The organism is Streptococcus sp. HMSC066F10 (assembly GCF_001813805.1).
Lineage (GTDB): Bacteria > Bacillota > Bacilli > Lactobacillales > Streptococcaceae > Streptococcus > Streptococcus vaginalis.
In genome coordinates this window covers 1-115,343 of record NZ_KV813968.1, presented here as the reverse complement: position 1 = coordinate 115,343, position 115,343 = coordinate 1, and the positions used below count along the sequence as shown (strand labels likewise).

Sequence of the window (115,343 nt, the reverse complement as noted above, 5' to 3'; positions counted from 1 at the left end):
ATATTGAAACGCCTAAAACAAAAAGCGGAATAAGGCAAGTACCATTAAGCAAAGAAACGATACAGGCATTTCAACAGGTTATGAAAAAACGTCCAAAGGCAGAACCATTTGTGATAGACGGACGGGGCAACTTCCTATTTGTCAATCATAAGGGCAAGCCAAAAGTTGCGATTGATTACAGCACTTTATTTGTCCGTATGGTAAAGAAATACAACAAGCACCACATGGATAACCCCTTGCCACATATCACACCGCATACGCTACGTCATACGTTCTGCACAAGACTGGCAAGCAAGAACATGAACCCGAAAGATTTACAGTATATCATGGGGCATTCAAATATCAGTATCACAATGAACTGGTACGCTCATGCGTCCATAGATACCGCAAAATCAGAGGTTCAGCGTCTAATTGCATAGAAGTATTTACCACGATTTTAACCACGTTTGATAGAGAAAATATAAGAAGATAAGCCTAGATATGTGAGGTTTACCACAAAAGCAAAATACCCGTAGAGCCGATAAAATAAGGCTTTGCGGACATTTAAGAAGATATAAAAAGATAGTCAAAAAGACATATATAATTTATACTAAATCATTGATATCGGTGTAGTCACGATTAAGCCATTCTGCGACGGGTCGGCTAGTGAGATAACCTTTATAAGTAGTCACTCCTTGTTGTAGCCCCAAATCATCTGCTATAGCTTGTTCAAAACCTTTGTCAGCCAAAGCTTCAATGTAAGGAAGTGTTACATTTGTAAGGGCAAGAGTTGATGTACGGGCAACAGCACCTGGGATGTTGCAACGGCATAGTGAAGTACACCATGTTTTTCATAGACAGGTTCATCGTGAGTGGTTACACGATCAGCAGTTGCAACAACTCCACCTTGGTCAACAGCTACATCTACAATAACAGATCCAGATCGCATTTTACTGACCATTTCATCAGTAACGAGCTTGGGAGCTTTGGCACCAGGGATTAATACTGCTCCAATCACTACATCGGCCTCTTTGACACTTTCAGCAATATTGAAAGAATTAGACATAAGGGTCTGGATTTGATGACCAAAAAGGTCTTCTAGTTCTGACAGTCGTTTAGCGCTGATATCAAGAATAGTGACATGCGCTCCCAGTCCTAAAGCGATGCGAGCTGCGTGTGTTCCAACAACGCCCCCTCCAATGATAGTGACTTTTCCTTTAGGAACACCTGGAACACCGCCCAGTAGTACACCAGAACCACCTCCTTGTTTGGTTAAAAAGTGAGCTCCAATCTGCACAGCCATTCTCCCTGCGACCTCACTCATAGGAACGAGCAGAGGGAGTTTTTTTCTTGGTCACGAACGGTTTCGTAAGCAATCCCTGTTGTTTTGCCCACAATCATCGCATCGGATAATTCAGGTGCAGCAGCCATGTGCAGATAAGTGAAAAGCAAGAGGTCATCACGTAAGAAGCCGTATTCAGTAGCTAAGGGCTCTTTGACTTTGACAACTAGATTAGCCGCCCAAGCTTCGGCTGCAGTTGCAACAACTGTCGCTCCCTGTGCTTTATAGTCGGCATCTGTAAATCCAGAACCAAGGCCGGCTTTGGTTTCAACTAAAACCTGATGACCTTTTTGGACAAGACTATGAACGCCAGCTGGTGTTAAAGCAACACGATTCTCATTGTTTTTAATTTCTTTTGGAATACCGATTAACATAGATTTACTCCTTTTTTGAGATGTTTTTATTGTATATGAAAACGCTTTAAAAATCAAAGCGAAATCAAAAAACATTGATTTCGGTGAATATTTATGTTATGGTATGAGACAAAAAAGGAGGTTCATTCAAGATGGAAAGTATTTATCTAAAGCTAGCTGAAAACCGAACTTTGGAAACAGAGCGCCTGCTCTTGCGGCCTGTGACCTTAGATGATGCTGAGGATATGTTTGAATATTCCTCTGATGAAGAAAATACTCGCTACACTTTTTTACCTAATAAAGATTTGGAAGAAACTAAAAATATTATTGCTCGTTTATTTATGGGGAGACCACTTGGAAATTGGGGAATTGAGTTAAAAGAAAATGAAAAACTGATTGGCAGCATTGACCTACACAAGCTAGATCCGGTCCTCAAAAAGGCGGCTATCGGCTATGTGATTCATAAGAATTACTGGAATCAGGGTTTGGCAACGGAAGCTTTGAAAGAAATAATCCAGTTGGTTTTTGAAAGTTTGAATATGAATATGTTGGTGGCTCTCCATGATGTGGAAAATCCAGCTTCAGGACGAGTTATGGAAAAGGCTGGTATGAAGTTTTCCCATATTGACCCATACGCAGCACTCGATGAGCACGAGGAAGGCCGAATTTCTCAGAGAGCTTATTATCGTTTGACAAAGAAAGATTATTTTGAAAAATACTGATGTGAATGTTAGATTTATAGGAAATTTCAATGGTGACTAGGTTCTTTTTGGAACGTTCTAGCAAAATTTTTTTCTTTTAATGAAAACATTTTTCAAATCTATTGACAAGTACCTCTCTGCATGATATAGTAGATAGGGACTGCTGATTTAGCTCAGTTGGCAGAGCGCATCCATGGTAAGGATGAGGTCGCCGGTTCAATCCCGGCAATTAGCATGAGGAACAGGAAAAAGCCCAATTTTAATGGGCTTTTTTGCATTGGTGACGATATTAAGACATCAAATTCACCAGCTATTATATGTGATGGTATTCTCTTAGGTCAAAGCGTTGGTACAGACCTAGTCGGTTTGGACTTCTATCAAATAATGCTGGTATCTGCCCCGATTACAGGCGCCTCCGGCTAACTTCATCATGGTCAATACTTAAGGAAAACGTTTTGTAGATGAGTACGGTAGTCGGTATAAATGAGTTCAGGCAGCAATTGACAATGGTGGTTTTTTTCTATCTGATTGCAGATGCAGATGAAAATATCAAAGAAACAGCTTATAATACCAGTCAAGAAAAAGATTGATGCGCAGGTAGCGAATGGAACACTCTACCGAGCAGATGGTTTGGAAGAATTGGCAGAGCAAGTTGGTGTGGATCCAGCAGTCTTTGTTCAAACTATTAAGGATTACAATTCTTATGTTGATGCGGGCTATGATCCTGAATTTGAAAAGGGAGCTTTCGACCTCAAGGTTGAAAAAGCACCGTTTTATGCCACTCCTCGAAAACCAGCCGTGCACCATACTATGGGTGGGCTTAAGATTGATACGGAAATACATGTTATCAATAAACAAGGACAAGTTATCCAAGGTCTCTATGCAGCTGGAGAAGTAGCTGGCGGATTGCATGTTGGAAACCGTTTGGGTGGTAATTTCCTTACTGATATTTTTACTTTTGGACGTATTGCAGCCGAAATTGCTATTACAAAGAATTGTTAATCTTGATTTTAAGGCAGAAAATTCATTCAGTTTTGGGAGGGTTCTTTTGCAAATATTCTTGACAAGCATTTCTTTTAATGTTAAAGTATTAACTAATAAGAACAGAAAGGAGAACGGTATTATGAACAATGTAAAACAAAATAACACTCAGGTATATCGTATGACAGAACTCCTTTCTAGCAAACCATTGTAGTTTATTTTTGATGAAAAAATAAATAAAAACAAGTAAGCTCAGGACAGGTTTATTCTGTCTTGGGCTTTTTTGTGCGTTTCGGGAAGGATTAGGATGATTAAAAGTTTATTTGGATATATAAAAGAGCATAAATGGTTATATTTATCCATTGCTCTGGTTTTACTATTGTATGATTTTACCATGTTGATTCCAACACAGGTGATTCAGCGTTTGATAGATCATCTGTCGCATCATACTTTGACACAGCAGAATTTAATTAGAGATGTTGGTTTGTTAGCTTTGGTGACAATTTGCAACTATCTGTCGGCTTACTATTGGCATTTAAAAATATTTCAGTCGTCGATTGACTATAAGTTTCTCATGCAAAGAAGAGCTTTTGAGAAATTGGTAGCTATGAGAACGCCTTTCTACGAAAAGTTTCGTTCTGGCGATATTTTAACGCACTTTTCCACAGATGTTGAGGGGATGATGGAGATGGCTGGTTATGGGATTGTCATTCTCTTATATGCTGGAGGTATGATTGCCTTTGTCATTCCGACCATGTTTTTTATCTCATAGGAAATTAGCTTGTTGGCTATGCTTCCGCTTATGATATTGATGATCTGGATTTATTTTCTTGGAAAAAACAAGATAAACTAGTCGAAAATAATCGTGAAGCAGTCGCATCTTTGAATGATGAGGTACTGGAAACGATAGAGGGAGTTCGGGTTGCGCGTGCTTATAGCAAGAAAACAACTCAGAAAGAACAGTTCCAATTGCGCACGAAAGCTTTATCTAAGGTTGGTGATCAAATTGCCGGTATTCAATATCTTTACGCACCGCTCTCCTCGGTCTTTATCGCTTTATCAACGATTATTGTGCTTCTTATTGGGGCTATTTTTATAAAAACGGGACAGTTGACAATTGGGCAAGTGATTGCTCTTCAATTGTATATGATTAGCCTAATTGAACCTTTTTGGATGTTGTCGGATTTTATCTTGGTCTATCAAACGGGGAAGACGTCTTTTAAAAAGGTCACAGAATTGATTGAAACGACAGATGATATGAAAATGAGTGGCAAAGAGGAGTTAAAACATCTTATCTCTATTCGTTTTCAGAATTATCATTTCACTTATCCACAAACAAAAAGACCTAGCTTGCGTAACATAGCTTGGCAAATTGAAGCAGGAAAGACGTATGGTATTGTTGGAAAAACAGGATCTGGTAAAACAACCTTAGTTCGTCAGCTTCTTCAGCAATATCCTGTTGGACGAGGTACATTTCAGATAAATGGAAAATCCGTCAGTCACTATTCACGTCCATCGATTGAAGCAATGATTGGCTATGTCCCTCAGGAGCATATTTTGTTTTCAAAATCCGTCAAAGACAATATTGCCTTTGGTAAGAGAAATGCGACATTAAGTGATATTGAGCAGGTTATTGAAACAGCGGCATTTTCAGAAGATTTAAAACGAATGCCAGACGGACTGGAAACGCTTATTGGTGAGAGGGGAGTGTCAATATCTGGCGGTCAAAAACAAAGAATTTCTTTGGCACGCGCTTTTATTAGACATCCAGAAGTCCTTGTTTTGGATGATTCTTTGTCAGCAGTTGACGCTCAAACAGAGCGTCGAATTATCAAAAATCTTCAGGATATGCGAGCTAATCAGACAACGATCATTGTGACACACCGTTTGTCAGCTATCCAGCAGGCAGACTGGGTTCTTGTCTTAGAAGATGGAAAAATTGTTGAAGAAGGGACACCGAACCAGTTGCTAAATAAAGGAGGCTGGTATGCCGAACAATATCAGCGGCAGCAACATCAGAAAGGAGGGAGCAAATGAGTATCATTAGTCGTTTATTAAAAGAACTAAGAATTGTTCGAACTGCATTCTTTTTTGCGGTTGGAATTGCTGTTTTAGCAACGGTGACTATCCAACTGTCCCCTCTCTTTTTGAGAAATATGATAGACGGACCGCTTACACAGATTGGAAGCGGAAAAGATCGTCAGGTTCAGCTTTTGCAATTAGCTGGATTATACATAATTGTTGTAGTTTTGGGGAGCATACTGACTTACTTAGGTGATCGCCTTTTAGCGCATTGTGGAAACAAAGTAGCAGAACATCTGAGGAATGAAGCTTATTGGGTTATGCAAAATTTGCCGATTTCTTACTTTGATGATAAACCAGCAGGTAAGATTGCAACCAGAATTGTAAATGATACGGAAACCTTACGAAGACAATTTTATGCTAGTTTGGTTAGTGTTTTGATTCAAGTTCTTCGGATTGTTTTTACCTACGCTCTATTGTTTTACCTTAGTCCGCTTGCTGCCTCGATACTTTTGATGTTGCTTCCTGCTTTTTATGGAATTCAGGTATTTTATAAAAAACTAACGGACAAGCCGATGAAAGACTTTTATGATTCACGGAGTGATATCAATAATCAGGTGAATGAATTGATGTATGGAGCTAGTCTGATACAGTTATATCATCAGGAAAAAATAGTTCTTTCAGAATTTGATGCTACTGCCCGAAAAATGAGCCAAGCTGATAAACAAATTGTATGGGTAAGTGCTCTTTCGTCTTGGCCACTAACGGAATTTTTAAAAAATACAGTGCTTGCTGTTATTTTGACAATAGTTGGTCAGCAATTTTTAGGCGGTCATAGCGTTATTACCGCAGGTGTACTGTTTGTCTATCTCAATTATATTATTGATTTATTTGATATGATGGGTTTTCTGGTTCGACTCTTCCCGTATGTACAACGATCATTGGAAACAGGAAAACGAGTTTTAGAATTGCTAGATCAACCTCAAGAAGCGGATGAGAAAGCCCAGCTAGTAGTCAATAAAGGTGAGGTTGTGTTTGAACATGTGAGCTTTGCGTATGAGAAAGAAAAAACTGTCCTGCACGATATTAGCTTTAAGGCAAATCAAGGAGAGACAATTGCTTTGGTGGGACATACCGGCTCTGGAAAATCTTCTATCATGAACCTACTTTATCGTTTCTATGATCCCCAAAAAGGGAAAATATATATTGATCAACAAGACATCCAACAATATTCTCGGGAAAGTCTTCGTAGTCACATGGGAATTGTTTTGCAAGATCCTTATCTATTCACGGGAACGCTAGCAAGCAATGTAGCTATGACTCATTCAGGCATAAATCGTGAAAAAGTCCTGGAAGCTTTAGAAAAGATCGGTGCAGGGGACTTGCTGGCTCGTTGTAAAAAAGGAATTGATGAACCTGTAAGGGATAAAGGGGCAGCATTTTCGAGCGGTGAACGGCAATTGATTTCATTTGCACGAACTCTCTACGCTAATCCCAAAATTTTAATATTGGATGAGGCAACTTCCCATATTGATACAGAAACCGAAGAAATGATTCAAAACGCAATGGCTGTTGTAAAAGAGGGGAGAACAACTTTTATCATCGCTCACCGTTTATCCACCATTCAAGAGGCAGACCAAATTTTGGTTATTTCTGAAGGAAAGATTGTGGAGCGAGGGCAACATGATACATTGGTAAAACAAAATGGCATCTATGCGCAAATGAGCCGCCTCCAGCAACAAGTATAAGTTTTGAAAGAAAAAATATGAAATAAAGAGCAGAACGAAATAGTAAATGATTTATAAATCAAGCATCCCTATCTGAAATATGGTATAATGAAGTGATACTAATAAAGTGGGTGTAATATGTATATAGAAATGGTCGACGAGACAGGGCAAGTTTCAGAAGAAATCATCAAGCAAACACATGATATACTGGAATTTGCTGCTAAAAAGATTGGCAAAGAAGAAAAAGAAATGGCAGTGACATTTGTTACCAACGAGCGCAGCCATGAGCTGAATTTGGAATATCGAAATACAGATCGTCCGACAGATGTTATCAGCTTGGAGTACAAGCCCGAGCTGGACATTGCTATTGACGAGGAGGATTTACTAGAAAATCCTGAGCTGGCGGAAATGTTAGAGGATTTTGATGCCTATATCGGAGAGCTCTTTATTTCCATAGATAAGGCGCGTGAACAAGCAGAAGAATATGGTCACAGCTTTGAGCGGGAAATGGGTTTTCTTGCAGTACATGGTTTTCTGCATATCAATGGATACGATCACTATACGCCGGAAGAAGAGGCGGAAATGTTTGGTTTACAGGAAGAAATTTTGACTGCTTATGGACTTACAAGACAATAATACAAATAAACGCAAATGGAAAAATCGAGATGTGATTTCGAGTTTAGAATTTGCTCTGACAGGGATTTTTACAGCAATCAAAGAAGAGCGCAATATGCGCAATCATGCTGTTTCAGCAGTTGCGGTCGTGCTTGCAGGATTGTTTTTTCGGGTATCTGCGATAGAGTGGCTCTTTCTCTTTTTGAGTATTTTTCTAGTCATTTCTTTTGAGATTATGAACTCTGCTATTGAAAATGTGGTAGATTTAGCTAGTGATTATCACTTTTCCATGCGAGCTAAAAATGCCAAGGATATGGCAGCAGGAGCTGTTTTGGTTGTTTCGGGTTTTGCGGTTATAACAGGATTGATTATTTTCGTTCCGAAAATTTGGAATTTACTTTTTTAACATGAAAATCGGAGAATCCTTTCCGATTTTCTTATATTAGACTAATAAGGAATAAACGAGGTGAAAAATGACCTTTAAATCAGGATTTGTTGCTATTTTAGGACGTCCAAATGTTGGAAAGTCTACTTTTTTAAATCATGTTATGGGGCAAAAGATTGCTATCATGAGTGATAAGGCTCAGACGACTCGTAACAAGATTATGGGAATTTACACGACAGATCAGGAGCAGATTGTCTTTATTGATACGCCAGGGATTCATAAGCCAAAGACTGCCTTGGGCGACTTTATGGTGGAATCCGCTTACAGCACGTTGCGTGAAGTGGATACAGTTCTTTTTATGGTTTCTGCCGATGAAAAACGCGGTAAGGGTGATGATATGATTATGGAGCGTTTAAAAGTGGCTAAAGTTCCTGTTATTCTGGTTATCAATAAAATTGATAAAGTACACCCGGATCAGCTGCTGAGTCAGATTGATGATTACCGCAAGCAGATGGACTTTAAGGAAGTTGTGCCAATTTCTGCTCTTCAAGGCAATAATGTTTCGCATCTAGTTGATATTTTAAGTGAAAAATTAGAGGAAGGTTTCCAATATTTCCCAGCTGACCAGATTACCGACCACCCTGAGCGTTTTTTGGTTTCTGAGATGATTCGGGAAAAGGTTTTATTGCTGACACGTGAAGAAATTCCGCATTCGGTGGCGGTGGTCATTGACAGTATGAAGCGGGATGAGGAGACTGACAAAGTGCATATCCGCGCTACCATTATGGTGGAAAGAGACAGTCAAAAGGGCATTATCATCGGTAAAGGCGGCTCTATGCTTAAGAAAATCGGCTCTTTAGCACGCCGCGACATTGAACTCATGCTAGGTGATAAAGTCTTTCTTGAAACTTGGGTTAAAGTCAAGAAAAACTGGCGGGACAAAAAGCTAGACTTGGCAGATTTTGGATATAACAAAAAGGAGTATTAGAGGCTGAGGAAGATGAGGTCGTTATTTGTCGCAGAAAAAGGTCACCAAAATGATAAAAGTATTGTCCTTTTGCATGCGTCTGGTTCTAGCAGTCAGATGTGGGCACATCATATCGCTGAGTTAAAAAATGATTTTCACTGTATAGCTGTTGATTTGCCTGGACCTGCTTCTAGCCGCGACATTGAGTGGACAAATTTTAATGATGTTACAGAAATGATTGCTGATATTATCAAAAACAGGGTTCACGGCAAGCCGCACCTTGTTGGACTATCGTTGGGAGGCGGTCTCGTTCTTAAATTGTTGGAAAAACATGCTGATTTATTTGATAGAGCGATTGTTGACGTTGCCTGTCACCACCCTATAAAAGGCTACCGCAAAGTCATTGCCGGTGTTTACATCATGTCGTTATTAAAAAACACTAAGCTAATGGGCAACCTTATGGCAAAAATGATGCAGAAAGATGGTGTACCTGAAGAGAGCTATCGTTAGTTCATAATGGATTTGCAAAGGGCTTCTGCTAAGTCTTTTCGCCGAGCAATGTTACAGGCAAATCTGCTGAGGATTACTGCAAATTTCGACAATCCTGTTTTCTTTGTTTCGGGCGGTAAAGAATCGAAGTCAATTCATGAATCTCATAAAGAATTGGTAAGAAAAAACAGATTGAGTGATCGTGCCTATTATCCAAATAAAGGGCATGCGTGGCTGTTTAGTGATATTGACACGCATATACAATTACTCCGCTACTTTTTTCAAGACGGAGCATTTCCAGATAAATTAAAAGGTTTCTAAATATGGACTACATTTCCTACATTCGCTCAAAGGTTGGGCATGACAAGGTTATTCTGACCTTTGCTGGCGGTATTTTAGCAGATGACGAGGGACGCGTGCTGTTGCAACTACGCGGGGATAAGAAAACATGGTCTATTCCAGGCGGTGCAATGGAGCTTGGCGAATCCACTCTTGATACTGCTAAGCGTGAATTTTTTGAAGAAACTGGCATTGAAGTAGAAGCTACTCGTTTTCTCAATGTTTACAGTAATTTCGAGGAAGTTTATCCGAATGGTGATGCGGTGCAGACGGTTGTCTTCATCTATGAGCTGGCGGCGATTTCATCAGTGAATATTGCAGATTTTCACAATGAAGAAACTCTACGCCTGCGTTTCTTTTCTAAGGAAGAAATTGAGAATTTAGAATCTGTGAGTAGTAAGCATCGCCTGATGTTAGCTGAGTATTTTGATGACAACTTTGCGATGGGACATTGAGTTGAGATTGACATATAATCCGTGATTAATTTATTTTTTAAGGAGGTAGGGCAATGGAATTTGTAAATCTTTTAGTGGAAAATGTGGAACGAGCCGAGGAGCGTTTTTTATCGGTTCTGGCTAATTTATCTGTGGAAGAAGCGAATGCTTTTCCGGTTGCGGATACAGTTCCGTCCATTAAGTCTGTGACTTAGTTGACTTGGCATACGGCGCGGGAGCTGGATTTTCAGATTGCTGGTTTAGCTAAGACCGAGCCAGTCTGGTTCTCTAAAGGTTGGAAGAAAAAGTTTGCCTTGGATTTGCCAGATGATACGGAAGATTGGCACCATACTCCTCAAGAAGCGCATAAAGTTGTGGTGACAGATATTGAGTTGCTCAAAGACTATCTGTCTGATGCGGTTGCGGCAACAATTGCTTATTTATCAGAGGTGAATGAAGACAGTTTGGACGATGTTGTTGATGAGAATTGGACTCCAGCTATTAAACGTGGGAATCGTTTAGTATCGATCATTGACGATGCTGCTATGCATTCAGGTCAGGCAATCTATGCTCACCGCCTGCTAGGAAGAGAAGAGTGAAAAAGATAATGGTAGGGGAAATTCGAGCGGTCGAAAAATCTCAACTAGCTGACTGGGCTTACTTTGCTCATTTAGCTTGGAAGATAGAGAAAAAGAAATTACTAGCAGCATTTTCTGAAGGCAAATTTCCTAATGAATTTTTATACTACTTAGAGGGAGAAGCCGTTGCTTGGATCAGCTTATCTATGCGTTCGGAGTATGTGGAAGGAGCAGAGCAACTTCCTATCGCATATATTGAAGGCATAGCGGTAGCACCTGCTTTTCAAAGAAATGGCATCGCTCATCAACTTCTAGAGTTTGCACAGTCGTGGGCGAAAGAAAAAGGAGTGTACCAGCTAGCTTCAGATTGTGATATGGACAATGCAGTCAGTCAAGCTTTTCACAAGAGTGCGGAATTTGAAGAAATAAGTCGAACTGTTCATTATATGTTACATTTGGATAAGAAAGGATAAAGATTTTATGCCCGAATTACCAGAAGTAGAAACGGTACGCCGTGGTTTAGAGCGGCTGGTTAAAGGAAAAGAGATTGAAAAGGTAGATGTCCGTTATGCCAAGATGATTGGAACGGGGGCAGATCCTTTTGTCTTAGAATTACCGGGGCAAAGCATTGATGCTGTTGGGCGTCGGGGCAAGTATCTGATTTTTTATTTGACGAATTGGGTGCTGATTTCGCATTTGCGCATGGAAGGAAAGTATCTTTTCTATCCTGAAGAGGTCCAGTTGACGAAGCATTCTCATGTAATTTTTCATTTTACAGATGGCAGCAGCCTCGTTTATCAGGATGTTCGGAAATTTGGCACGATGGAGTTGTTGAGAAAAGAACAAATAACATCCTATTTTACTGAGCGAAAGCTAGGACCAGAACCGACTGAATCAGATTTTCATTTACTGCCATTTGAAACCGCTCTGAAAAAATCTAAGAAATTGATTAAACCTTACCTGTTGGATCAAACTTTAGTAGCTGGTCTTGGCAATATCTATGTAGATGAAGTATTATGGCGGGCGCAGATTCATCCGGCAAGAGCAGCTAAAAGTTTGACTGCTGGAGAAGCAGAGGAATTACGCAAGCAGATTATTGCAGTCTTGCAGCTAGGTATTGAAAAAGGCGGTTCAACCATTCGCACCTACCGCAATGCTTTGGGAGAAGACGGAACCATGCAGGATTTCCTGCAAGTCTATGGAAAAACAGGCCAACCTTGTACTAGATGCGGTCACGAAATTGAAAAAATCAAACTAGCTGGTCGTGGAACTCACCTTTGTCCATATTGTCAAAAAATGAGGTAGGACATGGCAAAAATAATCGGAATTACAGGCGGTATTGCTTCTGGCAAATCGACAGTCACAAATTATCTCAGGCAAAAGGGCTATCAGGTCATTGATGCGGATCAGGTGGTTCATGAATTGCAGGCGAAAGGCGGTAAACTCTATCAAGCATTGGTCAGCTGGCTAGGGTCTGCTATCTTGAACGAAGCAGGTGAGCTTGAGCGTCCTAAACTATCTCAGCTCATTTTTTCTAGCCAAGAAAATTTAGCGAAATCTTCCCAGCTACAAAATGATATCATTCGGCAAGAGTTAGCCAATCGACGCAACCAACTGGCTAAGACTGAGGAGACTTTCTTTATGGATATTCCGCTCTTATTTGAGCAGGATTATGCAGACTGGTTTGATGAGGTTTGGCTGGTTTACGTGAATCCAGAGACACAAATCAAGCGGCTGAAGGCACGAAATGGCTATTCACAAGAAGAAGCGCAGCAACGCCTTGCCAGTCAGATGAAGCTGGAGGATAAAGTTCCTTATGCAGATTTTGTAATCAAGAATGATGGCAATTTAGAAGAGCTGATAGAACAGATTGATAAGAAGCTTAGGAGATTAAGAAATGATGAAAGCAATGGTTTATAGAGGAGGCGATTTGGGGAATGCTTTTGAAGTAAAAGAGATAAAACGCCCCATTCCTAAGGAACACCAGATTCTAGTGAAAGTAAACTATTCTTCTCTAAATAATGTTGACTATGAGCGCTTTAAAGGGAAAAAACTGTCTTTGTTTGCTCGAACAACCCTTCTTTTTGGAGGTAAAGGAAAAAATTTGGGAGGTGAAGTTTCAGGGCAGGTCGAAGCAGTTGGAGAACAAGTTCAAAACTTTAAAAAAGGAGATGAGGTCTTTGGTCAAACATTAGGTTTCATGGCTTTCGGAGCTTGGGCTGAATATGCTTTACTGGAAGAAAAGCAGACTGTACTTAAACCAAGCTACCTCTCATATGAAGAAGCAGCTGTTTTAGCTAGTGCCTCTAAGACAGCCATAGGCGCTTTATGTACAGGGCAATTGCAGTCTGGTCAGAGTGTTAATTTATGGTGCTTCGGGCGGTGTAGGGCACCTTTTAGTGTGTTACGCCAAAGCTTTAGGAGCATCTATAACCGGTGTATGCGGCCAGCGCAATTTGAAGATGGCAACTGATTTGGGACGTGATAGAGTCATTGATTATCAACATGATGACTTTGAGAAAGCAGCAGGAAAGGATGATCTCATTTTAGCCGTTAATGGACATGTTGATTGGAAGATACTAAAGGCACATTTGAAAAAAGATGGTATTCTAGTAGGTGTAGGAGCGAGCTATCTGCCTGCTTCATTCTTGCAATCTTTCTTTTCAAAAAGGGTTCGCTATTTTAGTTACTTTCTAAAACCAAGAGCAGCTTATTATAATGAAATGCAGATGTTAGTGATGAAGAAAGAAATCAAACCTTTCATTGATAAGGTCTATCCCATTACTCAGGTTTCTCAATCCATCCAATATGTGATGAACGAACCCCCCCAAGGAAAGATTGCTTTAAGAATGCATTTTTAGTATAGACAACCCTATATTAGATAGGCTATCATTCAGATGATGCTCAAAGTAGTTTAATAGATTGATTATTGGTTAATGACAAAGGATAAGAATTGTGTCAATTGAACATTGATTATAAAAAATTTTTAAAGACTGGCTGGGAAAATCATTATTAAAAATGCACAACTAGGATCTTCAGAAGAATTAAAAAGGCAGAGTGATGTTTTTATTATTCTGTGTTATAAACAAGTTGGAAAGAAGATGATTTTATTAAGAATCAAGTGAATTGGAAACGGAATTTATGGATTGCTTGGCTGGGGAACTTTTTTATAGGTGCTAGCCTGTCACTAGTTGTTCCCTTTATGTCTTTGTACGTGGAAGAATTAGGCGCCAGAGGCTCTATGGTTGAATTTTATTCAGGCTTGGCGGTTTCGAGTACAGCTTTGACAGCCGCACTTTTGTCGCCTGTCTGGGGAAGTTTAGCTGATAGGTACGGTCGCAAACCAATGATGATTCGGGCAGCTTTTGCAATGACCTTTACGATGGGAGGCTTGGCTTTTGTACCGAATGTATTTTGGCTCATTGTATTGAGACTGTTAAATGGAGTGTTTTCTGGTTATGTACCGAATAGCACGGCTTTGATTGCCAGCCAATCACCCAAAAAACATTCTGGATATGCCTTGGGAACATTGTCAACAGGTGTCGTAGCGGGGACTCTGATGGGACCACTCTTAGGAGGAATGGTAGCTCAAAGTTTGGGAATGAGAAATGTTTTCCTTTTGGTTGGATTTTTCTTGTTTGTTGTTACTTTGTGGACCATTTTTGGGATAAAAGAAGATTTTCATCCTGTCTCTAAAGGAAAAGAAGTTTCGACCAAGCAACTATTTCAGCGAATTCCTCAAAAATCAATCCTTTTTGGTTTGTTCATTACTAGCATGGTGATTCAGATGATTGGACAGTCCATTTCCCCTATTTTGACACTTTATATCCGCTCTTTAGGACAAAAAGAAAATTTGTTATTGGTATCTGGTGCAATCGTTTCAGCAATGGGCATTTCAAGCATATTTTCATCTAGTTGGCTGGGAAAATTAGGAGATAAAATGGGAAATCACCGTTTGCTTCTGCTGGCTCTTTTGTATAGTTTTGTAATTTATATTTTCTGTGCGAGGGCTGGTACGCCACTTGAATTGGGAATTTATCGTTTTCTGTTTGGTCTGGGGACGGGTGCGCTTTTGCCTGGAGTTAGCTCTCTGCTCAATAAAATTACTCCCCAAGAAGGTATTTCACGGATTTTCAGTTACAATCAAACCTTCTTTTATATTGGTGGCGTTATTGGACCGTTAATGGGGTCAGCTATTTCTGTTCATTTTGGCTATCATTGGGTTTTCTATAGCACAGCAGGTTTAGCTTTATTGAACTTCTTCTTTTTATTGTTTAGTTTTAGAAAATATTTAGGAGCAAAGGAAATCAGTGCGAGTAAAAATTAATTTAAAGTGTTCTTCTTGCGGCAGTCAGAATTATTTAACGAGTAAAAATATGAAAACACATCCAGAAAAGGTTGAGGTATTAAAATACTGTCCCAAAGAAAGAAAAGTGACCTTACATCTTGAATCAAAATAAATTTTATGGTAGAATAGATGAGATTTTAAGGAGTTTGATATGTATAATTTATTATTAACCATTTTATTGATTTTATCAGTATTTATTTTAATTGCAATTTTTATGCAACCAACCAAAAATCAATCAAGTAATGTATTTGACGCAAGTGCGGGTGATTTGTTTGAACGACCAAAAGCCAGAGGATTTGAAGCAGTTATGCAGCGTTTGACGGGAGTGATGGTTTTCTTTTGGTTGTTGATTGCATTAATGCTGACAATCTTATCTAGTAAATAAAATGGGCTCTGACTTTGTCTTTGCCTATTTTTTCTGTAGTAGATGAGTAAAGGCGACTTAAAGTTTAGAAAACATAAGAAAAAAGGAAAGAATGAAAGAAGAAATTTTAAGCTATTTAAGAGAAAAAAAAGAAGCTAGTATGGATGAACTGGCGCAGGGATTAGGGAAAGAAAAGGCGAAAGACTTTAGAAACCTAGTCAAAACGATTTCTGAAATGGAGCGAAAACGTCAGCTGGCCTTTAGCGATGCAGGGAAAATCCAGCTTCGCAAAGAAAAGCAAATGCTTACCTTGAAAGGAATCTTTCACGCCCATAAAAATGGCTTTGGTTTTGTTACCTTAAATGAAGAAGAGGATGATCTTTTTATTGGTCGCAATGATGTCAACTATGCGATTGATGGTGATACGGTAGAAGTTGCAATCACTAAGGTTGCAGATCGCAGCAAGGGAACATCTGCTGAAGCCAAGGTTATTGATGTTTTGGAACACAGCTTGAAAACAGCAGTGGGTCAGCTTATCTTAGACGAAGAGAAGCCTAAGTATGCTGGCTATATTCGGTCAAAAAATCAGAAAATCAGTCAACCTATTTATATTAAGAAGCCTGCTTTGATTTTGGATGGAACAGAGATTTTAAAAGTAGAGATTGATAAATATCCAACTAAAAAGCATGACTTTTTTGTAGCTAATGTTTTAGATGTGGTCGGTCATAAGGATGATCCAGGAATTGATGTTCTGGAAGTTTTGGAGTCCATGGATATTGTGTCTGAGTTTCCAGAAAGAGTTTTGAAGGAAGCATCAGCGATTCCAGAGGCGCTGTCTGAAAAAGATTTTGAAGGACGTTTAGATCTGCGTAATGAAATTACCTTTACCATTGACGGGGCGGATGCGAAAGATTTGGATGATGCAGTTCATATCAAGAAGCTGGAAAACGGGCATTTTGAACTAGGAGTTCACATTGCAGATGTTTCTTACTATGTCAAAGAAGGATCTGAGTTGGACAAGGAAGCCCTCAACCGAGCGACATCGGTTTATGTGACTGACCGTGTAATACCGATGCTACCTGAGCGCCTGTCCAATGGCATCTGCTCGCTTAATCCTAATGTAGATCGGCTGACGCAATCGGCTATCATGGAGATTGACCAAAAAGGTCAAGTTATCAAGCATACTATTACTCAAACAATCATTAAAACTACTTTTCGTATGACCTATAGCGATGTGAATGACATGATTGCAGGAGATGAGGAAAAACGAGCAGCTTTTAAAGCGATTTTACCGAGTGTTGAAGTAATGGTGGAACTTCATACAATTCTTGATCGGATGCGATACAAACGTGGAGCTCTTAATTTTGATACGAAAGAAGCTAAAATTTTGGTCAATAAGACCGGGCGTCCAGTAGATATTGTTTTGCGCCAGCGTGGACTTGCGGAGCGTATGATTGAGTCCTTTATGCTAGTCGCCAATGAAACAGTGGCGGAGCATTTTGCTACGTTAAACCTGCCCTTTATTTATCGAATCCACGAAGAACCTAAGGCTGAAAAAGTACAGAAGTTTATTGACTATGCTTCTACTTTTGGCGTTCGGGTTTACGGAACTGCTAATTCTATGAGCCAATCTGCCCTTCAGGATATTATGAAAGCAGTCCACAGTCAGCCTTATGAGGAAGTGCTGTCTATGATGCTTTTGCGCTCCATGCAGCAGGCTCGTTACTCAGAGCACAACCGCGGTCATTATGGTTTGGCAGCCGAGTTTTATACTCACTTTACTAGTCCGATTCGCCGTTATCCAGACCTTTTGGTTCACCGTATGGTGCGCGATTATGGGCATTCTAAAGAAATAGCAGAGCATTTTGAACAAGTCATTCCAGATATTGCCAGTCAGTCTTCCAGCAGGGAACGGCGAGCTATTGAAGCAGAGCGAGAAGTAGAAGCTATGAAAAAGGCTGAGTTTATGGAAGAATTTGTGGGAGAAGAATTTGATGGTATTGTGTCAAGCGTTGTTAAATTCGGTCTTTTTGTTGAACTTACAAACACAGTTGAAGGTTTGATTCATGTAACCAACCTGCCAGAATTTTTCCACTACAATGAACGCAATCTAACTTTACAGGGTGAAAAGTCAGGTGTTGTTTTCCGTGTCGGTCAACAGATTCACATTAAGCTAGTTCGGGCTGATAAGGCTACGGGAGAGATTGACTTTGAATACCTACCTAGTGAATATGATGTAATTGAAAAGAAAAAACACTCCAAGTTCAAGCAAGACGGACGTCAACAGTCTTATCGCGGTGACGGAGAGCGAAAGAGCAAATCTTCAAAAGGAATCATTTCTAAGGATAAGAAATCAAAGAAAAATAAGAGTAAGAAACCGTTTTATAAAGAAATGGCTAAGAAAGGAAGCAAGAATGGCAAAGGGAGAAGGAAAGGTCGTCGCTCAAAATAAGAAAGCGCGTCACGACTATACGATTGTTGATACGATTGAAGCGGGCATGGTTTTAACTGGAACTGAAATTAAAAGCGTACGCACTGCACGAATTAACCTAAAAGACGGCTTTGCTCAAATCAAAAATGGAGAAGTCTGGCTCAGTAATGTCCATATAGCTCCTTATGAAGAAGGAAATATTTGGAATCAAGATCCCGAACGTAGGAGAAAATTGCTATTGCATAAAAAGCAAATCCAGAAATTAGAGCAGGAAACCAAAGGAACTGGAATGACTTTGGTTCCCCTCAAAGTTTATCTTAAGGACGGTTATGCCAAGTTACTTTTAGGATTGGCTAAAGGGAAACACGACTATGACAAGCGTGAATCCATTAAACTTCGTGAGCAAAATAGAGACATTGCTCGGACAATGAAGGCTTATAATGTGAGATAATATACAAGATGTCAAAATCGGAAGTTGTTTCCGATTTTTTAGTAGTTCGAGGTAGTTGATTGGTCAATCTTTATCAAAAACCCTTTTCTAACATGGCAAAAGCTGAGAAATTTTTTTCAGCTTTTTTATTTGTTTTACGAATAAATAGATAAAGCAAATTTTCATTCAACTTAGGAGGAAAGATGTTAGAGACAATCATTGAAAAGATGAAAGAGTATAAAATTTTGATTGGTTTAAGTTTGATTGGTTTGATAATAGCAGGATTTTTTATGATAAATGTTCAATCTAGTAGACAATCAAATGTAGCAGAGCTCGCACAGGAAACAGTTACGAGTTCGGGGGCAGAATCAGAAGAAATTTCAACTGGAACGAAGAAAAACTCACAGAAAGAAAAAGCAGAGCCTCAAACGAGTTCAAGTGAAGAATCAGAATTTTTAACCGTAGATGTCAAGGGTGCAGTCAAAAATCCAGGTATTTATCAACTGAAAAAGACTAGCCGTATCAATGATGCGATTCAAAAAGCAGGTGGTTTAACGACAGACGCTGACAGCAAGTCTATCAATTTGGCGCAGAAACTAACGGATGAAGCTGTTGTTTATGTGGCAACTATGGGTGAGAATGCGGCGAGTGTTTCAAGTAATACAGGACAATCTTCAACGTCAGGAACTAGTGAAGTCGCATCGCAAAAAGGAAATAAGGTCAATCTAAATACAGCTGATTTATCTGAGCTGCAGACCATTTCTGGTATTGGTCAAAAACGTGCGCAAGATATTTTAGATTATCGTGAGGCAAACGGGAAATTTAATTCCGTTGATGACTTGAAAAATGTATCAGGAGTAGGCGCTAAAACACTAGAAAAATTGAAAGAATATGTCACAGTGGATTAAAAAATTTCCGATTAAGCCGATTTACATTGCTTTCTTACTTGTCTGGTTATATTTTGCAATCTATCCAAGTAGCTGGTTAGGCTGGTTGGGTTTTATCTTTCTGGTAATTCGTCTTTTTCGCTTTTATTCACCGAAAGAATGTTTCATGACCTTCATGATCCTCTCTTGTTTTGCTAGTTTTTTCTTTATTCGTAGGGAAATAGCAGAGCAGCAAACAAAAGCAGAACCTTCTCCCATAAAACAAGTGGCAGTTCTACCTGACACGATTAAGGTAAATGGAGATTCGCTTTCTTTTCGTGGTAAAGCTAATAGGCAGACTTATCAAGTTTACCACAAATTGAAATCAAAGGAAGAGCAGTTGGCTTTTCAAAATCTCTCTAGTTTGGTTGCGTTGACCGTTGAAGGAGATTTTGAAATTCCTGAGAAGAAGCGTAATTTTGCTGGTTTTGATTACCAATCTTATTTAAAAACGCAAGGGATTTATCGAATTTTAAAAGTAGATACCATTTTATCGAGCCAAGATAGAATCAGCTTGCACCCTTTGGAGTGGCTCTCTAGCTGGCGAAGAAAGGCACTGGTATTTATCAAGAACCATTTTCCAAATCCGATGAGTAATTATATGACGGGGCTCTTATTTGGCGCCTTGGATACAGACTTTGACGAAATGAGCAATCTTTATTCTAGCTTGGGAATTATTCATTTATTTGCGCTGTCTGGCATGCAAGTTGGCTTTTTTATGGAGGGATTTCGCAAGTTACTGTTAAGGCTGGGGTTCACACAAGAAATGGTTCGTAAATGCCAATATCCATTTTCTTTCTTTTATGCGGGAATGACTGGATTTTCAGTATCCGTTGTACGGAGCTTAGTTCAGAAATTATTATCGCAACATGGTATCACTAAGTTAGATAATTTTGCTTTAACGATGATGATATTGTCCTTGATTATGCCGTCCTTTCTTTTGTCGGCAGGAGGAGTTCTCTCCTGTGTCTATGCTTTTGTCATTAGTGTGATAGATTTTGAAGGTCTGGCTTCTTGGCGAAAAGTTGTTGTAGAGAGTAGCGTTATTTCACTTGGTATTTTACCGATTCTAATCTTTTACTTTGGCGAATTTCAACCTTGGTCTATTTTGTTGACATTTGTTTTTTCACTGATTTTTGATGCAATGATGTTGCCAGGCTTGACGTTAATTTTTCTTTTTTCGCCTTTGATAAAGTTGACTCAAGTCAATTTTCTATTTGAAGGTTTAGAAAATAGTATTCGTTGGATAGCAAGTGTCTTTGGTAAACCAATCGTTTTTGGGCAGCCCAGTCCGCTTTTGCTGATTGTTATGCTGCTTGTACTGGCTATTTTGTATGATGTTAGAAAAAATAAAAAATGGGTAATATTTCTTAGTCTGTTTCTTTCATTACTCTTTTTCATAAATAAATTTCCTTTGCAAAACGAGATCACAATGGTGGATGTCGGGCAAGGAGATAGTATTTTTCTGAGAGACTGGAAAGGAAAAAATGTATTGATTGATGTTGGCGGACGTGAGGAAATTAGAACAAAAGAAGCTTGGCAAAAACGAGCAATTAGCTCAAATGCAGAAAAAACTTTGATTCCTTATCTAAAAAGTCGTGGTGTAGATACGATTGATACTTTAGTCTTAACAAATCCTAATCCAGATTATGCAGGAGATGTATTAGGAGTTGCTAAAAAGTTTGCAATAAAAAAAATTTATATTTCCAGAAGTAGTCTAAGCAATGCAGATTTTCTAGAGAAATTAAGGAAACTAAACACATTCATTCATGTTGTAAAACAAGGCGACAAACTTCCTATTTTTGATCATCATTTGCAAGTTCTTTCGGGTGTTAGCAAGAACGACCATTCGATCGTTTTATATGGTCAGTTTTTCCGTACAAGATTTTTATTTGCAAGCGACTTGAAAGAAGAGGGCGAAGCAAAGTTAATGCAGCATTATCCAAAGTTGAAAACAGATGTTTTGAAAGTCGGACAGCATGAAGCCAAGGACTCATCAAGTTCAAAATTTTTGCAACAAATAGAACCAACGGTTGCGCTCATTTCTGTTGAGAAAAATAATCAATCTAAGCAACCTAGTCAAGATACAATAGAGCGATTTGCACAATTGCCTGCTAAAGTCTATCGGACAGATGAATAAGGGGCAGTTAAATTTTCAGGGTGGACAAACTGGCGATTAGAGATGGTCAAGTAATTGTTCTCTAAAAATTAATTTCCGTTGATTTATTAGGAAAAGTATGATATTTCTATTAGAAATTAAAATGTTAGGAGATTTATGATGTTTACAGCTTATAAAAAGTTTTGGACTCACTATGCTGATTTTGAAGGAAAATCAACTAGATCTGACTATTGGTGGTCTGTTTTGTACAATGTTTTGATTACACTTCCATTTGGTATTATGGCTTTTGGGTCAATTTTGGTTGCAATCTTCAATGTTGTACAACAAGCGACTTATTATGATTATGAAGGAGGATTTGATTTAAGTATTTTTATAAGTAGTTTAGGTTTCGTATTTTTTATCATCATTTTATTGAGTATTTTTGGGATAGCAACTTTAGTCCCAAATTTGGCGATTATTGTGCATCATTTGCGTGATGCTGGCTATCATTGGGCATTCATCTTTTTATATGTAGCTCCTGCGTTTTTGATGTGGGTTCCATTTTTAAATATCTTGGGTGCTTTAGCTATGTTACCATGTTCTATCGCTCTAATTGTCCTACTTTGTAAGCCAACTAAAGTACAACCTATGGTTTACCAAGGACAACTTACGACACAACAAGCACAATCTCAGCAACAACCTGTTCAAACACAACAATTTACTCAACCACAAGAATAAGCAGTTGAACCTGCAACAACACCAACTCAACCTCAACAAGAATCTGTGATTACCACTGAAACTCCAGAACAAGTTGTTCAATCAGATGAGAAAGAGTTGGACTCAGCTATCTCTGAAGATAACTAAACTAGAAATGCTCCAATAATGCATTGGGGTGTTTTTAGAAATGACGATTTTTTTAATATCATTTTTAGGAATTTATTCCTGAATAAGCCAATCTTATATCTCATTTACCCCATTAGAAAAATGACCTATTTAAGCCAATTTTTAGTCTTTATTTGGATCGTTGTGATAATCAATAATAAGGCAAAGGATAGCAATCGCAAAAATAAATAATCCAAATCCGATAATAGTCTTTATTATGATATTTGAAAAGTAAAATAAAGCAATAACCAAAAGTAAAAATACAATAAACCAAGACCACATAAAATTGCTCCCTTCTCAATTTATTATAACATAAAGGAATATTCTGAATAATTGTAATCCTTGATTTTATTCGATTGTTTAGATAGAAAAGCATAGTTTGATTTCATAGGATTTTGTCAAAAGGGATGTCTCTACATAAAAAGTCGGCTAAATGAAGGAAAATTTGGTATGATAAAAGTAATCATGTAGCTAGGAGAAGGACTATGGAAAATAAGATACGCTATAATTGGGCAACTTTAGGTACGGGTGTGATTGCTAATGAATTGGCACAGGCCTTGCAGCAGTTAGGCGGGAAGCTCTATTCTGTTGCTAATCGAACACATCAAAAAGGCTTGGAGTTTGCACAAAAATATGGTATTGAAAAAGTTTATGATCAGATTGATGACGTATTTAAGGACGAAAATGTGGATATTATCTATATTTCCACACCACATAATACGCATATTGATTTTTTGCGAAAAGCATTAAAGAACGGGAAACACGTTTTATGTGAGAAGTCCATTACGTTAAATTCAGAAGAATTGGAAGAAGCAGTTTTATTAGCCGAGCAAGAACATGTCGTTTTGGCAGAAGCGATGACGATTTACCATATGCCAATCTATCGACAATTGAACAACATCATTTCCAGTGGTCAATTGGGTGATTTAAAAATGATTCAAATGAACTTTGGCAGTTACAAAGAATATGATATGACCAATCGTTTCTTTAATCGTCATCTTGCAGGCGGTGCACTGTTAGATATTGGTGTGTATGCCTTGTCATTTGTTCGGTGGTTTATGACATCTAGCCCTCATCAAGTCCTTTCGCAAGTGAAATTTGCACCAACGGGTGTCGATGAGCAAGCAGGGATTCTTCTGACGAATGCCGAAGGAGAAATGGCGACTTTGACCTTGAGCCTCCATGCTAAACAGCCCAAGCGTGGAACAATTGCTTATGATAAGGGCTACATTGAAATGTATGAATATCCTAGAGGGCAAAAGGCGGTCATTACTTATACTGAAGATGGGCATCAAGAAGTCATTGAAGCTGGAAAGACGAGCGAAGCTTTAATGTATGAGGTTCTTGATATGGAAGCGGCAGTAGCTGGCGACAAAAATGAGATTCATTTGGATTACAGCCGTGATGTCATGAAAATGATGACGGATTTGCGAAAAGAATGGGGAATGACCTATCCTGAGGAAGAAAAGTAATCGAGTATGAAAGAGGAGAAACAATGGAACACTCAGCTTGGCATAGTTTTATTAAGCAACAATTGCCTGACGGCTATTTTAGTAAAATCAATTATTTTTTAAATCAAGTTTATTCATCAGGCACAATCTATCCACCGCGTGAAAAAGTTTTTAATGCGATTCAAACAACAGATTTGGCAGATGTAAAAGTGGTGATTCTGGGACAGGATCCTTATCATGGTCCGCAGCAAGCGCAGGGGCTGAGCTTTTCAGTACCAGATGATATTCCAGCACCGCCTTCTCTTCAAAATATTTTGAAAGAATTGGCAGATGACGTTGGAATGAAAGAATCTCACGATTTGACATCTTGGGCACTTCAAGGAGTGCTACTGCTGAACGCCAGTTTGACCGTTCCTGCTGGGCAAGCAAATGGACATGCCGGTCAAATCTGGGAACCGTTTACGGATGCTGTGATTAAGGTTGTCAATGAAAAAGATACACCTGTTGTTTTTATTCTCTGGGGCTCTTATGCACGCAAGAAAAAAGCCTTGATCACCAATCCTAAACATCTCATTTTAGAATCTCCTCATCCGAGTCCTCTTTCAGCTCATCGAGGTTTTTTTGGAAGCAAACCATTTTCTAAAACAAATACCTTTCTGACATCTCAAGGAATGGAACCGATAAATTGGTTGTTATAAGTGGTTTGATATATTTTAGCTGTTGAAAGGAGAAAAATGGTTAAATTAGCAACAATTTGCTATGTGGACAATGGAAAAGAATTTCTGTTGTTGCATCGAAATAAAAAGCCTAATGATGTTCATGCTGGCAAATGGATTGGTGTTGGCGGAAAATTAGAGAAAGGTGAAACACCGCAGGAATGTGCGGTGCGAGAAATCTTGGAAGAAACGGGTTTGCGAGTCAATAAGCCCGTATTAAAAGGTATTATCACGTTTCCAGATTTTACACCTGATAATGACTGGTACACGTACGTATTTAAAGTGACAGAATTTGAGGGAGACTTGATTGACTGCGATGAAGGTACTTTGGAATGGGTTTCCTATGAAGAAATTTTGTCCAAACCGACTTGGGAGGGAGATCATACGTTTCTATCTTGGATTTTAGAAGATAAACCATTCTTCTCGGCTAAATTTTCTTACAAAGGAGAGAAGTTGGTGGAGAGTCATGTTGATTATTATGGAGAATAAGGAGAAAAGTACATGTTGTTAATTAAAAATGGTCGTGTCATGAACCCTAAGTCTGGTTTAGATCAGATTTGCGATGTTTTGGTTAAGGATAAAAAAATTCTTAAAATTGGTCAGGATTTGAAAGCAGAAAACGCTCAGGTGATTGATGCGACTGGATTGGTGGTGGCGCCAGGGCTGATTGATATTCATGTTCATTTTCGTGAACCTGGTCAGACGCATAAAGAAGATATTCATACAGGTGCTTTAGCAGCGGTAGCGGGTGGATTTACAACGGTTGTGATGATGGCAAATACCACTCCAACGATTTCAACAGTAGAGACACTAAAGGAAGTATTAGCATCTGCCAATCGTGAAAATATTCATATTAAGTCTGTTGCAACTATTACAAAGAATTTTGATGGACAGCATTTGACAGATTTCAAAGCGCTTTTAGCAGCGGGAGCTATTGGTTTTTCAGATGACGGGATTCCATTAAAAAGTACAAAAATAGTACGCGAAGCTTTGGAAGAAGCTGACAAAAATGGTACATTTATCTGCCTTCACGAAGAGGACCCAGAACTCAATGGTATCCTTGGGTTTAATGAGCAGATTGCCAAAGAACATTTTGGATTTTGTGGTGCGACTGGGGTCGCTGAATATAGTATGATTGCGCGTGACGTGATGATTGCTCATGCAACCAATACTCATATTCATATCCAGCATTTATCAAAAGCAGAAAGTGTGAAAGTCGTGGAATTCGCTCAGCGATTGGGCACTCACGTAACAGCAGAAGCAGCGCCCCAGCATTTTTCTAAGACAGAAGAGCTATTGTTGTTAAAAGGTAGCAATGCTAAAATGAACCCGCCACTTCGTTTGGAATCAGATCGTTTAGCTGTCATTGAAGGGCTTAAGTCTGGAGTTATTTCAGTCATTGCGACAGACCATGCACCTCATCACTCTGATGAAAAGAATGCAAAAGACATCACCAAAGCACCGTCTGGTATGACAGGTCTAGAAACGTCACTTTCGCTTGGTTTGACTTATTTGGTGGAAGCAGGTCATTTGACACTCATGCAGTTGCTGGAAAAAATGACAATTAACCCAGCGCAACTCTATAATTTTGAAGCGGGCTACCTTGCTGAGAATGGACCAGCAGATCTCACGATTTTCGATACAAATGCTGAACGCATGATAACAGAAGATTTTGCCTCAAAAGCAGCTAATTCACCATTTATCGGTGAAAAATTAAAAGGTGTTGTTCACTATACGATTTGTGATGGACAAATTGTTTATGGAGGCAAATCATCATAACAAGCATAAGGTTGGAAGTGTTTTTCAACTTTATTGTATTTTAAATTTCTTATAATTTTTAGAATATTTTCTGTTTATTAGGATAAAAAATGATACAATAGAGAAGTTAAATAGTCCCGATAAGGTAGTCAAAGGTTAAATATTAACCATAGAGACTAGTGCTTTGTAACTTTTTAACGTAAGTCTGTTTACAGATTTTCAAGTAACTTCCTAGCAATAATAGAATTTTTAGGAGGGAATATTTCATTAAAAGGGGGACATGAATATGTCAGAACGTAAACTTTTCACGTCTGAATCTGTATCTGAAGGACATCCAGATAAGATTGCAGATCAAATTTCAGATGCTATTTTAGATGCTATCTTGGAGCAGGATCCAGAAGCTCATGTGGCTGCTGAGACAGCTGTCTATACAGGCTCTGTCCATGTTTTTGGGGAAATATCCACAAATGCTTATGTGGATATTAACCGCATAGTTCGCGATACAATTGCAGAGATTGGTTATACAAAAGCTGAATATGGTTTTTCAGCAGAAACGGTGGGGGTGCATCCGTCGCTTGTTGAGCAATCACCAGATATCGCTCAAGGGGTGAATGAAGCCCTTGAAATTCGTGGAAATGCTGAACAAGATCCGCTTGATTTGATTGGTGCCGGTGATCAGGGGCTGATGTTTGGTTTTGCTGTAGATGAAACACCTGAACTAATGCCGTTGCCTATTTCTCTCAGTCACAAATTAGTCCGTCGTTTAGCAGAGCTTCGCAAGTCTGGAGAAATTTCCTATCTTCGTCCGGATGCAAAATCTCAAGTAACGGTTGAATACGATGAAAATGACCAACCAGTGCGCGTGGATGCTGTCGTTATTTCTACACAACATGACCCAGAAGTAAGCAATGAGCAGATTCATCAAGATGTGATTGAAAAGGTCATTAAAGAAGTAGTTCCAGCAGAGTATTTGGATGAAAAAAGTAAGTTTTTCATCAATCCAACCGGCCGCTTTGTTATTGGCGGACCTCAAGGAGATTCTGGTTTAACTGGACGTAAGATTATCGTTGATACATACGGCGGTTATGCACGCCATGGAGGTGGGGCTTTCTCAGGAAAAGATGCCACAAAAGTCGATCGCTCTGCTTCTTATGCAGCGCGTTATATTGCTAAAAATATTGTTGCAGCAGGATTAGCTAAGAAAGTAGAAGTTCAGCTAGCCTATGCTATCGGAGTTGCACATCCAGTATCAGTCCGCATTGATACTTTTGGTACAGGTGCAGTTTCAGAAAGCAAGCTTCAAGAAGCAGTTCGACAAATTTTTGATCTTCGTCCAGCGGGTATTATTCAAATGCTTGATTTGAAACGACCAATTTACCGTCAGACTGCTGCCTATGGGCACATGGGACGTACGGATATTGACCTGCCGTGGGAAAAACTTGATAAAGTAGATGCTTTAAAAGCAGTTGTTGCAAAATAAAGAAGAAGTTAGGATACAAGTCTCTTGTTTATAAATTTTTTATGTGGCATTTTACAATCAGCCGCAGTTGCAATCTGACTTAAAACGTATTTATTTGTGCCGATTATATTAGTGTTATCTGCAAACTCCAGCAGTTCCCTAGATTGTCGGATCTAGTTATCATTTTGAGGAGCGGGACAAAATTGATTTTTGTCCCGCTCCCTTTTTAGAATGACACAAAAGTAAAATAGTTCTGTAATCGTTATATAACAAGAATGACAAGTTAAAAGAGATTTCTTTAAAAGGATAGGATTTTCAAAGAAACTGTGTTATAATAAAGTGCAGTATATTTGATTATAAATTCCTTGAAAGAGCTAAAAATGAAAAAAATTGTAATTAATGGTGGTCGCCCCTTAAAGGGAGAGGTGACTATTAGTGGTGCCAAAAATAGTGTAGTCGCTTTAATTCCGGCGACAATTTTATCTGATGAAATCGTGACATTGGATTGTGTGCCAGATATTTCCGATGTTGTCAGTTTGATTGACATCATGGAAGCTATGGGAGCAACCGTTGAGCGTCAAGACGATACGCTGAAAATTGATCCTCGCGGGATAAAAAATATGCCCATGCCTTATGGTAAAATCAATAGTTTGCGTGCTTCTTATTACTTTTATGGTAGCTTGCTGGGTCGCTATGGCGAAGCAACAGTTGGTTTGCCTGGTGGCTGTGATTTAGGTCCGCGCCCTATTGATTTGCATTTGAAAGCATTTGAAGCCATGGGAGCTACCATGGCTTACGAGGGGAATTCCATGAACCTTTCGACAAGAGGCAAGCGGCTTCACGGAGCTAGTATTTATATGGATACAGTTAGTGTTGGGGCGACCATTAACACCATGCTTGCGGCAGTAAAAGCAAAAGGGCGCACCGTTATTGAAAATGCAGCTCGTGAGCCTGAAATCATTGATGTAGCGACACTTTTGAATAATATGGGAGCACACATTCGAGGAGCTGGTACGGATATTATTGTCATTGAAGGTGTTAACAAACTTCATGGTACTCGTCATCAAGTCATTCCAGATCGAATTGAAGCAGGAACTTATATCTCAATGGCTGCTGCAATTGGTGAAGGTGTGCAAATCAACAATGTCCTTTATGAACACTTAGAAGGCTTTATTGCGAAATTAGAAGAAATGGGAGTTCGCATGACCGTTTCTGAAGATAGTGTGTATGTCGAAAAGCAACATGATTTGAAAGCAATTAATATTAAGACGGCTCCTTATCCAGGCTTTGCTACAGACTTGCAACAGCCTATTACGCCACTTTTGTTAACTGCTAAAGGACGTGGCTTAATTATTGATACGATTTATGAAAAGCGAGTAAATCATGTCCCTGAGTTAGTAAAAATGGCAGGAAAGATTTCAACGAGTGCCAATCATATTGCTTATGAAGGCCCTAATCAATTGCAAGGTGCAGCGGTCAAAGCAACTGATTTGCGGGCAGGAGCAGCACTTGTAATTGCAGGCTTGCTAGCTCATGGAAAAACCGAAATTACAAATGTAGAATTTATTTTACGAGGTTATTCAAATATTATTGAAAAGTTGACGAGTTTAGGAGCAGACATTCAACTTGTCGAAGAATAGATTCGAAACAGCGTTGACATGATGAGGTGAAATAGCCCAGTTGGCGTACCAACTGGGTCTTATCTTTAGAGGTAAGATATGAATTTGTGGACAAAATTGGCGGAATTCGCCTTTATAGAAACAGAACATTTAGTATTACGTCCATTTTCCTTTATGGATAGTGAAGATTTTTATAAAATTGCCTCCAATCCTGAAAATCTACGCTTCATTTTTCCTGTGCAGGCTAATTTACAAGAAAGCCAACATGTATTGGCTAATTATTTTATGAAACATCCTCTTGGAATTTGGGCGATTTGTGATAAAGCTTCTGAGAAAATGATCGGATCTATCAAATTTGAAAAGATAGACGAAATCAAGGGCGAAGCAGAGCTTGGTTATTTTCTTCGGCATGATTATTGGGGACATGGTCTGATGACTGAGTGCGTCAAAAATATTGTTTATTTGGCATTTACACAGTTTGATTTGAAGCGACTTTATATTATAACTCATCTGGAAAACAAAGCCAGCCAAATAGTTGCCGAGAAGACAGGATTTTCTTGTAGGCGGCAGTTCAAGGGGAGCGACCGTTATACACGTAAAATGCGGGATTATTTAGAGTTTTGCTATGAAAAAGGAGACTTTCATGAGTAAACATCAAGAAATTATCGCTTATTTGGAAGAATTACCAGTAGGAAAGCGTGTTAGTGTACGCAGTATTTCCAATTATTTAGGAGTAAGCGAGGGGACTGCTTATCGTGCGATTAAAGAAGCTGAAAATCGTGGATTGGTAGAAACACGTCCTCGTAGCGGCACGATTCGCGTAAAATCTCCCAAAGTAGAGCTGGAGCACTTAACATTTAAAGAAATTGCTGAAATTACGAGATCAGAAGTCTTAGCTGGTCAAGACGGACTTGAAAAGGAATTCAGTAAATTCTCAATCGGGGCAATGACCGAGAAGAATCTTTTGCGTTACTTAACGGAAGGAGGTCTCTTGATTATTGGAGACCGCACCCGTATTCAGTTATTGGCTTTGAAGCATGAAAATGCTGTTTTAGTGACAGGTGGCTTAGAAGTGAGTCCTGATGTTTTAAAATTAGCGAATCGCTTAAGCATTCCTGTTCTAAGATCACAACATGATACCTTTACAGTTGCGACAATCATCAATCGTGCATTGTCTAATATGCAGATTAAAACAGATATTTTAACAGTGGAGCAAGTGTATCGGGGGAGTCATGAATATGGATTCTTGAAAGATACTGATACCGTTCGTGATTTTATGGATTTGGTCCGGAAAAATCGCAACAGTCGTTTTCCTGTCGTTAATCAGCACCATATGGTAGTTGGCGTGGTGACCATGCGTGATACTGGTGACAAGTCTCCTCACACGATTTTAGATAAAGTCATGACAAAAAATATCTATGCCGTCACTTTAAACACCAGTATTGCCAATGTTAGCCAGCGTATGATTACAGAAGACTTTGAAATGGTACCAGTCATTCGGAGCAATCAAACTCTTCTTGGAGTCATTACGCGTCGTGATGTCATGGAAAAAATGAGTCGCGACCAAGTCTCCAGCCTGCCCACTTTCAGCGATCAAGTCTCTCAAAAACTGCGTCACATTAATGATGAATTTACTTTTGTTGTAGAACCCTTTATGTTAGAAAATAACGGTGTCTTATCTAATGGTATTTTGACAGAAATTTTAACGACAGCAACGCATCAGTATGTGACCTCTGGCAAGAAGAATATTGTCATTGAGCAAATGACAATATTCTTCTTGCAAGCTGTTCAGATTGATGAAAGTTTGACACTTCGACCAAGAATTGTCCGACAAACAAGGCACTCTGCTATTTTGGATTCCGATATTTACCTCAAACTTCAACTGGTTGCAAAAGTAACAATTACAGTAAAAATAAATTAATACCTCAGATATTAAGGAGAAAGAATGATAACTTTAAAATCACAACGTGAAATTGATTTAATGGAAAAAAGCGGTGCATTTCTCGCCAGTATTCATATTGGTTTAAGGGATTTGATTAAGCCAGGTATTGACATGTGGGAAATTGAAGAATACGTCCGCAGACGTTGTAAGGAAGATAATGCTCTTCCGCTTCAAATTGGTGTAGAAGGGAGCATCATGGACTACCCTTATGCCACTTGCTGCTCATTGAATGACGAAGTGGCACATGCTTTTCCACGCCACCAAAAATTGGTTGAGGGCGACTTAATTAAAGTCGATATGGTTGTTGGCTTGGTTGATAAAGCTGAGTTAGATGTTTCTAAACTCGATTTCAATAATGTGGAACAAATGAAATACTATACGGAAAATTTCCGTGGAGGTGTGGCGGATTCTTGCTGGGCTTATGCAGTTGGTCAAGTGAGTGAAGAAGTACAACAATTGATGGAGGTTACAAAAGAATGCCTTTATCGTGGAATTGAAGCTGCTCAAGTTGGCAATAGGATTGGTGACATTGGTGCAGCGATTCAAGAATATGCGGAAAGTCATGGTTATGGTGTTGTTCGTGACTTAGTAGGACATGGTGTTGGACCAACTATGCACGAAGAGCCAATGGTGCCTCATTACGGACGTGCTGGACGCGGATTACGTCTTCGTGAAGGCATGGTCTTGACAATTGAGCCGATGATTTCAACAGGTACTTGGGAGATTGACACAGATTTTGAGACGGGGTGGGCTCATAAAACGCTGGACGGTGGACTTTCTTGTCAATACGAACATCAATTTGTGATTACCAAAAATGGACCTGTTATCTTAACTAGCCAAGGAGAAGAAGGAACTTATTAAAAATAAGAATAGAAAGGGGCTTTTTGCTCAGTATTCTAGTAGGAGACGAGATGAAAAAGTTTGTTTCTAAGATTGGACAGAATCCGTTTTTACAATCCTTTTTTAAATTTTATCAAGCATCAGAGATTGATTTAACAAGCATTGCGGTGGCATATTATTTGCTGATTTCGATTTTTCCGTTGTTATTGATTGTTGTGAATATATTGCCTTATTTTCAAATTCCGATAGCAGAATTTTTGGAAGCAATGGAAGATGTTCTGCCTGAATCGCTGTATGAAGTCGTTGCAAAGGTTACCCGAAATTTGATAACTCAGCCTTCTTCTGGCTTATTGAGTTTTTCTATCCTTTCGGCTCTATGGGCATTTTCACAATCAATGTCATTTTTGCAAAAAGCATTTAATAAAGCTTATGGTGTTGCAAAAGATAGAGGTCTGATATCACATAGATTATTTAGTTTAGTCATTAGCTTGGGGTTGCAATTTCTCTTTGCCTTGTCTCTTTTACTGACAATGTTTGGGAGAATGTCGCTTCGCTTGCTTCATAGCTTTTGGGAGTTTGATGATCAACTATATGCCAGTTTGCAAAGAATGACCCAGCCGACTATTTACACCTTGCTGTTTCTTTCTTTACTGATGCTTTATTACTTTTTACCCAATGTAAAAATCAGGAAAATCCGCTATGTTCTGCCAGGAACGATTTTTGTAGTTTTTACGATTGGGGTATTGTTAAATTTATTTTCCGTTTATTTGGACACTTATGTAAATCACTTAATGGATGTCCGATTTTTTAGTTCCATTTTTGTTGTCTTCGTCATGATTTGGTTTACCCTCATTGCCCAAATTATGATTATTGGGGCAATCTTAAATGCAAGTTATCAAGGTTGTCACGAAAAAGAATTTGAAACGAGGCACAAACAACTGACAACGAGACTTATAAAAAATAAAGAGAAGTTTAAATGAAACTTCTTTTTTGCAGTTATTTTATTGCATTTGCAATAAAATGTGGTATAATATTGCTCAAGGAGGCAATATGACGATTTTGCGAGAGATTGGTATCATCGCCCGAGCGTTGGATTCAATGGCGAATATTGAATTTCGCCATGTTGATTTGGCCAAAGGGCAGTATCTTTATTTGGTTCGTATCGTAGAAAATCCCGGTATTATTCAAGAAGAGCTTTCAGATTTGCTGAAAGTTGATCGTTCAACTGTTGCTCGCTCCGTCAAAAAATTAGAGAGTAAAGGTTTGATTGAAAGAAGAAGTGTAGCTGGAAATTTAAAAAATAAAGAGCTTTTTGCGACAGATACAGGAAAAAAACTTTATCCGTTTATCTTATCAGAGCACACTTATTCTGAGCAGCAGGCTTTGACAGGATTTCCCAAAGAAGACGCTCAATTGTTAGAAGACATGTTAGTAAAGGTACGACAGAATATTACTGATGATTGGGAATTGGTTAAAAAAGGTCAAAAAAGAAATTATTGAGAGGTGTAAAATGAAAGTCACAGTTGAAAACGAATTTTGGGAATTATTCCCTCAAGCACAAATTAGCATTATGGTTGTTAAAGGCTTGGATAATAGCGTTGACGAAAGCAAAGACCCTTATTTTAAATCTTTGTTGGACAAGGGAAGCAAGCGAGCAGAAGATTTTATCGTAGATGAAACCTTTACGCAAAATGACGTGATTCAAGAATGGCGCGGTGCTTTCAGTAAGTTTAAAACTAAAAAAGGTGCGCGTTCTTCTATTGAAGCTCTTTTAAAAAGGGTAAGTCAAGGTCGTGAGTTCAATCCAATCAATCCATTGGTGGATATTTATAATAGTGTATCACTTTCCTATGCTGTTCCTTGTGGTGGTGAAGATATTGCTAAGATTCAAGGAGGCTTGCATCTTGGAAAAGCGCAAGGAGGCGAACCTTTCTTTCCACTTGGTGCAGAGACAGACGCACCAGCTCTTCCAGAGGAAATTATTTATTATGATGATGAAGGAGCTGTTTGTCGTTGTTTTAACTGGAGGGAAGCGCAACGGACAATGCTGACTGAAGGCACAAAGGATGCAGTATTAGTCATCGAAGCAATCAATGAAGACCAAGCTAAACGCGCGCAAGCAGCTATGCAGGAATTGCAAAGTTTAGTTGAAGATTATTTTGGAGTCAAAGGAGAAATCACTCATCTAACAATTGACAATCCAAGTGTAGATATTTAAGAAAAAAGAGCCTCAAAGCTCTTTTAGATTGCAGAGAAACCACCATTTGAGGTAGGTTTGTCTTTTTAATTAGTTGATTTATTTTTAAATACAAAGACTTTACTAAAAACATAATTGAGCACAATAATAACGATTTGAGCAAATAAAGTTTCAATGGTATTAACCGCTTTGATATCATTGTGGACAAATTGACCAATAATGCTAGGAAATGTTGTAACAAAAATGAATGTGAGCCCCATGTCCAGCAGAAAAGTGGAAAGTCGCGCAAGAGCAAATTTGACAAAACGAGCGCCCCAGCCCCTTCTTTGTTGCTTAAAAACAATTGTGTCATTTGTCGCAAAAGAAAAAAGAATTCCAGCAATATTACCTATCGCTGTAGAAAGCAATTCATTACTCGTGAAAGCATAACAAAGCATACGTGTAAGAACTGCAACAACAGTTGTAGCAACACCAAAAAATAAATAAGATAAAATTTCGTTGTCAAAAAAGTGTTTAACATATTTTTTCATAGATTTAGTCTATCATATTTGCAAAAAATGTGCTATACTTGAAAGGCTGTATTCGTTTTGTCAATACAGCCCTTGGCGCTTAGTTCCCTTTCGTCAAGCATATTACACGCGGTTTAGCCGCTAAAGGAGAAAACATGGAAAAAATTACTGTTCGTGATATGGCTCAGATTGCTCTTGTTGCTGCGATTTATGTCGCACTAACAATGACACCGCCCTTGAATGCTATTAGCTATGGTGCCTACCAATTTCGGATTTCTGAAATGATGAACTTTATGGCTTTTTATAAACCAAAGTACATCATCGGAGTCACGTTGGGGTGTATGATTGCAAATTTATTTAGTTTTGGAATCATCGATGTCTTTGTCGGTGGTGGCTCAACTTTGGTCTTTTTGATCTTAGGTGTGTATTTCTTTAGAAAATACATGCATGAATACTTGTTTAATGGACTGATCAATAAAGCTTTCTTTTATTTTGCGATTTTCTTTTCACTTTCTATGGTTACCATTGCAGCTGAATTGTATCTTGTCGCTAAAGCACCGTTCTTTTTGACTTGGTTTACGACAGCAGTAGGTGAGTTTGCTTCACTCATCATTGGTGGAATTTTAATGGACAAGCTAAATAAGCGGATTGATTTAGGAAAATAATTTTTGTTAATATTAGATTCAATAAAAAATATGCCCAAAAATTCTTCGGCATATTTTTGTTTATCTAGAAATTAAAAAATATAAGACCATATCGTTTTATGATTTTTGTAAAAACAATGAATTTTCTAGCTAAGTTTATTTTGCACCTAATAATTGTTCTTTACAATGGACGAGTTCGGTTATAAGGGCACAGTATGGCGTGTCTACACCATATTGTTGTCCCTTTCGTGCAATAGCTCCGTTGATATAATCAATTTCTGTCAAACGATTGTACTCGTTCAAATCTTGATACATTGACGGATAATGTAAGCCAATTGTATCGCGATTATAACAATTCTTTTCAATGTAGTCCACGGTTTCTGTGACATTCAAGTCTACATTTTCGTGTTTTGCAACTTCTGCAAACTCGCTAACAATTTTCACAACAATATTATGTGCAGGAGTAGTGTCTCCAAAGTCTGCCATATTAGCAAGCAAAAGGGTACACAGACTATTCATCGTTCCGTTGACACAAGCTTTTTTATAAATGGCATATAAGATATTTTCTGTGTATTGCGCATTTAATCCGGCAGAATTCAAGGTTTCAATGACTTTATAAGCTGCTTGTTCGGCTTTTGGATCTGCGACTAAATTCTTCAAAGCGATTGAGCCGTTTCCGAATAATTTTGCACGTTCAGGTTCTTCCATACCAGCAGTCCACATGGTATTTCCAATCATAATTTGATTTCTTGGGACATATTTTTCAATGACTTCTTCGTGACCAATCCCATTTAATAGACAGAGAACAGCAGTATTATCATGTATCAAAGGTTGAATATCTGCTAACATCGCTTCTAGCTGCATGGCTTTTGTAAACAGAATAATTAAGTCATTAGATAAGGTTGGATCTACTTCACTTTGCAAATAGATGGGCAACTTGGCAACAACTTCTTCGCCGTTTAAGTTAGCTTGTAAGCCATCTTTTTGGATAGCTGTGACATGTTCTTTCCAACCATCTACTAAAGTCACTTTATGCCCTGCTCGATGCAACATCAGAGCAAAGCGGCTACCCATGGCACCGACACCTGCAATTGTAATATTCATACTAACAATTCTCCTAGCTTTTTATTTATAGTATATTTTACTTCTTTTATGTATTTTAATCAATTAAATTTTGGAAATTTATCATATTTGATGTGACGATGATTATTTTTCTGCTATTTTACATTTTTGTCTAATTTTTTGTAAAGAATATAGGTAAGAATGCTGTAGAAACACATGAATTATGATAAAATAGAAATATGAAAGACAGAATGTTAGAACTGGTGAAGTTGCTCAATCAGTATGCTCATGAATATTATACGACTGATAATCCAAGCGTATCGGACAGTGAATATGATAAGCTGTATCATGAATTATTAGATTTAGAAAAGCAGTATCCAGAGTTCGTTCAGCCTGATAGCCCAACTCATCGTGTGGGAGGTAAGGTTTTAGAAGGTTTTGAAAAATACCAACACCAGTATCCGCTCTATAGTTTGCAGGATGCTTTTTCACGTGAAGAGTTAGATGTATTTGATGCACGGATTCGGAAAGATTTTCCAGATGTTAGCTATCTATGTGAACTAAAAATTGACGGCCTCTCTGTTTCTCTCATGTATGAAAAGGGGATTTTAGTTGCAGGAGCGACTCGCGGAGACGGTTCTGTTGGTGAAAATATCACAGAAAATCTGAAAAGAGTGAAAGATATTCCTTTAAAGTTGCCAAGCGAAGTTGATATGACTGTCCGTGGTGAATGTTATATGCCACGTAGCTCTTTTGATGCGGTGAATCAGCTACGTCAGGAAAACGGAGAACCAGAATTTGCTAATCCGAGAAATGCAGCGGCAGGAACATTGCGTCAGTTGGATACGGCGATTGTTGCCAAGCGAAATCTTGCAACCTTTCTCTATCAAGAGGCCAGTCCGACAAGTGCGACGAGCCAAGAAGCTGTTTTAAATCAGTTATCTAAAAATGGATTCAGTGTGAATGAGTGGCATATTTTGGCACATTCGATGGATGAAGTGTGGCGGTTTATTGGACAAATCGCTCAAGAACGCGACCAGTTACCGTATGATATTGACGGTGTTGTAATCAAGGTAAATGATTTGGCGGTACAAGAAGAGCTTGGTTTTACCGTAAAAGCACCTAAATGGGCGATTGCTTACAAATTTCCAGCCGAGGAAAAAGAAGCGCAGCTTTTATCAGTTGACTGGACGGTTGGGCGGACTGGAGTTGTTACGCCGACCGCTAACTTGACGCCTGTGCAATTAGCAGGGACAACGGTCAGCCGAGCCACTTTGCACAATGTAGATTACATTGCTGAAAAAGATATTCGCAAAGACGATACAGTTATCGTTTATAAGGCGGGCGACATTATTCCGGCTGTTTTGCGAGTGGTTGAAAGCAAGCGCCAATCAAAAGAGAAATTGGAGATTCCAAAGAATTGTCCAAGTTGCAACAGCGAGTTGATTCACTTTGAAGATGAGGTTGCTTTGCGCTGTATCAATCCACGTTGTCCTGCACAAATCAAAGAAGGCTTGATTCATTTTGCTAGTCGCGATGCCATGAATATCACTGGTCTTGGTCCTGCTGTTGTAGAAAAGTTATTTGATCAGCAGTTGGTAAATGATGTGGCTGGCATTTATCGCTTGACTGTCGAAGATTTGCTGCAATTGGAAAATTTTAAGGAAAAATCAGCTAATAAGTTGTATACTGCTATTCAGGCTTCCAAGGAAAATTCTGCTGAGAAATTATTATTTGGCTTGGGCATTCGCCATGTTGGAAGTAAAGCCAGTCAGATTTTGTTGGAGCATTTTCATGATTTGGAGCAATTAGCAAAAGCAAAAAGAGAAGAAATTGCTGCGCTGGATAGTCTAGGAATGGTGATTTCTGAGAGTCTTTCCAGCTATTTCGCACAAGAAGGAACTCATATTTTATTGTCGGAATTAAAAGAAGCGGGATTAAATTTCACCTACCTTGGCGAAAAAGTGGCAGCAGATGCAGCGCTTTCTGGATTGACCGTTGTTTTAACAGGAAAATTGGAACGTCTCAATCGTTCAGAAGCAAAAGCGAAATTAGAAAGTTTAGGTGCAAAGGTGACGAGCTCGGTATCTAAGAAAACAAGTCTAGTCGTTGCCGGAGCAGATGCAGGAAGTAAATTAACAAAAGCTCAAGAGTTGGGCATAACCATTCGTGATGAAGCTTGGCTTGAGAGTTTATAGAGGTTTGTATGGAAACAGCTAGAAAAAGAGCACGATTGATTTATAATCCGACCTCTGGTCAGGAAATTATTAAAAAAAATATCGCAGAAGTTTTAGACGTTTTAGAAGATGTAGGCTATGAAACAAGTGCTTATCAGACGACGCCAGCTCCTTTATCAGCTCAAAATGAAGCAGAGAGAGCAGCCAAAGCGGGATTTGATTTAATTGTTGCAGCTGGTGGCGATGGGACAATCAATGAAGTGGTCAATGGGGTAGCACCGTTGAAAAATCGTCCAAAGTTGGCGTTTATTCCAACTGGTACGACCAATGATTATGCACGCGCCCTCAAGATTCCAATGGGGGATCCGGTGGCAGCAGCTCGTATCATTGAAAAAAATCAAACTATAAAAATGGATATTGGTCAGGCTTATGGGAAAAAATATTTTATTAACATTGCTGCAGCGGGAACTTTGACAGAATTGACCTATAGTGTTCCAAGTGAAGTCAAGTCACGTCTAGGCTACCTTGCCTATGTCGCAAAAGGAGCAGAAATGCTGCCAAAATCTAAATTACGCAAGGTACACATTGAGCACGACCACGGTGTGTTTGAAGGTAAGGTCTCTTTGATTTTTGTTGCCTTGACAAATTCAATCGGTGGTTTTGAAAAATTAGCGCCAGATACAGTGCTAGATGATGGTAATTTTACCTTGATTTTGGTGAAAACTGCTCGGTTGTTTGATATGTTGGCGTTGATGATTCAAGCAATCAATGGTGGTCAACATGTGACAGATGTGAATGTAGAATATTTAAAAACAAGTAAGTTAAAGTTAGAAGTTTTAGACAAAAAAGCCCCATTCATGTTAAATCTGGATGGCGAATATGGTGGAGATACTCCTGTTGAATTGGAAGTTCTTCATAACCATTTAGAATTTTTTGCAAATATTGATGAGATTAGCGATAGTGCTTTGTCATTGGAGAATAAAGAATAATCAGGAGAATGTGATGTTAGACTATCGTGTCTTAATCCATTACCATAATCAATTAGGAAATTATGCAGCCTATAATATGTGGAAATGGCAAATGAATAAATGGGGAGAAGAGAGTACTTTTTCCCAGTATGATGATTTCGGGATTCAAGGAACCTTGTCCTATAAAAGCGAACAAGCTTTGAGTAATGTCCATGTCATTGTAAAAACAACCGATTGGTCTCATCAGTCGGTTGACTATTCCATTCAGTTGTTACCATCTCATTTAGTGACTGAGGTTTGGATTATAGAAGGAGACAGTCAAGTTTATTATTCTAGGCAGGCTGCTATGACTAGTCCGTATCATGCAAAGCAAGATCCTCATGCTTTTGATATGGCATTAGACAGCAAACATTTTGATCAGCATTGGGGGTATCAAGGTTGGTTAGGGTGTCGGTATAATGGTGAACAAGCAGAATTCAAACTCTGGGCACCGACTGCAAAAAAAGTTCAGCTAGTAGTCTACAAGAATAGCACTAACAAAGCGAAAATCTGGAAGGTCTACGACTTACAAAGAGGAGAAGATTTTTCCAAAGATCATGCTAAAAATACAATCGGAATTTGGTCTCGAGTGATTTCAGATGACTTGGCAAATAAAGCCTATCAGTACCAGCTAGAGTTTGAACATCACAAAACAGTAACACGCGATCCGTATGCGGAAGCCGTAACGGAAGATGGAAAGCGTTCTGTCATTTTATCGCCTGCGGAGCGAAATCCAAAACATTTCCAAGTGAAACAAGGGCAACAGGCAATTTGGCGTCTAAAGAATCCTTGTCAAGCTGTTATTTATGAGATGCATGTACGAGATTTGACGAAGTCTAGCAGTTCTGGCGTGTCTAAAAAACACCGAGGAACCTTTTTAGGGGCTTGTCAAAAAGGAACCAAAAATCGATCTGGCCAGGCGACGGGATTTGATTATATCCAATCTTTAGGTATCAATGTTGTACAATTGCAGCCCATCTCTGATCGACATAAAGAGTATGATTGGCATGGAAATGTGACCTACAATTGGGGGTATGATCCACAAAATTACAATGCTCCAGAAACAAGTTTTTCAACTGATCCAGCAAACCCATCTCAAGGAATGCGGGATTTAAAAACGATGATTCAAGCCTATCATGATGCGGGCATTTCCGTAGTGATAGATGTCGTGTATAACCATATTTATTCGACTCATGATTCACCGTTTCAACAAGCAGTGCCTGATTATTACTATCGAATGAATCCAGACGGATCTTTCCAAAATGGAACAGGTGTGGGGAGCGAGACAGCCAGCGAGCATGAAATGTTTCGTAAATATATGATTGATTCTATCCTTTATTGGGTAAAAGAGTATAATATTGATGGTTTTCGTTTTGATTTAATGGGCATTCATGATATTGAAACGATGCGTCAAATTCGGGAAGCGTTAGATAAAATTGACCCGAGAATTCTCACATACGGTGAAGGTTGGGATATGGGGACAGGATTGCTTCCGCTTGACAAAGCCAAAAAAGATAATGCCTTTGAATTACCTAATATCGGATTTTTCAACGATACTGAACGTGATGCTATCAAAGGCGCAGAGGTTTATGGTGGTTTGAAAGCTGGCTTTGTAAGTAGTCAAGCGACAGAATCAATTGTTGCCAAGGCAATTCTAGGAAGTAGTGAACTAGGAACCTATCTGGAGCCAAAACAAGTTGTTAATTATGTAGAAGCGCATGATAATTACAATTTGCACGATTTGTTAGCTGAACTGCACCCAGATGATGATGAATTGACTCGTACTAAGCGGATTGAATTAGCAACTGCGATGAATCTCCTCTTGCAAGGCATGAGTTTTATGGAGTTGGGACAGGAATTTTCACGTAGCAAGCTAGTAGCAACTGGAGAAAATGGTCAAACTATTCAGGAAGATTATGAACGTGCTATGAATAGTTATAATGCTCCTGATACTGTTAATCAGGTAAATTGGGATTTGATAGCTGATCACCAAGAAAGTATCAACTATATCAAACAGATGATCCATTTAAAAACGACAACAAAAGAATTTTCTTACCAGCATTATGATGACATTTACCATCATGCCTTTGTACATTCGGCGCATTCCGGAAGTGGAATTGTCATTTTTGAAGTGAAAGATGATAATTATTACCTCGTAATTTTTAATGCAAGTGGTGATAGATACAATATTGAAGATATTGAAAATTTGAAACTTGTAGCTGGAAATAGTCGTCAAGTTAGCGATTCTTTTGTTGAAGATCTGACAGCTACAGTCTTTGAAGTCGTAGAATGGTAATATCAAAAGATGTCAAGATTTTTTCTTGACACCTTTTCTTTCTTGTGATAAGATAGAGTGTGTTGGGAATAGTTCTGCTATTCCTAAAAATAAAAAAGAGAAAAGAGAAATTTTTAAAATGGCAGTTAAAATTCGTTTAACTCGTATGGGTTCTAAGAAAAAACCTTTCTACCGTATCAATGTAGCAGACTCACGTTCACCACGTGACGGACGTTTTATCGAAACAGTTGGAACTTACAATCCACTTGTTGCTGAAAACCAAGTAACTTTAAAAGAAGATCGTATTCTTGACTGGTTGTCAAAAGGTGCTCAACCTTCTGATACTGTTCGTAACATTCTTTCAAAAGCTGGCGTTATGAAGAAATTCCACGATTCTAAATACTCTAAATAATAGAAGTGCAGGTTGACTATGGACACGATTGAAAATCTTATTATTGCGATAGTGAAACCTTTGATTTCACAACCAGATGCTTTAACTATCAAGATTGAAGATACACCAGAATTTTTGGAATATCATTTAGATCTTGACCCTAGTGATGTTGGACGTGTAATCGGTCGTAAAGGTCGCACGATCTCTGCGATAAGAACGATTGTTTATTCTGTCCCAACCGAAGATAAAAAAGTCAGAATTGTTATTGATGAGAAATAAAAATGGAGCCATTCTGTACTGACCCCCAAAAGTTGGACAAATAATTATTGAAAGGATTTAGTTCTGTATTGCACAGGGCTAAGTCCTTTTAGTTTGACCTTAATTCGTTTGTTGTTGTAATAATCAATGTAGTTCACAATAGCTTGTTCAAGGTCTTGTCTTCTAAAGACCTAAAGTGATTCTCATAGCCATAAAACATTTCGGATTTCAAAATGCCAAAGAAAGATTCCATCATACCATTGTCTGGGCTATTACCCTTGCGCGACATAGATGCTTGAATTCCCTTACTCTCTAGGAAATGATGATAAGAATCGTGTTGGTATTGCCAGCCCTGGTTGCTATGGAGAATCGTATTCTCATAGTGTTTCTCTGTGAAGGCCTGTTTTAACATGCTCTTCACTTGTTCCAAGTTCGGTGAAGTAGAAAGATTATAAGCGATGATTTCACTGTTGAAACCATCTAAAACAGGTGATAAATAGAGTTTCTGCGTGCCATTCGGAATAGAAAACTCTGTCACATCCGTATAGCACTTTTCCATTGGCCTCGATGCTTCAAACTGGCGTTGAATGAGATACTCTGCTTTCTTGCCAATCTCTCCTTGGTAGGAAGAATACTTCCGTTTGCGACGAATTCGAGCCTATGATTAATCACAAATCCGCGATTCCTTAATTCTAAATGGATTCGACGATAGCCATAGTTGCCTGTATGTTCATTATAAATGGCTTGTATTTCATCCTTTAGATCTTTATCCTTATCTGGTTGATCCAGCTGTTTCAATTGATAATAGTAAGTTGAGCGAGCTAAACATGCTGTTTCAAGAAGTAAATATAATCGAAATCCTCCTGAAACCATTTCTCTAACTGTCTCTGCCTTTCTCGCTCTAAGGCTTCGTCCCTTTCCTCTAACTTTTTAGGTAGGCCACCTCAGTACGTAACCGTTCATTCTCCTCCTGAAGTCGCTCTAGTTCTGTCATTTCTTCCCAAGTTTTCTTCCGTTTACGTCCCATTTTAGCTGGTCTCCCTTTTGTTTTCTCAACAAGAGTATACCCGTTTTTCTTGTATTGCGCCAGCCAATTTGGAAACATTCCTTGGTTTGGGAGGGCATAATCAAGACTAACACTTCTTTGCGAACGACCTTCAAGAAGAACTTTATCAATCATTTCTTGTTTTAATTCTGGAGAATAATAACGATTCTTTCCTTTCTTGACTATTTCTATCCCGTAACGAGCAATCAAACTAAACATGTATGTCAGTGTAGAAATACGTACTCCAAATTTATTTGAGAGTTGCTTTAAGCTGATTCCTTGTTTTTTTAGTTCATAGATTTGCACTTTATCTTCATAACTCAATTTCGTAATAAAATACCCCAAAAGTTAGATTTTTTCTGTCTAATTTTTGGGGTGCAGATCATTCAGGCTCTATTTTTTTGAAATCTATGTAGAAATCATGTTTGAATTTTATAATAAAAATCCCAATTTTTCTAGTGCTTTTTCGACATAGTCTAAATCTTGTTGCGAATCAGCTTCTACTAGATGATAATGGACACCGTCTGTCAATTCAGATAAACCGCGGAAATTGGTCTCGTGAATTTGTTGAATGAAATGCTGAACATCTCTGCGGCAAGTTAATTTCAGATAGGTTTGAATTTCCCCATAAACGGGATGCTCTACCATAATATTTTGAACTCGTCCACCATTATCTACAATTTCCAGTAATTCCGCTTCAATATCTTCAATCGTATGCTTAACTTTAAAAAGCTGGTGATAATATTTAGCAGTATCATTCGTTTTGTAAATATAGCCTCGATTTGTGCTAATAATAGGAGCGCCATCTGCTCGTAAAACGGCAATGTCTTGTACAATGATTTGTCGAGTAACATGGAATTTCTCTGCTAAAATTTGTCCATTTAAGGGAGTTTCCGCAGTTTTTAAAAGCTGTAATAAATCTGTTCTTCTTTGTTTTATCATAAATTCATTGTAGAATAAATCTGTTAAATATTCAAGATTTAGCGGATTTTTTGTAGAGCTTTATAGATAAATTGTGCAATGATAAAATCAACGATACTATGAATGATAGTTCCAACTCCTACAAGGATGAAAAGCAGATAAAACATATTTGCTGGAAAAGAAGTTGAGGCGTAAAAGATGAGGCAAGCAAGGACTTCAGCAATTGCATGAATAAAAGCAAGGACAATATTAAGAATCCAAGTCTGGATTGGTTTATCTAAAGTTTTAGGATATTTTTTTAGATAAAGAGCGCCTACCAAGCCGAAGCATAGGTGCGACAGGGCACGAAGAACGATAACAATGGGATAACCAGCTACTAAAAAACCAAAAGTAGATCCTAGAATAACGATCAAAGCCATTAACGGCGAGATAAACATGGCTAAAAAGATGGGAACATGGCTTGCCAAAGTGTAGGATGCAGGCGGAATAATAATCTTTGCAGGCATAACCATGGGAATAACAATAGCTAGTGCGGTCAGAAGAGCTGTAAGAGTTATAAATTGATTTTTTGTTTTAGGTTTCATAATTTTCTCCTTTTTACTGTATATACACAAGTATAGTATACTGTTTTTTCAGGTAATGTCAAGAGAAAATTTTGATAGAATAGGACAGAATTCCTAAACAATCTGTGTCATTTCTGTTAGAATGTCAGTAAGAGGAGAATATTATGATAGATGTAAAGAAACAACCAGAGTATATTTCCATTGATTCTTCCTTACGTTTGCGAAAGTATGATGGACAAGCTCACCTCGCTTTTTCTTGGTATCAAGACCTTGAGGTAATCCGTTTGACTGATGGTAGTAGAGCGCCTTACACACTTCAACGAATCAAGAAAATGTATGATTATCTTACTCAGCAGGGAGAAGTGTATTTTATTGAAGTTTTGACAAATGCAGGGTGGCAGCCGATTTGTGATGTGAGTTTTTGGCAAGAGGACATGCCGATTGTTATTGGCAATTCAGCTTATCGTGGTCAGGGAATCGGGAGGACAGTTGTTCAGGTATTGATTGAACGCGGACGTAAGTTGGGTTATAAGCGCTTGTATGTTCAAGAAATCTATGATTATAATGAAGCTTCTAAGAAGATGTTTGAGTCAGTAGGGTTTTATCCTTTGGAAAAGACTGGAAATGGGCATCGCTATGCTTTGGATTTGATGCTTCCTTTGTCAGCTATTCAACCAAGTCAATTTTATCTTTCTGAGAAGAAATTAGAGCAGGTACAGATATGGTTCGATACAAAGGACATAAACGCCTTAAATCCTTTACCAATTAAGCGATTGAAAGGTAAAATCTTTTTAACTGATGGCCACAGCAGAGCATTTATAGCCTATCAAGCTGGTTTTGAAGAGATTCCAGTTTATGCAGAAGAGGACAATTTGAATTGGGATTTCTATTACTATTGCCTTCAAACTTGTGAAGAAAAAGGAATTTTTACGATAAAAGATTTAGAAAATCGTATCTTGTCTGAGTCGGATCATAGGAAAAAATGGTTGGATTGGTGCCAGCGAGTCGCGAAAGATTTTGAAGAATAAATAGTAATTATGTTATAATAAACAAGAAAATGCTTTCACATAGAAGAGGTCGAAAATGATTTATGAATTTTGTGCAGAAAATGTGACTAATTTGGAAAAAGCCATGCAGGCTGGTGCTCGACGAATTGAACTTTGTGATAATCTAGCAGTTGGCGGAACAACGCCTAGTTACGGTGTCATAAAAGCGGCTGTTGAGCTAGCAAAACCTTACAATGTGACCGTTATGACGATGATTCGTCCACGCGGGGGAGACTTTGTATACAATAACTTGGAATTGGAAATCATGCTAGAAGACATTCAAATGGCGCGCAGCGCTGGGACACACGGACTTGTTTTTGGTGTTTTGACAACTGCTAATAAAATTGATTATCCAAAAATGGCAAAATTATTAAAAGCCTCGCAAGGGCTGGAAGTCGTCTTTCACATGGCTTTTGACGCTACTCCAAGAGAACATCAATTTAGTGAAATGGACTGGCTAATGGAACATAGCGTGAAACGGATTCTAACTCACGGTGGACTGGCAGAAGAGCCGATTCAAGAGCATTTTTCTTGGTTATATGAATTGATAAATCATGCAGCTGGTAGGATTGATATTTTACCAGGAGGCGGTATTACGGTTGATAATCGTGATGAAATTGTTGCAAAGCTCGGCGTCAATCAACTTCATGGTACCAAAATTGTATTTTAGAAAGTGAAGATCATGTTAGACTTATTTGAGAAATATCAAGCAAATCCAGAAAAATTACAGGTATTTGGTTTTGAAAAAAGAGGAGAAGAGTTTGTTTATTCTCAGGAAATAATGAATGGTGATTTTCTGTTACAGCTAAAACTTCAGGGTGAGAAGCTGGACTACCAAGTGTTTGACCAAGAGGCTGGTGATGAATACGTGCAAGTCAAAATGAAGACTATGACAGGTGAATTTGTCGGTCAAGTCCGTGAAGCTTGTCAGGAGATTTTTTTGATGATTCGAGCTAATTGTTTTGAGGAAGTTGGCTTTCTTTATGAACAGAGCAGTCGCTTGCAAGATTATGTTGCAAAAACCTATGATGGAAAGCTAGAATACCTCTGGGAAAAGTCTTCCAGGAAGAGTTCTACCAAAGCTGGAGTTTTCCGTCATCAGGACAGTAAAAAATGGTATGGAGCCTTTCTGACTACAGATTGGTCTAAGTTTGAAAATGGCAAAACTGGTCAAATAGAAGTGCTGAATGTCAAAAACAATCAAGTAGCTAATTTGCTTAAGAAAGCAGGAATTTACCCAGCATTTCACATGAATAAAAAATATTGGCTGAGCCTGCCCTTGGATGATACTTTGACGGATACAGAACTTTTTTCCCTTTTAGATAAGAGTTTTGAATTGACCCAAAAGAAATGAGGAACACAGTTAGGTTGCGCTAGCTGCGTTTTATTTTTACAGATAATGCAACAAAATAATGTATAATGGTAATTAGTAATAGCAGAGGAGAAAATATGAATCTTATCAGAAAATTGGGCTGGTTTTTCAAACTGGAGAAAAAACGTTATATTATCGGAATTCTAGCCTTGTATTTGGTTAGTGTTTTTAATTTAATTCCTCCTAGAGTAATTGGTGTGGTCATTGACCGTATTGTTAGTCGAAATCTAACATCAGAGCAATTACTTTTAAATCTTTCACTTTTGGTTGCTTCGGCCTTTATTATGTATGGTCTGCGTTATCTTTGGCGTCTATATATTTTTGGTACGGCAAATCACTTGGGACGACTTTTACGTTCTCAACTCTTTGAGCACTTTACCCAAATGGCATCGTCTTTTTACCAAAAATATCGAACAGGAGATTTGATGGCGCATGCAACGAATGACATTAATGCAGTTGTAAGTGTGGCAGGTGGGGGTGTCATGTCGGCGGTAGATGCCTCTATCACAGCACTGGTAACGCTGCTGACTATGTTTTTTGTTTTAGACTGGCGCTTGACTTTGATTGCTATTTTGCCATTGCCATTTCTTTCCTGGGGAACCAGTTTAATTGGACGAAAAAATCATGAGAGCTTTAAAGCGGCTCAGGAGGCCTTTTCTGACTTGAATAACAAGGTACAGGAAAGCGTTTCGGGGATTAAAGTGACGAAGTCTTTTGGCTATCAAAAAGCAGAAAGTTACTCTTTTGCTAGAACAAATCAGGATGTCTATGAGAAGAATATTTTAGCTGCTAAATACAATTCCCTCTTCGACCCTATGGTTCTGATTTTCATCGGCTTATCTTATGCGTTAACTTTGATTTTTGGGGGAATATTCATCTCTAGAGGGCAATTTACAGTCGGGGAATTAGTGACATTTATTACTTATCTAGATATGCTGGTATGGCCTTTGCAGGCGATGGGCTATCTCTTCAACATCAGCCAGAGGGGAATGGTGTCTTATGAGCGGATTGAGCGACTGTCAGCAGAAAAATCTGATGTCAAAGAGACAAAAAAACCAGTTTCCCCTATCCAAAACGGTCGTTTGGTCTATAACATTAAATGTTTTTCTTATAAGGAAACAGCAACTTTGTCCAATATTCACTTTTCGTTAGAAAAAGGGCAAACGTTAGGAATCGTCGGACAAACAGGTTCTGGTAAGACGACACTTTTGCGCTTACTGATGAGAGAGCAAGATATTCAAGATGGTGCTATTTATCTGAATAATCATGATATTCGAGAGTATAGATTAAAGGATTTGCGGAGTTTGATTGGTTATGTACCACAGGAGCAGATTCTTTTTGCGATGTCAATTGCGGACAATATTCGTTTTGCAAATCCAGACTTGTCAGTTGACGAAGTGATTCAAGCTAGTAAACTTTGTGGTCTTTATGAGGATATTATTGCCATGCCAGAAGGCTTTCAGACGATTGTCGGTGAACGAGGGGTATCGCTTTCAGGAGGTCAAAAGCAACGATTAGCGATGAGTCGAGCGCTCGTTCTGAAACCAGATATTTTAATATTGGATGATTCTTTGTCTGCTGTTGATGCTAAAACAGAGCATTTGATTTTGGAAAATCTCAAGGAAGAACGAGACAGCAAAACGACGATTATTACTGCTCACCGATTGTCAGCAGTTGTTCATGCAGATTTGATTTTGGTGATGGAGAATGGACGCATTAAAGAGCGTGGCACTCACCAAGAATTGCTGGCTCAAAACGGTTGGTATGCACAAACTTATCATAAACAACAATTGGCAGAAAATCTAAAGGAGGATCGATAATGAGAAAACAAGTAACCTTTTATCGCCTTCTAACTTATATGTGGCGTTATAAATGGATTAGCATTTTGGCGCTCGTTTTCATCTTTGCGACAACCTTGGTAACGACAACTTTGCCACTTTTAGCTCGCTATTTCATTGACCATTTTATTAGTCGTTATCAGATTATGACAGGTTTTTATGTTCTGATTATGTACTATGCTCTTTTTCTTTTGCGAGTGTTATTTACTTTCTTGGGACAATATTCTTTTGCGCATGTGGCACATAGCATTGTACGTGATTTGCGTCAAGAAAGTTTTGAAAATATTGAACATTTAGGGATGGTCTATTTTGATCAGACCCCAGCAGGAGCGATTGTCTCCCGTTTGACAAATGATACACAAGCGGTTTCATATATGTTTAGTAGTATTTTTTCAAGTTTTTTAAGCTCTGTTTTTATTCTTGTTGTAACATTGGTGACGATGTTTAGCTTGAATTGGCGATTGACAGGTCTTATTGTACTCTTTTTACCAGTCATGTTAGGTTCCATTTTGCTTTATCAACGCTTATCTAATCGTCTCCTCAAGCTTGTCAGAAGTAAACTAAGCGATTTGAATGTTAAACTTTCTGAAAGTATTGAGGGAATGCGAATTATTCAGGCATTTAGTCAGGAAAAGCGTCTAATAAATGAATTTGAAGCGATTAACGGGGAGCATTTGGAGTATACAGTTCGCTATCTCAATATCAATAGCCTTTTTCTCCGTCCAGCTATGTCTTTGCTGAAAATTTTAGCTTATGCAGTTATTTTAGCCTATTTTGGCTTTACTTGGCAGGTTGCAGGAGTGACAGCAGGAGTCATGTATGCTTTTATCCAATATGTCAATCAACTTTTCAATCCTCTGATTGATTTGATGCAGAATTACTCTGTTTTACAGACATCTATGGTGGCTGCAGACCGTGTTTTTGAAATAATAGATCGTAAGGACTATGAGCCCAAGCAAGCTAATCTTCCATTGGAAATTACAGCTGGGAATATTGAATTTCGTCATGTTTCTTTTTCTTATGACAGCAAGCGTGATGTTCTGAAAGATATTTCATTTTCAGTCAAGCAGGGGGAAACAATCGCCTTTGTCGGTGCGACAGGCTCAGGCAAGTCTTCGATTATCAATCTCTTTCTGCGATTTTATGAATTTGAAAGAGGAGAAATTTTAATTGATGATCAAAATATTAAGGATTACAGCCAAGCTGAACTGCGTCGCAATATCGGTTTAGTTCTTCAAGATCCTTTCCTCTATCACGGTACCATTGCTTCTAATATACAAATGTATCAGGAAAATATGAGTCGAGAAGATATTGTAGAAGCTGCTAAGTTTGTGGATGCTCACGACTTTATTAGTCAGCTTCCTGCAGAATATGACAGTCCAGTAACCGAGCGAGGTGCGACTTTTTCAAGCGGACAAAGACAACTATTGGCTTTTGCGAGAACAATTGCTAGCAAGCCCAAAATCTTGATTTTGGACGAAGCAACTGCTAATATTGACTCAGAGACCGAAGAACTTATCCAAACTTCGCTGAAAAAAATGCGCCAAGGACGAACGACGATTGCCATTGCTCACCGTCTGTCTACCATTCAGGACGCTAACTGCATTTATGTCATGGAGCAGGGGCGTATCATTGAATCTGGCACACACGAAGAGCTTCTAGCGCTTAAGGGTACTTATTATAAAATGTATCAATTGCAGGCTGGAATGATGAAAGAAGAGTGATATGTTAAAGAAAAGGCTGTGCAAAAAGTGTCCCAGCTTCTATCAGATTTAGTAATAAAAGAATAACGCAGTAGGTGATTGGACTCTTCATTCGCTTTTCAAGCTCAGAAGAGCACCTAATCACCCTTGCGGGGGTGGGACTACGAACTAAAAATTTTCGATTTTTAGTTCTGTCCCACTCCCTTATAAATATTCATTTAAGCGTTCTAAGGTTTTTTCTAGATCCTCGTATTTAATTTTTGCGTATTGATAAGGACAATCCTGTATATAACTTGCTTCAAAAAAATCCAATGGCAGATTGCTATGTTTGAGGGAGCTGACGGATTTAAGTCCACGTAGATCTAGTAAGATACCATCTCTATTGATAAAGTAGGAAAGTTTGAGCTGATTTTGGCTTAAAAGTTTTTTAGCTCTCGTCAATTCTTTTTCTTGTTGATTGAGAAGAGAAAGACGATTTTTTTCAAACATGAGATTGTCAATATAAAGAGATAGAGCTTTCTGCATGATGAGATTGCTGTCGTAGTCTACTGCTTTTTTGTAGGCGATAAAAGTAGACTGAATAGCTGGAGGAAATAGCAGAGCTGTTATCCGAAGGGCAGGGAAGAGGCTAGTAGAAAAAGATTTGATATAGATGACATGCTGGCTGTTGTCCAAGTAATGAAAGGTTAGTTCGCGTTTGCTGTCAAAGTCAGCCAAATAATCATCTTCTATGATATAAACATCATAAAGCCGAGCAAGACGAATGATTTCTTCCTTCTCCTTTCGACTGTAAGAATGCCCCAAGGGATAATGAAAGCGCGGGATAGTATAGAAGAATTTGATACGTCCAGTTTGAAAATTCCGCTCCAAGTCTCCTAAATCAATTCCTTCTGGAGTTCGTTCAATTGTTTGATAAGGAAGTTTTTGGGCAGTTAGCAAATTGTTTATCCGATGATAGGTCGGCTGCTCAACTAGAATTTCATATTTTTCATTTGGAAAGGCAATTTGCGAAAGAATATAAAGAGCCTGCTGGGTACCAGATGTCAGAACAATCTTGTCAGCAGAGGTGTAGATAGCTGAATCTAGAAGCAGCTGCTGGACAGATTCTCGCAAATCCTCTAGCCCCTCTTGTTGCGAGTAGTAGTTAAAAAGATAATTCTCACGTCCAATCAGCGTTTCATTGAGACAAAGTCGAAAGTCTTCATAAATTTGGTAGTGGTCATCTCTAACGGTTAGCTCCATGTCCTGCTGCTCCTCCAGACTATTTTCCAACACATAGTAGCCACTTTTAGGAACCGCATAGATATACTTTTGATATTTCAATTCCATTAGCGCCTTTTGAGCTGTATCCTTGCTACAGCGATAGTATTCTGCCAGCTGACGGACAGAAGGAATCTTTTGTCCCTTGGACAATTTCCCACTTTGAATATCTTGGCTAATCTGATCTACAATACATTGATACTTAGTTTTTATCATCTTAACTGTCCCCATACAGAAGAATTTTTCTCTATTGTAGCGTATTTTGAAATCTTTTACAATCAGGAAATGATAGTTTGGATTGTGTAGGATTCCCCCATAGATTTCTCCCTACCAATAATTAATGTAAAAGAAATTTAATGAAATAGTTATCTGAGTAATACATTAGCGGAATTGTAATTTAGGCTGAAATGGTTTATAATGAAAAGTAACAAGTATATTAGGAGCCCGTCTAATGGAGAGAAAAATTAAAAAATCGGTAGTTGCGACCGGTTTAGCTGCAACCACTATTATTTCAGGCGGTTTATCACATCAAGTAAATGCCGAAGAAGTAAAAACACAATCTACTGAGCCAAAGACATCTGAAAAAATCACCAAACCAGTTACAGAAACAGATGTTCAATCAGCAAAGCTGCAAGCCGATGCTGCAAAGGTTCAAACAGATGCTCAGCAAAAAGTTGTAGAGCAAGTCAAAGGAGATGTAAATACTTCAAAGGACGCGGTGGCAGATAGCGAAAAAGCTGTTGCAAATGCTGAGGCAGAAAAGAAAGAAGCAACTCCAGAAGTTATTGAAACCGCAAAAGAAGAAGTGGCGACATCAGAGAAGACGGTTACAACAGAGGAAAATAAAGTTCAAGCAGCAGAACAGTCTGAAACAAAGGCAAAAGAAGCTGTTAAAAATCAAGAAAATGTTGTTGCGGGGCAACAATCACTTGTTGACGTTGCACAACGCGAATTAGACACAGCTAAAGCTCCAGTTGCCAATGAAGAACAAGATCTTAACCGCGCAAAGGAAGAAGAAAAACAAGCTGAAAAGAATTTGGCAGAAATGCAAAAAGATCTTGCTAAAGTGAAAGAAGAAATCGCTAATCTTCCTAAAGAAATCGATTCAGCGACTGAGCAAGTCAAGCAAAGTGAGCAAAAACTTGCAGAAAATCAAGCGACTATTGATCAAAAAGCCGCTGAAGTAGCCCGTGCTGAACATTCAGCTACCAATAGAAGAAATGTTGATTTAAACAAGGCAACCTATGGTGAATTTTTACAACACGCTAAAACAAATGGAGCCAACGAAGCGATTCGTAATGCCGCTACTGAAGCTCTAGCAACTTATGAAAGAGCTAAACGTGAAGACGGTATTACAGTTGGTTCTGACGCAACAAGTCCAGCAACTTTAGCAAATAACTTAAAAGCGATTGAATTGGTTAGAGCTATCAATGCTTATCGTAGACAAGCTGGATTAAAAGAATTATTGATTGATCCTTACAAGAATCCAGCCAGCCAAGTCCAAACTCTTTATTTTGAAAGAGCAGATTGGCATATGGGCAAATATTTGAGAAATGAAAATGTAGCGATTAGTTTTACTCCGAAAGGATCCGTTGATTTTTGGTATAAGGAAAAATCTATCTATATGGCTGAGGCAGCTAAGTATGGCTTAACAACCAATGAGCGAGACATTGATTCCAATCAAATTTATACCACCTTACGTAATCGTGGTCAACTTGCTTTCTTCTATAGAGTTGGTCACTATCTTCAAATGATGGATAAAAACTTTAATACCATTTCAGCTGCATATGATAAAGTTCCAAATCAATACAGTAATGTATATGGAACGTCTGAAGTTGGATTTCATAGAGAACCTAATTTTAATGCACGTGTTAACAACGGTACTCTTCTTAGCGCAGACGCGTATGAGCAAGCAATCCGTAATTTTGCTGGTGCTGCAAAGGCCGCAAATGCACAAGCAACAGTAGCGAAGAGTCAATTAGGCGTGTTGCGAGCTCAAAGAACGGGTTATGTATCTACTTTAAATATTCAAAAAGCAAAATTAGCAGACCTTCAAAAGTTGACTGCGAATCGTTCAGCTGCTCTTGCTACTGCGAATGCTGGAGTGATTACAGCTGAAGCGGCCTTGACAAAAGCAAAGCAAAATGTTGTAACAAAAGAAGCTGCTTTGAAGCGCGCAACTGCAACTATTGCATCCAAGTTGGCACCAAAACAAGTAGCTTTAGAAAAAGCTCAAAAAGTGTTAGATAGTGCTAAAAATAAATTAGCAGAACTAAAGAAAGCTTTAATTACAGCGGAGTTAAATGTTGCCAAGGCAAAAGACGCTTTGCAAGCTAGTCAAACCAAGCTAAAAGAAGCACAAGATAACTTGGAAAAATTACAAAATGCACCACAAGTACTTGAAGCAGCTCAAAAGGCCCTTCAAGCTGCACAAACTGACTATGTCTCTAAGGTTAAAACGTTAAAAGATGAAGAAGCAAAACTAGAGATTTCTCGTTCAATTTATACCAAGTTACAAGAAAACTATGAGCAATTGAGAAGTCAACTTCCTCCGAAGGCTCAAAAAGAAACAGGTGGAAAAGTACAAAACTTACACTTATCCAGAACTTACCAACCAAAACCATTGTTAGTTAGACGACAAAATACTGGTCAAAAAGTTCTGCCTGCTACAGGTACTAAAGCAGATCAGGTTGCTGCATTAGGTTTGCTACTTGGTTTGGGAACTCTAGCTAGTGCTCGCCGTCGTAAAAGAAATAACGAAGATTAAATAATTAAAGATTTTAGAAAAAATCTAATCTTTCTTCCCAAAGGCAAACAACTCTGTTTTCGAGTGTTTGTCTTTTTGATTGAGATAATTAAAATCAACAGTGAAGAAATGATAATAAAATAGAATTTAAATTAAATGTAACTTCTGCCTGATAGATATTTAAAGTATCTATCATTTTGAGAATCAGCACAAAAATAGTATAATAGACTGTATTCTCTTAACGAAACGAATAAAACTAAAGGAGTTTTTCATGCAAGTCATCAAACGTAATGGAAAAGTTACTGATTTTAATCCAGATAAAATTTATCAAGCTATTCTGAAAGCAGCACAAACAGTCTATGTCTTGACAGATGATCTACGTCAAAATTTAGCGCTTGTAACTAAAAAAGTAGTGTTAGATCTAGAGGAAGCTGGTGTTGAACGAGCTACTATCAGTATGATTCAATCTATGGTAGAAAATCGCCTGTTAGGTGCTGGTTATATCACCATTGCCGAGCATTATATCTCCTACCGATTGCAACGAGATTTGGATCGCAATGGTTATGGCGATCATATTGCAGTCCATTTACATTTTGAACAAATTCGATAAATTTACAGCCTAGATTACAGAATGAAGTAGTTGGCAGATTTTTTGAAAAATTTGCTAAAAATCAACTCTCTTTTAAGTTAATAATATTGCTTGTTCTAGAAAAGTTTACACATTCCCTTAATTTCTGGGACTTGACAAGTGTATTTTAATATGATAGAATTTAAAAGATTTTAAGCTTGAAGGGAGTGAAAAAAATGTCAAAAACAGTAGTACGTAAAAATGAATCCCTTGACGATGCTCTTCGTCGTTTCAAACGTGCGGTTACTAAAGCTGGTACTCTTCAAGAAACACGCAAACGTGAATTCTATGAAAAACCTTCTGTAAAGCGGAAACGTAAATCAGAAGCAGCTCGTAAACGTAAAAAATTCTAATTGAGCAAAATGACAGACTTCGGTCTGTTTTTTGTTTCTATTTAGATAAAATCGAACTCGTACTCAATGAAAATCAATAGCTTTAGCAGTTTTACCATATGGACGTTATCTGTCATCTCAAAACTCCACCGCAAGATTAATAGAAGTAGCAGCTAGAGGGATAGGTTAAGGCAAACAGAATATCAAGAAACCGTGAGAGTAAACAAAAACACTGATTTTCATCAGTGAATGTTTTTCATAATTATTTGCTTTCGAGCAATGCTTTGATTTCTTGAAGAACTTCTAATTCAGTTGGTCCTGCAGCTTCTTCAGCAGTGTCTTCTTCTTTTTTTGTAAGACTTTGCGCTTTTTCAACAGACTTGACGATGAAGAAGAGAACTGTTCCGATGACGAGGAAATTGATAACAGCGCTTAAGAAACTACCGTATGCAATCCCATTCCATTTTAAACCAGCAATTTGTTCTACACCAGCAGCTTTTAAAGCTGGATTGAGAAAGAGTGGAGTAATAACATCTCCAATAAGCGAAGTCACAATAGCTCCAAAAGCATTGGCAATAATAACACCGACTGCCAAATCAATTACATTGCCGCGAAGCAAAAACTCTTTAAGGTCCTTTAACACTTTCTTTTTCCTTTCAAAATACTAAACTATATTATATCAAAAAAGGGGGGAAAGTCAATAAAATGTCTAAAAAATATAGTGAATATTTTACTTTTTGATAAATTTATTATAAAATGTAAGTTGTTATTCTATGATAAATTGGGGGTGTTGTCTATTGATTGATAAAGAAATCATTTCTGATATTAAAAATAGTGTCAATATCGTCGAAATCATAGGAGAAGTCGTTGCTCTAACGAAAGCTGGAAGAAATTATCTAGGGCTTTGTCCTTTTCATGGTGAAAAAACTCCATCATTCAACGTGGTAGAAGAAAAGCAATTTTATCACTGTTTTGGCTGTGGAAAGTCAGGTGATGTCTTTAAATTTATTGAAGAATATCGTGGTGTTTCTTTTATGGACGCTGTACAAATTGTTGCCGATCGTGCAGGGTTTCCATTAGAAATAAAGCATAGTAGAAAAGAGCTGTCAACACATACACATCCTCATCAAGCACTTTATGATATTCATGCAGAAGCTGCAAGATTTTACCATGCGGTATTGATGACAACAAAGATAGGAGAAGAAGCACGTTCTTATCTTTATGAACGTGGCTTAACAGATGAAGTTATCAAGCATTTTCAAATTGGTTTAGCGCCCAATGAAAATAACTATCTTTATAAAAGTGTTAGTGGAAAGTTTGATGAGCAAGTCATTATGAATTCTGGTTTGTTCAACTTAGCTGATAACAATTTGGTTTATGACGCCTTTCAAAATCGGATTATGTTTCCATTGGCAAATGATAAAGGACAAGTCATTGCTTTTTCAGGTCGTATTTGGCAAGCAAGCGATATAGAGCAGAAAGTCGCAAAGTATAAAAATAGTCGCAGTACACCGATTTTCAATAAAAGCTATGAGTTGTATCATCTGGACAAGGCCAAAGCGACTATCAAGAAAAGTCACGAAATTTACTTAATGGAAGGCTTTATGGATGTTATAGCCGCTTATCGTGCTGGAATTGAAAATGCTGTAGCATCTATGGGGACAGCATTGACGCATGAGCATGTGGAGCATCTTCGTAAGTTCGCAAAGAAAATTATTTTAACGTACGATGGTGACAAAGCAGGACAAGCAGCGACAGCAAAAGCTCTGAATGAATTGTACGATTTATCAGTTGAAATTATCAGGATTCCTGATAATATGGATCCAGATGAATTTATCAAAAAAAATTCTGCTGATGATTTACAAAATTTACTGACTAAAACACGAATTAGTGATATAGAGTTTCTTCTGAACTATCTGAAGCCAGATAATATCGAAAACTTGCAAGCTCAAATTGAATTTGTTGAACAAATGTCTCTGCTGATTGCACAGGTTCAATCAATCACTGCACAAAATTCCTATATTTATATGTTAGCTGAATTGTTGCCTGATTTTGACTACCAGCAGGTGGAGCAAACTGTTAATAATCATCGTTTGGTAAATAGAAGAGTGCAACAACAGCAATCGCATCAACAAGTGTCAAGACTTGACATTCCGGTAACACGGCAAGTATCACGGCTAATTAAGGCAGAGAGTCATCTTCTGCAGCGGATGATTGATAATCCTGTAATTTTAAATGATTATCGTTTGAGGAAAGATTTTCATTTCGCAACAGTAGAATTGCAGACTTTGTACGATATTTTAAAAACAAATGGCGAGGTAACGCCACAAGATTTGTCTGAGCAAAATGATTCGGTACAGCAAGCTTGGTATCGGGTCTTAGAAGAAAATCTACCAGAGGAAGTTTCTGAGCAGGAACTGATTGAAGTGGAGCAAACGCGAGATAAGGAATTGCTTCGCAAAGAAAATCAATTGATTGGTAAAAAAGTCCGTGAAGCATCTCATAGTGGAGATGCAGATACGGCATTAGAAGAGCTAGAGCGATTTATTGCTCAAAAAAGGAGAATGGAGTAGGAATGGCTACAAAACAAAAAGAAGTAACAACTTTTGATGTTCAAGTTGCAGAATTTATTCGCAACCATAAAAAAACTGGTACAGCAACCGATGATGAAATCAATGATCGGCTAGTCATTCCATTTACTTTGGAAGCTGATGGCATTGAAGATCTTCTTCAACGGATTCAGGACGCAGGGATTGCTATTACGGATAAAGAAGGCAACCCAAGTGAACGGGTTTTAAATACAGAGGAAGAAGAAGCTGAATTAACAGATGAGGAGTTGCTTGGTAGCAATTCTGCTAAAGTGAACGACCCTGTCCGTATGTATTTAAAGGAAATTGGTGTTGTTCCGTTATTGACCAATGAAGAAGAGCAAGAATTAGCTGTTCTTGTGGAGCAAGGCGACTTAGAAGCGAAACAACGTTTGGCAGAAGCTAATTTGCGGTTGGTTGTCTCTATTGCTAAGCGCTATGTTGGACGCGGCATGCAGTTTCTTGACTTGATTCAAGAAGGCAATATGGGATTGATGAAAGCCGTTGACAAGTTTGACTATACCAAAGGTTTCAAATTTTCGACCTATGCCACTTGGTGGATTCGTCAAGCGATTACTCGTGCGATTGCTGACCAAGCGCGTACGATTCGGATTCCGGTTCACATGGTTGAGACAATCAATAAATTAGTGCGGGAGCAACGAAATCTTTTGCAAGAATTGGGACAAGATCCAACGCCAGAACAAATTGCTGAGCGCATGGATATGACACCAGATAAAGTTCGTGAAATTTTGAAGATTGCCCAAGAGCCGGTCTCTCTTGAAACTCCAATTGGAGAAGAAGATGATAGTCATCTTGGCGATTTCATTGAGGATGAAGTGATTGAAAATCCAGTTGATTACACAACACGTATTGTCCTACGTGAGCAATTAGACGAGGTTCTTGATACATTAACAGACCGTGAAGAAAATGTACTACGTTTGCGATTCGGTCTAGATGATGGTAAAATGCGTACGCTGGAAGATGTTGGAAAAGTCTTTAACGTGACTCGTGAACGGATTCGACAAATTGAGGCCAAAGCCCTACGCAAATTGCGTCATCCAAGTCGTAGCAAGCCACTTCGTGACTTTATTGAGGATTAGTAGACAAAAGGAGGCACCATGGCATACACAAACGAACAAATTGATGATATTAAAAATCGTATCTTGGAAAGTTTGGAACAAGTTATTGACCCTGAATTAGGAATTGATATTGTAAATCTTGGTTTGATTTATGAAATTCGGTTCAATGGTGAAAATGGTGAGACGCAGATTGATATGACCTTAACAACAATGGGATGCCCGCTGGCAGACTTATTAACTGATCAGATTCATGATGCGATGTCAGATGTACCTGAAGTGAGCAAAGTAGAAGTGAGACTGGTGTGGTATCCAGCATGGACTGTGGATAAAATGAGTCGCTACGCACGCATCGCCCTAGGGATTAAATAAGAATATGGCAGCATGAGTTGATTATGCTGCTTTTGTTTTGCTCAAACATTCAGAATATGTGCAATATTTTAACTTTATACTTTATATCACTTGAAGTATTGTAAGAATCTGTTATAATGGTTGCACATACTGAATTTTAGAAAAGGGAGAGAAGATGATTAAAAAAGGAGCACTGACAGGATTACTATTGTTTGGAATATTTTTCGGCGCAGGAAATTTAATTTTTCCGCCAACTTTAGGAGCTTTGTCTGGCGAACACTTCTGGTCAGCGATTGCAGGATTTGTGCTTTCAGGAGTTGGAATTGCTATTTTAACATTGATTATCGGTACTTTAAATCCCAAAGGCTATGTTTACGAAATTTCTAAAAAGATTTCTCCTTGGTTTGCGACCAGTTACTTGGTAGTTCTGTATCTAGCGATTGGTCCATTTTTTGCCATTCCTCGGACGGCAACGACTTCTTATGAAGTTGGGATTGCACCATTGCTTTCGAGTAATATGAATGGATTAGGACTTATTATTTTTACAATCTTGTATTTTGTGGCTGCTTACTTGATTTCATTAAATCCTTCCAAAATTTTGGATTGGATTGGTCGGATTTTGACTCCTGTGTTTGCCATTTTGATTGTCATTCTAGTCATTTTAGGGGCGATAAAATATGGAGTAGCTGCACCGCAAGATGCTAGCACGGAATACGCAAAAGCAGCTTTTGGAACTGGCTTTCTTGAAGGGTATAATACGCTTGATGCACTTGCCTCTGTTGCTTTTAGCGTTATCGCTGTGCAAACATTGAACCAACTCGGCTTTGCTAATAAAAAAGAATATATCTCAACGATTTGGATTGTTGGAATTGTTGTTGCATTGGGATTTAGTGCGCTTTATATTGGATTAGGATTTCTTGGAAATCATTTCCCAATTCCGGCTGATGTAATGGCGTCTGATGCCAATAAAGGAGTTTATGTCTTATCTCAAGCTACACAAGCTATTTTTGGTCCGACAGCACAGATTTTCCTTGCAGCCATGGTAACAGTGACCTGCTTTACGACTACGGTTGGTTTGATTGTTTCAACATCAGAATTTTTCAATAAAACCTTTCCTAAAATCAGCTACAAAACTTTTGCAACAGTCTTTACCTTGATTGGATTTGCAATTGCAAATCTTGGTTTGGGAGCGATTATTCAGTATTCAGTTCCTGTCTTGCAAATTTTGTACCCGATTACCATTGCGATTGTAATGATTGTGATTGTCAATAAGTTTCTTGCCTTATCTAAGATTGGAATGCAGCTAACGGTTGCAGTTGTAACAATTATTGCATTTGCGAATATTATTGGCTCGCAATTTAAATTGACTAGTGTGAGTAATTTAATCAATACTTTGCCATTTGCACAAGCTTCAATTCCTTGGCTGGTACCGACGATTGTCGGGATTGTGTTATCTTTGTTTTTGCCAAATAAACAGAAAAGTGACACATTTGAAATGGAATAATTAAAAAAACTATCACGAAAAGTGATAGTTTTTTTATGACCATATCAAATTCAAGTTTTTACAAATTGTATCCTCTATTTTTAGATAGTGAACCAGTGTATACTTTTCTTAGAAAGAAAATGAGGAGGAAAAGATAATGTTATCTATTGTGTTTTTGATTTCTGTATTTCTAGCGGGAATTTTATCATTTTTCTCGCCTTGTATATTGCCATTGCTTCCTGTATATGTTGGTATTTTATTGGATACAGATGAACCAAGAACAATCATTATTTTGGGAAAGAAGATTGCTTGGCATGGAATTGTAAAAACACTATTTTTCATTGCAGGATTGTCTGTAATCTTTTTAATTCTTGGATATGGCGCTGGCTTTTTGGGAAAAGTTCTCTATACAGAGTGGTTCCGCTATGTATTAGGAGCAATTGTTATTTTGCTCGGTGTTCATCAAATGGAACTGATCAATTTTAAGCTACTCCAACGGCAGAAAAGTGTTCAATTAAAAAAAGATAAAAATAGAAATGATTTTTACAATGCTTTCTTGCTAGGTGTGACCTTTAGCCTTGGTTGGACACCTTGTGTAGGTCCTGTTTTGAGTTCTGTTCTCGCAATTGCAGCTTCTGGTGGTAATGGAGCAGTACAAGGTGGCTTCCTCATGTTAGTTTATACCCTTGGTCTTGCTATCCCATTTCTCATTTTGGCACTTGTCTCTTCTATTGTTTTACGCCATTTTGGGAAAATAAAACCTTATATGGGACTATTAAAGAAAATTGGCGGGTTACTTATCATCTTGATGGGAATTTTACTTATGCTGGGAAATCTTAATGTTCTAGATTCAATATTTGGTGGATAAAAGGAGGAATCTCATGAAAAAAACAATGTTAGTCATCACAGGTCTTGTTTGTGTTGCTCTGTTGGGTGCCTGTGGAAATCAAAAATCAGCTAGTGGAACTAAGTCTGGACACGGGCAATTTACAAATAAAACGACAGCTACAAAGTTGAATCAAGGCGAAGCAGCTTCTGATTTTGAACCAAAAGGAGTTGACGGGAAAACTTATAAATTGTCAGATTTCAAAGGAAAGAAAGTTTATCTCAAATTTGGGGTATCTTGGTGTTCTATCTGCTTATCTACATTAAAGGATACTGATGAGTTAGCTAAAAATGCTGGGAAAGACTATGCAGTTTTGATGGTTGTTTCACCTGGGCATGTTGGTGAAAAATATGAAGCAGATTTTAAAAACTGGTATGAGAAATTAAATTATAAACATTTACCTGTTTTACTAGATCCTAGTGGTAAACTATTGAAACAATATGGTGTTCGTTCCTATCCGACAGATGCATTTATTGGAAGCGATGGAAAATTGGTAAAAACTCGTCCTGGACTTATTAAAAAAGCAGAAATTTAATCAACTCTTAAAAGCATTAAACAGGAGGGGAGGATGATGGAACATAAAATGAAATGGTTATTATTTGGTGGAGCAGTCCTGCTGGTTTTAGGTTTATTTGTGCCGGGAAGTCGCATGATGCCAACCATTAAAAATCAGTCTGCTATTAATCAGATTAAAGAAGCAGCTGTTAGCCAGGCCGAATCGGTCAAGCAAAAGAAAGCGGACTTGAAAAATGCAAATTTAAAGCATATCTATTTGGCAGGAGGTTGTTTCTGGGGTGTAGAAGAATATTTTTCGCGAGTAGATGGAGTGGTTGACGCAGTCTCTGGTTATGCTAATGGCACTAGCGAAACCACAAAATACGAACTAATCTCGCAGACAAAACATGCAGAAACGGTTCATGTAACCTATGATGCCAATAAAATCTCTTTAAGAGAAGTCTTGCTACATTATTTTAGAATCATTGATCCGCTCAGCAAAAATAAGCAAGGCAATGATCGTGGAGTGCAATATCGTACAGGCGTGTATTATAAAGATCAGGCTGATGTAGAAACGATTAACAAAGTCTTTGACGAGCAGAAAGAAAAATTTAAAGAGCCATTGGCGGTCGAAAAACAACCATTAAATCATTCATGAAAAGTTCTTTTAAATTGATAGAAAATGTAATATTTTTCAGTTTTATGAGCAAATATATTGTAAACGCTGACACGTAATGTTATAATGTTTTAGTAAATTAAAAATTAAGGTAGGAATTGCTCTATGAGTAAAATTGTTGTTATCGGTGCCAACCATGCTGGTACAGCTTGTATCAATACGATGTTAGACAACTTCGGAAATGAAAACGAAGTTGTGGTGTTTGACCAAAATTCAAATATTTCATTTTTAGGATGTGGAATGGCACTTTGGATTGGTAAGCAAATTGACGGCCCAGAAGGATTGTTCTATTCAGATAAAGAAAAACTTGAAGCAAAAGGTGCTAAAGTTTACATGGAAAGTCCTGTTTTATCAGTTGATTATGATAAAAAAGAAGTGACCGCACTTGTAAACGGTCAAGAACATCTTGAATCTTATGACAAATTGATTTTTGCGACTGGTTCACAACCAATTATCCCGCCAATCAAAGGTGTCGAACTTGTAGAAGGAAATCGTGAATTTAAAGCAACTCTTGAAAATATTCAATTTGTAAAATTGTATCAAAACTCTGCTGAAGTGATTGAAAAGCTGAAAAACAACGAAGGCATCAATCGCGTTGCTGTTGTTGGAGCTGGCTACATTGGTGTTGAACTCGCAGAAGCTTTTGAACGCCTTGGAAAAGAAGTAATCTTGATTGACGTTGCAGATACTTGCCTTACTGGTTACTACGACCGTGAATTGTCTGATTTGATGAGTCAAAACTTGGCAGATCATGGTATTAAACTTGCTTACGGTCAAACTGTGAAAGCAGTTGAAGGGGAAGGCAAAGTTGAACGTATTGTAACAGATAAAGAAACGTTTGACGTAGACATGGTCATTATGGCTGTTGGTTTCCGACCAAACACTGCCCTTGGCGCTGGCAAGATTGAACTTTTCCGTAATGGTGCATTCCTTGTTGATAAAAAACAAGAAACAAGCATTCCGGGAGTTTACGCAGTTGGTGACTGTGCAACGATTTATGACAATTCCCTTGGTAAAATGAGCTACATTGCACTTGCTTCAAATGCTGTTCGTTCAGGTATTGTCGGAGCTTATAACGCAACTGGTCATGAATTAGAAGGCATTGGTGTGCAAGGCTCAAACGGTATTAACATTTACGATCTTAAAATGGTTTCAACTGGTTTGACATTGGAAAAAGCAAAAGCTGCGGGTTATAACGCAGTTGAAACAGGATTTAATGACCTTCAAAAGCCAGAATTTATCAAACACAACAACCATGAAGTAGCTATTCGTATCGTATTTGATAAAGATACACGCGTCATCCTTGGAGCACAAATGGCTTCGCACGAAGATATTTCAATGGGCATTCATCTCTTCTCACTCGCAATCCAAGAAAAAGTGACCATTGATAAATTGGCATTGACAGATATTTTCTTCCTGCCACACTTTAACAAACCTTATAATTACATCACGATGGCAGCATTAACAGCTGAAAAATAAGAGCAAGATCTTAAATTTGCAAACCAGTTTCGTATGAGACTGGTTTATTTTTTTATCTGTATTTTATTCTCTAAAATAATTTCCGCAAGCAATAATAAAAATTGTAAAATTATGCTAAAATAGAGAGAGAATATATTTGGGAGGCAACGATGTCTGTTCAGACAGAAAAAGGTATATCAAATACCAAGAAAGAATTTGCATTTACATCTAGTTCGATTAGTCTGCAAGTTTCAAGAGGAATTTTAGTCGGGATTATCGTGGGTGCAATTGTTGGTTCTTTTCGTTTTTTAATTGAAAGGGGATTTCATATCATTCAACATTTCTATCAGCAAGGGCATGATAGTATGATTTGGGTTGCTTTTATTCTGTTATTTTATGCTTGTGTGATTTGGATAAGTGCAAAGTTAACACTCTCGGAAAAGGATATTAAAGGTTCTGGAATTCCGCAAGTAGAAGCAGAGCTGAAAGGTCTGATGAGCTTATCATGGTGGAGCGTTCTCTGGAAAAAATATATTCTAGGTGTTTTAGCCATTGCAAGCGGCTTGATGCTAGGACGTGAGGGACCCAGTATTCAACTTGGAGCAATGGGAGGAAAGGGAATTGCCAAATATCTTCATTTAAGCCCTGTGGAAGAGCGTTCTTTGATTTCTAGTGGAGCGGCAGCAGGGCTGGCAGCAGCTTTTAATGCTCCGATTGCGGGTTTACTGTTTGTTATTGAGGAAGTCTATCATCATTTTTCGCGTTTCTTTTGGGTCTCGTCTTTGGCGGCAAGTTTAACGGCGAATTTTGTTTCGCTTATGATTTTTGGAATGACCCCTGTATTAAATATGCCAGATAATATTCCTCTGATGGGGCTAGGGCAATACTGGCTTTATTTGTTGTTAGGAATTTTTCTTGGTTTTTCAGGATTTTTATATGAAAAAGTTGTTCTAGCTATGCCTCGTATTTATGATATGATTGGAGAAGTTTTGCACCTTTCTTCGCAATACTATCCCATTATAGCTTTCTCTTTCATTCTTCCAATAGGGTATTTTCTTCCACAACTTTTAGGTGGTGGCAATCAACTGGTTCTCTCTTTAACCAGTCAACACTATCTGCTATTAACATTAATGATGTTTTTCGTTATTCGCTTTATCTGGAGTATGATCAGCTATGGTAGCGGGCTTCCTGGCGGTATTTTTCTACCCATTTTAGCTCTCGGCTCTCTTTTAGGAGCAATTGCTGGCGTCATTTGTGTGCAATTAGGCTTTGCAACACAAGAGCAATTTCCTATTTTTATTATTTTAGGTATGAGCGGCTACTTTGGTGCAATTTCTAAAGCTCCATTGACAGCAATCATCTTGGTGACTGAGATGGTTGGCGATATACGAAACCTCATGCCTCTTGGTTTAGTGACTTTAGTAGCATACGTTGTAATGGATTTATTGGGCGGAGCACCTGTGTATGAAGCTATGCTAGAACGAATGCTTCCAGATAGTGTGGCAGATGACGGAGAGACGACGCTTATCGAAATTCCTGTCTCTGAAAAAATAGCCGGCAAGCAAGTTCATGAGTTGGAGCTGCCAAGAGATATTCTGATTACCATGCAACACCACAACGGAAAGAACCAAACAGTGAATGGCAGCACGCGCCTGTATCTAGGAGATATGATTTATGTGGTATTGAAAAAATCAGATATTGGACGCATTAAAGATTTACTCTTATAAAAGAGGGGGACCTCTTTTTTTAGAATCTGAAAAAATAACTTGCAATTTCCGAACGATAAAAAATATTATACGTCATTATATTGTAATTTCTGTACCTTGTGTTATAATACTAAAGGAAACGTCAGGAAAGGCGTAGCGATGCGAAAGCATAGGTAGGTCATTTTTAACATAAAATTAAAGGAGAATGATATGCTGAACGAATTTCCTATTTTTGACTACGAAGATATCCAATTGATTCCGAATAAATGTATCATCAAAAGCCGCTCAGAAGCAGATACGACAGTTACTTTTGGGAATCATACTTTTAAACTTCCTGTTGTTCCAGCTAACATGCAAACAATTCTGGATGAAGATGTAGCAGAAAAATTGGCGAAAAGTGGCTATTTCTACATCATGCACCGTTTTGACGAAGCTGGCCGCATTCCTTTCATCAAGCGCATGCATGAGCAAGGACTAATTGCGTCTATTTCAGTTGGTGTGAAAAATTATGAATATGATTTTGTTAGCCAGTTGAAAGAAGATGCACCAGAATATATCACGATTGATATTGCGCATGGGCATTCAGATAGTGTGATTGATATGATTCAGCACATCAAAAAAGAACTCCCCGATACTTTCGTGATTGCAGGAAATGTAGGGACACCAGAAGCTGTTCGTGAGCTGGAAAATGCTGGAGCAGATGCAACCAAAGTTGGCATTGGACCAGGAAAAGTTTGTATCACAAAAGTAAAAACTGGCTTTGGTACAGGTGGCTGGCAATTAGCGGCTCTTCGTTGGTGTGCAAAAGCTGCTCGCAAACCGATTATTGCGGACGGTGGTATTCGTACGCATGGCGACATTGCCAAATCTATTCGCTTTGGTGCTACCATGGTGATGATTGGTTCCCTATTCGCAGGTCATATCGAAAGCCCAGGTCAAACGGTCGAAGTAGATGGTGAACAATTCAAAGAGTATTATGGTTCAGCTTCAGAGTATCAAAAAGGTGCTTACAAGAATGTGGAGGGAAAGAAAATTCTTTTACCAGTTAAAGGACATTTAGCTGACACTTTGGTTGAAATGGAGCAAGATTTGCAAAGTGCCATTTCCTATGCTGGTGGAAGAGACTTGGCTGGTCTTAAACACGTAGACTACGTCATTGTGAAAAATTCTATTTGGAACGGTGATGCGCATTAACAATAAAATAATTACTTATTTATATTACGAATTTGGCGTAATGTTTCTGCAAGGCATCTAATGTCTAACAATAAGTAAGTCTTCAACTTTCCTGCTATGTTTTTAGCAAGGAATTTTGTATTCAGTTGGGTAACCAATTGTTTTAGGCTTGCTTTTGGCAAGCCTTTTGTTTTTTCTAAAAGGAGATTTTATGAAATTATTAGAAGAACGTATCCTAAAAGATGGAAATGTTTTAGGAGAAAATATTTTAAAAGTGGATTCATTTCTGACTCACCAAGTCGATTTCAACTTGATGAAAGAAATTGGTAAAGTGTTTGCAACCTATTTTCGCTCGGCTGGTATTACAAAAGTTGTGACAATTGAAGCATCTGGCATCGCACCTGCTATTTATACAGCAGAAGCATTGGGCGTTCCGATGATTTTTGCGAAAAAGTCAAAAAACATTACTATGACGGAAGATATTTTGACGACAGAGGTCTATTCTTTTACCAAACGAGTGACAAGTACGGTCTCAATTGCAGGGAAATTTTTAAATCATCATGATAAAGTGCTTATTGTCGATGATTTTCTAGCAAATGGTCAAGCAGCTAAAGGGCTTGTTAATATCATTGAACAATCAGGTGCCCATGTGGAAGCGATTGGTATCGTAATTGAAAAATCATTCCAAGAGGGAAGAAAGTTGCTAGAAGAAGATAAGCGAAAAGTCGTTTCTTTGGCTCGTATTCAAAAATTTGAAAATGGAAAAGTTGTATTTATGGAGGCTGATGCATAATGGAACTGAAAGAAGAAAAACATTCACAGGCGGCTGTCTTAGGTTTGCAGCATTTATTAGCAATGTACTCTGGGTCAATCCTTGTACCCATTATGATTGCTGGTGCGCTAGGTTATTCGAGCCAACAGCTGACCTATCTTATCTCCACAGATATTTTTATGTGTGGTGTGGCAACATTTTTGCAATTGCAACTCAATAAATATTTCGGAATTGGCTTGCCAGTCGTACTTGGCGTTGCTTTTCAATCGGTTGCGCCTCTGATTATGATTGGTCAAAAACATGGAAGCGGAGCTATGTTTGGAGCGCTCATCGTTTCCGGTATCTACGTTCTTTTGATTGCAGGCATTTTTTCTAAAATTGCTAATTTCTTTCCACCAATTGTGACGGGCTCAGTCATTACTACCATTGGCTTAACACTTATTCCTGTTGCGATTGGCAATATGGGAAATAATAGTGAAAAACCAACTGCACAAAGTTTGCTGTTGGCTGCTGTCACGATTTTAATTATACTGTTAGTAAATATCTTTGCGAAAGGCTTTCTAAAATCCATTTCCATTCTGATTGGCTTAATTATTGGAACGATTATTGCCAGCTTTATGGGCTTAGTAGATTTTGCGCCAGTAACTCAAGCTCCTCTTGTACATGTTCCGACACCGTTTTATTTTGGAATACCTAAGTTTGAACTTTCATCCATCGTCATGATGTGTATTATCGCAACAGTTTCTTTGGTGGAATCAACAGGTGTTTATTTTGCACTTTCAGATATTACAAACGAAAAGTTAGACAGCATTCGTCTGCGAAATGGTTATCGTGCAGAAGGACTTGCAGTGCTTCTTGGCGGTATTTTTAACACTTTCCCTTATACAGGATTTTCACAAAATGTTGGTTTGGTCAAACTTTCTGGAATTAAAATACGGCTCCCAATCTATTATGCAGCAGGATTCTTAGTCTTGTTAGGATTGGTACCGAAATTCGGAGCTTTGGCACAAATCATTCCAAGTCCTGTACTCGGTGGTGCTATGCTTGTCATGTTTGGTTTTGTTTCTGTTCAGGGAATGCAAATGCTAGCGCGAGTTGATTTTGAACACAATGAACACCATTTCTTGATTGCCGCTGTATCTATTTCCGCAGGAGTCGGTCTAAATGGAAGCAATCTTTTCAACAGTTTGCCAACCGGCTTGCAAATGTTTTTCTCAAATGGAATTGTTATGGCGAGCGTCATTGCGATTGTATTGAACCTTATTTTAAATCGTGAGAAAAAATAAAACTCGACAAGAGGCTGGGAGGATTTTCTCCTAGCTTTTTTGACTATTTTGAGCGCTTATAGTATAGTTAAGAGAGAAAGCATTGTTTGAGGAGATTGTATGTACCAAGCGCGCAATTTAAAAGAGCGAATGACCCTATTTATTTCGATTTTTTTGCCAATTTTAATTTATCAACTGGCCAATTTTTCAGCCTCGTTTGTGGATACAACCATGACAGGGCAATACCATACGTTGCATTTGGCGGGAGTTTCAATGGCGACTAGCTTATGGAGTCCGTTTTTTACTTTTTTGACTGGTATTGTCTCAGCCTTGGTTCCGATTATTGGACATCATCTAGGACAAAAACAGGAAGAAAAAATCGCTTCTGATTTTTATCAGTTTATTTATCTATCTCTCGGTTTGTCTCTTCTCTTGTTTGGGCTCGTTTTTTTAGGTGCACCGCTTGTTTTGTCCAATATTGGCTTAGAACCACTAGTAGTAGAAGTTGCTATACACTACCTCTGGTATTTAGCGTTTGGTATTATCCCTTTGCTTTTATTTAGTGTTGTACGTTCTTTATTAGACGCATTAGGATTGACAAGACTATCCATGTACCTTATGTTGCTCTTGCTACCGTTGAATGCCAGTTTTAACTACATTTTAATTTATGGAGCATTTGGCTTATCAGAAATGGGCGGAGCAGGAGCGGGGCTAGGGACTTCGTTGGCTTACTGGGTGCTGCTAATTCTTTCAATAGTCGTTGCAAAAAGACACTCTAAAATCAAAAAATATCAATTATGGAAAATTCGTCCTTTAGACAAAAAAGAGTTGCTGGAAGCGATTCGTCTCGGTTTTCCTATTGGCGGGACTGTCTTTGCAGAAGTTGTGATATTTTCAGTCGTAGGTTTGCTCATGGCTAAGTTTTCTTCGTTAATCATTGCCAGTCACCAGTCGGCTATCAGCTTTTCCAATCTTATGTATGCTTTTCCTATGAGCATTTCTAATGCTATGGCGATTATCGTTTCTTACGAAATTGGCGCAAAGCGTCTAGACTATGTCAGAAAATATTGTGTTTTGGGAAGATTGACTGCGCTTGGATTCGCTGTTTTCACGCTGACATTTTTATATCTTTTCCGTTATCAAGTCGCTTCATTATATGGAACCAACAAAGAATTCATTCGTCTGACATCGGTTTTCTTAACTTATAGTTTGTTTTTTCAATTAGCAGATACTTTCGCAGCGCCTCTTCAAGGAATTTTACGTGGTTATAAGGATACAAAAGTGCCATTTTATTTGGGATTGATTGGCTATTGGGGGGTGTCACTACCAGTTGGGTTACTATTGGATCACACGACAAATTTAGGTCCCTTTGCTTATTGGATTGGTTTAATCTCTAGTCTGGTCGTTAGTGGCATTTTATACCAACTTCGTCTTAATCATATTCAAAAAAGAAATTAGCTTAAATGTTGCATCTACACCATTTATCATTCTGAATAAAAAAAGAATCTCAGATTTTTATCCAAGATTCTTTTTTTGTTATTTTGTACGCATTTCACCTTGTGGGAAATAAGTCCCTTCAGGCATGTCGTTGATGATGACATGAACAGCAGATTGTGGCGCGCCAGTATTTTTCACGATAGCAGCAGTAACTTCTTTTGCAAGAGCTTTCTTTTGTTCTAACGTGCGTCCTTCAAATAAATCAATTCTGACAAATGGCATTTCATTTCTCCTTTTTATTTTTGATATTTTTATTTTATCACAAATTAGGTTTTAAAGCGTGTCAGAATGTGGTAAAATAAGAAGTATTAAAAATTGGAGAATTTGGAACGAATTAAAGAAAATGGTTCAGTTGTATTATAAATATGGCACGATGAATTCGGGCAAAACAATCGAAATTTTAAAAGTAGCACACAACTATGAAGAACAAGGCAAAGGTGTTGTCATTATGACGAGCGCACTTGATACACGTGACGGTTTTGGCGTTGTTTCTAGTCGTATCGGAATGAAGAGAAAAGCAATTGCAATAGCAGAAGATACTGATATTTTCCACTTTATTCAGGAAATGCCCGAAAAGCCTTATTGTGTATTGATTGATGAAGCGCAGTTTCTATCTCGTCGTCATGTCTATGACTTAGCGAGGGTAGTTGACGAATTAAACGTACCAGTTATGGCTTTTGGTTTGAAAAATGATTTTCGCAATGAGTTATTTGAAGGCTCGAAATATCTCTTGCTTCTAGCAGATAAAATTGATGAGATTAAAACAATTTGTCAATTTTGCTCCAAAAAAGCAACCATGGTATTAAGAACAACGAATGGTAAGCCGGTCTATGAAGGTGAGCAAATTCAAATCGGTGGGAATGAAACATATATTCCTGTCTGTCGGAAGCATTATTTTAAGCCAGAAATTGACGAAATGAAGAGTTAAGGAGAGGTGTAGCAAACGATGAATATTTATGAACAACTACAAGCCGTTGAAGATCGCTATGAAGAGTTGGGAGAACTTCTGAGTGACCCAGATGTTGTTAGTGACACCAAGCGTTTTATGGAATTGTCCAAAGAAGAAGCGAGTACACGCGATACGGTAGCAACTTATCGTGACTATAAAAGGGTGCTCCAAAACATCACAGATGCCGAAGAAATGATCAAAGACGCTTCTGGCGATGCTGATTTGGAAGAAATGGCAAAGCAAGAGCTCAAAGATGCAAAAGCTGAAAAAGAAGAATACGAGGAAAAATTGAAAATTCTTCTTTTACCAAAAGATCCAAACGATGATAAAAACATCATCTTAGAAATTCGTGGTGCAGCAGGAGGTGATGAAGCCTCGCTCTTTGCCGGTGATCTTCTGACAATGTATCAAAAATACGCTGAATCGCAAGGATGGAAATTTGAGGTTATGGAAGCCTCCATGAATGGAGTCGGTGGCTTCAAAGAAGTAGTAGCGATGGTTTCTGGTCAATCCGTTTATTCCAAACTAAAATACGAATCAGGTGCTCATCGCGTACAGCGTGTCCCAGTGACAGAAAGCCAAGGACGGGTTCACACTTCGACAGCAACAGTCTTAGTTATGCCTGAAGTTGAAGAAGTGGAATATGATATTGATCCAAAAGATCTTCGGATTGACATTTATCACGCTTCTGGTGCTGGAGGTCAGAATGTCAACAAAGTTGCAACAGCCGTTCGGATTGTACACTTGCCGACAAATATCAAGGTTGAAATGCAGGAAGAACGAACCCAACAAAAGAATCGTGATAAAGCTATGAAGATCATTCGTGCGCGCGTAGCAGATCATTTTGCACAAATTGCGCAAGACGAGCAAGATGCCGAGCGGAAATCAACTATTGGTACTGGAGACCGCTCGGAGCGGATTCGTACCTATAATTTTCCACAAAATCGTGTGACAGATCACCGTATCGGTTTAACGCTGCAAAAGCTAGATACGATTTTAGCTGGGAAATTAGATGAAATCGTAGACGCCTTGGTATTGTATGACCAAACACAAAAACTGGAAGAATTGAATAAATAATGAATTTAGCTCAAATTCTTGCTGAAATGGAAAAACAGCTTGAAGCAGTTGGCGAAGAAGCTGAAAGTCTCTCCTTTACTTTTCAAGTTTTGAGAAACTTATCTTTTACCCAATTTGTGTTGAAAATGCAGGCAGAAGCAACAGAAGATGATATAGAATTACTGGAAAAGATTCAATCTCAATTATTAGTTCATAGACCTGCCCAATACATTATTGGGAACGCAGCATTTCATGGACATTCGTTCAAAGTAGATGAACGAGTGCTAATTCCCCGACCAGAAACCGAAGAATTGGTCAACCTTATCTTGTCTGAAAATCAAAATAGCAGTCTGAAAGTTTTGGATATTGGCACTGGAAGTGGAGCAATTGCTCTATCTTTGGCTGCTGAGCGTGCGAATTGGCAGGTCACGGCTTCCGACATTTCCCAAGATGCTCTGGATTTGGCGCAAGAAAATGCGGAAGCAATTGATGTAGCGATTGATTTTGTTCGGTCTGATTGTTTTCAGGCAATTACAGGAAAGTATGATATTATTGTATCCAATCCGCCCTATATTTCAGAGACGGACAGAGAAGAAGTAGGACTAAATGTACTTGCTTCAGAACCTCATCTTGCTCTTTTTGCTGAAGAAGACGGGTATGCTGTTTATCGAAAAATTGCTGAGAACGCCCAAAAACATTTGACAGAAAAAGGAAAAATCTATCTCGAAATTGGCTACAAACAAGGGGAACATGTAAAAAAAATATTTGAGTCTGCATTTCCAAAAATGAGAATTCGCGTCTTGCAAGATCAATTCGGAAAAGATAGAATGGTAGTGGTAGATAATGGATAAAATTGAGGAAGTACTGAGCAGTGGAGGAGCAGTCGTGCTGCCAACTGAGACTGTATATGGTTTATTTTGTAAAGCACTGGATGAGCAGGCCGTCAGTCATGTCTATGACTTAAAAGGCAGACCTCGCGAAAAGGCCTTGAATTTAAATGTTTCAAGCTTAGAAGAAATTTATCAATTTTCCAAACATCAGCCTCAGTATTTTAAAAAGCTCTATCAAGCCTTTCTACCCGGTCCTTTGACCATTATTTTACAAGCTAATGAACAAGTTCCGATTTGGGTAAATTCAGGTATGAAAACAATTGGTTTTCGTGTCCCTAGTCATCCTAAAACATTGGACTTGATTAGAAAATTTGGACCTCTCATTGGTCCGTCCGCAAATTTATCTGGAAAGAGTAGCGGAGTAAACTTCCAGCAAATTATGACCGATTTCAATCACGAAGTTCTTGGTATAGAAGATGATGCTTTTCTAACAGGACAGGATTCAACTATTTTGGATTTATCTGGTGAAACAGCATATATTCTACGCCAAGGTGCTGTCACTTGCGAAGAAATTCTCGCTAAAATTCCAGAAATTCACTTCTAGACCTTGACTAAATAGGTTTTAGCCCCGCTTTAAGAGAAGGGAGACTCTTATGATTTTTGACCATAAAAACTATAAAGAATATGACGCTGAGCTTTGGGAAGCCATTGCTGCAGAAGAAAAACGTCAGCAAAACAATATTGAATTGATTGCTTCAGAAAACGTTGTTTCAAAAGCTGTTATGGCAGCACAAGGTTCTATTTTAACCAATAAATATGCCGAAGGTTATCCAGGTCGTCGCTATTATGGTGGTACGGACGTTGTGGATGTGATTGAGACATTAGCAATTGAACGTGCTAAAGAAATTTTTGAAGCAAAATTTGCCAATGTTCAACCCCACTCAGGCAGTCAGGCGAATTGTGCGGCTTATATGGCCTTAATTGAGCCAGGTGATACAGTAATGGGAATGGATCTTGCAGCAGGCGGACATTTGACACATGGCGCAGCTGTTAGCTTCTCTGGGAAAACCTATAACTTTGTGCCTTATAATGTCGATCCTGAAACGGAACTTTTAGATTTTGATGCTATTTTGGCGCAGGCTAAAGAAGTCAAACCTAAATTGATTGTTGCAGGTGCTTCTGCCTATTCACATATTATTGATTTTGCTAAATTCCGTGAAATTGCAGATACTGTCGGAGCCAAACTCATGGTAGACATGGCTCATATTGCCGGTTTAGTTGCTGCTGATTTGCATCCAAGTCCAGTACCGTATGCACATATTACGACAACTACCACTCATAAAACCCTTCGAGGACCTCGTGGCGGCTTAATTTTGACCAACGATGAAGAATTGGCGAAAAAGATTAATTCCGCAATCTTCCCAGGAATTCAAGGAGGACCGCTAGAGCATGTCGTAACAGCTAAAGCAGCTGCTTTCAAAGAAGTATTGGATTCAGATTTCAAAGTTTATGCTCAGCAGATTGTAGATAATGCTAAGGCAATGGTTCAAGTATTCCAACAGCATGGTAATTTCCGTGTCATTTCAGGCGGTACGGAGAATCATCTTTTCCTTGTGGATGTGACCAAAGTCGTTGAAAATGGAAAAGTCGCTCAAAACCTTTTGGATGATGTCCATATCACTCTCAACAAAAACTCTATCCCTTATGAAACCTTATCTCCATTTAAAACAAGTGGCATTCGTATCGGAACCGCAGCTATTGCAGCTCGTGGCTTTGGGGTAGCTGAAAGTACTAAAGTAGCAGAATTGATCATCAAAACTTTAGAGAATGCAAACAACGAAGCTATTTTACAGCAGGTTCGTGCAGAAGTTAAAGAATTGACCGATGCCTTTCCACTATATGAGGACTGAAATGGACATTTACGTAAAAAAAGCTATTATTCATCAATTTAGTCCGTCAGACACCGACCTTCTTTTAGCAGATAAATATCTTAATATTACTCCAAAAATTGAAGAATATCTTCGCAAAAAGATTGAACGTATCTATTCAGATGAGGCCAAAACAGGTATTTTTACCGAAGATAATGTCTTTTTATCACATATGACAAAAGACCTTTTAGAAACTTCTATAACGATTGCCAATCTCTGGAAAGAGGAGTTTTCGGTGAGCGAAAATCAGAAAACCAATGATTTGATTTTTGTTCAATTTGACAAGAAAGGAGTAGAGCATCTTGCTTTTTTGCGCATTGCTCTGCGGGAAACCCTCACCCACTTAGGTGGAGAAGTAGATAATCCTATCAAGATTACCCAGAACAACTTGCCGGGATTTGGTACAGGCGCTGATGAAGCCTTGGTCATCAATCTTCAATCACGTAAATACCATTTGATTGAAAAGCGGATTAAATACAATGGTGCTTTTCTCAATTATTTTTCTGATAATCTGTTACAAGTCAATCCTAAAATTTCTCCCAAGAAATCTATCAAAGCCTTAGAAAAAACAGCTCAAAAAGTTGCAGAGAGCTTTCATCAAGATGATTTTCAATTTCAATCCAAGGTTAAATCGTCTATTTTCAAACATTTAGAAGAAAATGATGAATTATCACCAGAAAAATTAGCAGATGACTTGTTCGATAACAATCTGACAGCTCGTTTGACTTTTATTAATCAGGTTAAGGAAACAATTCCAGAAACTGTTAAATTTGATGAAATTGATAGTAGTCATCAGAAGAAAAAATTTGAAAATCAAAAGCTCTCTCTTTCAAATGGGATTGAACTCATTGTCCCCAATAACATCTATCAAGATGCGGAATCCGTAGAATTCATACAAAACGAGAATGGAACCTATTCCATTCTCATCAAAAACATAGAAGATATCCAAAGTAAATAATGTTTAAAATTCTTAGAAAATTGATCCTTCTCATTCTTTTAATCTTTGTTGGTTACAAGCTTGTTCAAGTTCATCATGATATCAAGCAAGTGATGACCTACCGTAGCTTAGTGAGAGAAGTGCTAGACGAGCAAGATACTGCAGCCAATGAAGAACTAGTCCTTGCTATGATTTACACAGAAACAAAAGGAAAAGTTTCTGATGTCATGCAATCTAGTGAAAGTGCGACGGGTCAGAAAAACTCTATTTTAGATAATAAAGAAAGCATTCGTCAAGGTGTTCAGACCTTATCTGCGAATCTAAATGTAGCTCAAGAAAAGAAAGTAGATGTTTGGACCGCTGTACAAGCCTATAACTTTGGTCGAGCTTACATCGATTATATTGCAAAACACGGTGGCGAAAATACCCTTGATTTGGCAAAAAAATACTCCAAAAATGTTGTCGCACCAAGTTTAGGAAACGTGACTGGGCAAACCTATTCTTATTACCACCCCATCGCCCTCCTTCATGGCTCTAAGCTCTATATCAATGGTGGGAATTATTATTACTCCCGACAAGTTCAGATGAATATGCACATCATGAAAGTGATGAATTGGTTTTAATAACATCACCCCTAGTAGCTTATTTCTACTAGGGTTTTTCAAACAAATCAATTATTATTTATATCGTTACGTGTTATACTTAAAAATATATCTCACAGAAAGAAGCGATAAAAATGACGAAAAAAGCGGTCCTAACTACAGGAGTTTTAACAGTTCTGATTGCTATTTCTGCTTTTTTATTTTACAACGTTAAAGCGGACGGTAAATTGGACAAAAAGGATTATGTACAATCCACTACGCCAACCCTTTTCTTTCATGGTTATGGAAGTAGTGCCAATGCGGAGTGGCATATGACGAATGCAGTAAAAAAAGCAGGGGTAACAAAAACAGTTATTCGAGCAAATGTTGATAGAAATGGTACAGTTACGTTAAGGGGAGACATTCCTAAAGGTGCTATCAATCCAATCGTAGAAGTGAATTACGAAGACAATCGCAATCCCATTGATGTTGGACGGTATACAAAAGTTGTCGTCAGCAAGCTACAGGAAAAGTATGGCTTTACAAAAATGAATATGGTAGGTCATTCTTTAGGGAATATGTCGATTTTGTATTATCTTTTAGAACATGCTCAAGATGAGAACTTGCCACAGCTGCAAAAACAAGTGAATATCGCAAATTTCGCTGCCGGTTTAAAAGCTATGGGCTTATCATCTGATGTGAAAGTTGACAAATTTTTTCTTAGTTAATTTTTCTCCTTTCCAGTTGGTATAACAAAACCTACAATACCAAGTTTTATTTCCACTTTCATCTCTGTATGCTGGCACTTTAAACCTCCTTTGTATTTGTTGGTTTATAGCAATACTTTTCCATAAAGTATTCTCTATTTACCTTTCCTATTTGCACACGATAACCTAATTTAAGTAGGTCTTGATTCATATCGTTTATTATCTGATATGCTGTTGTCCTACTTACATCAAGAAATTCTTGTACATCTTTTGCATTCATAAAAATACCTTTCATAATGTCCTCCTTTTATAGTTTGTAAGGTTCTACATCCACAAAAGGGCGAGCATTAATTTTTATATATACATGCCGTTCAATAACGAACGGTATATATAACAACAGTTCATATTTGTTCTTCCAAGTTTTTTCTATTTATTTTTTCCTAAAATATTCAGATACTTGCAAATATTTACAACAGAACAGTTTTGTTGAGCTTTTGTTCATTTTGTGATAAAATATTTATAGTTATTGTGAAATAAGGAGGAGTTAGTTTGATTTCTGGAGAAAAATTAAAAAAGTTAAGACTTATGCGAAACTTAACTCAAAAAGAACTTGCCATTAAATCTGGTTTGACAGATGCTGCTATAAGAAATTACGAGCTTGGAAATAGATCTCCAAGTAAAGAACAATTACAAAAAATATCTGAAGCACTTGATTGTGATATATCAGCATTAATTAATCATGAGCCTAATTCTATTTTTGAAATAATGCATATAATTTTTGATTATGAAAAAGACATGAAGTTTAGACCGTTCGCAGATGATGGAGAAATTACTGGACTTTTATCAAATGATGTAGACTTCAATAATTTTCTTATAGAATGGAATGAGATGAGAAAAAAGCATTACAACGATGAGATAACAGACGAGGAATTTGAAGATTGGAAGCTATCTTACCCTAAAAAATCAAGATTTTTTAAATAAAATATGTACGCAAAAAGACCGCAGCTTGAAACTACGGTCTGATTTTTTTACATTTCTTTTTCAAATTTAGAACGCCAAAAGACTGCATATATTTGTATAGAAAGATAGATTGCAACTAGTATTATTATTTGTAACTTATCAACACCCATCAATGAAAACATAATAAGCATGGCTGCAAAGAGATAGGTCATTAAGTCGTAGGCCTTTGCCTTTGATTTTTCTGCAATCAATACGTTTCTTTCGTCCTTCTTATCAATTTCAAGCTGTCTGATTAACTCTTTGTTATTTTTTGTAGAGAAATATTTAATTATATTTCCTATGAAATGTCCGAAAACTCCACATCCAATACCGATAAATAAATACGGAATAGCGAGGACTGTCTTATTTACACTATCAATTCTTTTGTGAAGATAGAATCCCGTTAAAACCAGTGCTACTCCAAAAAATACTAAAATCCAATCTTTTAAGATGCTTTTGCTTCTATTCATTTTCTTCCTCCTCATAAATAAAAATGTCTTCAATAGTCAAATTAAAAAATTTAGCAATTTTAAAAGCTAAAATAATTGAAGGGTTATATCTTCCATTCTCTAGTGAACCGATTGTCTGCCTCGACACTTCAAGGATATTTGCCAGTTCCTCTTGAGTAATTCCTCGACTTTTTCTAATTTCTTCAAGTCTATTTTTCATATTTAATTACCCCCCCATCAAATGACAAGTTAACTTTACATATATTGTAATTGTTTTTTGAATAAATGTCAAATACGCTTTCCATTTTTTGTGATGATAAATTTTATTTATGGTGTTGGTTTATTATACATTTTTAATATTTTGTTTAGTCTTCTCTCTGGTCTTTTTCTTGCCATAAAAATTCCTCCTGATTATTATTATCTAATCAGGAGGAGTTTCTATACACAAACTAATTCAAAGTCTCAATTTTTTGTCCTCATGTAAACCACTTGGAACTATTATTCAATTTATTCTTTTTAACAAATGTTCCCATTTTAATCCCAGTTACTGTTTTTCATCTTCTGTAACTATTGATTTTACAAGGTTTTTTGTTTTTTTGCTACTATTCCCACTCGCTAATAGTCAGATATTGATTGACTAGAATTATTGATTTTATAGCGTTTGTTAATACAATCAATAAGTATTATTCGTTGTTATTTGAGTTTTTTGTTGTTGAATTGTTGCTGGTATCATCTTCGTAATGGATATTTAAAGTTTTAAATAAACTTTTTTCTTTGTCTTTTGGAAAGCTAAGTGATTGAATAAGCTTTCCAATTAAGTCTAAAGATAATCCTTCTTTTTTAGCTACTTCTGTAAAAATATAAATATTCTCAGCAGTTACATTAAATAAGTCATCCTCATTATCATTGGGTGGTTCTGGGTATTGTTTGTCATCGGTTAATCCTACTAGATAATCAACATTAACATCAAAATAATTTGATATTTTATGTAATGTGTCAATATCTGGTATAGCATTTTTGCTTTCCCATTTAGCAATAGTAGCCCTTTTGACTTCTAGTATATCAGCCAATTTTTGCTGTGTTAGAAATTTTTTTTTGCGTAAAGTTTTCAGTCTTTGTGAAAAAGTAGCCATGTCTCCTCCTTTTTGTGATTTAAAATCACTTTTTTGTTGACAATGTTTTTAAAAACTTGTACAATTGAAATGTGATTTAAAGTCACTAAACAAATTATACCAAACTATACTATGTTTGGCAAGAATTGGGGGTAACTGCCTATGATTGTATAAAAAAGTCTTTGAGAAGCAGAACTTTTCAAAGACTTACCAAAAATAACTATTTAAATTATATAACAATTTTTAAGAAAGATAAAGGTAAAAACTAATGGCAAGTAACAAAATGAAATTAACAAGCGAACTCTCACTTAAAGAAATGGCTCTTGATAGTTCTCAATTCTATATTCCTAAAAAGGTAAAAGTTGACTTTACACAAGTTCGCCCACGTAATAAATATAAAGACGGTAAGGCAACTGATGTAGTTGAAAGCTATATGCTTAATGGTATTGATGAACGTACAGCAGGCGCAGTAGAACAAGACTTGATTGATATGGAAGACATCAAGACAATCACGATTGAAGTATTAGGTAGCTTTGATGAGATTGAGGGAGCTATGGCAGCAGCTCAATTCGCTTTTGTAGAGTTACTAGATACTCGTGTAATGGCTCAATGGGTTGATGGTCGTAATCCCGGTTACAAGGGATTGAAATTGGTTGCTAGTGGTCTGAAATTGCTGTAACAACTAAAAATACGTAAAAAGCAGGGTTAGGTGTAGGGTTAGGTCGGGAAAGGCGTAGCCCCCGACCGTGCAACCCGTCTACACCGCTCAACCCGAATTTTTACGTATTTTTAGCGGAAGAATATTCATATTTTTTTGCTCAAGAGTTTTTTTGGCATAGTATATATCCATATATCCAAAACCTATGCGCGGGCGCCATTCTAGGACTTGACGATAGAATGGTGCAAAACAAGGAAAATCCTTGATTTGAAAGCATTTCTCCGTGGGACATCGGAACGGTCCAGCGTATGCGTTAGGAAAGAAAAAGAGTGAAAAATTATGGATTTATACTTGGATATATACTTGGATATATTCTCGAGAAAAGGGAGTATATATCCAAAAAGAAAGGATATATATACATAAACATAGAATATATATACAGTAATTATAATGTGGAGAGGAGAAGAAATGACAAAAAGAATTAGAAACAGACGATTTTTATTCGAGCAACAATTAAAGCCAAAATTCTGGGATTGGTCTATTCAAGACAAGCAATTACTTGATGATTGGGAAAATAATAAGACACAAATTTTTAGAACTATCTTTGACCGAGTGAGAACGTTAGTGGAAGAAGATGAATTTGTAGAATTTGCTATAGTAGTACACGATAAAGATGTCTCCTATGGAACGAAATTAGTCGAACCTCACATACATGCTTATATTGATTTTCCAAAATTGATAGATTTATCAAAAGTTGCTAGTGCTTTAGGCTTGGAACGTGAACGGATTGAAACTCCAAAATCAAAAGGCGGTCGAGCGTATACACGTATCAATGCTTTAGCTTACCTTATTCATGCCAAAGATAAGGATAAATATCAATATCTAGCAAGTGATGTCGAAACCTTTGATACGCTTGATTATGAAACGTTTATCAATCAAAATATAGAAGATTTTGAAAAATATGCTGCAACTCGTAAACGTGAAAAATCTGATGAAAGTCTCGACTTAGTCTTATCAAAAGTCCAAAAGGGAGAATTAAACTATTTGGAAGTTATGGAAGATGATGAGTTAGCTTTCTTATTTGCCAATAACCAACAAAAATTCAGAGAAAGCTTTAATTTCTTTGGAGAACGTGAGACTGTGCTACGTCTAAAAGATTTGAAAAAAGGGAATTATCAACTAACAGTTCTTTATATTCAAGGCGAACCTGGTATTGGAAAAACACATCTTGCCAATGAGCTTATTTTAGAAGTGTCAAAACGGTTAAGAGAAAATGGTTTAAAAGGTGAGTATTATCCTGCTAGTTCAAAAAATCCATTTGATAATTATTACGGTGAAGAAATTTTATTTTTAGATGACTTGCGAGAAGATAGTTTATCTGCGAGTGATTGGTTAAAACTATTTGACCCTCTTAACTCTGCGAGAATGTCAGCACGTTATCAAAATAAGTTGGTAGTACCTAGATTAATTGTGATGACTGCTTACATGTCACCTAAACAGTTTTTTGGCAATATCAAGACAGAAGATTTGAACCAGTATTTAAGACGTGTTAATTTTTCGACAGAGATAGCTAAAAAGCACGGTATGAAAGATACCTTTTATAGCGTATCAGAAGTGAAGAAAAATAAAGCTAATGACCACTACCAACGCTCTGACGGCTCTAGTGTGGTATTAAATTTCAACTATGAAGATTTGTATTCATCACAAAATAAAGATGAGTTTATCACAAAATTATTAGAGGAATATATCTATCCTAGAATATTGCCAAAGAAAGCAAAGGATGTGACAAATGACTAAAAAGATAATCGTAATAACAAAATGTCGAGATTATGGTCAAGAAGAACCTGTAGAAGTTATTGTTAAGTCTAGGGTTTTGAAATATCTCCCTGATATATATGTTTTTTTAAGGGATAAAGCTCGGTATTATGAAATAAAAAAAATGATGCAGTCGGCAAACCGCATCAAATATAAAAAACAACTAACTATATTGTAACATGAAAGGAAAATAAAAGCTATGTTTGTGGTTAAAAAAGATTTAATGAAATTGGGATTCAGTTCTTGGCAGGCTATGATGTTGGTAAAACAAGCAAAGGCAAAACTAGCTAGTCAAGGTCTAACATGGTATGAAAGTAAGGGATTAGGTCGAGTACCTTTGGAAACAGTTGAGGAAATTTTGGGTGTAAAAATTGATGAAGCTGATTTGCTAGATAAGGAAGTAGCAGAACATGCCTAAAATTTCTAATGTCTATCCAATGCCAAATGGTACGTTTAGAGCGTCTGTATCGCTTGGATTTGACCCTATAACAGGTAAAAGGATACAAAAGTTTAAAAATGGCTTTAAAACGCAAAAGGAAGCTCAAGAGTGGCGCTTACGTATGCTTGCTGACTTTGGTAAAGGTTCTATAACCGTTAATAGCACAATGACCTTTAAAAAGTTTCTTGATGATTATTTTATACCAGACTATAAAAGCCAAGTAAGAAAACGTACTTTTGATATGACACAATCAAAATTTAAAAGACTGTCATATTTTGAGAATATGAAGTTATCGGATATTCAAGCTCCTCATGTTAAGCAATGGCAAAATTCAATGTTTATAGAGGGGTTGTCTAATAATTATATTCGTTCTGTTCATCAAATCTTACAACAAGTCTTTGATTTAGCAGTTAAACTAGGTATGTTATCAAGTAATGTTGCTAAAACGGTGGGAAACGTAAAGAAAGACCGGCCTAAAGTTGATTTTTGGACGGTGGAAGAATTTCAGCTATTTATTGGTACATTTGATAAATCTAATATCTATGAATTATTGTATTTTACTACATTTTGGTTTTTCTTTATGACTGGAGTTAGGACAAGTGAATTACAAGCTATTGAATGGTCTAAAATTGATTTTGAAAAAGGTACAGTTTTAATAGATTGTTCAATGTATTATAAAAATCAAAAAGAGTGGTATCTTACTGATACAAAATCTATATCAGGTGTAAGGCTTTTGTATCTCGATGATGATACATTAGAACATTTGAAATATTGGAAGAAAGCACAATCTCAAATAGGGGAATGTAAATTTGTATTTTCCATAGCAGATAGTCCGTTGGTAAAATCAACTCTTAAACGTGTTCTAAAATCTCATAGTGATTACGCAAAAATAAAATCAATAAGAATTCATGATTTAAGGCACTCTCATGCTAGTTTTATGCTCTCTCTAGGAATGAATGATTTAGAAATGCAAAATCGTCTAGGACATGCTGATATTAAGACCACACTTGGAACGTACTCTCATTTAAGACCAAATGCAATGAAAGAAGTAGCTACTAGAATGACTGGGAAAGTAGTGGTGAGCGACAATAACATCAGAAAAAGTAAATTTAATGGCAATCAGCATACTAAAAAATTTCAATCAAAAGTTTTATCTGACTAGCAAAGTCTGTCTGATTAAACTTTTGATTCCTACGGTAAACTATTGAAGTTTACCGTATTATTAGTTATAATTCATATACAAGGGGGTTCTATGATGAAAGATGTTCAATTAAAACAAAATCACGTTCGACATTCAAATTCTATCAGCGATTTAGAAAAAATGTTTGATGATGGAGAGTATGTAAGTGATGAAGAATTCCTTAAAAGTTATGAGTATGTCGAAACAAATGATGAAGGTTATGAAATATGGCATTTAAAACCACATATTCAAAAACAGATTAAAGATAAGTATGGTTTATAGGAAAAATTATTTTTTTGTTGTTAAATTGTTGTTAAAGCAAAATAAAAAGCCTTAGAAATATTGATTTCTAGGCTTTTTTTAGCTTATTAACTCTATTCCCACTCAACCGTTGCTGGTGGTTTGCTGGTAATATCGTAGACAATGCGGTTGACGTGGTCTACTTCATTGACGATACGAACAGAGATTTTTTGTAGTACTTCCCAAGGGATTTTAGCGAAATCTGCTGTCATCCCGTCGATAGAAGTAATAGCACGAATAGCAATGGTATAATCATAAGTTCGACCATCCCCCATAACACCGACCGAGCGAACACCAGTATTCACAGTGAAGTATTGCCAAATATCACGATCAAGTCCAGCTTTCACGATTTCTTCACGGAGAATGGCATCGGATTCGCGAACAGTTGTGAGTTTTTCTTCGGTAATCTCGCCCATAATACGAATGGCAAGTCCTGGGCCTGGGAATGGCTGACGCCAAACAATTTCATCTGGCATACCAAGTTCTGTACCAAGCGCACGAACTTCGTCTTTATAAAGTGTATTGAGAGGCTCAATCAACTCAAACTGCATATCTTCTGGCAGACCACCAACATTATGGTGAGACTTGATAGTTTGAGCAGTATCTGTACCAGATTCGATAACGTCAGTATAGAGCGTTCCTTGTGCGAGGAATTTTACATCTTTTAACTTGCTAGCTTCATCGTCAAAAACATAAACAAACTCATTACCAATGATTTTACGCTTTTGTTCTGGATCAGATACACCAGCTAATTTATCAAGGAAACGTTTGGCAGCGTCTGCTTTGATGATATTCAGACCGAATTTTCCTCCAAGGGAATCCATGACTTGATCTGCTTCGCCCTTACGGAGCAATCCATGATCTACAAAGATGCAGATAAGCTGGTCTCCGATAGCTTTTTGAAGAAGAACGCCAACAACGGATGAATCAACACCACCCGAAAGACCCAGAAGAACACGTTTATCGCCAACCGTTTCTCGAATTCGCTTGATTTGCATTTCAATAAAGTTATCCATTGACCAGTCGCCTTTGGCGCCACAAATATTCAAAGCAAAATTGCGTAGAATATCATACCCATAAACAGAGTGGCGTACTTCAGGGTGAAATTGAATGCCATAAATCTGCTTTTCAGGTTGTTCAATAGCTGCAAATGGACAGTCGGCAGAAGTACCAGTACGTACAAATCCTTTAGGAATTTCGGTGACAGCATCTCCATGACTCATGAGAACGATTTGATTTTCAGGAGTTCCTGCAAATAATTTAGAATCAGTATGAGTGAGCTCGGATTGACCGTACTCACGGTTTCCGGCATTTCCAGCAGGTACAACTTTCCCGCCTAATTTGTGAGTCAAAAGCTGCATTCCATAGCAAATTCCCAAAATTGGAATACCCAATTCTAAAATTTCAGGATCAATGTCAAATGCTCCTGCTTCATATACGGACTTTGGTCCACCTGACAAAATGATTCCGACTGGATTTATCTCACGAACCTCAGCAGCTGTGATTTTATTGCTTTTCAGCTCAGAAAAAACACCAATCTCGCGGATTCGGCGTGAAATAAGCTGATTGTATTGGCTCCCATAATCCAGTACAATAATTCTTTCAACATCTTGCAATTCAGTTGTAGTTGTCATTTCTTCCCTTTCTTAAAAGAATTTTCTTTTTTTATTTTAACACAAAATAGAGACTTTTTCCAATAACATTAAGTAGCGATTGACTTTTATTTCAATTGATAATACAATGAAGAGGGGAAATCATTCTTGAAAGGGGTTACTATGCTTCCAGCCTATATTAAAATTCACGATCAAATAAAAAAAGAAATCGACGAAGAAATTTGGAAAATCGGACAGCGATTGCCAAGCGAGCGCGATTTAGCTGAACAATTTGAAGTTAGTCGCATGACACTCCGTCAGGCAATCACTCTTTTAGTAGAAGAAGGAGTACTGGAACGTCGTATGGGAAGTGGTACATTTGTAGCCAGTACGCGAGTTCAGGAAAAAATGCGTGGCACAACTAGCTTTACAGAAATTATCAAAGCCCAAGGCAAGACACCATCGAGCCAGCTGATTTCTTATCGCCGAACATTGCCAAGTAAAGAGGAAGTCGAAAAATTAGGAATCGAAAAGACGGAAAACGTCATTCGTATGGAGCGGGTGCGGTATGCGGACAATATTCCTGTAGTTTACGAAGTCGCTTCCATTCCAGAGAAATTCATCAAAAATTTTAATAAAGAAGAAATTACGAAGCATTTTTTTCAAACCTTACAAGAACATGGCTATAAAATCGGAAAATCTCAACAGACCATCTATGCTCGTCTTGCAAAAGAAAAGATTGCGCAGTACTTAGAAATTCCTAGAGGACACGCCATTCTTGGTTTGACACAGATTTCTTATTTTGACAATGGCACCGCTTTTGAATATGTTAAAAGTCAGTATGTCGGCGAACGGTTTGAATTTTATTTAGAAAACAACTGATCTGTTTTACATAATTTAATATACGTAAACACCCTTGGTAATTTAAGAGTGTTTTTTAGTGAGTAAAGCTCTTCGCTAGTAGAGTTTATCTGTATTTTTTGATATAATAATCTTTATGGAAATTGAAAAAACCAATCGAATGAATGCTCTTTTTGAGTTTTATGCAGCGCTTTTAACAGATAAGCAAATGAATTATATTGAGCTTTATTATGCAGATGATTATAGTCTAGCTGAGATTGCTGAAGAATTTCAAGTTAGTCGTCAGGCTGTTTATGACAATATCAAACGAACAGAAAAGATTCTCGAAGACTACGAAATGAAACTGCACATGTATTCAGATTATATCGTCAGAAGTCAGATTTTTGATCAAATAATGGAAAAGTATGCAGATGATACCTATTTACAAGAGCAAATTTCGATTTTATCCAGTATTGACAATCGAGAATAGTGAATTGTCAGCTCAAAAATATCCAAACATCAATAACAATAACTAGGAGAAATACATTTTATGGCATTTGAAAGTTTAACTGAACGTTTACAGAACGTTTTTAAAAATCTGCGTCGCAAGGGCAAAATTTCAGAGAGTGATGTTCAAGAAGCGACCAAAGAGATTCGTTTGGCACTCTTGGAAGCCGATGTAGCTTTGCCAGTTGTTAAAGACTTTATCAAGAAAGTTCGTGAACGTGCTGTCGGACATGAAGTTATTGATACGTTAAATCCTGCTCAGCAGATTATCAAGATTGTTGATGAGGAATTGACCACTGTCTTGGGTTCTGATACGGCAGAAATTATCAAATCTCCAAAAATCCCGACTATTATCATGATGGTCGGTCTTCAAGGTGCTGGTAAGACTACGTTTGCCGGAAAGTTGGCCAATAAACTCAAGAAGGAAGAAGGCGCTCGTCCTTTGATGATAGCTGCTGATATTTATCGTCCAGCAGCCATTGATCAACTTAAAACTCTAGGTCAGCAAATCGATGTACCAGTCTTTTCATTAGGCACAGAAGTACCAGCAGTAGAGATTGTTCGTCAAGGCCTGGAGCAAGCCAAAGCTAATCACAACGACTATGTCTTGATTGATACGGCAGGTCGTTTACAAATTGACGAAAAACTCATGAATGAGCTGCGCGATGTCAAAGCACTAGCTCAACCAAATGAAATCCTCCTGGTCGTAGACGCAATGATTGGTCAAGAAGCCGCGAATGTAGCTCGCGAATTCAATGCTCAGTTGGAAGTAACTGGGGTTATTCTGACTAAGATTGATGGCGATACACGTGGCGGTGCAGCCTTATCTGTCCGGCAAATCACTGGCAAGCCAATTAAGTTCACTGGTACTGGAGAAAAGATTACCGATATTGAAACTTTCCACCCAGATCGGATGTCTAGCCGCATTTTGGGCATGGGAGATATGCTGACCTTGATTGAAAAAGCTTCTCAGGAATACGATGAACAGAAATCACTTGAGATGGCTGAAAAAATGCGAGAAAACACTTTTGATTTCAATGATTTCATCGACCAGCTAGATCAAGTGCAAAACATGGGACCAATGGAAGACTTGCTAAAGATGATTCCTGGCATGGCTAACAACCCTGCGATGAAGAATTTTAAGGTAGATGAAAACGAAATTGCTCGTAAACGTGCCATTGTATCATCTATGACACCTGTCGAACGGGAAAATCCCGACCTTCTTAATCCAAGTCGTCGCCGTCGGATTGCTGCAGGTTCTGGTAATAGCTTTGTCGAAGTGAATAAGTTTATTAAGGACTTTAACCAAGCAAAATCCGTCATGCAAGGTGTCATGTCTGGCGATATGAATAAGATGATGAAGCAAATGGGGCTCAATCCTAATAATTTACCGAAAAATATGCCAAATATGAACGGTATGGATATGTCAGCCCTTCAAAATATGGACATGTCCGCTTTAGGGGGAGCTGGTAATCCTGATATGAGCCAGATGTTTGGTGGCGGACTTAAAGGAAAAATTGGCGAATTTGCAACCAAACAAGCCATGAAACGTATGGCAAATAAAATGAAAAAGGCTAAGAAAAAACGAAAATAAACATATTTTGTAGTAAATGATGATTGGAATAAAGCAGTTCAATTTGGTGGGCTGTTTTATTTTTTTGAAAAACTATTGACATTTGATGATAAACGTGTATTCGAGAAATTTCAGGAGAACAATTACAACGCGCAGGTATCTGTCGTGCGTTGTGCTATGATAAATCAACCAGAACTTTTATTTGCTGATGAACCTACAGGTGCTTTAAACTCAAAAATCAGCCAGAAAGTGATGGAAAGTTTTAAAGAAATCAACAAAAAAGGTGTGACTATTGTTTTAGTCACTCATGATAGCAAGGTATCAGCTTACGCCAACCGAATTGTTTTTATGAAATATGGCAAAATACTTACTGAACTAGAACATATAAAAAAACAAAACCAAGATATTCAAAACGATATTCAAAACGATAACGATATAACGATATTGATAATATAATAAGATCAGTTGTATAAAATTCAGTGATTCCAACCGATCTTATTTTGTATTGTGTATTATCTATTTCAAAGTAAAGAAACGAATCTTTCAATAGACTCTTACATACATCTTTCCGAAAAACTATAATTTTCTTGAAAAAAATACAGGAGTGTGCTATACTTCTATTTATAGAAAATGATGGAGAATATCTTAATGAAACGCGAAATATTGTTAGAAAGAATTGAAAAACTAAAGGCCATCATGCCTTGGTACGTTTTGGAATACTATCAGTCTAAATTGACTGTTCCATACAGTTTTACAACCTTATATGAATATCTCAAAGAATATGATCGCTTTTTTCATTGGATTTTAGACTCTGGAATTGATGATGGGCCGCAGATTTCAGAAATTCCTCTGTCAGTATTGGAAAATATGACTAAAAAAGATATGGAAGCGTTTATTCTTTACTTACGGGAGCGTCCATTGCTTAATGTTAATACTACACAGAACGGAGTATCGCAAACCACCATTAATCGCACTCTTTCTGCTCTCTCTAGCCTTTATAAATATTTAACTGAAGAGGTGGAAAATGAGAATGGGGAACCTTATTTCTATCGTAATGTCATGAAAAAAGTGTCTACTAAGAAAAAGAGAGAGACTTTAGCCGCGCGCGCTGAAAACATCAAACAAAAACTCTTTTTGGGCGAAGAAACTGAACAATTTTTGAATTATATTGATGAAGAATACCCTAAAAATTTATCAAATCGGGCTCTCTCCTCTTTTGACAAAAATAAAGAGCGAGATTTGGCAATCATAGCACTGCTTCTTGCATCTGGTGTTCGTCTATCCGAGGCAGTAAATCTTGATTTGAAAGACCTAAATCTTAAAATGATGGTCATTGAAGTTACTCGTAAGGGCGGGAAAAGAGATTCTGTCAATGTTGCAGCTTTTGCCAAAGCTTATTTGGAAAGGTATCTGGAGGTTCGCTCTAAACGTTACAAAGCGGAAAAATCAGACACTGCCCTCTTTTTGACAGAATATAGAGGTGTTCCTAACCGGATTGATGCTTCTAGTGTAGAAAAGATGGTTGCTAAGTATTCTGAAGATTTCAAAGTTCGAGTGACACCTCACAAACTCCGCCATACGCTGGCTACTCGACTTTATGATGCTACTAAATCTCAAGTTTTGGTCAGTCATCAGCTAGGACATTCCAGCACTCAAGTTACAGACCTCTACACCCATATTGTTAATGACGAACAAAAAAATGCATTGGATAACTTATAAAATAAAAAATTTGCATAATTTAAGGTATGCAAATTTTTTATTTGAATTGAGCTAAATGCTGCTAGTTTGTGCCCATGCTCATAGTTTCTGGTAGGGTACTACCGCCGTCAATGACAATTTGAGATCCTGTAAGATAGGAGGATTCATCACTACCTAAAAAGGCAAAGAGTTCCCCTACTTCTTGCGGTTTAGCTAATCTTTTCATTGGAACAGCGGCCGCAATATCTTGAATAGGAACTTCTGGATGTTCTGGGTTGGATTCCAGGGCCATTTTTTCGACCATCGGTGTCCGAGCATAGCCTAGCTGGCTGCAGTTAACCCGGATATTGCGATCGGCATATTCTACTGCCAAGGCCTTGGTTAAGCCGACCAGAGCTGCCTTGGTCATCGCGTAAGCTGCTTCTCCAGCATCAGCAACCAAATCCGCCTGTCACAGATGATGCGATGACGATAGCGCCTGCTCTCTGTTTCAACATGGGCTTGATGGTTGCCTGACAAGTGTTCCAAACGCCCTTGATATTGACATTAATATGTTGATCCCGTATCTGGTCTGTCATTTCTTCAAAGGGCGCCAGCTTGCAGATACCAGCATTACAGCAGGCAATATCAAGATGCCCAAAGGCTTGGATAGTCTGAGAGACAGCCGCTTCCAAATCTTCTAGACGACTGACATCACCGATATAGCTGATAATATCTATTTGATAGCTGTCACGAAGTTCTTGAGCAGTTGCTTCTACTTGAGGGTCTCGATCAAAAAGGCAGAGCTTGGCGCCATATTTAGCATAGACTGAGGCAATGCCCTGACCCAGACCGAGAGCCGCTCCAGTAATCAAAGCAACTTTTCCATCTAATTTAGCCATAGTAACCATCCTTTCTAAAACGAAGAAGTCTGACAGATTTTTGTGACATTTTATGATGTATTTCTAACTTTAGTCTAGTACTTTTCTAGTTGCTTGTCAATATAATAATGAAGGAAAACCTCGCATTTGCTATGATGTTTCGTCCTCTTTATAAAAAATCTATCCAATAATTTCTGTAGGGTTCGATAATAAGGAACTTGCTCCAAAGCGGATATTCTTCAAGCGATTATTGGCTGTGGTGTATCCCAGAAGCATCTGAACATTCTGATAACCAACTTCTTCAAACTATAGAAAAAACATCCTTAGTTAAATAAATGTAAGAATGTTTTTATTTTGTTATAGTCTTGTGATTTAGCCAACCACTGCTTCTGCAATTTCTTCTTGGCTAATTCCAGCGAAATAGCGAGAAATATCCAGGTTTTCAAGAGCATTTAAAACATCTTCTCTTTCATATTTAACACCCTTGAGGACTTCTTCTACTGCTGCTACATCTTCGATTCCAAAGAAATCTCCGTAAATTTTGATGTTTTCGATTTTTGACTGAACAACATTGGCAAAGATTTCCACTTTACCGCTAGTAAATTTGGTACTACGATGAACATTGTACTCTGGCGATTTGCCATAGTTCCAATCCCAAGTAGCAAATTTAGTTTCCTTGATATGGTTGATTTCAGCTAGTTCATTATCGGAGAAGACATATTCTGTCATTTCTGGATATTCTTTCTTCATATAGTCTAGCAGGAGGTCGCGAAATTGCTCGACAGTAATCTTTTCAGGCAATTCATCAATGATATTGGTTACACGAGCTCGAACAGACTTAACACCTTTGGACTCGAACTTGTCCTTGGAAACTTTTAAGGCATTCGCTAAGACGGATAATTCTACGTCAAAAAGCAGGCAGCCGTGGTGCATGATTCGACCATTGATGTAGGCCTGAGCATTGCCACAGAACTTTTTACTGTCAATTTCCAAATCGTTGCGCCCTGTAAATTCGGCTTTTACACCTAATGCTTCCAAGGTCTTGATGACCGGAATAGAGAAGCTCTTAAAATCAAAGGCTTTGTTCTCAGATTCTTTGGAAATAATGGTGTAGTTAAGATTGTTATAGTCATGATAGACAGCTCCGCCTCCACTGATACGACGAACAACCTCAATGCCATTTTCACGTACAAAATCTCGATTGATTTCCTCCACGGTATTCTGATGACGTCCGACAATGATAGAGGGTTTATTGATCCAAAGCAAGAAAATCATATCTTCATCAAGGAGATGCTTGAAAGCATATTCCTCAAGAGCGATATTAAAAGCTGTATCGTTACTATTATTGATAATGTATTTCATAGTGTCTCTTATCTTTTCTTAGGGGCATGGATAGCCATGCCGAGTACGTCTGCAAATGCTTCGTACATAACTTCTGAGAATGTCGGATGACCGTGAATGGTCTTGAGCATTTCTTCCACCGTGATTTCCATTTCGATGATAGTAGAGGCTTCATTGATTAACTCGGCTGCAGCGGGACCGATGATGTGAACACCGAGAACTTCTCCGTATTTCTTATCAGCAATCACTTTGACAAATCCTTGAGCAGCATCAGATGCAATTGCTCGTCCGTTTGCTGCGAAGTTGAATTTGCCGATAGCTACATCGTATTTTTCGCAAGCTTGTTCTTCTGTCAGACCGACTGCTGCAACTTCTGGCAAAGTGTAGATGGCTGCTGGAGTTAGATTTAATTTAGCAACTACATGATTGCCTTTGAGAGCATTCTCTGCAGCTACTTCTCCCATACGAAAAGCTGCATGCGCCAACATCTTGGTACCGTTAATGTCTCCGGGTGCGTAAATTCCTGAAACAGAAGTTTCCATATATTCATTGACCTTGATACGACCGCGGTCTAGTTCAAAGTCAACCTCGCCAATTCCCTCCAAATCAGGCACGCGTCCGATAGAAAGCAAAGCTTTATCAGCTATGATATCTTCCTTTCCTGCAACTTTGATGCAGAGCTTGCCATTTTCTTCGATAATTTCTTCCAACTTGGTCTCTGTCAAAATGGTCATGCCCTTGCGTTCAAGAATGAGCCGAAGGTTCTTAGAGACTTCTGCATCCATAGCTGGAACAATCCGATTCATCATTTCGACAACCGTCACCTTACTGCCAAAGGTCATGAAAGCCTGTCCTAGCTCAATACCAACAACGCCACCACCGATGATTACTAAACTTTCTGGAACTTCCTTCATACCCAGGATATCATCGCTAGTCATGACAAGTGGTAATTCCATACCTGGAACGTTAATCTTGCTGACTTTTGATCCACCAGCTAAGATAATTTTCTTGGTTTCAAGAAGTTCAGAACCGTTCACTAAGACATTCTTATCTTTGGTAATGGTACCAATTCCTTTGTGAACATCAACATCATAGCTGCGAAGCAGACCTGCAACACCTCCGACAAGTGTGTTGACAACCTTGTTTTTGGTTTCCAGAACTTTATCCATATTGACGGTAAAGCTTGGATTTTCAATGATAATTCCGCGGTTTGCTGCATGGTCTAGGCTTTCAATAATTTCTGCATTGTGAAGATAGGTCTTAGTCGGGATACAGCCACGGTTGAGGCAGGTTCCACCTAGTTCAGATTTTTCAACAAGGGCAATCTTGCCTCCTAATTGAGCTGCTTTAATCGCTGCCACATAGCCAGCTGGTCCGCCACCAATAACCACAATATCATAAGCGTCATCACTCTTATTATCGTCGTTAGAAGTTGTGGTTGCAGTTGGTGTTGAACTAGCATCTGAAGCAGCCACAGTAGTCGGAATATTTTCTCCTTCTTCGCCCAGATAACCGATAACTTCCGTTACAGGAACAATCTCACCGTCTCCTTTTAAGATAGCAATCAAGTAGCCGTCTTCCTCTGCTTCTAACTCCATGCTGACTTTATCTGTCATGATTTCTAGAAGGATTTCTCCTTCTTTTACAAATTCGCCAACTTTTTTATTCCATTGAACAATCTGTCCTTCTGTCATATCAACGCCGGCTTTTGGCATAATTACTTCTAAGGCCATGTTTTTATTTTCCTCTCATTTAAACTTTCTCTTATACCAACATTGAAATTGGGTCTTCAATCAGTTCTTTTAGGTCTTTCATGAATTTAGCACCTGCCATACCGTTCACGACTCGGTGATCGATGGTTAATCCAAGACTCATAATTGGTCGAATCACAATTTCTCCGTTTACTACGACTGGTTTTTCAACGGTTGAACTAACTCCCAAAATCGCCGAATTAGGCTGATTGATAATTGGTCCGAAGGATTGAACACCAAACATTCCTAGATTGCTAATCGTAAAAGTTGAGTTTTGCAGCTCACTTGGGGCTAATTTCCCGTCTAAAGTCCGACCAATCACATCCTTAAAAGCAACAACTAACTCAGACAGACTCATTTTTTCGGCATTGTAAACCACTGGTGTCATAAGCCCGTTATCCATACCAACAGCCATAGCCAGATTGACATACTTATGCATGATAATGGTTTGCCCATCTTCTGTCAGAGACGAATTGAGATAAGGGTGCTTCATTAAGATTTTAACAACTGCCATAGAAAGTAAATCCGTAACCGTCATTTTCTTTCCTGTCGCTTCCATAATTGTCTCTAAAACCCTCTTGCGCAGCGCCAGCAACTCTGTCATATCTACATCATAATTGAGAGTGAAAGTTGGTGCTGTCAGATAAGAATCCACCATTCGTTTAGCAATGACCTTCCGCATTGGCGTCATTGGAAGGCGCTTAATTTCTCCATAAGGAGTGGTGTTGTCAGGTATTTCTTCCGCTTTCTCAATTTGAGCCGGAGACTTGATACTGTCTGAGTCAACATTTTCAGGCAGCAAATCCAGAATATCCTTTTTCATAATCCTGCCGTGCACGCCTGTCCCTTGGATTTCCTGCCAAGCGATGTTATTTTCTTCTGCAATACGTTTTGCAAGGGGCGTAATTTTCACAATATTGAATTCTCGATAACTTTCAATATCTTCTTTGTGAATGCGTCCCTTTGCGCCAGTACCAGATACGTCATAGAGATTGATACCCAAATCATCTGCTAATTTTCTAGCAGCAGGGGTCGCTCTTAACTTATCATCAGTCATAGCTTCTCCTATTTCTTTTTTATTGATTGTTCTTTAATCTTGAACTGTTTTTGTTTTTACATAATTTTGGTTATGTATAAATGTTGTAGCCAATATCAATTTCAGTTTTATTCTTTATTGTAAGTCTTACGGATAACCTCTTTGATACTTTCAACTGTCGGAATCATAGCATTTTCAAGATTCTGAGCATAAGGCATAGGAACATCTTCGCCAGCACAACGGCGAATTGGTGCATCCAAATAGTCAAATGCTTCTGATTCGGAAATGATAGCAGAAATTTCACCGATATAACCACTAGTTTTGTGGGCATCATTGACTAGAACGACTTTTCCTGTTTTTTTGACTGAGTTGATAATGATATCCTTGTCCAGAGGCACCAAGGTACGAGGATCAACCACTTCTACTGAAATGCCTTCTTCTACCAATTCTTCAGCTGCTTGCATAACCCTACGGAGCATTTTTCCATAGGTCACAACTGTCACGTCCGTTCCCTCTTTTTTGATGTCACCAACACCGAGAGGGATTGTATAATCAGGATCAAGCGGAACTTCGCCTTTTTGGTTGAATTCTGACTTGTACTCAAGAATAATAACAGGATTGTTGTCGCGGATAGAAGATTTTAGCAACCCTTTCATATCCGCAGGAGTGCCAGGTGCCACGACCTTTAAACCTGGAATGTGGGTAAACCAAGATTCCAAAGATTGTGAGTGTTGAGCAGCTGATCCGACACCATTTCCAGCTGCGCAGCGAATTGTCATCGGAACCTGACCTTTACCACCGAACATATAACGCGTTTTAGCAGCTTGGTTGACAATTGCATCCATGGCAATGACAGAAAAATCCATAAAAGTCATATCTACAATTGGGCGTAGTCCAGTCATGGCCGATCCTGCTGCAGCTCCTGAAATAGCTGCTTCAGAAATTGGACAATCACGTACTCGTTCTGGACCGAATTCTTCTAACATTCCGACAGATGTTCCGAAATCTCCTCCGAAAATACCGACATCTTCTCCCATTAACAACACATTTTCATCGTGACGCATTTCCTCAGACATAGCAAGGATAATGGTATCACGGAAGGACATTGTTTTTGTTTCCATTTTATCTCCTCTCTTAGTCCGCGTAAATATCTTCAAAAGCTGACTCAAGCGGTGGGAATGGACTTTCCTCTGCAAATTTTACAGATGCTTCCACTGCTTCTTTAACCTCTGCTTGGATAGCTTCTAACTCTTCGTCGCTTGCAATCTGATTTGCTAGCAAGTATTTACGAAGAGTTTCGATTGGGTCTTTTTTCTTCCACTCCTCTACTTCTTTGCGCGTTCGATACTTACCAGGATCAGAAGAAGAATGTCCTAACCAGCGATAAGTAACACTTTCAATCAAGACAGGCCCTTTACCACTTCGAACGTATTTAACAGCTTTTTGAAAACCTTCATAGACCTCAATAACGTTGTTCCCGTCTGGGATAAAGATGCCAGGAATACCATAGGCAGCACTCCGCTCATGAATGTGCTCTATATTGGTCATTTTCTTAATATCCGCAGAAATACCATATCCATTATTGATACAATAGAAAATCACTGGCAAATTCCAAATAGAAGCCATATTAACCGCTTCATGAAAAATACCTTCGTTCGTTGCTCCGTCACCAAAGAAGCAAACCACGATTTTATCTGTTTGGTGCATTTGCTGAGTGAGGGCGGCACCGACTGCAATTCCCATGCCTCCGCCAACAATACCATTTGCTCCTAAGTTTCCGGCATCCAAATCAGCAATGTGCATGGAGCCACCTTTTCCTTTGCAGGTTCCGTTATATTTGCCCATGATTTCTGCCATCATGCCGTTCAGATCAATTCCTTTGGCAATCGCCTGACCATGACCACGGTGGTTAGAAGTAATCAAATCATCAGGATTGAGGGCCAGCATAGCTCCAACGCTAGCTGCTTCTTCTCCAACAGAAAAGTGAGTCATTCCTGGAACTTTCCCCTTTTTTACGAGTTGGGCAATTTTTAAGTCCATCCGACGGATCTCTTCCATTTTACGAAACATCTCTAGCATAAGATTTTTATCTAAAGTTGACATAGTCGAGCCTTTCTATGAGTGTAATTCTATAATTTCATTCTATCCAAACTAAAAAATACTGTCAAAATTTATGCTTGAACAATTTCACAAAGAAAAATCAGCTAACCTTGCTGGCAAGCTGATTTGAATTGACTAAATAAAAATTTCACAAATAGATTTTTCTACTTTTTCCCAAAATCCTCTATCATTCGATCGATTTCCGAACAACTTGGTGTTGTCAAAATATAATGAACATCTCCTTGTAAGTCTGCAAATGCCTTTGGCATGATTTTGACTGCTTTTAATTTATCGCCGTACTTTGCACGCAATTCTTCTTCTGAATACACATAATTTGAGGTTGAACGGCGTGAAGTAACCAAGCCATATTGTGCTTCGACTTGAGGTTGTGGGAAAGGTTCGCCATTCACAATATCTGCATATCCACGATAAAGGTCAATGGAGTGAGCAAAGTTATACAAATCAATCGTAAAAGCACCTGCTGGACGATTATTGTATTCTATGGCAATATAATCATCTCCGTCACGGAAAAATTCAATATGAAAGAAGCGTTCTTTCATGCCAAACGCTTTAATGATAGCTTCCCCATATTGACGTAACTTGGGATCCATGTCTTTTATAATATAATATGAGTTTTCATAATGATTCAAAACTAAGTCTAAAGGAGTATAAGCATAGTCGAAAGTTGTTGAAAACACAATATTTCCCTTTGAATCCAGTAATCCGTCAAACGTACAAATTTGTTCAGAGTCAACGAATTTTTCAAAGAAATAAACGGTTTGCTTATCCCACTCTTGTTTAAATTGTTCAACATCTTCAGTAGTTTCAAGTTTATAAGTTCCTGCTGCGCCAACTCCATTGTCTGGCTTCGCAATCATCGGAAGTCCAATTTTACTGACAGCCATGTCAACTGCCTGCAAGGTTTTTACAATTTGACCAGGAACGACAGGAACTCCAGCCTTTTTAAAGAGTTTCTTCATTTCAGACTTAAATTTTGTCTTTTTCAAGTCTTTTGGCTTTGGTCCTACAACATTAAATTGTTCACGCAATTTTGCGTCTTGCTCCAACCAATATTCATTGTGTGACTCAATGCGGTCAATTGGTCCGTGCTTGTAAAAAAGGAAGGCTACAGCACGTTTCACTTCATCAAGATTTTCTAAATTTTCCACACGAAAATATTCTGTTAAAGCATTTTTCAACGGTTGATCTAGTTGATCATAAGGTTCTTGCCCGATGCCCAAAACAGTAATTCCTTTATTTGCAAGTTCAACAGTAAATTGTTGAAAATTTTGCGGATAATAAGGTGAAATAACGATATAGTTCATAATAGTGTTTCCTTTCTAATCATAGGTTTAATTGATTGAGAAAATAAGGCATTTGCTTGCGCCACCAAATCCAGTCATGCGAAACATCATATTCCCATTCAGCAAACCATGCTGGAATGTTCTTATGTTCAAAGGCTTCTTTTAAGGTGTAGAAAGAAGGCAGTCCGTCCTGTTCCCATGCACCAAGTCCTGTACAGACAATGATATCAGCATTGCGATAGCGGTCAATAAACCAACCATCGTTTTGATTCCAAATGTAATCTGCTGGTGAATTTTGATAAATTGCTTCATCATCTAAACAATCACCGACAAAGAAGCGGGCATCGTAAACTCCGCTGAGGGCGATGACCTTGTTAAAGACATCGGGGTGCTGGAGAAAGAAATTAACAGCGTGATAGGCTCCCATAGAACAACCTGTCGTCATCATTGGATCAAACCAACCTGTTTTATGCTTGATAAAAGGAATGGCTTCCTCAATGACATAGCGCTCATAAGCTCGGTGCATTTCCGCGCGGTCGTGAGGAGCTTTCCAATCAGCCAGCCAGCTTTCACTATCTACACTACTCAAAGTGAAGAATTGAATTTTTCCTGTTTCGATAAACCATGAACAAGCCTCAATCATACCAAAATCTGCATATTCATTGTGACTGCCTCCTGATGAAGCAAAAACGACTACAGGCATTCCAGCGTGCCCGTAACGATTCACATACATTTCACGATTTAAATGACCACTCCAATGACTTAAAAATTCAACATGCATATAAATTCTCTCCTCATATTCTTAATTAATTTATTTACCATTTTTCACTAAAGAAGCGAAGACAATCAGGTAAATGCTCAGCCCAAGCCATTTCATTGTGTTCTGCCCCAGCTTGAATATGAAACAATAGATTTTCCAAATCTAAACCGCCCGCAATTAACTGACGAAAGTAGGTTAATGACGAATCAATGTAAGCTTGCTTGATATTGCCAGCCATCAAGGTTTTATCGGTGTCATCTGCTTCTTCTGTTCCAACATAAATATAAATACGCTGATCTGCTAATAAGTTATGGCGTTCTATATAACGATTGAACGCTTCCTGATGCAGCCAGTTTGCAGATGAGAAAACACCCAAGCAGCCAATTTGCTCTTGGTATTCAATTCCCATAAACTGTGTAATGTTTCCGCCTAAAGAAGAACCAACCATAGCCGTGTGCGCTCGGTCTGACTTGGTACGATAATACTCGTCAACAAAGGGTTTTACAACTTCCATGACAAACTCCGCATATTCTGTCCCCTTGCCGCCAAATTGCATACCTGGAATAGTTGATTCTTGATATTTCCATGCAGAATACTCATTCATTCGATTAAAACCGTCATTGTCAATCGCCACCACAATCATTTTTTCAATATCGGGATTTCTCTTAATCGTTGGAATGATTTTCCAAGAATGTCCACTAAAAGACTCTTTACTATAAAGGATATTTTGACCGTCGTGAAAATAAACTACAGGATAGGATTTCTGAGTATCTTGCTCATAATTTCTAGGAAGTAGCACTCGAACACGACGCTTTTGTTTGCTATAAGGCACTTCTAATGCATGTTCCCTTACTTCAAGGTAAAAATAGGATTGATTCATTATCAGAAAACTTTCTATTTTCAAAATTTTTATTTATTATATCATAAAATATACAAAAAAGTTAGGGAATTCCTAACTTTTTAATACTTTTATAACAAATCATCATTATTTCTATCTTTTCCAAAAGAAAACTAGAGATTTTGATAATTTTTGATAGCTTGTAGCGCTCGTTTTGCTATTTTTTCATAGCGTTCTTTTTTGTCTCGAATGCGTGGACCGTCCAACTCCTTGATAATTCCAAAATTGACATTCATTGGCTGGAAATGTTTGCTATCAGCATGCGTGATATAATGAGGTAAGCTTCCAATAGCAGTTGTTTCTGGAAAGACCAGAGCTTCTTCTCCATTGAAAAGTCTAGTTGCATTGATACCGGCTACCAGCCCAGATGCAGCGGATTCTACATACCCTTCTACACCGGTCATCTGACCTGCAAAGAAGATATTCTCTTGTTTTTTAGACTGGAACGTCTGTGTCAGGAGATTTGGTGAATCCATGTAAGAATTGCGGTGCATAACTCCATAGCGAACAAATTCTGCATTTTCTAATCCCGGAATCATCCGAAAAACGCGCTTCTGTTCACCCCATTTTAGATGTGTTTGGAAACCAACAATATTATAAAGGCTTCCAGCTGCATTGTCTTGACGAAGCTGAACGACTGCATAAGGTGTCTTAAATCCACCGTCACGAGGTCCTTTATAGTCATCTGGGTATTCCAAACCAACTGGCTTCATAGGACCGTAGAGCATGGTTTTTATTCCTCTTTTTGCTATCACCTCAATCGGCATACAGCCTTCAAAGTATTTTTCTTTTTCAAAGCTATTTAACGGTGCTTCCTCGGCATTTACCAAAGCGTCATGAAAAGCCATAAACTCATTCTTAGTCATAGGAGCATTGAGATAAGCAGCCTCTCCCTTGTCATAGCGAGATTTGAGGTAAACTTTCTCCATGTCAATTGTATTGACATCTACAATCGGTGCTGCTGCATCATAAAAGTAAAATCCAGCTCCACCATTTAGCGCGTGAATCTTTTCAGCAAGTGTATCACTTGTCAAAGGTCCCGTCGCAATAACAGTAATCGTATCATCAGGAATTTTGGTGATTTCCTCACGAATAACTTCGATTAAAGGATGGTTTGTCACCTCATCAGTCACCATTTGTGAAAAACCGTCACGGTCAACTGCTAACGCTCCTCCGGCCGGTACACGCGTAGCTTCTGCTGCTCGCATAATGATTGAATCCAAACGGCGCATTTCTTCTTTTAACAAACCAACCGCATTCGTTAGCGAATCCCCCCGTAGAGAATTCGAGCAGACTAGCTCTGCAAAATCACTAGTCTTATGTTGCGGAGTAGATTTCACTCCTCGCATTTCATACAGCTTAACAGGAATACCGCGTTTAGCAATTTGATAAGCTGCTTCGCTGCCAGCCAGACCAGCTCCTATGACATTGATATAAGATTGAGACATGAAACAAATACCTCTTTGGGAGGAGACTCCCACAAATCTTTCTAATTATTCTTAACCATTATAACAGAAAAAGCCCCTACTGACGAGTGAGACTTTCTAGAACGCAAATACACTAACTTATTAGTATCCATCCTCAAACATTGGTGTAAAGAATATAATGATTGGTCATGTATCTATTTCTTTAACATTTTTTCCAGATAAGCAATTTTAACAAAATCCTTATCATTATTTTGGTCATTTCGATAGGAATCTTGCGAAGATGCTGTGTAAATCTTAAGATATTGTTCAGCATCAGGAAGAAAATAAACTACCCCTGCTGTTTCATGTTTTACCAATTCATCTAAAGGAATCCCAGCAAAGTTTTCCAAAGTATTCATGCTACCAAACTCAACCGATAGATTTCCTTTTTGAAATTCGTGCTCGTGCAAATCTACTAATTGGTAGTCAAGCCGGTTCATAATCGTTTCAATCTTTTTAAAATCATAAATTCGTACCTCATCAGGTGCGTCCCATCCCCTAGGATCTCCTGGAACATGGATATCAATATCTCGTGCTTGCCAGTCGTGGCCAGTTACCTGTTCAAGCCCTAGTGAACCCATAAGCAAGGGAGTGATTCCAATTCCGTTCAATTCCTTTGCAATCTTTAAAAATTCATCAAATTTCTCTTTCATACAGTTTCCTTTGCTATATATAAAGAAAGTTTACATAAAATAAATTACGTAAACATCTTTAACTTATTTTACTTTTTCTTCTTCGTAATCCCCATTGCTGCAGACAACTTGCTTGCCTCCACCACGAACTTTCTTTTCTACAAGATACTGACCGCATTTCGGACAAGAGCGACCAACCGGTTTATCCCAAGAAGTAAAGTCACAATCTGGGTAGCGATTGCAGCCATAGAAAAGGCGATTGCGTTTGGTTTTGCGCTCAATGATTTGCCCTTTGTGACACTTAGGACACTCTACACCGATTTCTTTGACAATCGCTTGAGTATGACGACAGTCAGGAAAATTGCTACATGCATAGAATTTACCATAGCGGCCTAACTTGATAACCATAGGACTTCCACAAACTTCGCAATCAAAACCAGCCGGTTCGTCTTTAATTTGAATTTTCTCCATTTCAGTTTCTGCTTTTGCAACTTCTTTTTCAAATGGCTTATAAAATTCATCAATGACCTTTTGCCATTGCTCTTTTCCTACTTCGACATCATCTAGCTTAGCTTCCATATCAGCGGTAAACTTCACATTGACAATATCTGGGAAGAATTCAACAATCAGAGAGTTCACGATTTCTCCCAGTTCAGTTGGCTCAAAGCGCTTAGAAACTAATTTGACATAGTAGCGTTTTTGAATAGTTTCAATTGTTGGTGCATAAGTTGACGGACGCCCAACGCCATTCTCCTCCAAGGTCTTAATTAAAGTTGCTTCTGAATAACGTGCTGGTGGTTGAGTAAAATGCTGCTCAGGATTGGTGTTGATACGCTTAACCAAATCACCTTTTTTCATGTCTGGCAGCATTTTGTTTTTATCAGAGTCGTTATAAATAGCTAGATAACCATCAAATTTAACCTGACTACCATTTGCAGCAAATTGAACACCATTTTGCTCTAACTTCACACTCATCGTGTCAAATACCGCAGCAGTCATTTGACTCGCCACGAAACGATTCCAAATCAACGTATACAATTTCAATTGATCTTTATCTAGATATTTTGCGATATTGTCAGGTGTATTAAATACACTTGAAGGACGAATCGCTTCATGGGCGTCTTGTGCGCCAGAAGCATTTCGGACTCTACTGCCGTGTTTAGAATATTTCTCACCAAAACGATCTGTAATGAAGGTTGCAGCTTCATTTTGAGCTACCGGACTAATTCGAGTGGAATCTGTACGCATATAGGTAATCAAACCTTGCACACCAGATCCGATATTAATTCCTTCATAAAGCTGCTGAGCAACCATCATCGTCTTACGAGTTCGGAAATTAATTTTATTGGCAGCGTCCTGCTGCATAGATGATGTGGTATAAGGCAGCGGAGCATTGCGCTTGCGTTCCTTTTTCTCAACGCTTTCGACAGTAAATTCATCACCTTCAATATGAGAAAGAACATTTTTTACATCATCGTTGGTAGCAAGCTTCATCTTCTTGCCATTCATGCCATAAAAGCTGGCTTGAAATTGACGAGTTCCTTTTTTGAAAGTTCCGTCAATCGTCCAATACTCTTTCGGCTTAAAAGCATTGATTTCATTTTCACGGTCAATGATGAGTTTCAAGGCAACAGATTGCACACGTCCAGCTGACAATCCCTTTTTGACTTTTTTCCAGAGAATTGGAGAGATAGAGTACCCCACAATACGGTCAAGGACACGACGCGCTTGTTGAGCATCTACCAAATCCATGTCAATCTGGCGCGGTTCTTTAAAAGCATTTTTTACTGCATCTTTCGTGATTTCGTTGAAAACAACACGATTTTTATCTGTCTCGTCCAGATTTAAGATATGAGCCAAATGCCAAGAAATAGCTTCTCCTTCACGGTCCGGGTCACTTGCAAGATAGACTTGTTTCGCTTTTTTAGCTTCTTTTTTCAAATCATTGATAAGAGGCCCTTTCCCGCGAATATTGATATATTCTGGCTCATAGTTGTTTTCAAAATCGATGGACATGGTAGACTTTTTCAAATCGCGAATATGTCCAACGCTGGCTAAAACTTTGTAGTTCCGCCCTAAATATTTTTCAATTGTTTTTGCCTTAGCTGGCGACTCTACAATCACCAGATTTTTTTTAGCTGTTATTTTTTTCTTTGTTTTTGTTGCCAATCTAAACACCTTCTAAAAGTAATAAACCTCATAGAGTTTAAACTATTTGTTTCAAGATGTCAACTAGTAGCATTCTCTTATAGGAGAACTTGTTTTAAAATTGGAATTCAGAAAGTACGTCAGCCCCTGATGTGATGCATTTCGCTCCCTCCTGAATCAAATGATGACAGCCATCACTTCTTCCATCTAAAATGGACCCTGGAATAGCAAATACATCTCGCCCTTCTTCCATTGCTCGCTCACAAGTAATAAGGCTGCCTGAGCGCATTTTGGCATCAGCAACAATAACCCCTCTGCACAATCCTGCTATAATCCGATTACGCTCTGGAAAATGAAATTTTAATGGCTCTGCTTCAGAACTATATTCACTAAGTACTAGATGATGTTCTCCCAAATACGATTGGAGTTTTTTATTCGCCCTTGGATAAAAAACGTCTAGACCCGTTCCGATAACTGCAATTGTTCGACCACCATTTTGCAATGCTGCCATGTGAGCCGAGGTATCAATTCCGCGTGCTAAACCACTCACGATAACCAATTCATTGTTTAGCTCTTTAATAATCTTTTGAACGGATTGACTGCCTACTCGGCTACTATTCCGACTTCCTACAACAGCTACTTTAGGTAATTTTAGCAAATCCAAATTACCTTTATAAAAAAGAAGAACGGGTGGATTATAAATTTCACTCAAATCCCAAGGATACACATCATCCAAGATAGAAAAAGACGGAAATTTTTCAAATTCTTGACATAACAAATCATCATCTAGCTGCAGATATTTTTCAATGAAAAGAGCTGGATTACGGCATTCCGACACAACTGCCATATCTTTTACTGATAATTCTTTTTCTTGTATCTCAGCATACGAGAGAACATTGATGACCTGCTGATTGGTCAAGCCAGCTTCTTTTAATTTATAGATATCAAAATTATCCATTTTATCATTCCTTTTACTTTTTAATTACACTTCACTTATATTATTCGTAAAAGGAATTAAAAAAACGAGAATTTCTCGCTTTTCACATTTTATCTAATTCTTTAATAATTCGAGCTGGGTTTCCAGCCAAAACAACATTATCACCATAAGATTTGGTGACAACCGATCCCGCTCCAACGACGACATTGTCTCCTAATGTTACTCCAGGCAAAATCGTTACACCGCCACCCGCCCAGAAATTATCGCCAATGGTAATTGGTGCACCGTATTCTATACCTGATATGCGTTCTTGTACATCTAAAGGGTGGAGAGGGGTCAGAAGTTGACAATTTGGTCCAAACAATGCATTTTTTCCAATAGTAATTGGACAAACATCAAGCATGGTCAAATTCCAATTAGAATAGAAATTTTCTCCTAAGTGAATGTTGATACCATAATCGCAGACAAAGTTTGGTTTCATCGAAATGTTCTCACCAGTTGAGCCGAACCATTCTTTTACGAGTTTACTTCTTTTTTTACCGTCCTGTTCTGCATTAAATGCGTATTGAAATTGACGAGAACGTGTTACCAATTTTCGTAATTCGGGATCTTGCGGATTGTATAATTCTCCTGCAATCATTTTTTCATATTCAGTTTTCATTGACTTCTCTTTTCATTCTTGATAAGTGAATGGTTAGATACATTTGTTCATCATCAGACGTCTGATAATTGCGCGTCTGCTTGAGATATTGGGTAATCTTTGTTGTCGTTTCATAAGCTGACGGATACTTGATTTTCAGTAAATCAAACATGTCATTGTCGTCTAACTCTTGATGTCCAGTGTCCGTTAAAACACGTTCGCAAAAAAATTTCAGATGCGTAATAAAGCGTTGAACATAAATATCCTCGTCATCTAATGAGATCTTTAAGCTGTATTTGACGATTGTCATGATTTCTTCCATTAGTTGCGTCAAATCTTGAGCGGCTACATTGCCATTATCTAATTCAGCATTGACAATGGTCAAAGCCATAAAACCTGCTTCGTCCAAAGGTAAATCTTGCCCTAAATAGTCACCCAACAATTGATTGGCATACTTGCCAACTTCAAATTCGTCAGGAAAAAATCGCTTAATGTCCCACATGAGGAAATTTTTCATAAAGAAATGATCTTGGATACGTAAAACCACACCATACAGGTGGTCAGCCATCGCTAAAAAAGCACCATCTTGCAATTTTTTATTTATTTTTGCATGTGCGTAAGTGATAATTTTATCAGCCATTTCTATGATGTCAGCAGGTAATTCTAACAATAATTCACGCTTGTTTTCTGACAAAACATATTTTTTCTCAATCAGATTATCCCGAATATCATCTCCTTCTTTACATCCAAAAGCCAGTCCACGTCCCATCAACACTACTTCTTGGTGGTTTTCTTCAGAAATGACCACATTATTATTTAAAACTTTAGTAATAATCATCTCTTGTCCTCGACTTCTTCAAGCATGGATTTAATTGGTTCAAAGGTTGTCCGATGAATAGGAGTGATTCCCTTTCGTTTCAATCCTTCTAAATGATGCTGGGTTCCATAACCAACATTGTGTGCAAAGTCATAACCTGGATAAGTTAGCTCATAATTTGTCATCATGCGATCTCTAGTCACCTTGGCTACGATTGAAGCGGCCGCAATAGACAGCGAATTGGCGTCTCCTTTGATAATAGACGTTTGCGGAACTTGAACATCTAACTGCATAGCATCAATCAAGAGATGTTGCGGAGCAACTTCAAGATTTCCCACCGCCTCTAGCATAGCTAATTTCGTCGCTTCATAGATATTCACTTCATCAATAACTTGATTATCCTTGATACCAATACCAACTGAAATTGCTTGTTTGAGCACTTCTTGATAGATTTCTTTGTGCTTTTTCTTGGGAACTTTCTTGCTATCGTTGAGACCTTTGATTTTACAGTTTTTAGGTAAAATAACTGCCGCTGCCACAACAGGACCTGCTAAGGGGCCACGCCCAACCTCATCAATCCCAGCGATATATTGGCAACCAGTAGCATAAAGCTCCTTTTCATATCGTAACATTTGCTCCAAACGACGGTATTCGTCCAATTCAGCTTGAATTTGTTTTTTACGTTTCACAATGAGCTTGTGGACACCAGCTCGACTATCATCTCGAAATTGCTCAAAAACAGGACTCTCTATGTTTGTTATTTCAGATAAGATTTCTTGAATCTCTTTAATCGTTGCCATGTATCTCACCTAAAGTATCTAAAGTATAACGTCCCAATTTACCGTCACGAATGTCTTTAATAAAAAGACGATAAAAACGATCATAATCATCTCGAAAACCCAATTTTTGTGTCATATCTATAATGATTTCCGGTGCTTCTTCTTCCAAGTCCATTTGCTTGAACCGTTCTTGAAGTTCCTTTGGATAATGTTCTTTGAAATAATTGATTCCAAAAATAGTAACCTCATCCATTGGAAGCAAATCGTCTTTAATCGCTCCTGTTAAAGCGAGTTTCAAAGCAACTTTTTCATCTTCAAACTTAGGCCAGAGAATCCCTGGAGTATCTAAAATTTCCAAGTCCCTATTAGATTTGAGCCACTGCTGCCCCTTGGTAACACCCGGTTTATTTCCAGTCACAGCGATTTTTTTCCCAGCTAAACGGTTCATCAGGGTTGATTTACCAGCGTTTGGGATGCCGATAATCATAGTCCGCAATGTTTCAATTTGGATCCCACGTTCTTTTTGCCGAGCAATTTTTTCTTTCATCAATGACTTAGCTGCTTCTGTGACTTTTTTAACAGTTGATTGTTCTTTAGAATTGATTGCCAAGGTCTTGATACCTTGACTTTCAAAATATCTTCGCCACTCTTTCGTCAGATCAGAATCAGCTAAATCCGTCTTATTTAAAATAAGAAGCTTGGGCTTATCGCCCACGATTTTAGTTAGCATAGGATTTTGACTAGATAATGGCAAACGCGCATCTACTAAAATTGTCACAAAATCCACAAATTTGATATTTTCTTGTACTTGTCTCCGAGCCTTGGACATGTGTCCCGGAAACCATTGAATAGTAGCCATGAAAACCTCTTTCTTACACTAGTTTAACATCTTCATTATACCAAAATTTTAGCTAATTCGCATTGATAAATCATGCAACAAAAAATCACCTTTCAAAAACAAAAGGCAATTTTTGAATCTTAATGATACAAAACAGGCTTTCTATCCTGTTTATCGGTAAACGGAAGTCTTGATTCGCGAATCCGTTTTACATAGTCAACAATTTCTTTCCCTTCGTTGTCAAATTCTACAACAGTAAAAAATTGATCATGATAAAAGAAAAATTAATAATGATTTTCAAATGCTTCTTTGAGCCATTTTTATTTTGCAATAATGGAACGCATGGGGTAATCATCTACAGCAGCGACCCATACAGGCTTGCGATGCGCGTGAGTTAAAAGCAAGTCCGCCATATGAATCATGGTTTCATTTCCTTGTTTCAACAAAATGATACTATGATCATTGCTATGACCACCAGTATGAACCATTTGAATTTCCGGTATGACATTTAAGTATTCCGTAAATGTCTCCACTTGATGTTGAATAGGCTCCCAATTTTCTCTGAGATAAGTCCCTTTAGTCCGATTATTTGGGTTCATCATCTCGTACCATTCAATATCATTTACAAAAATCGGGTATTCGGATTTTATGGTGGAAAAGGGCTTATAAATCACCCTTCTCCAAATTCTTAATAAGTGTGGAAAAATCGACACCTAAGTTGTCTGTAATGTCGTGATCATTCACTTCATACCAATTGAAAGTATCGTATAACATAGCTTTATTGAAAGCACTTGAATTAAATCGTGGCTTACGCTTTTTATGGTGCTTCTCATTGAAAAGGATTTTGGCTCGTAAGGCATCAAACGAGTAACCTCTACCCATTCGCTCTACCTGCCTAATAATGCTGTTAATTGACTCCGTATAAGCATTAGTGAGCCTTTTATCAAAGTAGTTGAATATTTCAACATGCCAGTTGTCTACGGCTCTCACGAGGTCTTTATATGCGTCTTTAGAGTTGCTGGACATACAACGGTGTCTCCATTGACTATAACGAAGATGACCTTCATCTGGATCAGGAGTATCCCATATCCAGTAAAACTCTTCTTTGAGTTCATAGGCTTCTTTTAAAGCAGGAAGATTACCTAACCAAGTATCTAAGAGGAATGATTCACGTTCATTTAGATCGTGTTTACGCTTTAGAAGGATAAACCTTTCACGCATAAGGGTACGTCTTTCTTTTTGGCTCATATGGGCTTTCAAAGACTTTCTGACGTTATCTAAGGCTTGATTAGCCATTCTAACTACATGAAACTTATCTACGACAACTTTAGCTTGTGGAAGGATAGTGTTCACTGCGTCTTTGTAGGGCTTCCACATATCCATTGTGACGTACTCAATGTAAGTCCTGTCACTGATTTCTGAAAGACGTTGGATGACTGTTTCCTTGTTACGGTTAGGCTTGATGTCATAAATAGTCCTGCGTTCAATATTAGTCAATACAAGCCGAGGTCTACGGATAATATGTATCTCGTCTATCCCAAGCCACTTAGGAGTTTCAAACTGGTATTCACGTTCTTTGAGTGCCACATAGTCCTTAAAAACGTTCCTAATGGTTTTCTCGTCAACACCAACGCTTTCTGCGACTTCTACAAAGGTCTTAGACATGGATTGCTCTTGAATGGACTTTAAAAGCCTTTTGGTCATACTACGCTTTTCATCTACAGATATTAGGCGTTCCCAGAAGGTAGATCCGCATTCACGACACTTGTATCGTCTACGGTTCAAATGTAAGCCCACTCGCTTTAAACGAATGGGCAAATCCATAATTAGTTGATTTCTTGAACTGTGTTTGTACAACTTGTCAAAACCACATTCAGGACAACGTTCAGGTGGTCCGACTGCTTCAACTTTAAACATCATATCGGTTTCATTTTCTTGTGGCGGTTCTATTGTTTTAATGTCTGGTAGGGATAATAAGTCTGACATATTATTCATCCTTTATTACTCTGCGGTGTTAAGGTATCAATTATAGATTTGATGTCGAAATCATCAGTGTTAAATTATTTTTGTGACCACAAATGCACTTAGAAAATCCCTTAAAGCATTAGCTGGTTCACTTGAATAGGGAGTTGTAAAAAAGTTCCCTTAGCCTGCACAACAAGATAATTTCGAAATATCTTTATCGAACGTAAGTGCAACTAATTTTAGCCCTTCAGCCATTGTTAAATATGGTGCTAGGGTTTCTGTTAAATCTTCTATCGTTAAGCCAAATTTAACAGCTAATGATGCTGCATAGATGACATCTCCTGCATTTTCAGATACAATATGAACCCCTAATACTTTTAGTGTTTCTGCATCTGCTACTAGTTTAAATACACCGGTTGTTTCACGGTTTACAATTGCTCTTGGAACAGCATCTAAAGGTAATACAGATGTCTTCACATCATACCCTTTCTCTTTTGCTTGTTCTTCTGTTAAACCAACCGTTGCAACCGTCGGATTCGTAAACGTAACAGCAGGAACTACCGATAAATCTATTTTTTTGTTTAATCCACCAATAGCATTATCAGTAATAATTCCACCTTCATAGGCTGCTACATATACAAATTGTGGTCCTAAAGTCACATCTCCTGCTGCATAAATCTTTTCATTACTTGTTTGACCAAAATCATTGATCAGGATTTCATTATTTTTTCCAGTTTCAACACCTGCTGCACTTAAATTTAAAGAATCCGTATTTGGTTTTCTTCCAGTGGCAACAAGTAACTGATCTGATTCAATGACTTCTCTACTGCCATTTACTGTTACGTAAACCCTTTTTATCTCTCCACTTTGTTCAACACGCTCAAAAGTTGCCCCTTTGACAAGGTTTATACCCTGTTCAATTAACGCTTTTTCAACTGACTCTGAAATCTCAGGATCATACTCCTTTAAAAGTCGCTCACTTCTTTGCATAAGCGTTATTTCTGAACCTAAATGATGAAATAGTTGTCCAAGCTCCATTCCAATGTATCCTGAACCAATTACAGTTAATCGTTTTGGTATTTTCTTTAACTCAAGAAGTGTTGTACTAGTTAAATAGTCCATTTTTTCAAGTCCTGAAATTTGGGGCAACGAAGGCGATGCACCTGTTGCAATTAAAAAGCGTTTTGCAGATAACTTTGTCCCATTGACCTCAACCGTACTAGCATCAACGAATTTTGCTTCACCTTTAATTAAATCAAAATTATATTCATCAATTAAATCCATATATTTTTGATTCCGAAGTTCGCTCACCAATTTATCCTTTTGCGTGATTAAACTAGCTAAATCCACTTCTCCAGCGGATGTTTGTAAACCTATAAACGGATTGTCTTTTGATAAATGATTGATTTCCCCTGCCCTAAGAAGAGTTTTTGACGGAACACAGCCAATATTCACACAGGTTCCCCCAACCGTTCCACGCTCAATCATTCCAACTTTTGCACCGTATTCTATAGCTTTAATTGCCGAAGAAAAGGCAGCAGCACCAGAACCAATAATAAGAAGGTCATAATTGTCTTCATTAATTAACGCCACGTTTTCTAGTGATGATACTTCTTCAATTTCTCCGGCTTGGTAATTTGCTTCATCAATCGCCTTTATTGCACTTTCAACCTCAATATCATCGGGCAGTTCAAATACTGCTTCACCACGACGATAACTAGACTCAATATTTTTAGCACCTATCTTTTCAAGTGCTGATTCTACGTGTTTTTCACAACCCGTACAAGTCATTCCTGAAATGTTTACCTTAAATTTATTCATAAAAAAGCTCCTTTCGTTAATTAATCTCTCATGTTAATGTTTCTATTATTGGACACGAATGTAATTTCTTTTCATCTGGACATCGTTGTTTTAAGTCGTCTAACATAGTTTCAATTCGTTTTAAATCCTCTATTTGTTTTTGCACTTCCTTTTGTTTTTTAGAAACAAATTTGAACATATCTTGACAACGAACTTCATCTTTATCTACAACACCAAGTAATTTATAAATCTCGCTTAAAGAGAAACCAAATTCCTGTATTCGTTTAATAAACCCAACACGCTTAACGTCATCATATGAATATATCCGATAACCAGCTTCCGTTCGGTGAGGTTCTTGTAATAAATTTTTTCGCTCGTAATATCTGATCGTTTCTTTATTAACTCCACATTTATCTGCAAACTCACTAATGCGATAAATCATCTTATTTCACCCCCTGAATATTATAAACCATGTACCATAGTACACGGTCAAGTAAATTGGACTATTTTATTTTTTTCCCAAAGTATCACTCGTATGTGATTGATACTTTTATATAATACTATTGATTATCCTAACATCCCACCAGAAAATCCGATTTAAACACCAGTTGTTTTTAAACTATTAAGAAAGTAATTCCACTATATATTCCGAAGACCCCAAAAATCTTAGCATTAGGAAAAGTTGAAACCAACTGATGATTTTCATTTAATTTTGTCAATCCACCAGAGTGATCGTGATGCATGTGAGTCATCAACACATAAGAAATATCTTCAGGAGTCAAACCTAAAAGTTCCAAGCTCTCTTCAATTCTGCTTTCAGATAAAATCCCTAAATTTCGTCTTTGTTTATCAGATAGTTTCGCAGTGTTAAAACTTGCATCAATTAAATAATTTTTATTTTTGTGTTGAATCAATATTGGATCGGTTAATTCAACCATCATATTTTCTTCAGTTGTTGGATAATAGCGTGACCAAACAACTTTTGGTACAGGACCAAATAAAGTGCCTGCATCTGTCATCTTGTCAACTCCACGTAACCAAATTAATTTCATGTCTCCAAATTGATACTCTTGTAGAGCGAGTTCTGTCATTTCTTACTCCTTTAGCCACCTTTCGGCAATTTCTCTTCTGATAGAATTTCCAGATCTTCCATAGTTTTCAATAGTTTCTGCATCCTTTAAATAACGTTTGATATTAACCTTGTCGAATTTTTGTAAGGGACCAATTAGTCGAAGGATTTCATCGGATATCTCAATAGCAACTTTCGTCGTGTACAGTTTTATTCGAGAAACAAATTTTGCATCTTCTTCAATTTGACTAGGATAAGAATCAAAATAAGCTTCTGCAGAGCATAATTTATTGTATAAATCAGCAAATTTATTGGCTCTATAATATTTGTAGTGGGTAAATCCCCTATAGATCTTATGGAGCCTATTTTTGTGTAGAAAAAAAGTCCCATATGACCTATAGTGAAAAGCGACAAAACCATCATTAGAAAGAATCATATGGAACAACTACATTTTATCACAAAACTCCTTGATATCA

At 38.0% G+C, this 115,343-nt stretch carries 106 protein-coding genes, 1 tRNA gene, 13 pseudogenes and 2 riboswitches (1 of these 122 running past the window's edge); of the genes and pseudogenes, 83 read left to right on the top strand and 37 right to left on the bottom strand.

Annotated features, from left to right (window positions below; genetic code table 11):
* Positions 1–419 carry the final stretch of a site-specific integrase gene (locus HMPREF2933_RS04300; RefSeq protein ID WP_009256968.1) on the top strand. The gene continues 775 nt to the left of window position 1, outside the view, so only the last 419 of its 1,194 coding nucleotides appear in the window; its start codon lies off the left edge, out of view; it ends in the stop codon at positions 417–419.
* 165 nt (positions 420–584) lie between these two features.
* Here the strand turns inward: HMPREF2933_RS04300 and ald are convergent.
* Positions 585–1,695, bottom strand: a pseudogene (ald, locus tag HMPREF2933_RS04295) (alanine dehydrogenase).
* Between the two features lie 131 nt (positions 1,696–1,826).
* Between ald and HMPREF2933_RS04290 the strand changes: the two are divergent.
* From HMPREF2933_RS04290 to HMPREF2933_RS04110, 36 genes and pseudogenes are all read left to right on the top strand, one after another.
* Positions 1,827–2,396, top strand: a complete 570-nt coding sequence (locus tag HMPREF2933_RS04290) for a GNAT family N-acetyltransferase (protein WP_024051621.1) — start codon at positions 1,827–1,829, stop codon at positions 2,394–2,396.
* Between the two features lie 141 nt (positions 2,397–2,537).
* Positions 2,538–2,610: transfer RNA gene (locus HMPREF2933_RS04285), tRNA-Thr, on the top strand.
* Positions 2,611–2,651: 41 nt separating this feature from the next.
* A pseudogene (locus tag HMPREF2933_RS04275) lies at positions 2,652–3,377 on the top strand (FAD-binding protein); the annotation flags it as partial.
* 286 nt (positions 3,378–3,663) lie between these two features.
* Positions 3,664–5,393, top strand: a pseudogene (locus HMPREF2933_RS04270) (ABC transporter ATP-binding protein).
* On the top strand, positions 5,390–7,126 hold the full coding sequence (locus HMPREF2933_RS04265; protein ID WP_070672576.1) for an ABC transporter ATP-binding protein: 1,737 nt from the start codon (positions 5,390–5,392) through the stop codon (positions 7,124–7,126). Before HMPREF2933_RS04270 ends, HMPREF2933_RS04265 begins: the two are co-directional and overlap by 4 nt.
* A gap of 117 nt (positions 7,127–7,243) precedes the next feature.
* Entirely contained in the window at positions 7,244–7,741 is a 498-nt protein-coding gene (ybeY, locus tag HMPREF2933_RS04260; RefSeq protein WP_003024775.1) for an rRNA maturation RNase YbeY, read from the top strand.
* On the top strand, positions 7,722–8,126 hold the full coding sequence (locus tag HMPREF2933_RS04255; protein WP_024051615.1) for a diacylglycerol kinase family protein: 405 nt from the start codon (positions 7,722–7,724) through the stop codon (positions 8,124–8,126). Before ybeY ends, HMPREF2933_RS04255 begins: the two co-directional genes overlap by 20 nt.
* A gap of 67 nt (positions 8,127–8,193) precedes the next feature.
* On the top strand, positions 8,194–9,093 hold the full coding sequence (gene era / locus HMPREF2933_RS04250; RefSeq protein ID WP_070241659.1) for a GTPase Era: 900 nt from the start codon (positions 8,194–8,196) through the stop codon (positions 9,091–9,093).
* Between the two features lie 12 nt (positions 9,094–9,105).
* A pseudogene (locus HMPREF2933_RS10315) lies at positions 9,106–9,882 on the top strand (alpha/beta fold hydrolase).
* A 2-nt stretch (positions 9,883–9,884) separates the two neighbouring features.
* Positions 9,885–10,355: an NUDIX hydrolase gene (locus HMPREF2933_RS04235; protein ID WP_024051611.1), complete on the top strand. Its 471-nt coding sequence runs from the start codon at positions 9,885–9,887 to the stop codon at positions 10,353–10,355.
* Between the two features lie 53 nt (positions 10,356–10,408).
* Positions 10,409–10,933 (top strand): annotated as a pseudogene (locus HMPREF2933_RS04230) (DUF664 domain-containing protein).
* A gap of 8 nt (positions 10,934–10,941) precedes the next feature.
* On the top strand, positions 10,942–11,385 hold the full coding sequence (locus HMPREF2933_RS04225; RefSeq protein WP_042753932.1) for a GNAT family N-acetyltransferase: 444 nt from the start codon (positions 10,942–10,944) through the stop codon (positions 11,383–11,385).
* Positions 11,386–11,392: 7 nt separating this feature from the next.
* The gene (mutM, locus tag HMPREF2933_RS04220; RefSeq protein ID WP_070672573.1) at positions 11,393–12,217 is read left to right on the top strand and encodes a DNA-formamidopyrimidine glycosylase; all 825 of its coding nucleotides are present in this window, start codon (positions 11,393–11,395) and stop codon (positions 12,215–12,217) included.
* A gap of 3 nt (positions 12,218–12,220) precedes the next feature.
* A complete protein-coding gene (gene coaE / locus HMPREF2933_RS04215) occupies positions 12,221–12,832 on the top strand; it encodes a dephospho-CoA kinase (protein WP_070672570.1) in 612 nt (203 codons plus the stop codon).
* Positions 12,810–13,385 (top strand): alcohol dehydrogenase catalytic domain-containing protein, encoded by a 576-nt coding sequence (locus HMPREF2933_RS04210; RefSeq protein ID WP_070672569.1) that lies wholly within the window; start codon positions 12,810–12,812, stop codon positions 13,383–13,385. Before coaE ends, HMPREF2933_RS04210 begins: the two co-directional genes overlap by 23 nt.
* Positions 13,270–13,773 (top strand): zinc-binding dehydrogenase, encoded by a 504-nt coding sequence (locus tag HMPREF2933_RS04205; protein ID WP_224784519.1) that lies wholly within the window; start codon positions 13,270–13,272, stop codon positions 13,771–13,773. Before HMPREF2933_RS04210 ends, HMPREF2933_RS04205 begins: the two co-directional genes overlap by 116 nt.
* A 260-nt stretch (positions 13,774–14,033) precedes the next feature.
* Positions 14,034–15,239, top strand: a complete 1,206-nt coding sequence (locus HMPREF2933_RS04200; protein WP_180363719.1) for a multidrug efflux MFS transporter — start codon at positions 14,034–14,036, stop codon at positions 15,237–15,239.
* Positions 15,223–15,372: a 50S ribosomal protein L33 gene (gene rpmG / locus HMPREF2933_RS09690; protein ID WP_003024746.1), complete on the top strand. Its 150-nt coding sequence runs from the start codon at positions 15,223–15,225 to the stop codon at positions 15,370–15,372. Before HMPREF2933_RS04200 ends, rpmG begins: the two co-directional genes overlap by 17 nt.
* Positions 15,373–15,411: 39 nt before the next feature.
* A complete protein-coding gene (secG, locus tag HMPREF2933_RS04195; protein ID WP_003024744.1) occupies positions 15,412–15,645 on the top strand; it encodes a preprotein translocase subunit SecG in 234 nt (77 codons plus the stop codon).
* Between the two features lie 91 nt (positions 15,646–15,736).
* Positions 15,737–18,076, top strand: a complete 2,340-nt coding sequence (rnr, locus tag HMPREF2933_RS04190; RefSeq protein ID WP_024051603.1) for a ribonuclease R — start codon at positions 15,737–15,739, stop codon at positions 18,074–18,076.
* A complete protein-coding gene (smpB, locus tag HMPREF2933_RS04185; protein WP_024051602.1) occupies positions 18,039–18,506 on the top strand; it encodes an SsrA-binding protein SmpB in 468 nt (155 codons plus the stop codon). Before rnr ends, smpB begins: the two co-directional genes overlap by 38 nt.
* A 182-nt stretch (positions 18,507–18,688) precedes the next feature.
* On the top strand, positions 18,689–19,393 hold the full coding sequence (locus tag HMPREF2933_RS04180; protein WP_024051601.1) for a helix-hairpin-helix domain-containing protein: 705 nt from the start codon (positions 18,689–18,691) through the stop codon (positions 19,391–19,393).
* The gene (locus HMPREF2933_RS04175; RefSeq protein WP_070672563.1) at positions 19,377–21,551 is read left to right on the top strand and encodes a DNA internalization-related competence protein ComEC/Rec2; all 2,175 of its coding nucleotides are present in this window, start codon (positions 19,377–19,379) and stop codon (positions 21,549–21,551) included. Before HMPREF2933_RS04180 ends, HMPREF2933_RS04175 begins: the two co-directional genes overlap by 17 nt.
* A 135-nt stretch (positions 21,552–21,686) precedes the next feature.
* The gene (locus tag HMPREF2933_RS04170; protein ID WP_224783657.1) at positions 21,687–22,247 is read left to right on the top strand and encodes a DUF805 domain-containing protein; all 561 of its coding nucleotides are present in this window, start codon (positions 21,687–21,689) and stop codon (positions 22,245–22,247) included.
* A gap of 629 nt (positions 22,248–22,876) precedes the next feature.
* Positions 22,877–23,863, top strand: a complete 987-nt coding sequence (locus HMPREF2933_RS04165; RefSeq protein WP_024051597.1) for a Gfo/Idh/MocA family protein — start codon at positions 22,877–22,879, stop codon at positions 23,861–23,863.
* Between the two features lie 23 nt (positions 23,864–23,886).
* The gene (locus HMPREF2933_RS04160; protein ID WP_024051596.1) at positions 23,887–24,540 is read left to right on the top strand and encodes a uracil-DNA glycosylase; all 654 of its coding nucleotides are present in this window, start codon (positions 23,887–23,889) and stop codon (positions 24,538–24,540) included.
* A gap of 36 nt (positions 24,541–24,576) precedes the next feature.
* Positions 24,577–25,047 (top strand): NUDIX hydrolase, encoded by a 471-nt coding sequence (locus HMPREF2933_RS04155; protein WP_024051595.1) that lies wholly within the window; start codon positions 24,577–24,579, stop codon positions 25,045–25,047.
* Between the two features lie 12 nt (positions 25,048–25,059).
* Entirely contained in the window at positions 25,060–26,337 is a 1,278-nt protein-coding gene (locus HMPREF2933_RS04150) for a dihydroorotase (protein WP_024051594.1), read from the top strand.
* A gap of 265 nt (positions 26,338–26,602) precedes the next feature.
* The gene (metK, locus tag HMPREF2933_RS04145) at positions 26,603–27,796 is read left to right on the top strand and encodes a methionine adenosyltransferase (RefSeq protein WP_024051593.1); all 1,194 of its coding nucleotides are present in this window, start codon (positions 26,603–26,605) and stop codon (positions 27,794–27,796) included.
* A gap of 359 nt (positions 27,797–28,155) precedes the next feature.
* On the top strand, positions 28,156–29,415 hold the full coding sequence (locus tag HMPREF2933_RS04140) for a UDP-N-acetylglucosamine 1-carboxyvinyltransferase (protein ID WP_024051592.1): 1,260 nt from the start codon (positions 28,156–28,158) through the stop codon (positions 29,413–29,415).
* A 78-nt stretch (positions 29,416–29,493) separates the two neighbouring features.
* Positions 29,494–30,045, top strand: coding sequence for a GNAT family N-acetyltransferase (locus HMPREF2933_RS04135; protein ID WP_024051591.1), 552 nt, complete (start codon positions 29,494–29,496; stop codon positions 30,043–30,045).
* The gene (spxR, locus tag HMPREF2933_RS04130; RefSeq protein WP_024051590.1) at positions 30,038–31,315 is read left to right on the top strand and encodes a CBS-HotDog domain-containing transcription factor SpxR; all 1,278 of its coding nucleotides are present in this window, start codon (positions 30,038–30,040) and stop codon (positions 31,313–31,315) included. The genes HMPREF2933_RS04135 and spxR overlap by 8 nt, the downstream gene beginning before the upstream one ends.
* 24 nt (positions 31,316–31,339) lie before the next feature.
* Positions 31,340–32,197, top strand: coding sequence for a methionyl aminopeptidase (locus tag HMPREF2933_RS04125; RefSeq protein ID WP_024051589.1), 858 nt, complete (start codon positions 31,340–31,342; stop codon positions 32,195–32,197).
* 50 nt (positions 32,198–32,247) lie between these two features.
* Positions 32,248–33,156: a YihY/virulence factor BrkB family protein gene (locus HMPREF2933_RS04120; protein ID WP_024051588.1), complete on the top strand. Its 909-nt coding sequence runs from the start codon at positions 32,248–32,250 to the stop codon at positions 33,154–33,156.
* Between the two features lie 70 nt (positions 33,157–33,226).
* The gene (locus HMPREF2933_RS04115; RefSeq protein ID WP_024051587.1) at positions 33,227–33,676 is read left to right on the top strand and encodes a MarR family winged helix-turn-helix transcriptional regulator; all 450 of its coding nucleotides are present in this window, start codon (positions 33,227–33,229) and stop codon (positions 33,674–33,676) included.
* Positions 33,677–33,686: 10 nt separating this feature from the next.
* Entirely contained in the window at positions 33,687–34,394 is a 708-nt protein-coding gene (locus HMPREF2933_RS04110; RefSeq protein ID WP_024051586.1) for a B3/B4 domain-containing protein, read from the top strand.
* Positions 34,395–34,459: 65 nt separating this feature from the next.
* Here the strand turns inward: HMPREF2933_RS04110 and HMPREF2933_RS04105 are convergent, their stop codons facing one another.
* Positions 34,460–34,903, bottom strand: a complete 444-nt coding sequence (locus tag HMPREF2933_RS04105; RefSeq protein WP_024051585.1) for a GtrA family protein — start codon at positions 34,901–34,903, stop codon at positions 34,460–34,462.
* Positions 34,904–34,931: 28 nt separating this feature from the next.
* Positions 34,932–35,040: riboswitch (PreQ1 riboswitch) on the top strand.
* Between HMPREF2933_RS04105 and HMPREF2933_RS04100 the strand changes: the two genes are divergently transcribed.
* Positions 35,038–35,547, top strand: a complete 510-nt coding sequence (locus tag HMPREF2933_RS04100; protein WP_024051584.1) for a QueT transporter family protein — start codon at positions 35,038–35,040, stop codon at positions 35,545–35,547. Its footprint overlaps the riboswitch before it by 3 nt.
* A gap of 135 nt (positions 35,548–35,682) precedes the next feature.
* Here HMPREF2933_RS04100 and HMPREF2933_RS04095 read toward each other — a convergent pair whose 3' ends face one another.
* Positions 35,683–36,630, bottom strand: coding sequence for a 2-dehydropantoate 2-reductase (locus tag HMPREF2933_RS04095; protein ID WP_024051583.1), 948 nt, complete (start codon positions 36,628–36,630; stop codon positions 35,683–35,685).
* Positions 36,631–36,827: 197 nt separating this feature from the next.
* Between HMPREF2933_RS04095 and ligA the strand changes: the two genes are divergently transcribed.
* The 5 genes from ligA to kphA all read left to right on the top strand — a co-directional run bounded on the left by ligA (position 36,828) and on the right by kphA (position 42,717).
* Entirely contained in the window at positions 36,828–38,786 is a 1,959-nt protein-coding gene (gene ligA / locus HMPREF2933_RS04090; protein ID WP_024051582.1) for an NAD-dependent DNA ligase LigA, read from the top strand.
* Positions 38,787–38,794: 8 nt separating this feature from the next.
* A complete protein-coding gene (locus tag HMPREF2933_RS04085) occupies positions 38,795–39,754 on the top strand; it encodes a diacylglycerol kinase family lipid kinase (protein WP_024051581.1) in 960 nt (319 codons plus the stop codon).
* 13 nt (positions 39,755–39,767) lie between these two features.
* Positions 39,768–42,068, top strand: a complete 2,301-nt coding sequence (pulA, locus tag HMPREF2933_RS04080; RefSeq protein WP_070672558.1) for a type I pullulanase — start codon at positions 39,768–39,770, stop codon at positions 42,066–42,068.
* Between the two features lie 118 nt (positions 42,069–42,186).
* Positions 42,187–42,459, top strand: coding sequence for a 30S ribosomal protein S16 (gene rpsP / locus HMPREF2933_RS04075; protein WP_003024685.1), 273 nt, complete (start codon positions 42,187–42,189; stop codon positions 42,457–42,459).
* An 18-nt stretch (positions 42,460–42,477) separates the two neighbouring features.
* The gene (gene kphA / locus HMPREF2933_RS04070; RefSeq protein WP_003001620.1) at positions 42,478–42,717 is read left to right on the top strand and encodes an RNA-binding protein KphA; all 240 of its coding nucleotides are present in this window, start codon (positions 42,478–42,480) and stop codon (positions 42,715–42,717) included.
* Positions 42,718–42,761: 44 nt separating this feature from the next.
* On the opposite strand, the pseudogene HMPREF2933_RS09975 reads toward kphA, so the two are convergent.
* The 3 genes and pseudogenes from HMPREF2933_RS09975 to HMPREF2933_RS04050 all read right to left on the bottom strand — a co-directional run bounded on the left by HMPREF2933_RS09975 (position 42,762) and on the right by HMPREF2933_RS04050 (position 45,246).
* Positions 42,762–44,074, bottom strand: a pseudogene (locus tag HMPREF2933_RS09975) (IS3 family transposase).
* 99 nt (positions 44,075–44,173) lie between these two features.
* Positions 44,174–44,683, bottom strand: a complete 510-nt coding sequence (locus HMPREF2933_RS04055) for a transcription repressor NadR (protein ID WP_070672554.1) — start codon at positions 44,681–44,683, stop codon at positions 44,174–44,176.
* A 38-nt stretch (positions 44,684–44,721) separates the two neighbouring features.
* The gene (locus HMPREF2933_RS04050) at positions 44,722–45,246 is read right to left on the bottom strand and encodes an ECF transporter S component (RefSeq protein ID WP_024051575.1); all 525 of its coding nucleotides are present in this window, start codon (positions 45,244–45,246) and stop codon (positions 44,722–44,724) included.
* Positions 45,247–45,389: 143 nt separating this feature from the next.
* Between HMPREF2933_RS04050 and HMPREF2933_RS04045 the strand changes: the two genes are divergently transcribed.
* The 5 genes from HMPREF2933_RS04045 to HMPREF2933_RS04025 all read left to right on the top strand — a co-directional run bounded on the left by HMPREF2933_RS04045 (position 45,390) and on the right by HMPREF2933_RS04025 (position 51,205).
* Entirely contained in the window at positions 45,390–46,253 is an 864-nt protein-coding gene (locus HMPREF2933_RS04045) for a GNAT family N-acetyltransferase (RefSeq protein WP_024051574.1), read from the top strand.
* 55 nt (positions 46,254–46,308) lie between these two features.
* Positions 46,309–46,941 (top strand): copper homeostasis protein CutC, encoded by a 633-nt coding sequence (locus tag HMPREF2933_RS04040; RefSeq protein ID WP_070672551.1) that lies wholly within the window; start codon positions 46,309–46,311, stop codon positions 46,939–46,941.
* Positions 46,942–46,953: 12 nt separating this feature from the next.
* The gene (locus HMPREF2933_RS04035; RefSeq protein WP_070241669.1) at positions 46,954–47,625 is read left to right on the top strand and encodes an MmcQ/YjbR family DNA-binding protein; all 672 of its coding nucleotides are present in this window, start codon (positions 46,954–46,956) and stop codon (positions 47,623–47,625) included.
* 95 nt (positions 47,626–47,720) lie between these two features.
* Positions 47,721–49,463, top strand: coding sequence for an ABC transporter ATP-binding protein (locus tag HMPREF2933_RS04030; RefSeq protein ID WP_070672548.1), 1,743 nt, complete (start codon positions 47,721–47,723; stop codon positions 49,461–49,463).
* Positions 49,463–51,205, top strand: a complete 1,743-nt coding sequence (locus HMPREF2933_RS04025; protein ID WP_024051570.1) for an ABC transporter ATP-binding protein — start codon at positions 49,463–49,465, stop codon at positions 51,203–51,205. The genes HMPREF2933_RS04030 and HMPREF2933_RS04025 overlap by 1 nt, the downstream gene beginning before the upstream one ends.
* 183 nt (positions 51,206–51,388) lie before the next feature.
* Here the strand turns inward: HMPREF2933_RS04025 and HMPREF2933_RS04020 are convergent, their stop codons facing one another.
* Complete coding sequence (locus tag HMPREF2933_RS04020; protein ID WP_042753926.1) at positions 51,389–52,675, bottom strand: aminotransferase-like domain-containing protein; 1,287 nt, start codon at positions 52,673–52,675, stop codon at positions 51,389–51,391.
* Positions 52,676–52,895: 220 nt separating this feature from the next.
* Here HMPREF2933_RS04020 and HMPREF2933_RS04015 point away from each other — a divergent pair, with 220 nt between their 5' ends.
* From HMPREF2933_RS04015 to rpsU, 3 genes are all read left to right on the top strand, one after another.
* Entirely contained in the window at positions 52,896–55,211 is a 2,316-nt protein-coding gene (locus HMPREF2933_RS04015; RefSeq protein ID WP_070672545.1) for a CAP domain-containing protein, read from the top strand.
* 250 nt (positions 55,212–55,461) lie between these two features.
* Positions 55,462–55,800 carry an ATP cone domain-containing protein gene (locus HMPREF2933_RS04010; protein WP_024051567.1) on the top strand — a complete coding sequence of 113 codons (339 nt, stop codon included), beginning with the start codon at positions 55,462–55,464 and terminating at the stop codon, positions 55,798–55,800.
* Positions 55,801–55,994: 194 nt separating this feature from the next.
* Positions 55,995–56,171 (top strand): 30S ribosomal protein S21, encoded by a 177-nt coding sequence (gene rpsU, locus HMPREF2933_RS04005; RefSeq protein WP_000048054.1) that lies wholly within the window; start codon positions 55,995–55,997, stop codon positions 56,169–56,171.
* 241 nt (positions 56,172–56,412) lie between these two features.
* On the opposite strand, the gene mscL is transcribed toward rpsU, so the two are convergent.
* On the bottom strand, positions 56,413–56,793 hold the full coding sequence (gene mscL / locus HMPREF2933_RS04000) for a large conductance mechanosensitive channel protein MscL (protein WP_022525808.1): 381 nt from the start codon (positions 56,791–56,793) through the stop codon (positions 56,413–56,415).
* 154 nt (positions 56,794–56,947) lie between these two features.
* Here mscL and dnaG point away from each other — a divergent pair, with 154 nt between their 5' ends.
* The 13 genes and pseudogenes from dnaG to HMPREF2933_RS03935 all read left to right on the top strand — a co-directional run bounded on the left by dnaG (position 56,948) and on the right by HMPREF2933_RS03935 (position 71,537).
* The gene (gene dnaG / locus HMPREF2933_RS03995) at positions 56,948–58,723 is read left to right on the top strand and encodes a DNA primase (protein WP_280921973.1); all 1,776 of its coding nucleotides are present in this window, start codon (positions 56,948–56,950) and stop codon (positions 58,721–58,723) included.
* Positions 58,724–58,725: 2 nt separating this feature from the next.
* Positions 58,726–59,838 carry an RNA polymerase sigma factor RpoD gene (rpoD, locus tag HMPREF2933_RS03990; RefSeq protein WP_003024631.1) on the top strand — a complete coding sequence of 371 codons (1,113 nt, stop codon included), beginning with the start codon at positions 58,726–58,728 and terminating at the stop codon, positions 59,836–59,838.
* Between the two features lie 18 nt (positions 59,839–59,856).
* Positions 59,857–60,186: a metal-sulfur cluster assembly factor gene (locus HMPREF2933_RS03985; protein WP_003024629.1), complete on the top strand. Its 330-nt coding sequence runs from the start codon at positions 59,857–59,859 to the stop codon at positions 60,184–60,186.
* 154 nt (positions 60,187–60,340) lie between these two features.
* The gene (gene brnQ, locus HMPREF2933_RS03980; RefSeq protein WP_070672542.1) at positions 60,341–61,669 is read left to right on the top strand and encodes a branched-chain amino acid transport system II carrier protein; all 1,329 of its coding nucleotides are present in this window, start codon (positions 60,341–60,343) and stop codon (positions 61,667–61,669) included.
* Between the two features lie 136 nt (positions 61,670–61,805).
* A complete protein-coding gene (gene ccdA2, locus HMPREF2933_RS03975; protein WP_070672538.1) occupies positions 61,806–62,516 on the top strand; it encodes a thiol-disulfide oxidoreductase-associated membrane protein CcdA2 in 711 nt (236 codons plus the stop codon).
* A 163-nt stretch (positions 62,517–62,679) separates the two neighbouring features.
* A pseudogene (locus HMPREF2933_RS03970) lies at positions 62,680–63,069 on the top strand (redoxin domain-containing protein); the annotation flags it as partial.
* A gap of 36 nt (positions 63,070–63,105) precedes the next feature.
* Positions 63,106–63,681, top strand: a pseudogene (msrA, locus tag HMPREF2933_RS03965) (peptide-methionine (S)-S-oxide reductase MsrA); the annotation flags it as partial.
* Between the two features lie 129 nt (positions 63,682–63,810).
* Entirely contained in the window at positions 63,811–65,184 is a 1,374-nt protein-coding gene (gene nox, locus HMPREF2933_RS03960; RefSeq protein ID WP_024051560.1) for a H2O-forming NADH oxidase, read from the top strand.
* Between the two features lie 149 nt (positions 65,185–65,333).
* On the top strand, positions 65,334–66,890 hold the full coding sequence (locus HMPREF2933_RS03955; RefSeq protein ID WP_024051559.1) for a ClC family H(+)/Cl(-) exchange transporter: 1,557 nt from the start codon (positions 65,334–65,336) through the stop codon (positions 66,888–66,890).
* Between the two features lie 189 nt (positions 66,891–67,079).
* Positions 67,080–68,063, top strand: coding sequence for a GMP reductase (gene guaC, locus HMPREF2933_RS03950; RefSeq protein WP_024051558.1), 984 nt, complete (start codon positions 67,080–67,082; stop codon positions 68,061–68,063).
* Positions 68,059–68,154, top strand: a riboswitch (purine riboswitch). It overlaps the preceding gene by 5 nt.
* A gap of 99 nt (positions 68,155–68,253) precedes the next feature.
* Complete coding sequence (locus tag HMPREF2933_RS03945) at positions 68,254–68,835, top strand: xanthine phosphoribosyltransferase (protein ID WP_070672532.1); 582 nt, start codon at positions 68,254–68,256, stop codon at positions 68,833–68,835.
* Positions 68,835–70,100: a nucleobase:cation symporter-2 family protein gene (locus tag HMPREF2933_RS03940; RefSeq protein WP_024051556.1), complete on the top strand. Its 1,266-nt coding sequence runs from the start codon at positions 68,835–68,837 to the stop codon at positions 70,098–70,100. The genes HMPREF2933_RS03945 and HMPREF2933_RS03940 overlap by 1 nt, the downstream gene beginning before the upstream one ends.
* 99 nt (positions 70,101–70,199) lie before the next feature.
* Positions 70,200–71,537 carry an MATE family efflux transporter gene (locus HMPREF2933_RS03935; protein WP_070241674.1) on the top strand — a complete coding sequence of 446 codons (1,338 nt, stop codon included), beginning with the start codon at positions 70,200–70,202 and terminating at the stop codon, positions 71,535–71,537.
* 78 nt (positions 71,538–71,615) lie between these two features.
* On the opposite strand, the gene HMPREF2933_RS03930 is transcribed toward HMPREF2933_RS03935, so the two are convergent.
* The gene (locus tag HMPREF2933_RS03930) at positions 71,616–71,816 is read right to left on the bottom strand and encodes a 4-oxalocrotonate tautomerase (protein ID WP_224783693.1); all 201 of its coding nucleotides are present in this window, start codon (positions 71,814–71,816) and stop codon (positions 71,616–71,618) included.
* A 103-nt stretch (positions 71,817–71,919) separates the two neighbouring features.
* Between HMPREF2933_RS03930 and HMPREF2933_RS03925 the strand changes: the two genes are divergently transcribed.
* The 8 genes and pseudogenes from HMPREF2933_RS03925 to HMPREF2933_RS03890 all read left to right on the top strand — a co-directional run.
* Positions 71,920–72,504 (top strand): thymidine kinase, encoded by a 585-nt coding sequence (locus tag HMPREF2933_RS03925; RefSeq protein WP_042753923.1) that lies wholly within the window; start codon positions 71,920–71,922, stop codon positions 72,502–72,504.
* Positions 72,505–72,522: 18 nt separating this feature from the next.
* On the top strand, positions 72,523–73,602 hold the full coding sequence (prfA, locus tag HMPREF2933_RS03920; RefSeq protein ID WP_003024565.1) for a peptide chain release factor 1: 1,080 nt from the start codon (positions 72,523–72,525) through the stop codon (positions 73,600–73,602).
* The gene (prmC, locus tag HMPREF2933_RS03915) at positions 73,602–74,432 is read left to right on the top strand and encodes a peptide chain release factor N(5)-glutamine methyltransferase (RefSeq protein WP_070672530.1); all 831 of its coding nucleotides are present in this window, start codon (positions 73,602–73,604) and stop codon (positions 74,430–74,432) included. Before prfA ends, prmC begins: the two co-directional genes overlap by 1 nt.
* On the top strand, positions 74,425–75,015 hold the full coding sequence (locus HMPREF2933_RS03910; protein ID WP_070672527.1) for an L-threonylcarbamoyladenylate synthase: 591 nt from the start codon (positions 74,425–74,427) through the stop codon (positions 75,013–75,015). Before prmC ends, HMPREF2933_RS03910 begins: the two co-directional genes overlap by 8 nt.
* 49 nt (positions 75,016–75,064) lie before the next feature.
* Positions 75,065–76,321 (top strand): serine hydroxymethyltransferase, encoded by a 1,257-nt coding sequence (gene glyA, locus HMPREF2933_RS03905; RefSeq protein ID WP_070672524.1) that lies wholly within the window; start codon positions 75,065–75,067, stop codon positions 76,319–76,321.
* Between the two features lies 1 nt (position 76,322).
* Entirely contained in the window at positions 76,323–77,297 is a 975-nt protein-coding gene (locus HMPREF2933_RS03900) for a nucleoid-associated protein (RefSeq protein WP_024051550.1), read from the top strand.
* Positions 77,297–77,899 (top strand): lysozyme family protein, encoded by a 603-nt coding sequence (locus HMPREF2933_RS03895; protein ID WP_024051549.1) that lies wholly within the window; start codon positions 77,297–77,299, stop codon positions 77,897–77,899. The genes HMPREF2933_RS03900 and HMPREF2933_RS03895 overlap by 1 nt, the downstream gene beginning before the upstream one ends.
* A gap of 113 nt (positions 77,900–78,012) precedes the next feature.
* A pseudogene (locus tag HMPREF2933_RS03890) lies at positions 78,013–78,570 on the top strand (alpha/beta hydrolase); the annotation flags it as partial.
* 94 nt (positions 78,571–78,664) lie between these two features.
* On the opposite strand, the gene HMPREF2933_RS03885 reads toward HMPREF2933_RS03890, so the two are convergent.
* A complete protein-coding gene (locus HMPREF2933_RS03885) occupies positions 78,665–78,859 on the bottom strand; it encodes a hypothetical protein (RefSeq protein ID WP_070672521.1) in 195 nt (64 codons plus the stop codon).
* A gap of 254 nt (positions 78,860–79,113) precedes the next feature.
* On the opposite strand from HMPREF2933_RS03885, the gene HMPREF2933_RS03880 reads away from it, so the two are divergent.
* On the top strand, positions 79,114–79,545 hold the full coding sequence (locus HMPREF2933_RS03880; RefSeq protein ID WP_070672518.1) for a helix-turn-helix domain-containing protein: 432 nt from the start codon (positions 79,114–79,116) through the stop codon (positions 79,543–79,545).
* A 47-nt stretch (positions 79,546–79,592) separates the two neighbouring features.
* On the opposite strand, the gene HMPREF2933_RS03875 is transcribed toward HMPREF2933_RS03880, so the two are convergent.
* From HMPREF2933_RS03875 to HMPREF2933_RS03865, 3 genes are all read right to left on the bottom strand, one after another.
* The gene (locus tag HMPREF2933_RS03875) at positions 79,593–80,033 is read right to left on the bottom strand and encodes a hypothetical protein (protein WP_070672515.1); all 441 of its coding nucleotides are present in this window, start codon (positions 80,031–80,033) and stop codon (positions 79,593–79,595) included.
* Positions 80,026–80,232, bottom strand: a complete 207-nt coding sequence (locus tag HMPREF2933_RS03870; RefSeq protein ID WP_070672512.1) for a helix-turn-helix transcriptional regulator — start codon at positions 80,230–80,232, stop codon at positions 80,026–80,028. Before HMPREF2933_RS03870 ends, HMPREF2933_RS03875 begins: the two co-directional genes overlap by 8 nt.
* A 463-nt stretch (positions 80,233–80,695) precedes the next feature.
* On the bottom strand, positions 80,696–81,145 hold the full coding sequence (locus HMPREF2933_RS03865; RefSeq protein ID WP_050203432.1) for a helix-turn-helix domain-containing protein: 450 nt from the start codon (positions 81,143–81,145) through the stop codon (positions 80,696–80,698).
* A 247-nt stretch (positions 81,146–81,392) separates the two neighbouring features.
* Here HMPREF2933_RS03865 and HMPREF2933_RS03860 point away from each other — a divergent pair, with 247 nt between their 5' ends.
* The 5 genes from HMPREF2933_RS03860 to HMPREF2933_RS03835 all read left to right on the top strand — a co-directional run bounded on the left by HMPREF2933_RS03860 (position 81,393) and on the right by HMPREF2933_RS03835 (position 85,498).
* The gene (locus HMPREF2933_RS03860; protein ID WP_070672508.1) at positions 81,393–81,803 is read left to right on the top strand and encodes a hypothetical protein; all 411 of its coding nucleotides are present in this window, start codon (positions 81,393–81,395) and stop codon (positions 81,801–81,803) included.
* A 447-nt stretch (positions 81,804–82,250) separates the two neighbouring features.
* Entirely contained in the window at positions 82,251–83,579 is a 1,329-nt protein-coding gene (locus tag HMPREF2933_RS03855) for a Rep family protein (protein WP_065974317.1), read from the top strand.
* Positions 83,580–83,796: 217 nt separating this feature from the next.
* Positions 83,797–84,015, top strand: coding sequence for a DUF3173 family protein (locus HMPREF2933_RS03845; protein WP_000498422.1), 219 nt, complete (start codon positions 83,797–83,799; stop codon positions 84,013–84,015).
* On the top strand, positions 84,008–85,198 hold the full coding sequence (locus HMPREF2933_RS03840) for a site-specific integrase (RefSeq protein WP_070672505.1): 1,191 nt from the start codon (positions 84,008–84,010) through the stop codon (positions 85,196–85,198). Before HMPREF2933_RS03845 ends, HMPREF2933_RS03840 begins: the two co-directional genes overlap by 8 nt.
* Positions 85,199–85,288: 90 nt before the next feature.
* Positions 85,289–85,498, top strand: coding sequence for a hypothetical protein (locus tag HMPREF2933_RS03835; RefSeq protein ID WP_049519934.1), 210 nt, complete (start codon positions 85,289–85,291; stop codon positions 85,496–85,498).
* Between the two features lie 92 nt (positions 85,499–85,590).
* Here HMPREF2933_RS03835 and guaA read toward each other — a convergent pair whose 3' ends face one another.
* Positions 85,591–87,150 carry a glutamine-hydrolyzing GMP synthase gene (guaA, locus tag HMPREF2933_RS03830; protein ID WP_070241687.1) on the bottom strand — a complete coding sequence of 520 codons (1,560 nt, stop codon included), beginning with the start codon at positions 87,148–87,150 and terminating at the stop codon, positions 85,591–85,593.
* Positions 87,151–87,291: 141 nt separating this feature from the next.
* Between guaA and HMPREF2933_RS03825 the strand changes: the two genes are divergently transcribed.
* The 5 genes from HMPREF2933_RS03825 to xerS all read left to right on the top strand — a co-directional run bounded on the left by HMPREF2933_RS03825 (position 87,292) and on the right by xerS (position 91,747).
* Positions 87,292–87,990 (top strand): GntR family transcriptional regulator, encoded by a 699-nt coding sequence (locus HMPREF2933_RS03825; RefSeq protein WP_003024508.1) that lies wholly within the window; start codon positions 87,292–87,294, stop codon positions 87,988–87,990.
* Positions 87,991–88,105: 115 nt separating this feature from the next.
* A complete protein-coding gene (locus HMPREF2933_RS03820) occupies positions 88,106–88,438 on the top strand; it encodes a putative DNA-binding protein (protein WP_003024506.1) in 333 nt (110 codons plus the stop codon).
* A gap of 60 nt (positions 88,439–88,498) precedes the next feature.
* Complete coding sequence (gene ffh / locus HMPREF2933_RS03815; RefSeq protein ID WP_024051544.1) at positions 88,499–90,049, top strand: signal recognition particle protein; 1,551 nt, start codon at positions 88,499–88,501, stop codon at positions 90,047–90,049.
* A gap of 75 nt (positions 90,050–90,124) precedes the next feature.
* A complete protein-coding gene (locus HMPREF2933_RS10085) occupies positions 90,125–90,484 on the top strand; it encodes a hypothetical protein (RefSeq protein ID WP_070672501.1) in 360 nt (119 codons plus the stop codon).
* Between the two features lie 192 nt (positions 90,485–90,676).
* Positions 90,677–91,747, top strand: a complete 1,071-nt coding sequence (gene xerS, locus HMPREF2933_RS03805; RefSeq protein WP_024051542.1) for a tyrosine recombinase XerS — start codon at positions 90,677–90,679, stop codon at positions 91,745–91,747.
* A gap of 61 nt (positions 91,748–91,808) precedes the next feature.
* Here xerS and ucpA read toward each other — a convergent pair.
* From ucpA to HMPREF2933_RS03690, 23 genes and pseudogenes are all read right to left on the bottom strand, one after another.
* A pseudogene (ucpA, locus tag HMPREF2933_RS10595) lies at positions 91,809–92,607 on the bottom strand (SDR family oxidoreductase UcpA).
* 351 nt (positions 92,608–92,958) lie between these two features.
* Positions 92,959–93,948, bottom strand: a complete 990-nt coding sequence (locus HMPREF2933_RS03795) for a lipoate--protein ligase (RefSeq protein WP_024051539.1) — start codon at positions 93,946–93,948, stop codon at positions 92,959–92,961.
* An 8-nt stretch (positions 93,949–93,956) separates the two neighbouring features.
* Positions 93,957–95,660, bottom strand: a complete 1,704-nt coding sequence (gene lpdA / locus HMPREF2933_RS03790; protein ID WP_024051538.1) for a dihydrolipoyl dehydrogenase — start codon at positions 95,658–95,660, stop codon at positions 93,957–93,959.
* A gap of 31 nt (positions 95,661–95,691) precedes the next feature.
* Positions 95,692–96,735, bottom strand: coding sequence for a dihydrolipoamide acetyltransferase (locus HMPREF2933_RS03785; protein ID WP_070241691.1), 1,044 nt, complete (start codon positions 96,733–96,735; stop codon positions 95,692–95,694).
* Between the two features lie 107 nt (positions 96,736–96,842).
* A complete protein-coding gene (locus tag HMPREF2933_RS03780; protein WP_024051536.1) occupies positions 96,843–97,835 on the bottom strand; it encodes an alpha-ketoacid dehydrogenase subunit beta in 993 nt (330 codons plus the stop codon).
* 13 nt (positions 97,836–97,848) lie between these two features.
* On the bottom strand, positions 97,849–98,817 hold the full coding sequence (locus tag HMPREF2933_RS03775) for a thiamine pyrophosphate-dependent dehydrogenase E1 component subunit alpha (RefSeq protein WP_024051535.1): 969 nt from the start codon (positions 98,815–98,817) through the stop codon (positions 97,849–97,851).
* A gap of 161 nt (positions 98,818–98,978) precedes the next feature.
* Positions 98,979–100,139: an ATP-grasp domain-containing protein gene (locus HMPREF2933_RS03770; protein WP_070241692.1), complete on the bottom strand. Its 1,161-nt coding sequence runs from the start codon at positions 100,137–100,139 to the stop codon at positions 98,979–98,981.
* A gap of 19 nt (positions 100,140–100,158) precedes the next feature.
* Complete coding sequence (locus HMPREF2933_RS03765; protein WP_070241694.1) at positions 100,159–100,899, bottom strand: esterase family protein; 741 nt, start codon at positions 100,897–100,899, stop codon at positions 100,159–100,161.
* 34 nt (positions 100,900–100,933) lie between these two features.
* On the bottom strand, positions 100,934–101,758 hold the full coding sequence (locus tag HMPREF2933_RS03760; protein ID WP_024051532.1) for an alpha/beta hydrolase: 825 nt from the start codon (positions 101,756–101,758) through the stop codon (positions 100,934–100,936).
* A 131-nt stretch (positions 101,759–101,889) separates the two neighbouring features.
* A complete protein-coding gene (gene trmFO, locus HMPREF2933_RS03755) occupies positions 101,890–103,224 on the bottom strand; it encodes a methylenetetrahydrofolate--tRNA-(uracil(54)-C(5))-methyltransferase (FADH(2)-oxidizing) TrmFO (RefSeq protein ID WP_024051531.1) in 1,335 nt (444 codons plus the stop codon).
* 173 nt (positions 103,225–103,397) lie between these two features.
* A complete protein-coding gene (locus HMPREF2933_RS03750; RefSeq protein WP_024051530.1) occupies positions 103,398–103,895 on the bottom strand; it encodes a phosphoribosylanthranilate isomerase in 498 nt (165 codons plus the stop codon).
* Positions 103,896–103,958: 63 nt separating this feature from the next.
* Positions 103,959–106,052, bottom strand: a complete 2,094-nt coding sequence (gene topA / locus HMPREF2933_RS03745) for a type I DNA topoisomerase (RefSeq protein WP_024051529.1) — start codon at positions 106,050–106,052, stop codon at positions 103,959–103,961.
* A gap of 85 nt (positions 106,053–106,137) precedes the next feature.
* Positions 106,138–106,980, bottom strand: a complete 843-nt coding sequence (gene dprA / locus HMPREF2933_RS03740) for a DNA-processing protein DprA (protein ID WP_024051528.1) — start codon at positions 106,978–106,980, stop codon at positions 106,138–106,140.
* 82 nt (positions 106,981–107,062) lie between these two features.
* Positions 107,063–107,620 carry a sugar O-acetyltransferase gene (locus tag HMPREF2933_RS03735; protein WP_024051527.1) on the bottom strand — a complete coding sequence of 186 codons (558 nt, stop codon included), beginning with the start codon at positions 107,618–107,620 and terminating at the stop codon, positions 107,063–107,065.
* Positions 107,610–108,437 (bottom strand): PRD domain-containing protein, encoded by an 828-nt coding sequence (locus tag HMPREF2933_RS03730; RefSeq protein ID WP_024051526.1) that lies wholly within the window; start codon positions 108,435–108,437, stop codon positions 107,610–107,612. The genes HMPREF2933_RS03735 and HMPREF2933_RS03730 overlap by 11 nt, the downstream gene beginning before the upstream one ends.
* Positions 108,434–109,216: a ribonuclease HII gene (locus HMPREF2933_RS03725; protein WP_024051525.1), complete on the bottom strand. Its 783-nt coding sequence runs from the start codon at positions 109,214–109,216 to the stop codon at positions 108,434–108,436. Before HMPREF2933_RS03725 ends, HMPREF2933_RS03730 begins: the two co-directional genes overlap by 4 nt.
* A complete protein-coding gene (gene ylqF / locus HMPREF2933_RS03720; protein ID WP_024051524.1) occupies positions 109,203–110,054 on the bottom strand; it encodes a ribosome biogenesis GTPase YlqF in 852 nt (283 codons plus the stop codon). The genes HMPREF2933_RS03725 and ylqF overlap by 14 nt, the downstream gene beginning before the upstream one ends.
* Before the next feature lie 119 nt (positions 110,055–110,173).
* A pseudogene (locus HMPREF2933_RS03715) lies at positions 110,174–110,665 on the bottom strand (MBL fold metallo-hydrolase); the annotation flags it as partial.
* A gap of 31 nt (positions 110,666–110,696) precedes the next feature.
* A complete protein-coding gene (locus tag HMPREF2933_RS03710; protein WP_024051522.1) occupies positions 110,697–112,019 on the bottom strand; it encodes an ISL3 family transposase in 1,323 nt (440 codons plus the stop codon).
* 159 nt (positions 112,020–112,178) lie between these two features.
* Entirely contained in the window at positions 112,179–113,819 is a 1,641-nt protein-coding gene (gene merA, locus HMPREF2933_RS03705; RefSeq protein WP_001031938.1) for a mercury(II) reductase, read from the bottom strand.
* A 28-nt stretch (positions 113,820–113,847) separates the two neighbouring features.
* Positions 113,848–114,240, bottom strand: coding sequence for an Hg(II)-responsive transcriptional regulator (merR, locus tag HMPREF2933_RS03700; protein ID WP_024051520.1), 393 nt, complete (start codon positions 114,238–114,240; stop codon positions 113,848–113,850).
* Between the two features lie 217 nt (positions 114,241–114,457).
* Positions 114,458–114,889 (bottom strand): annotated as a pseudogene (locus tag HMPREF2933_RS03695) (MBL fold metallo-hydrolase); the annotation flags it as partial.
* 3 nt (positions 114,890–114,892) lie between these two features.
* Positions 114,893–115,180 (bottom strand): annotated as a pseudogene (locus HMPREF2933_RS03690) (acyl-CoA dehydrogenase); the annotation flags it as partial.
* Positions 115,181–115,343 lie beyond the last annotated feature (163 nt).

What these genes read in the sequence shown, in the direction of transcription:
- HMPREF2933_RS04290 (WP_024051621.1), top strand. Translation starts at nt 1,827, where the DNA reads ATGGAAAGTATTTATCTAAAGCTAGCTGAAAACCGAACTTTGGAAACA.
- HMPREF2933_RS04265 (WP_070672576.1), top strand. Translation starts at nt 5,390, where the DNA reads ATGAGTATCATTAGTCGTTTATTAAAAGAACTAAGAATTGTTCGAACT.
- ybeY (WP_003024775.1), top strand. Translation starts at nt 7,244, where the DNA reads ATGTATATAGAAATGGTCGACGAGACAGGGCAAGTTTCAGAAGAAATC.
- HMPREF2933_RS04255 (WP_024051615.1), top strand. Translation starts at nt 7,722, where the DNA reads ATGGACTTACAAGACAATAATACAAATAAACGCAAATGGAAAAATCGA.
- era (WP_070241659.1), top strand. Translation starts at nt 8,194, where the DNA reads ATGACCTTTAAATCAGGATTTGTTGCTATTTTAGGACGTCCAAATGTT.
- HMPREF2933_RS04235 (WP_024051611.1), top strand. Translation starts at nt 9,885, where the DNA reads ATGGACTACATTTCCTACATTCGCTCAAAGGTTGGGCATGACAAGGTT.
- HMPREF2933_RS04225 (WP_042753932.1), top strand. Translation starts at nt 10,942, where the DNA reads ATGGTAGGGGAAATTCGAGCGGTCGAAAAATCTCAACTAGCTGACTGG.
- mutM (WP_070672573.1), top strand. Translation starts at nt 11,393, where the DNA reads ATGCCCGAATTACCAGAAGTAGAAACGGTACGCCGTGGTTTAGAGCGG.
- coaE (WP_070672570.1), top strand. Translation starts at nt 12,221, where the DNA reads ATGGCAAAAATAATCGGAATTACAGGCGGTATTGCTTCTGGCAAATCG.
- HMPREF2933_RS04210 (WP_070672569.1), top strand. Translation starts at nt 12,810, where the DNA reads ATGATGAAAGCAATGGTTTATAGAGGAGGCGATTTGGGGAATGCTTTT.
- secG (WP_003024744.1), top strand. Translation starts at nt 15,412, where the DNA reads ATGTATAATTTATTATTAACCATTTTATTGATTTTATCAGTATTTATT.
- rnr (WP_024051603.1), top strand. Translation starts at nt 15,737, where the DNA reads ATGAAAGAAGAAATTTTAAGCTATTTAAGAGAAAAAAAAGAAGCTAGT.
- smpB (WP_024051602.1), top strand. Translation starts at nt 18,039, where the DNA reads ATGGCAAAGGGAGAAGGAAAGGTCGTCGCTCAAAATAAGAAAGCGCGT.
- HMPREF2933_RS04180 (WP_024051601.1), top strand. Translation starts at nt 18,689, where the DNA reads ATGTTAGAGACAATCATTGAAAAGATGAAAGAGTATAAAATTTTGATT.
- HMPREF2933_RS04175 (WP_070672563.1), top strand. Translation starts at nt 19,377, where the DNA reads ATGTCACAGTGGATTAAAAAATTTCCGATTAAGCCGATTTACATTGCT.
- HMPREF2933_RS04170 (WP_224783657.1), top strand. Translation starts at nt 21,687, where the DNA reads ATGATGTTTACAGCTTATAAAAAGTTTTGGACTCACTATGCTGATTTT.
- HMPREF2933_RS04165 (WP_024051597.1), top strand. Translation starts at nt 22,877, where the DNA reads ATGGAAAATAAGATACGCTATAATTGGGCAACTTTAGGTACGGGTGTG.
- HMPREF2933_RS04160 (WP_024051596.1), top strand. Translation starts at nt 23,887, where the DNA reads ATGGAACACTCAGCTTGGCATAGTTTTATTAAGCAACAATTGCCTGAC.
- HMPREF2933_RS04155 (WP_024051595.1), top strand. Translation starts at nt 24,577, where the DNA reads ATGGTTAAATTAGCAACAATTTGCTATGTGGACAATGGAAAAGAATTT.
- HMPREF2933_RS04150 (WP_024051594.1), top strand. Translation starts at nt 25,060, where the DNA reads ATGTTGTTAATTAAAAATGGTCGTGTCATGAACCCTAAGTCTGGTTTA.
- metK (WP_024051593.1), top strand. Translation starts at nt 26,603, where the DNA reads ATGTCAGAACGTAAACTTTTCACGTCTGAATCTGTATCTGAAGGACAT.
- HMPREF2933_RS04140 (WP_024051592.1), top strand. Translation starts at nt 28,156, where the DNA reads ATGAAAAAAATTGTAATTAATGGTGGTCGCCCCTTAAAGGGAGAGGTG.
- HMPREF2933_RS04135 (WP_024051591.1), top strand. Translation starts at nt 29,494, where the DNA reads ATGAATTTGTGGACAAAATTGGCGGAATTCGCCTTTATAGAAACAGAA.
- spxR (WP_024051590.1), top strand. Translation starts at nt 30,038, where the DNA reads ATGAGTAAACATCAAGAAATTATCGCTTATTTGGAAGAATTACCAGTA.
- HMPREF2933_RS04125 (WP_024051589.1), top strand. Translation starts at nt 31,340, where the DNA reads ATGATAACTTTAAAATCACAACGTGAAATTGATTTAATGGAAAAAAGC.
- HMPREF2933_RS04120 (WP_024051588.1), top strand. Translation starts at nt 32,248, where the DNA reads ATGAAAAAGTTTGTTTCTAAGATTGGACAGAATCCGTTTTTACAATCC.
- HMPREF2933_RS04115 (WP_024051587.1), top strand. Translation starts at nt 33,227, where the DNA reads ATGACGATTTTGCGAGAGATTGGTATCATCGCCCGAGCGTTGGATTCA.
- HMPREF2933_RS04110 (WP_024051586.1), top strand. Translation starts at nt 33,687, where the DNA reads ATGAAAGTCACAGTTGAAAACGAATTTTGGGAATTATTCCCTCAAGCA.
- HMPREF2933_RS04105 (WP_024051585.1), bottom strand. Translation starts at nt 34,903, where the DNA reads ATGAAAAAATATGTTAAACACTTTTTTGACAACGAAATTTTATCTTAT.
- HMPREF2933_RS04100 (WP_024051584.1), top strand. Translation starts at nt 35,038, where the DNA reads ATGGAAAAAATTACTGTTCGTGATATGGCTCAGATTGCTCTTGTTGCT.
- HMPREF2933_RS04095 (WP_024051583.1), bottom strand. Translation starts at nt 36,630, where the DNA reads ATGAATATTACAATTGCAGGTGTCGGTGCCATGGGTAGCCGCTTTGCT.
- ligA (WP_024051582.1), top strand. Translation starts at nt 36,828, where the DNA reads ATGAAAGACAGAATGTTAGAACTGGTGAAGTTGCTCAATCAGTATGCT.
- HMPREF2933_RS04085 (WP_024051581.1), top strand. Translation starts at nt 38,795, where the DNA reads ATGGAAACAGCTAGAAAAAGAGCACGATTGATTTATAATCCGACCTCT.
- pulA (WP_070672558.1), top strand. Translation starts at nt 39,768, where the DNA reads ATGTTAGACTATCGTGTCTTAATCCATTACCATAATCAATTAGGAAAT.
- rpsP (WP_003024685.1), top strand. Translation starts at nt 42,187, where the DNA reads ATGGCAGTTAAAATTCGTTTAACTCGTATGGGTTCTAAGAAAAAACCT.
- kphA (WP_003001620.1), top strand. Translation starts at nt 42,478, where the DNA reads ATGGACACGATTGAAAATCTTATTATTGCGATAGTGAAACCTTTGATT.
- HMPREF2933_RS04055 (WP_070672554.1), bottom strand. Translation starts at nt 44,683, where the DNA reads ATGATAAAACAAAGAAGAACAGATTTATTACAGCTTTTAAAAACTGCG.
- HMPREF2933_RS04050 (WP_024051575.1), bottom strand. Translation starts at nt 45,246, where the DNA reads ATGAAACCTAAAACAAAAAATCAATTTATAACTCTTACAGCTCTTCTG.
- HMPREF2933_RS04045 (WP_024051574.1), top strand. Translation starts at nt 45,390, where the DNA reads ATGATAGATGTAAAGAAACAACCAGAGTATATTTCCATTGATTCTTCC.
- HMPREF2933_RS04040 (WP_070672551.1), top strand. Translation starts at nt 46,309, where the DNA reads ATGATTTATGAATTTTGTGCAGAAAATGTGACTAATTTGGAAAAAGCC.
- HMPREF2933_RS04035 (WP_070241669.1), top strand. Translation starts at nt 46,954, where the DNA reads ATGTTAGACTTATTTGAGAAATATCAAGCAAATCCAGAAAAATTACAG.
- HMPREF2933_RS04030 (WP_070672548.1), top strand. Translation starts at nt 47,721, where the DNA reads ATGAATCTTATCAGAAAATTGGGCTGGTTTTTCAAACTGGAGAAAAAA.
- HMPREF2933_RS04025 (WP_024051570.1), top strand. Translation starts at nt 49,463, where the DNA reads ATGAGAAAACAAGTAACCTTTTATCGCCTTCTAACTTATATGTGGCGT.
- HMPREF2933_RS04020 (WP_042753926.1), bottom strand. Translation starts at nt 52,675, where the DNA reads ATGGGGACAGTTAAGATGATAAAAACTAAGTATCAATGTATTGTAGAT.
- HMPREF2933_RS04015 (WP_070672545.1), top strand. Translation starts at nt 52,896, where the DNA reads ATGGAGAGAAAAATTAAAAAATCGGTAGTTGCGACCGGTTTAGCTGCA.
- HMPREF2933_RS04010 (WP_024051567.1), top strand. Translation starts at nt 55,462, where the DNA reads ATGCAAGTCATCAAACGTAATGGAAAAGTTACTGATTTTAATCCAGAT.
- rpsU (WP_000048054.1), top strand. Translation starts at nt 55,995, where the DNA reads ATGTCAAAAACAGTAGTACGTAAAAATGAATCCCTTGACGATGCTCTT.
- rpoD (WP_003024631.1), top strand. Translation starts at nt 58,726, where the DNA reads ATGGCTACAAAACAAAAAGAAGTAACAACTTTTGATGTTCAAGTTGCA.
- HMPREF2933_RS03985 (WP_003024629.1), top strand. Translation starts at nt 59,857, where the DNA reads ATGGCATACACAAACGAACAAATTGATGATATTAAAAATCGTATCTTG.
- brnQ (WP_070672542.1), top strand. Translation starts at nt 60,341, where the DNA reads ATGATTAAAAAAGGAGCACTGACAGGATTACTATTGTTTGGAATATTT.
- ccdA2 (WP_070672538.1), top strand. Translation starts at nt 61,806, where the DNA reads ATGTTATCTATTGTGTTTTTGATTTCTGTATTTCTAGCGGGAATTTTA.
- nox (WP_024051560.1), top strand. Translation starts at nt 63,811, where the DNA reads ATGAGTAAAATTGTTGTTATCGGTGCCAACCATGCTGGTACAGCTTGT.
- HMPREF2933_RS03955 (WP_024051559.1), top strand. Translation starts at nt 65,334, where the DNA reads ATGTCTGTTCAGACAGAAAAAGGTATATCAAATACCAAGAAAGAATTT.
- guaC (WP_024051558.1), top strand. Translation starts at nt 67,080, where the DNA reads ATGCTGAACGAATTTCCTATTTTTGACTACGAAGATATCCAATTGATT.
- HMPREF2933_RS03945 (WP_070672532.1), top strand. Translation starts at nt 68,254, where the DNA reads ATGAAATTATTAGAAGAACGTATCCTAAAAGATGGAAATGTTTTAGGA.
- HMPREF2933_RS03940 (WP_024051556.1), top strand. Translation starts at nt 68,835, where the DNA reads ATGGAACTGAAAGAAGAAAAACATTCACAGGCGGCTGTCTTAGGTTTG.
- HMPREF2933_RS03935 (WP_070241674.1), top strand. Translation starts at nt 70,200, where the DNA reads ATGTACCAAGCGCGCAATTTAAAAGAGCGAATGACCCTATTTATTTCG.
- HMPREF2933_RS03925 (WP_042753923.1), top strand. Translation starts at nt 71,920, where the DNA reads ATGGTTCAGTTGTATTATAAATATGGCACGATGAATTCGGGCAAAACA.
- prfA (WP_003024565.1), top strand. Translation starts at nt 72,523, where the DNA reads ATGAATATTTATGAACAACTACAAGCCGTTGAAGATCGCTATGAAGAG.
- prmC (WP_070672530.1), top strand. Translation starts at nt 73,602, where the DNA reads ATGAATTTAGCTCAAATTCTTGCTGAAATGGAAAAACAGCTTGAAGCA.
- HMPREF2933_RS03910 (WP_070672527.1), top strand. Translation starts at nt 74,425, where the DNA reads ATGGATAAAATTGAGGAAGTACTGAGCAGTGGAGGAGCAGTCGTGCTG.
- glyA (WP_070672524.1), top strand. Translation starts at nt 75,065, where the DNA reads ATGATTTTTGACCATAAAAACTATAAAGAATATGACGCTGAGCTTTGG.
- HMPREF2933_RS03900 (WP_024051550.1), top strand. Translation starts at nt 76,323, where the DNA reads ATGGACATTTACGTAAAAAAAGCTATTATTCATCAATTTAGTCCGTCA.
- HMPREF2933_RS03895 (WP_024051549.1), top strand. Translation starts at nt 77,297, where the DNA reads ATGTTTAAAATTCTTAGAAAATTGATCCTTCTCATTCTTTTAATCTTT.
- HMPREF2933_RS03885 (WP_070672521.1), bottom strand. Translation starts at nt 78,859, where the DNA reads ATGAAAGGTATTTTTATGAATGCAAAAGATGTACAAGAATTTCTTGAT.
- HMPREF2933_RS03875 (WP_070672515.1), bottom strand. Translation starts at nt 80,033, where the DNA reads ATGAATAGAAGCAAAAGCATCTTAAAAGATTGGATTTTAGTATTTTTT.
- HMPREF2933_RS03870 (WP_070672512.1), bottom strand. Translation starts at nt 80,232, where the DNA reads ATGAAAAATAGACTTGAAGAAATTAGAAAAAGTCGAGGAATTACTCAA.
- HMPREF2933_RS03865 (WP_050203432.1), bottom strand. Translation starts at nt 81,145, where the DNA reads ATGGCTACTTTTTCACAAAGACTGAAAACTTTACGCAAAAAAAAATTT.
- HMPREF2933_RS03860 (WP_070672508.1), top strand. Translation starts at nt 81,393, where the DNA reads ATGGCAAGTAACAAAATGAAATTAACAAGCGAACTCTCACTTAAAGAA.
- HMPREF2933_RS03855 (WP_065974317.1), top strand. Translation starts at nt 82,251, where the DNA reads ATGACAAAAAGAATTAGAAACAGACGATTTTTATTCGAGCAACAATTA.
- HMPREF2933_RS03845 (WP_000498422.1), top strand. Translation starts at nt 83,797, where the DNA reads ATGTTTGTGGTTAAAAAAGATTTAATGAAATTGGGATTCAGTTCTTGG.
- HMPREF2933_RS03840 (WP_070672505.1), top strand. Translation starts at nt 84,008, where the DNA reads ATGCCTAAAATTTCTAATGTCTATCCAATGCCAAATGGTACGTTTAGA.
- HMPREF2933_RS03835 (WP_049519934.1), top strand. Translation starts at nt 85,289, where the DNA reads ATGATGAAAGATGTTCAATTAAAACAAAATCACGTTCGACATTCAAAT.
- guaA (WP_070241687.1), bottom strand. Translation starts at nt 87,150, where the DNA reads ATGACAACTACAACTGAATTGCAAGATGTTGAAAGAATTATTGTACTG.
- HMPREF2933_RS03825 (WP_003024508.1), top strand. Translation starts at nt 87,292, where the DNA reads ATGCTTCCAGCCTATATTAAAATTCACGATCAAATAAAAAAAGAAATC.
- HMPREF2933_RS03820 (WP_003024506.1), top strand. Translation starts at nt 88,106, where the DNA reads ATGGAAATTGAAAAAACCAATCGAATGAATGCTCTTTTTGAGTTTTAT.
- ffh (WP_024051544.1), top strand. Translation starts at nt 88,499, where the DNA reads ATGGCATTTGAAAGTTTAACTGAACGTTTACAGAACGTTTTTAAAAAT.
- xerS (WP_024051542.1), top strand. Translation starts at nt 90,677, where the DNA reads ATGAAACGCGAAATATTGTTAGAAAGAATTGAAAAACTAAAGGCCATC.
- HMPREF2933_RS03795 (WP_024051539.1), bottom strand. Translation starts at nt 93,948, where the DNA reads ATGAAATACATTATCAATAATAGTAACGATACAGCTTTTAATATCGCT.
- lpdA (WP_024051538.1), bottom strand. Translation starts at nt 95,660, where the DNA reads ATGGCCTTAGAAGTAATTATGCCAAAAGCCGGCGTTGATATGACAGAA.
- HMPREF2933_RS03785 (WP_070241691.1), bottom strand. Translation starts at nt 96,735, where the DNA reads ATGACTGATGATAAGTTAAGAGCGACCCCTGCTGCTAGAAAATTAGCA.
- HMPREF2933_RS03780 (WP_024051536.1), bottom strand. Translation starts at nt 97,835, where the DNA reads ATGGAAACAAAAACAATGTCCTTCCGTGATACCATTATCCTTGCTATG.
- HMPREF2933_RS03775 (WP_024051535.1), bottom strand. Translation starts at nt 98,817, where the DNA reads ATGTCAACTTTAGATAAAAATCTTATGCTAGAGATGTTTCGTAAAATG.
- HMPREF2933_RS03770 (WP_070241692.1), bottom strand. Translation starts at nt 100,139, where the DNA reads ATGAACTATATCGTTATTTCACCTTATTATCCGCAAAATTTTCAACAA.
- HMPREF2933_RS03765 (WP_070241694.1), bottom strand. Translation starts at nt 100,899, where the DNA reads ATGCATGTTGAATTTTTAAGTCATTGGAGTGGTCATTTAAATCGTGAA.
- HMPREF2933_RS03760 (WP_024051532.1), bottom strand. Translation starts at nt 101,758, where the DNA reads ATGAATCAATCCTATTTTTACCTTGAAGTAAGGGAACATGCATTAGAA.
- trmFO (WP_024051531.1), bottom strand. Translation starts at nt 103,224, where the DNA reads ATGTCTCAATCTTATATCAATGTCATAGGAGCTGGTCTGGCTGGCAGC.
- HMPREF2933_RS03750 (WP_024051530.1), bottom strand. Translation starts at nt 103,895, where the DNA reads ATGAAAGAGAAATTTGATGAATTTTTAAAGATTGCAAAGGAATTGAAC.
- dprA (WP_024051528.1), bottom strand. Translation starts at nt 106,980, where the DNA reads ATGGATAATTTTGATATCTATAAATTAAAAGAAGCTGGCTTGACCAAT.
- HMPREF2933_RS03735 (WP_024051527.1), bottom strand. Translation starts at nt 107,620, where the DNA reads ATGAAAACTGAATATGAAAAAATGATTGCAGGAGAATTATACAATCCG.
- HMPREF2933_RS03730 (WP_024051526.1), bottom strand. Translation starts at nt 108,437, where the DNA reads ATGATTATTACTAAAGTTTTAAATAATAATGTGGTCATTTCTGAAGAA.
- HMPREF2933_RS03725 (WP_024051525.1), bottom strand. Translation starts at nt 109,216, where the DNA reads ATGGCAACGATTAAAGAGATTCAAGAAATCTTATCTGAAATAACAAAC.
- ylqF (WP_024051524.1), bottom strand. Translation starts at nt 110,054, where the DNA reads ATGGCTACTATTCAATGGTTTCCGGGACACATGTCCAAGGCTCGGAGA.
- HMPREF2933_RS03710 (WP_024051522.1), bottom strand. Translation starts at nt 112,019, where the DNA reads ATGTCAGACTTATTATCCCTACCAGACATTAAAACAATAGAACCGCCA.
- merA (WP_001031938.1), bottom strand. Translation starts at nt 113,819, where the DNA reads ATGAATAAATTTAAGGTAAACATTTCAGGAATGACTTGTACGGGTTGT.
- merR (WP_024051520.1), bottom strand. Translation starts at nt 114,240, where the DNA reads ATGATTTATCGCATTAGTGAGTTTGCAGATAAATGTGGAGTTAATAAA.